Below are 113,656 nucleotides of genomic sequence, written 5' to 3'. Positions count from 1 at the left end.
GCGTTGCAAATTCCTGGCCGTCCTCGCGCCAGGCCTCGGCGATATCGCCCTGCAGCAGCTTGACGTCGGAGACGCGGTTGCGCACGCCGTTGGTGGCGTTTTCGCCGAGCTCCTCGGCAAGATAGGACATGGCCTCGGGCGTCGTCAGACGGCGCAACGTGCCGTAGTCTTCGGCGCCGTAAGCTGTCTGCACGTTCGTCAGCAATTCCTCGAACTGGTCGAGATCGGCCTGCGCGAGCCCGATCTCGTCGCTCGGGCGATTGCCGCTCGACTGTCCGGCGTAACCGGCGCCCGAACCGATCGCCGGAATCTGGAACGACGAATGGTTGGCGGGCGACATGCCGTAGGACTGACCAAAGGAGCGGCTCTGACCGCCGACGCCATAAGAAGGCTGGCGGCGGTTGGCGAAATAACGCATGGCGAGCATGATCGCGCCGCCGATAAGGGCGATCTGCAGCAGCATACCGAGGAAGCCGAAGCCGCCGCCGAAACCGTGGCCGAGCAGCATGCCGAGAAGGCCGCCGGCGATCAGGCCGCCGATCATCGAACGGCCGAAGCCGTTGAAGAGGCCGGGCCGCTGGGCGCCGAGGGGCTGCTGTGCGGTGGCCGGCGCCGTCGTCTGCGGACGCGGCGTCATCGACCGTTCGATCGGCGCGGCAGGCGCGGGTGCGGTCTGGGTGACGGGCGGAGCCTGGAAGGTGCGCGTGCCGCGGCTCCCGAAACCGGAGCCGCCGGCGCGGCGGGCCTCGGCATCACCGAGCGAAGCAAAAACGGTAGCGCTCGTCAGTACGGCAATCGCCGCAATCTTGGCAAAACGCGAAACGGCACCCGGCATTCCTGATCTCCTGTCATGCACAATCGTGGCATATCGGGAGCTAATATAGGTACTCATTCTCAAGTTTGAAGTTCTTCTGCCGCTTTACTGGCAGACGTCGACCCAGCTCGCGCCGGTGAGCTCCGCAAGCCGCCCGGTGGCGATGCGCACGGCCGAATTCGTCGAGCCGGCGGCGGGCACCACCTCGTCGAAGCGTTTCAGCGAGATGTCGCAATAGATGGGCAATGGCGCGGGCAGGCCGAACGGGCAGACGCCGCCGACGGGATGGCTCGTCATCGCAACGACCTCCTCCGCATCGAGCATGCGCCCCTTGCCTCCGAACGTATCCTTGAACTTGCGATTGTCGAGCCGCGCCGTGCCGCCGGCAACGACCAGCATCGCCTGCTCGCCCACGCGCAGGCAAATCGTCTTGGCGATCTGGGCAGGCTCCACGCCATGGGCTTCGGCGGCAAGCGCCACCGTCGAGGAGCTCTCGGCGGTTTCGATGATTTCGATATCGGGTGCGTGGGTGCTCAGAAAAGCGCGGACGGATTCGAGGCTCATGGCCGGGATGCTAGACCAGGAAAGGAGCAATTTGAAGCGTAAAAGATGCCTGCCGAAAACCGCCGCTTGCAAGTCGCTCGGACATGGTCATAATAATTTTGCACACGTGCTCAAATTTGTCATTCGGCCGTTACAACAAACCCATAGAGCGGGACTTGTCACGTTTTCGCGGGCTTTCGAAACGGTCGTCAACACCAGTGATGACCCGTCAAAGAGGCCTCACACTGCTCTTCTGGGGAGATGAAGAAAATGACCATTTTACCGACACTGAAGTCCCTCACCGTCGCGGCCGCCATCCTGGCTTCGACGTCCGCTCTCGCATTCGCCAAGGACATCACCATCAGCGTCTGGGCCGGTGGCACCGGCCCGAACGACGTCTATCGCCTCGACGCCATCGAGATCGCAGCCCAGCAGCTGCAGCGCCAGGCCGCGCTCAAGGGCGAAGACCTGAAGATCACCGTCGAGAAGAAATCCTACTCCGCCTGGGAGGACTTCAAGCAGGCGCTGACGCTCGCTGCGGAAGCCAAGACCGCGCCCAATATCGTCGTCAGCGGCCATGAAGACATCGCGCCCTGGTCGCAGGCCGGCCTCATCGTTCCGATCGAGGATTACGTCGATCTCGACTCCTGGCCGCTCAACGGCATCTACGAGAACCTGCTGCTGATCGCCTCCTACAACGGCACCGTCTACGGCATTCCGCAGGATGCCGAATCCCGCCCGATGTTCTTCTGGAAGCCTTATATGAAGGCGATCGGCTATAGCGACGCCGATCTGGACGCGCTGCCGCAGAGCGTCCAGGACGGCAAGTATACGATGAAGAACCTGCTCGAAGACGCCAAGAAGATGCAGGACAAGGGCCTCGTCCAGGCGGGCTACGGCTTCTATCCGCGCCCCAGCAACGGCCCCGACTACTGGCAGTTCTACACCAGCTTCGGCGGCACGATGGAAGAGGGCGGCAAGCTCGTCTTCGACAAGGCGGCGATGACCCGCACCTACCAGTTCTTCGCCGATGCCGTTAAATCAGGCGTTACGAAGAAGAACCATATCGGCATGCCGGGCGACCAATGGTGGAAGGAAGTCGCCACCGGCAAGGCCGGCATCTGGGACGGCGGCACCTGGCACTATGCCCGTCTCGTCAACCAGGAAGGCCTCAAGGACTTCTTCGGCAACGTGATCTTCGCGCTGATCCCGGCCGGCGAAGGCGGCAAGGCCAACACGCTGACCCATCCGCTCGTCTACCTCTTGACCTCAGGTCACGACAAGGAAGACACCGATATCGCCGCCCAGCTGATCACGATCGCCTCCGAGCCGCGCATTAATGCGCTGCATGCGGTCAAATCGGCCCATCTCGGCATCTCCGAGGCAGAATCCGAAGTCGATTTCTACTCGGCCGACCGCTGGACCCGCGAAGCCACGGAACGCCTGCTGCCGCATGCCAATGCGATGCCGAACAATTCCGATTTCGGCACCTACTGGAACATCATGTGGAAGAACCTCCAGGCATCCTGGACCGGCGACAAGACCGTCGATGCCGCGGTCAGTGATGCCGAGAGCGAGCTGAAGAGCACGCTCGGCGACAAGATCGTCATCCGCTGACGCATTCCTCCGGGCGGCGGCAATCCCGCCGCCCGGCCGGTCCCGCGAGGAGGCTGCCATGAAATCGTCCAGAACACTCGGACTGGTGATGATCGCGCCCGCGGCGATCATGATCGTCCTGTTCTTCCTGCTGCCGGTCGTTCTGACGGCGGTTTTCTCGATGACCAATATGACGACCGCGACCGGTATCTCCGGCGGTGTCTACCAGATCGCGCCCAATTCCCTGATCACGCTGAAATCGGCGATGCCCGACATTGCCGCCGAGATTTCCGAGCCGCGCTACGCAATCGATGAAGCCGGTATCAAGGCCGTGGAGGGCCTCGGGCTCGCGCCGGGGATTGCCGGCGAATTGCGCGCCAAACATACGGGCGAGGTCTTTGCGACCCGCCGCGACGCCGAGCGGATGATCAAGGATCTCTCCGAGAGGCCTTCGACGCGCGACGTCAAACAGATCTCCGAACAGTTCAACCGCTCCGTCGTCAACACACGCTTCGACAGCAAGGAACAGCTGTTTTCGGCTCTTGATACGCTGGGCCTCAAGCTGACGCCGGAACAGAAGGAAACGGTCGCCACGACCACCTATACCGGCTGGACCTGGACGACCGACAATTTCTCGCGCCTGGCCACTTCGCCCGACATGGCGCGCGTGCTCCTGAATACCGCGCTCTACGTCGCCCTGGTACTGACGCTTTTCAATGTCGGCTATGCGCTGCTGCTGGCGATCTGGACGCATTACATGCCGCCGGGGCCAGCCTCGATCTTCCGCGGCATCTGGCTCCTGCCGCGCATCACCCCCGTGGTCATCTATGTCCTGCTGTGGAAATGGCTCGCCTGGGACAGCGGCTTCATCTCCATCCTGATGGGCAAGTTCGGTTATCCCCCGAAGAACTACCTGCTCGACACCGCCTATAACGCCTGGTTCTTCGTCGTGCTGATCAACGGTTTCATCGGCGCCTCGATGGGCATGCTGGTCTTCTCGTCGGCAATGAAGGCCATTCCCAAGAGCCAGTTCTATGCGAGCGAGGTCGACGGCGCTTCACGCTGGCAGCAGATCCGCTACATCATCCTGCCGCAGATGCGCTGGCCGATCCTCTTCGTCACCTGCTACCAGACGCTGTCGCTGCTCGCCTCCTTCAACGAGATCCTGCTCGCCACCAACGGCGGACCGGGCAATTCGACCGAGGTCTGGGCGCTCGCCGCCTATCATACCGCGCTCAGGAATTATGCCGGCAATCTCGAATACGGGCTGGGTGCGGCCATGGCGCTGGTGCTCGTCGTCATCGGCGTGACGCTGTCGCTCCTCTATCTGCGCGTCTTCAACTACCGCACGCTTGTCGCCAAGCCCCTGATCGAGGATTGACCATGGCCGAACGATCGCAGCCCTCGGCAAATTACAGCAGCTGGCCCGTCATATCGGCACTGACGATCGTCAGCCTGCCGCTGCTCCTGATGTATGTCTATCTCTTCCTCGACACCGTGACGGTAAAGCAGCCGGACGCCTTGCTGCCTTCCGGCCTGACGCTCGATCACTGGCGTTTCCTGTGGCAGACGACACCGGGCAAGGCCAACATCTGGCAGGTGACTGTGAATACGCTGCTCTTTGCAGCCTGCACCACCAGCGTCGTGCTCATCGTATCGTCGATGGCGGGCTACGTGCTGTCGCGGCTGAATGTGCCGGCACGCGGCTTCTTCCTTGCCGGCGTCATGGTGCTGCATGCCTTCCCCTCGGTGACGCTGATCATCGCCATCTTCATCGTGCTGCAGATGATCGGCCTCTACAATTCGCTGGTCGGCGTGATCCTGGTGAAGGCGGCGATCGACCTGCCGCTCGGCATCTGGCTGATGAAGGGCTTCTACGACACCGTGCCCTGGGAAATCGAAATGGCCGGCGTCGTCGACGGCGCCTCGCGCTTCCGCGTCTGGCGCAGCCTCGTGCTGCCGCAGGTCAAGCCCGGCATCATGGCGCTCGGCCTGTTCTCCTTCCTCTCCGGCTGGGGCGAATTCATCCTGCCGCAGGTGCTGGCGCCCGGCAACCAGGTACAGGTGCTGTCGGTTTATCTCGCCGGCTTCCTGGTCGACGACAACAACTACGATTTCAACATGTTCAAGGCGGTCGGCATCTTCTACTTCCTTCCGGTTCTGATCGCCTACGCACTCTTCAACAAATATCTCATGAACATCTACGGCGGCGGGAGCAAAGGCTGATGCGCATTCTCCTCGACAATTTTTCGAAGAGCTTCGGCTCCACCAAGGTCATCGAGAACATGCAGCTCGAAGTCGGCGACGGCGAGATGCTGGCGCTGCTCGGCCCTTCCGGCTGCGGCAAATCGACGACGCTTTTTGCGGTCTGCGGCATTCACCGGCCGACCGGCGGACGCATCCTCTTCGGCGACCGCGACGTCACCGACCTGCCGAGCCAGGCCCGCAATGTCGGCGTCGTCTTCCAGTCCTATGCGCTCTACCCGCATATGACGGTTGCCGAAAACATCGGCTTTCCCCTGAAGGTGAAGGGCGCGCCCGCCGCCGACATCCGCAAGGAGGTCGACAAGATCGCGGCCCTCGTCCAGATCGGCAATCTGATGGGCCGCCGGCCGGCCGAGCTTTCCGGCGGCCAGCAGCAACGTGTGGCGCTCGCCCGCGCGCTGATCCGCAAGCCCGACGTGCTGCTGCTCGATGAACCGCTCGCCAATCTCGACGCCAAGCTGCGCCTCGAAATGCGCTCGGAAATCCGCCGCCTGCAGCGCGAGACCGGCATCACCGCCATCCTCGTCACCCATGACCAGGTGGAAGCGATGAGCATGTGCGACCGCATCGCCATCATGAAGGAAGGTGAGATCGTCCAGATCGCCACGCCAGCCGAAATGTACAATGATCCCAAGACCGCCTTCGTCGCCGGCTTCCTGGGCAATCCGCCGATCGCCTTCCTGCGCGGCATCATGGACAAGGGCGCCTTCGCAATCCCGGAAAGCGAAATCCGAGTAGCTTTGCCTGATACCGTCGCTGCCGCCGAAGGCACGAGGCTGATGCTCGGCGTCCGGCCGGAGCATTTTACTCCGGCGGGCGACACCCCCGTCTCCGGCAAGGTCACCTTCGCCGAAACTCAGGGGCGCGAGAACCTTTACGACGTTGCTCTTGCCGGCGGGCCGCTGCTGCGGTCGATCCAGCCGGTGCGCAACGACATTCACGTCGGCGACGATGTCCGTTGGGCGATCGACAGCCGCGGCGTGCTGGTCTTCGATGAAAATGGCGGGAGGCTCTGATGCCCCGCGATTTCTCAACCTTCTTCGGGCGTTACGGCTGGCCGGCGGCCAAGGGCCGGCTTCCCTTCTGCATCGGCCATCGCGGCGCCAGCGGCCATGAACGCGAGAACACGATCGCCGCCTTCCGGCGCGCTGCCGAACTCGGCGCTGAGATGTGGGAGCTCGACACGCAACTGACCAAAGACGGCGTGGTCGTCGTTTCGCATGACGACCATCTGGAACGCGTCTTCGGCATCGATCGCCGTATTTCCGAGATGACGGCCGCCGAACTCTCCGCCCTCGACGGCGTGGATGTTCCGAGTTTTTCGGAAGTGGCCGCTCTCGGCCGCGAGACCGGAACCGGTCTCTATGTCGAGCTCAAGGCGCCTGGAACCGGCCTGCGCTGCTGGCGTCATCTTGCCGAGATGAACCAGCGTTTTGCCTGCCTCGGTTCCTTCGACACCGCACAGGTGCGCGAACTCAGGGATGCAGGCTGCGATTTCCCGCTTTCGGTGCTGATCCGCGTCGGCCACGATCCGCATCTCCTCGGCGACGAGGCGGGCGCCGATATCCTGCATCTCTGCTGGGAGAGGGCGGGAGAACGCCCGCAGGATCTGGTGAGCGAGGCGCTGATGGCCCGCGCCTTCGAAGAGGGCCGCGAGATCGTGCTTTGGCACGAGGAACGGCGGGCCATCCTCGATGACATCATGACGCTTCCGGTACTTGGCATCTGCACGGATCTGCCCGATATGATGCGGCCGCCGGCAGAGAGGGAAAAAGCAGTTGGCAGACAGGGATAAGGGACCGCGCAAGGTAACCTCCTTCGACGTGGCGCGTGTGGCAGGCGTCTCGCGCGCCGCCGTGTCGCGCGCCTTCACGCCGGATGCCAGCGTCTCGCCGAAGACGCGCGAGAAGGTCTATCAGGCCGCCAAGGAACTCGGCTACCGGGTGAACTATCTCGCCCGAAGCCTCACCAACAAACGCTCCGATCTCGTCGGCCTCGTCGCCGCCGGTTTCGACAATCCGTTCCGCACGCTGCAGATCGAGCATCTGTCACGGGTGCTGCTCGCCCGCAATTTTCGACCCATCCTGCTGCCCACCTCACAGGAAGCGGATACGTCGACCGTCATCGGCCAGTTGCTGCATTACGCCGTTTCCGGCGTCATCGTCACATCGGACGCGCCGCCGAGCGAAATCTGCGAACAATGCGCGGCCGAAGGCGTGCCGATCGCGCTGATCAACAAAGGCAACGACATTCCCTTCGTCGACCGCATCATCTCCGACGACCGCATGGCCGGGCATCTGGCGGCCAGCCACCTGATCGACAGCGGCGTGCGAAAACCCGCCGTGATGGCCGCGCCGGCCAGATCCTATACGGCACGGCGCCGCAGCGAGGCCTTCGTCGCACGCTGCAAGCAGCTCGGATTCGAGGCGCAGTTTCTGCAGGTCAGGATCAACGATTACCAGAGCGGTTATGCCGCGGCAGGCGAACTTGCCGCCTCCGGCATCGACGGGCTGTTCTGCGCCAATGATTACATGGCCTGCGGCGTAATCGACCGCGTCATGCAGGGCCGCGGCCGCGATGATGCGCCGCCGATACGCATCATCGGCCATGACGATATTCCCCAGGCGAGCTGGACCGCCTACGAGCTTACAACGATCCGCCAGCCCTGCGATATCCAGGCCGAACAGACCGTCGATCTGCTGATGAGCCGGATCGCAGAGCCTGATCTGACGGCGCGCGTCGAATTCACGCCGGTAACGTTGATAAAAAGAAGGACTGCCTGATGAATTCCGCATTCGATGCCACCGCCATCCGCGCGCGTGCGCAGATCGCGATCGCCGTTGCCCTCGAGGTCGGGCGGGAAACGGCGCGGTTTCGGCGCGACTCCAACTCCGGGACGCTTGCCGTCGAAAACAAGGGATTGCAGGACTTCGTCACCGTCGCCGACAGGAAGGCCGAACAGGCGATCCGCGACAGGCTTCTGTCGCATTTTCCCGATGATACGTTCATGGGAGAGGAGAGCGGCGGGCAATCGGGCGGGACCGGCACCTGGGTCGTCGATCCGATCGACGGCACGACCAATTACATCAGAGGTTTCAGCCACTGGGGCGTCTCGATCGCCTTCGTCATCGATGGCAGAGTCGAGATCGGCGTGGTCTATGACGCAACCGAAGACAAGGTCTTTCACGCGATCCGCGGCGGCGGCGCCTTCAAGGACGGCCGGCCGGTGCATGCGGCTGCGACGGCCGATCCGGCCAACGCGCTCGTCATTCTCGGCCATTCCCGCAAGACCAGCTTCGACGATTATCTCGCCCTTTCCAAGCGGCTCCACGAGCGCGGCATGGATTATCGCCGCATGGGTGCGGCTGCCATCGATCTCGTCCGCGTCGCCGAAGGTGCGGCCGATCTCTATTACGAACGCCATCTCAACGCATGGGATATGCTCGCCGGCGCGCTGATCGCCGAAGAAGCAGGCGCGATGGTGGCGATGCCGCCGGTCGAAAGATTGCTTGCACAAGGCGGACCGGTGATCGCCCATTCGCCGGGGCTTGCCGACGAATTCGCTTTCATCCTCGATATAGAAGGACTGGCGCCCGCTAACCGTTAATGCGCCGACGCCAGGCGCGTTCGGTCGCCGGCGCCTCGTCGGTGGTGATCTGGTCCGGCTTGAGCGTCATCAGCGCCGAGAAATTCTGCCACTCCTCGTCGTTGAAGCCGGCCTCCGGATCCTTCAGAGTGAAGGTCCAGGCGTCGACGCGCTTGCCGTGGTCCCGGCACAGCGCGATCATATCCAGCCCCTCTTTGGCGGCATTGAGGATCAGCGGCCAGTGGAGATAGACCGTGTCCGGATCGGTCGGGCCGTTTAGGTCGGCGCGCAACTCCATCTCGACCGCCTTCCAGCCGCTGGCCTTCCTGATGTCGTAAAGCTTGTCGGTCGGATCGATGCCGCGCAGCAGGTGCGGAAGCTTCTGCCCGACCGCGACGATGAGGTCGAGGCTGCCGCCGCTGACGATCACCGAAGCGGCGATATTCCGGAAATGCTCGGCGAGATGGGCAATACCCCTCGAACCGATCGCTTCATAATCGTCCTTCATGTCGAATTGCAGCAGTGCGTCCGGATGCGTCGATTGCATCATGGCGGCGAGATCTTCGCTGAGGATCAGCGGCCGGCCGCCTTCCTGCATCCTGATATCGCGGAGATCGGTGATGTTCTTCGCGGCGATCGACCCATGGCCCGTCGTTTCACCTTCGAGCTCCTCGTCGTGCAGCACGACGAAGCCGCCGTCAGCACGCACGCGCAGATCAAGCTCCATCGACGCACCGGCTGCAAAACCCTCCGCCATCACCTCGGCTGAGAACAGCGGATCGGCAAACCGCTTGCGCAGCCGATGCCATTTCAAGCGGGTACGATGTCCCGCGTGCAAAATCTCCAGGCCCTGCGCATCCAGCAATTTCGTCATCTCTGCCGAGTCTCCGTGAAGCCATTCTCCTGCCTTGACGAGCCGTGATTATCAAGGGCCGAAGATTGGTTTCATCGACTGTAGGTCGCCGAAACAGCCTCCGAGGCGGCGGCAATGTCGGCCGGATGGCCAGCCTGCCTGAGGGCCACACCATAAGCCACGACATTCGCGAGCACCGCCTGGAACGTGGCGCGCGGGCCGGTATGATTCAGGCGCACGAGATGGTTGGGCGCGTTTCCCAAACCTTCGGTCAACTCGACGCCCAACCGCGCGGCAGCGCTAATCAAGGCGGCAGGCTCCAGTCCCGCCGGCACCGGCACGGCCGTCACCAGGTTGGAAGCCTTTGCCGGCGGCACCCAGGCTCCGGCGCCGAGTGCGGCAAGGCCCGCCCGTGTCGCCGATGCTGCGAGCGCATGGCGGGCGATCAGCGTCTCGATACCATCGGCCTCGACCCGGTCGAGCGCCGTCTCCAGCGCGAAGAATTCCAGCGGCGCCGGCGTTCCCGGCAGAGCCTGCCTGCCACTGTCGATCCATCTCTTCAAATCGGCCAGCGACAGGATCGAATCGCGCGGCGCGTCATCTCTCAAAATCAATTCCCAGGCGCGGCGGCTGACCGAGAGCGCGGAGACGCCAGCCGGACCGCCGAGCGCCTTCTGCGGACCGATGATTGCAATGTCGATGCCGAGAGCCTCGACATCGAGCGGATGGCCGCCGACGGAAGCGACCGCATCGACGACGGTGACAATGCCGCGTGAACGGGCAAGCGCCAGGATCTCCGGCAGGGGGTTCAATATGCCGCTCGCGGATTCCGCGTGAACCACAGCGAGCACGTCGATGCGAGGAGCGGCATCGAGCGCCGTGGCGACCACCTCGATCTCGATCGGCAGGCCCGGTTCGGCAACGATATCCCGGACCGTGGCACCACCCCGACGCAGCCATTGCCCGAACCAGCCGCCATAGGGACTGGTGACGATGTTGAGGACTGAAAGGCCGGGACTCGCAAGGCTGACGGCTGTTGCCTCCAGCGCCACCACCGCCTCGGCCTGCACCAGCAATATATCGTTGCGGCTCTGCAAGATGCCGCCGATCCTGTCGGCCAGGGCTGCATAGCGTTCCGCGGGATAGGAGGGGAGGCCGTGCAGGGGATTCCAACCGGGATCGGACATGGACGTTTCCTTCAGGACGGATCGGTGACGAGACGGGGGACCGCTTCCACGAGCGCGCGGCCGGCAGCCGATTTCGGTTTGGCAACGACTGCCGCCGCCGGGCCGGTCTCGACAATCCGCCCGCCATCCATGACGGCGATGCGGTGGGAGACGGCGCGCACCACGGCAAGATCGTGCGAAATGAAGAGACAGGCAATGCCCTGTTCTTTCTGCAGGCCGACCAGAAGTTCGAGTATCTTGCCGCGCACCGTGACATCGAGCGCCGAGACCGCCTCGTCAAGCACCAGCAGAGAGGGACGCGTGGCAATAGCCCGGGCGATCGCCACACGCTGGCGCTGGCCGCCGGAGAGCGCACGGACCGGCCGGCCGGCAAAATCGGCAGACAGGCCGACACGTTCGAGAAGCATTGCGATCTCGCCGGCGCGCCGTTCTCTTGGGACGACGCCATGAATGCGTAACGGATCGTCGAGAACGGTGCCCACAGTCGCCAGCGGATTGAAGGCCGCGAGCGGGTCCTGGAACACCATCTGCATTCGCGCCCGTTTGCGGCGCAGCGACGCGCCGTACAGCGCAAGCCAATCCTCTCCCTCGAAGCGGATCGAACCGGCATCACTGGAGAGAAGCCGCAGCAAGATGCGCGACAGCGTCGATTTTCCGCTGCCTGAGGCGCCGACAAGACCGAGTGTTTCGCCGGCTGCAATCGTCAGTGAGACATTGTCGAGAGCAGCGATCCTGCGCCCGGAGGAGGAAAAGCCTTTCGAGACGTTTTCGATGGAAAGCAGCATCGGGTTCATGCCAGCACCCCGGCGATCAGCGGCGGTGTCTCGAGGTCGCGATGGCTGGCGATGAGGGTGGCGGTATAGTCGCTTTTCGGCGCCGAAAGCACGGAGCGGACGGGACCCGACTCGACCAGCCGCGCATTGTGAAAGACGGCGATGTGGTCGACGAAGCCGGAGGCAAGCGCGATGTCGTGGGTGATGAAGACAAGCGTCATGCCATCCTGACGCACCAGACCATCGAGAAGACGGATGATCTCGGCCTGGACGACGACGTCGAGCGCGCTCGTCGCCTCGTCGGCGATCAGCAGCGCAGGTCTTGCGGCGATGGCCGCTGCGATTGCCACGCGCTGACGCTGGCCGCCGGAAAGCTGATGCGGAAAGGCCCGTATCACTTTCTCAGGCTGCGGCATCCGCACCCGCTCGAGCAATTCCTCGGCTCTGACATAGGCCTGTTTCCAGCCGAGACCGAGATGGCGCCTTGCGCCTTCGGCGATCTGCTCGCCGATCGTGAGCACGGGGTTGAGGCTGGAACCCGGATCCTGGAAGACGAAGCCGAAATCGCGGCCGGGACGGGGCGGACGACCAAGGCCGGGCCAGCGCATTTCGCCGCTGACCCTCGCTCCTTCAGGCAAAAGACCGGCGAGCGCGCGGGCGAGGGTGCTCTTGCCGGAGCCGCTTTCGCCGATGATCGCGAGCCTTTCGCCGGCGACGATATTGAGATCGACAGCTTCGAGTGCGACCGCGCCGCGCCCATAAGTGACCGAAAGCCCCCGCAGGCTGCAGAAAATGTCGCTCATGCCGCCCTCACGCCGTTCTCGACCAGCGCCTTGCCGAGGCCTTCGCTGAAGAGATGGACACCGAGCACGGTCACGGCGAGGGCGGCGCCCGGGATGACCGAGAGATAGGAGGCCGAACGCAGGACGCTGCGGCCCTCGGCGATCATCGAACCCCAGGTGGCGATATTCGGATTGCCGAGACCCAGAAAGGAAAGTGCTGCCTCGGTGAGGATCGCGCCGGCAACGATGGTGGCGGAAAGCGCCAGCACCGGCGGCAGCGCGTTCGGCAGGATCTCGCGGAAGGCAATCTCGGTCGGATGCATGCCGATCACCCTTGCCGAGGCGACATAATCCTGCTCGCGGATCGCCAGCACCTGCGCTCTCGTCAGCCGCGCCGGATCGGCCCAGGCGCCGAGCGCGATGGCAAGAACGACGACCGGCGTGGAGACGCCTATGGTGCTGACGAAGGCAAGGGCGAGCAAGAAAGCCGGCACGATCTGGAAGGCATCGACCACACGCATCAGCGCCTCGTCAACGATCCCACCGACAAAACCAGCCGCCATGCCGACGCAGACGCCGAGGAGCATGGCCGAAAACGCCGCTGCAAGACCGACAGCGAGCGACGTACGCGCGCCGTAGAGCAGGCCGGCGAGGACATCGCGGCCGAGACGATCCGTGCCGAGCGGAAAAGCCGGATCGGAAAATGGCGCCAGCAACGCGCGACCGGCAATCCTCAACGGATCACCCGGCGAGACGATGGGCGCAAGCAGGCTCGCTAGAAGCAGGATGACCAGGATCACAAACCCGATCACGCCTTCCGGCTGGCGCAGGAACAGCTGGAACCGGCTCATGCGCCGCCCTCCGAAGCGCCGATGCGCGGGTCGAGCGCGGCATAGACGAGATCGACGAGGAAGTTGACCGATATGACGAGGACGGCGCTGGTGACGATAATGCCCATCAGCAGCGGCGCGTCGCGGCCGTTGACCGCCTCCTGAGCCAGCCGCCCGAAACCGGGGACGGCAAAGACACTCTCGATCACCACGCTGCCGCCGAGCATGGCCGCCGATTGCAGCCCAAGCATGGTGACGAGGGGCAGCAGCGCATTGCGCGCGACATGGCGCAGCACGATGCGGCTGCGCGACAGGCCTTTGGCGCGGGCGAAAAGCACGAAATCCAGCTTCCAGGCCTCCGTCATGCCGGCCCGCATCACCCTCAGAAACAGGGCGAGATAGATCAAGGCAAGCGCGCCGACCGGCAGAACCAGATGATCGGCAATATCAAGCGCGCGCGCAAAACCCGTCTTACCGGACGCGATCGTCTCGATGCCGGCGATCGGAAACCAGCGCAGCTTCACCGAAAAGGCGATGCTCAAGACCAGCCCAAGCCAGAAGCTCGGAATGGCATAAACAACAAGCGAACCGATCGACAGCAGCCGGTCCCGCAAACTGCCCGGCCGCGCGCCGGCAAGGATGCCGAGGGCCGAGCCGAGGCCGAAGGAAAGCGCCGTGGCGCTTCCCATCAGGAGCAGCGTGTTGGGCAAGCGTTCGGCGATCAGTTCGCCGACCGGCCGGTTGAAGGCGACTGACCAGCCGAGATCGAACCGGGCCAGCGAGGAGAGATAGAGCCAGAGGCGCGCGAGCATGGAGCGGTCGAGGCCATAGCTCTCGCGCAGCGACTGGATCAGCACCGCGTCACCGCCGCCGATCGAGCCGAGATAGGCGTCGACCGCATCGCCCGAAGCGGATTCAAGCAGGAAAAACGTGAAAATCACCACGATCAGCAGCACCGGAATGCTGCTGATCGCCCTGCGTCTCAGGAGAATGATTGCTCGTTTCACGCCGGAGAGGGCCTCTGGAAGAGAGTTGCCGCCAATCCTATCACGATTGCAGCGCGGTATCGCCCCAGTTCGAAACGGCCCAGCGCGGATTGTTCGAGACGTTGAGCACGGTGTCGCGCGCGACGGTGATGAACCCCCATTCCGCGACGTTGATCAGCGGCAGATCGGCAACGACGAGCTGCTGGAACTTGCGGTAGAGATCGGTGCGCGCCGCCGTATCGACCGTCTCGGAAGCCTGCGCGATGATCTTGTCGAGCTCCGGATTGACGTAGCCGCCCTGGTTGGAGAAGGGCACGCCATCAGGCGTGCCGGATCGGACGAGAATGGTGGTAGAGATCGCCGGATCGCCGCGGAAGACCGGCGGGCCGACGGCGAGATCAAAATCGTGATCGGTATAAACAGCCTTCTGATGCGCGGCCGCATCGGCATTGACGATCTCGGCATCGATGCCGATCACCGCGAGCGCCTGGCGCAGATAATCACCGAACTGCCGGGTCTCGTTGAAATAGGGCGCGGGGCGAAGCTTCAGCTTGAAGCGGTTGCCGTCCGGCCCCTGTTTATATCCTGCCTTGTCGAGAATATCGTTGGCGGCCACGGGGTTGAAATCATAGGTCGCGACATCCGGCGTATAGAACTCCGGCGCATTCTTCGGCACCGGCCCGGTGGAGGCAGCGGCGTAACCGAGGAAAATCGTATCGACCACGAATTTCTTGTCGATCGCCTGCGCGATCGCCTGGCGGACCCTAAGATCGGCCAGTTCCTTGCGGCGGTGATTGATCTCGACGACGAGCTGGTAAGTCAAGGCCTCGTAGCCCTTGGAAATCACCTTGATGCCGTCGACCTTGGAGATGCGGCCAAGATCGGCAAGCGGCACCGCCGAGAAGGCGGCAAGCTGGATTTCGTCGGCTTCGAGCGCCGCACCCGCCGCCTCGCGGTCGGGCAGCACACGGTAGACGATCTCGTCGAGTTTCGGCTGGTCCTTGTCCCAGTAGTTCTCGTTGCGCGCCAGCCGGTAATATTCACCGGGCTTGTATTCGGCGAAGGTGAAGGGCCCGGTGCCGACGAGCTTGTTGTTCGCAGGATTGGTGGCGATATCGCTACCTTCAAAGATATGCTTGGCGACGACGCTTGTTACAACAGACAGCGCATTACGGATGAGCTGGAACGGCGTCGGCTTGGAGAAACGGAAGATCGCGGTGTAATCGTCGGGCGTATCGACGGCTTCGAGATTGGCGAAGACCAGGCGGCCGAGATTCTGCAGCGGCTTCCAGATATTGAGCGCGGAGAAGGCGACATCGACCGAGGTGAACGGCTTGCCGTCGTGCCAGGTCACACCGTCGCGCAGCTTGAAGGTGACGGAGAGGCCGTCGGGCGAGCCCTCCCAGGAGGTGGCGAGGCGAGGCGCAAGCCCGTCCTTGCCGTCGAAGGACGCTTCTGCGAGCGGCTCGATCACCTTGCTGGCGATGAAGAAGACGCCGTTCGAGGCGACGATGGCGGGGTTGAGGTTCTTCGGCTCGGAATCGGCCGCGACGACCAGCCGGCCACCCTTTGGTGCATCCTGCGCAAAGGCTTGCCGGGCGAGCGCCGTCGAGGCGAGGAGGAGGGCGGTGCCCTTCATCAGCGTGCGCCGCGAGATTTCTGGAATGGTCATGCGCCCTCCGGATCGATCAAATTCCGCGCACCCATATTCGGGGCGAAATACCAATTGTGATAGAGATTAAATTCGAATGATCAGGCCGGGCGAGACATTTTTTGTCACCCAGCCATTATTTCATTCAAGCGCTGGCGGCCAAGCGTGCGGGCTCGCTGAAGAGGTTGCGATAAGCCGCACCCGGATGCGGCGCGGCAAGCCTGGGTCCCGCGCCCCCAAGCTTTTCGCGCAACGTTCCCTTGGCATATTCGGTCTTGTAGACGCCGCGCTTCTGTAATTCCGGCACCAGCAGATCGACGGCATCCTCGAAACTCTCGGGCGTCACGGCATAGGCGAGATTGAAGCCATCGACATCGGTATCCTCGATCCATTCCTGCATCAGGTCGGCGACCGTCTGCGGCGAGCCGACGAAGACAGGACCAAAGCCGCCGACACCGACCCAGTCGGCCATTTCGCGCACCGTCCACTCCTTGGTCGGATCGATCGTCGTGAAAGTCTCCACGGCCGATTGCACGGCATTGGTATGACGGTGCCGCAGCACCTCATCAGGTCCGAACTGGCCGAAATCGATGCCGGTCCAGCCGGAGATCAGCGTCAGCGCGCCCTCGAAAGAGGCGTACTTGCGGTATTCGTTGAACTTGCGCTGCGCCTCCGCATCCGTCTCGCCGAGAATGACTGTCTGCAGGTTGAAGGCGAGGATTTCGCGCGGGTTGCGGCCGGCGCGCTCGGCCGCCTCGCGGACATTGGCGACATAGCGTTTCAGCACGGCCTTCGACGGCGAGGCGACGAAGATGCATTCGGCATGGGCGCCCGCGAAATCCTTGCCTCGGCTGGAAGCGCCGGCCTGGTAGAGCACCGGCGTACGCTGCGGCGAGGGCTCGCTCAAATGAATGCCGGGCACGTTGAAATGCTTGCCGGAATGGTTGATCGGATGGACCTTCTCGGGATGGGTGAAGATACCGCTTTCCCGGTCGCGAACGACGGCCCCGTCCTCCCAACTGCCCTCCCAGAGCTTATAGCAGACTTCGAGATATTCCTCGGCGAGATCGTACCGATCGTCATGCTTCGTCTGTGCCGGCTGGCCGATATTGAGCGCGCCGCTGTTGAGATAGGAGGTCACGATGTTCCAGCCGACGCGGCCCTTGGTCAGATGGTCGAGCGTCGAGATGCGCCGGGCGAAGGTGTAGGGATGCTCGAAAGAGAGCGAGGCGGTCAGGCCGAAGCCGAGATGCTCGGTCTCGTAAGCCATGGTCGGGATGAGCTGCAGCGGATCGTTGACCGGCACCTGAGCGGAATGGCGTAGCGCCGCATCGACATTGCCGTTCAGCACGTCATAGACGCCGAGCACATCTGCGATGAACAGCCCATCGAACTTGCCGCGCTCCAGCGTCTTTGCCAGATGCACCCAGTAGTCGAGATCCTTGTAGGTCCAGGATTTGTCGCGCGGATGGCGCCAGAGCCCCGGCGACTGGTGTCCGACGCAATTCATGTCGAAGGCGTTCAGCCTGATTTGACGGGTCATGTCTTTGTTCCTTGGAATTTAAGGATTGGTACGGCCGAGGCCGTAGGTCAGCGCCAGGGCTCCGACGAGCACGGCGCCCTTGACGAAATCCTGGGTGTAGTAGGGAGCGTTCAGCATGGTGAGGCCGTTCAGGAGCACACCGACGAAGACGGCGCCGGCAATGGTGCCGAGCACGTTCGGACGGCGCAGGTTGAGAACGGCAAAACCGATCAAGGCAGCGGCGACCGAATCCATCAGCAGCGAGCCACCCGACGAGATATCGCCGCGCCCCACCCGGGCGGCGATGACGATGCCGCCGAGCGATGCCAGCGTGCCCGATATGACATAGGCGAGCGTCTTCAGCCGGACGGTCGAGGCCCCGGCAAGCCGGGTGGCGACCTCGTTGCCGCCGGTCGCAAACAGCAGCCGGCCGATGCGGGTGCGTTCGGTGAGCACGAAGAGCGCGATGGCGACCGCCGCCATCAGCAGCACGGAAACGGGCAGGGTGCCGAAGATGCTGTAGCGGCCGATCAGCAGGAAGGCCGGGTCATAGGCCCCGGTCGCCTTCGAGCCGTCCGGCAGGGTGAGACCTGCTGAAATCGACCGGCCCGCTGTCGGGATCAATTGCAGGCCGGACAGCAGGAACATCATCGCCAGCGTCGCCAAAAGATCGGGCACCCTCAAGCGCACGATGAGAAAGGCGTTGACGAGACCGACGAGGGCGCCGAAGGCGAGCACCAATGGCACCGCCGCATAGGCGTCGAAGCCCCAGACGATCATCGCGTAGCTTGCCGCCATGACGCTTGAGGCGGCGACCGCGCCGATCGACAGGTCGAAGCCGCCGACAGCAAGCGTGACGGTGACGCCGGCGCCGAGAATGGCGACGACGGACACTGCCTGCAGGATGCTCATCAGATTGGCGATATTGATGAAGGCGGGCTCGGCGATCGTGAAACCGACGACGAGAGCCGCAAGCAGGATGAAGACCGCGCCCGCCCGCAGGAACGCGCCGAGAGCGGCAAGGCGGTTGCGGTCGGCACGCGGCAGGGCGCTTGCCTGCGACAAGGTTTCTTCGTCGATCGTCGTCATGCGGATATTCCATGGATTTCGGGATGAAGGGCGGTCCCGCCGATTGCGGGTCTCAACACATGGCGATCAATGACGAGGATGCGGTCGGCCACTTCATAGGCCTCCTCCGGATCGGAGGTCGCGATCAGCGTCGCCCGGTCGGTGCGGCTGCGGATGGCCCGGATGATGTCGCGGCGGGCGCCGACATCGACGCCCTGGAAGGGTTCGTCGAGCAGCAGAAGCCGGCTCGGCTCGGCTTCCCAGCGGGCGATCACCGCCTTCTGCTGGTTGCCGCCGGAGAGCGACCAGATCGAGGCGAGCGGGCCTGCGGCCTTGATGCCGAGACGGGTGATCGCCTGCTCGGCCTCGCGCCGCTCGCGGCCGCCGAGAAGGAAACCATGCGGATACCATTTGGCGAGATGCGGCAGGCTGATCGTCGCCGAGAGCGAATGGCCGGGCCATGCCGGCGGCATCAGCGAGGAGCGGTGCCGGTCTTCGGCCGCCATCGCGACACCTGATGCAATCGCCTCGGCCGGGTTTTTCGGCCGGTAGGGCCGTCCGTCCAGAAACATCGCACCACGGCTAAGCGCCGTTACGCCGAAGATTGCCTGGAGCAACCGGCTCTTGCCGGCGCCGAGCACGCCCGTCACCGCCACGACCTCGCCCTCATGCAGCGACAGGTCGAAGGGCGTGCTTCCAGGCATCAAACTGATATCGTGCATCTCGAAAATTGCCGGCCCGGTCGCGGGCCGCGCATCCGGCCGCGCCGCATCCAGTTTGCGGCCGATCATCGTCTCGATAGCGCTCGAAAAATCGATCGGTCGCGAGAAAGTGCCGACGACGCGGCCACTGCGCATGACCAGCGCACGATCGGCGATCGCTTCCAGATCGGCGGTGCGATGCGAGATGTAGAGGATCGCCAGGCCCCGTTTGCGAAGCCTCAGCAGAATATCGAAGAGGCGTCGGCTTTCCTCGCCGGAAAGGCTCGCCGTCGGCTCGTCGAGGATAAGAAGATCGGCGCGGTTGGCGAGCGCCCGTGCGATCGCCACAAGTTGGCGGTCGGCACTGGCGAGTTCGCCGAAATCGCGGTCGAGCGGCAGGCTGAAGCCGGCGGCATCGAGCATTGCCTGTGCCGCGCGGCGGATGCCGGCCCGCGACACGAAGAAAGGCGTGCTGCGATCGGCGAAGCGATTGAGAAGCAAGGCGTCGGCAACGGTCAGTCCCGCCGCGCCGACGAGATCCGTCGATTGGTGCACGGTGACGACACCAGCCTTTGCCGCTTCGGCCGGGCTGCGCGGCGCAAATGGACGGCCATCGAAATGGATCGTGCCGCCATCGGCCGGCAGAACGCCGGATAGGATCTTCACCAGCGTCGATTTGCCCGCGCCGTTCGCGCCCATCAGCGCCACGATCTCGCCGCGCTCGATCGAAAGCTGGGCGCCGGCAAGCGCCTGCGTCGACCCGAAGCTGCGGGTCATATCGTCAACGTGGAGAAGCGGCATCGGCAAGGTCCGGGACTGCATTTGTATCGGAAGTGTGCCTCGTTCGGACGGTCGAATTCCAGGCACGCATTTCCCTGGTGAGCTGCGCGAGGGAAACAAAGAATCTCCCGAAGCCCGCAAAATCGGATCATTTAATCTACTAAAAGCATAGATATTATATCTAATAAATCAACGCGTCGCGAGGGCTGAACCTGTCAGACGACGCCTCCGATTGTCAGAAGGAACGCGACGATGAAATCCCTCGCACGGCTTGCACTCTCCGCCGCCGTCATTCCGTTTATTTTCATTCAAGGCGCACATGCAGACGGTCTCTCCGGTGCTCCGACCCCCTTCGACAAGGGCGGCGTCAAGGTGGCGCTGATCAGCTACATCTCGGCCGGCGATTTCTTCCAGGCCTATCAGGCCGGCGCCGAAGCCCAGGCCAAGGCGCTGGATATCGATCTGCGCGTCTTCCCCGGCCGGCAGGACGCCGCCGAGCAGCGCGAACAGATCCTTCAGGCGATCAATCTCGGCGTCTCCGGCATCGTCATCGACCACGGCCTGCCGGAATCGCTCGGCGACGTCGTGCAGCAGGCGCTCGACAAGGGCATCAAGGTCGTGGCCTTCGACGTCAACCTCAACAATCCCAAGATCCCGCAGGTGGAGCAGAGCGACCACGAGCTCGCCTCTCTGGCGCTCGAGCAGGCGGTGAAGGATAACGGCAGGGACTTCAAAGCCGGCTATGTCTATGTCGCAGGCTTTGCGCCGCTCGACCGCCGCAACGAAGTCTGGGACAAGTTCAAGTCGGACAATAAAGGCGTCGTCGAAAAGGCCCGCTTCGGCAATGTCAGCGACACGACGGCGACCTCGACCGCCGACCAGGCAAAGGCCGCGCTCACCGCCAACCCCGATATTTCAGTCGTCTTCGCGCCCTATGACGAATTCGCCCGCGGCGTAAAACTTGCCGCCAACGACCTCGGCATATCGAGCAAGCTCAAGATCTATTCGGCAGATGTCTCGACGGCCGATATCCAGGAAATCACCGAGGAGGGCAGCCCTTGGGTCGCAACCGTCGCGACCAATCCTGCCGTCGTCGGCGCCGTCTCCATCCGCGCGGCGGCGCTCGAAATCGCCGGCCAGACGGTTCCCCGCCAGATCACCGTCAAGCCGACGCTTCTCACGCAGGAGAGCCTGCGCGCGGCCGGCGTCAAGACGATCGAGGATCTGGCGGCAAAGATCCCGGCCTTCAGCACCAGCGATGCGGCGACCGCTAGCTGGATCCCGGACAAGCTGTTCTGAGATTTTTCAGTTCGATCCTTCCGGCGGAAGCGTAAGGCTCCCGCCGGATCATCTTTTAAAGAATTGGAGTTCCGCCATGAGCCAATCCAATGTCGTCTTCGCGACCAGCCGCAACCCGACGCGGGAAGACCTTTTCGCCCGTGCCGAGGAAATCTCGGCCGAACTTTCCCAGCGCGCCGCAGACCTCGACCGCGAAGGCCGCCCGCCGCTCGCCGAGATCGTCAAGCTGAAAAATGCCGGCCTGCTCAACGCGCTGCATCCCGCCGAGATCGGCGGCGGCGGCCTCGACTGGGTCGACGGGCTGAAACTGGTGCGCATTCTCGCCCGCGGCGAGAGCTCGATCGGCCAGTTGCTCGGCTACCACTATGTCAACAGCCAGTATATCTATTGGGCGCTCGACGCCGCTCGCGCCCATGCGCTCGGCACCGAAACCGTCGCCAGGAACCTGTATTGGGGTGCCGCCGTCAATCCGCGCGATCCCGGGCTGGTGCTCACCCGCCGCGGCAACGGCTATGTGCTGAACGGGCGCAAGTCCTTCTCCACGGCTGCGCGGGTTTCCGACTACATCAACGCCAATGCGGCGCTCGACGACAAGATCGTCGGTTTCGCCGTGCCGACCAATCGCCCAGGCTATGTCGCCAATGACGACTGGGACAATATAGGTCAGCGCCTGTCGGACAGCGGCAGCGTCGAATTCCACGACTTCCCCGTCTATGAGGAAGATTTTGTCGGCGCGCCCGCCGCGCCCGATGCGACGGCACCGGTGCTTTCGACCTTCAACACGCCGTTCATCCAGCTGGTCTTCGTCAACTTCTACCTCGGCACCGCCGAAGGCGCACTGCAGGCGGCCGTCGACTACGTCCGCACGACCACCCGGCCGTGGATCACCTCAGGCGTCGAGCGGGCAGCCGACGATCCCTATATCCTCGAACGCGTCGGCGAATTCACTGCGGCGCTGAAAGCTTCCGCAGCCCTTGCCGACAGCGCGGCGGCTGCCGTGCAGGCGGGCATTGCCCGCGGCACGAAGGTGACTGCACGCGAACGCGGCGAAGCGGCAGCGGAAGCCTATGCCGCCAAGGTCCACGCCACCCATGTCTCGCTCGACATCACCTCACGCGTCTTCGAACTGACGGGCGCCCGCTCGACGGCCGACAAATACCGCTTCGACCGCTTCTGGCGCAATGTCCGCACCCACACACTGCACGATCCGGTCTTTTACAAAGCCAAGGAAGTCGGCGAATTCGTGCTGAACGATCGGATACCGGAAGTCAGTCTTTATAGCTGAAGCGCTTGCACCCGGCATCGAAAACAAAACTCCACCGCCCGCAATAGGCCAGTTTGCCGACAACCTCTCCTCCGTCATGCTCGGCCTTGTGCCGAGCATCTAACCACGGCAATTGTCGGGCAGAAAACGTTAGTTTCAGTCACTTAATTGGGCCGGCGCAGATCCTCGGCACTGTATGGACCGGAGACATGCCTGACAGTTGCCTGAGGATTTCTCGGGAGGTTGGCATGGTTTGGCGGGAGGCATCTGTCAGGTATGTCTCCGGTCCATACAGGCACAAGGCCGAGGATGACGTCGGGGGCTTTGCAGTGGTTTGTCAGCAGCCCCACCGTCGGCGGTGGGGTTTCCGTTTGAACAGGCTGAAATTTCAGAGCGCTCCGTTCTTCGGCGGCGTCACGCCGTTCAGATGGTAGTTGCCGACAACGTGGTATTTCCAGCGCACGGGGTCATGCAGCGTATGGGTGCGGGCATTGCGCCAATGACGGTCGAGATTGAGGCCGATCTGCACGGACGAGGTTCCGGCAAGCTCGAAGAGCGTGTTGGACGCCTCCAGCGCCACCTCTGTTGTCAGCACCTTGGCGGCGGCGACGGCAAGTGTCGCTTCGACCACCTTTTCCTCCGTCGTCTCGACTTGCGCGGCATCGACCTTGTGGCCGGCCCGCTCGACGAGAGCCGTCGCGGCTTCCAGCCGGATGGCGATCTGGCCCACCTTGGCAATCGTCAGGGGATCGTCGGAGGCGCGGGCGAGGCCGCTGTCCATCCAGGGGCGCGATTTGGTCCTGACGAACTCAAGCGTTTCGGCGAAGGCCGCCCGCGCGATGCCAAGATCGATACCGGCATGGATGATCTGGCCGACCGAGCCGATCGTCGTCGGCCGTTCGAAGCCCTTGTGATGGAAGACCACGGAATCGGCGCCGACATAGACGTTATCGAGGATCGTCGTGCCGCTGCCGGTGGTGCGCTGGCCGAAGCCGTCCCAGTCGTCGACGATTTCGACGCCTTCGGTGCCCTTCGGCACGAAAGCCATGGTCAGCCGGTCCTCCGCATCGAGTGCAAAGACAGTGATCCAGTCGGCGAAGAGGACGCCTGTGGAATAGAACTTGCGGCCGTTGATCCGGTAGCCCGGCCCATCGCGGGTGATGCGCGTATTGTAGTGACCGACCGTCTTGGTGCCGCGCTCGGAAAGCGCATTGCCGAAACGGTCGCCGGCCAGAACGCGGCCGAAGAAATAACGCTGCTGCTCCTCGCTGCCATCGGTTCTCAAGGCTTCGAGAATGTAGAAATGGTTCTGCGGGATCTGGCCGATCGAGCCGTCCGCCTCCGACAGGATCGCGGTGATTTCGGCCAGGACGGCGTTCGAGACATCGAGCCCGCCATATTGCGAGGGCACGGTGATTGCCAGAAGTCCAGACTGCGCGAGGATGTCGAGTTCGGCGAAAGGCAGGATCCGATCGGCGTCACGCTCGGCGGCGCGCGCGGCAAATTGCGCCGCCAGCCTGCGGGCGGTGGCGATCGCCTCCTCCTCGCTGTCGATACGAGCGGCCACGGGCCGGATCTGGTCTGTTTGCCTCAACACGCTGTTCATCGATGCCTCCAATTCTGAGGATGCTATCGGTGAAAGAAATCGCACGCCGAGATAAGAGTACAAATTCTATAGATGTGATAGAAAATAAAAAGTGTTTGCTTACCGGCCTCCGGCCGGCGCGATTAGGAGAACGCACTGAGGCACCAGACGAGATCAGCGTGCATTCTTTAGGGTAGCGCTCAGTTGCTGGCGTGAACTTTGCTAGCCGGCAAAACGCCAGGGATCGATGCATTCGACGCCAAGCGGGATGAAATGGGCGACATTGCGCGTAACCAGTTTCAGCCCGTGTTCCAGTGCCGTGGCGGCGATCATCGCATCGGCGGAGGGGCGCTTGTCCGCAGTCGGCAGCAAGCCGGCCCGGCTTGCCGTCGCCGTATCGAAAGGCAGGATGCGGCCGTTGAATTCCGGCAGCACGATCTCATCCATCCAGCGGCGGAGCTCCCCAGCGAAACCCGGGTCTCTTGTCCGCTCGCGCGCTATACCGAACTGGATTTCCATGATCGTGACCGCCGAGAGATAGGCCTCTGCAACGGAAAACGCCTTCATGAAATCCTGGAATTCCTGAGCGTGCCGCTCAATCCTGCGCGCGGCGGAGACGACATTCGTGTCAAGCAGGAAAACCATCAGAACTCGACAGTCCGGTTGCCAAAGCCGAGCCGTTCGGGCTCGAACTCCCGTTCATCCGCCTGGGGATCACGTAATGCCGCAAAGAGGGTCTTCGACGCCCTCCAGTTCGCCTGGAATTCGGCATAGCTCACCAGCACATAGGCTGCCTCGCCGTGATCGGTGATCACGAGCGGTCGCTCGCTTGCCTCTTTCTTCGCCTTGCTCGGATTCTGGTTGAAGGCGGCACTGGTCATGAACGACATTTTCATCGAAAAGTTCCATACTACATTAAGCAGAAAATATACTACATCATATCCGTTTTACAATACGCTCAGACCGAGGCCCCGACCTCAAACGCGTCGCTTTCTCCCGGCACCAGCTCCAGTGGCCAGATGATGTTGTGGCCACCATCCGGATAGAACGCGCGATAGGCCGGCATGTTGGCGAGAAGCGTCTGGCCGAGCGCGATACCGAGATCGTAGAGCGACATGCGGAAGCAACTGAGCGAGGGCTGCAGGAAGCGTGCGCGTGGGGCATCGCGGAAGCCGATCACTGCAAGGTCGCGGCCGATCCGGATGCCCGCTTCCATCAGCCGGCGGTAAAGGCCGATCGCCATCAGCTCGTAGATCAGGATGACCGCGGTCGGCCGATCTTCAAGCTGCAGCAATTCATGTGCCGCCTGATAGCCGCCCTGTTCGCTCGACTTGACACGGATGACGAGCGACGGGTCGAAGGGAATACCGTACCGTTCGAGCGTGCGGCGATAGCTCTCGACAAAGACGTAGCCGAGGTTGACTTCGCTCGAAGGCGCAGTGATCGCGATCCGGCGATGGCCGCGCGCGACCAGCCTTTCGACAGCGCGTTCCGCGACACCCTCGAAATCTAGATCGACCCAGGGGTAATTGCCGGCCGAACGGCTGCGGCCGACGGCGGCGAAGGGGATCTTTGCCCGCGAGAGAAGATCGATGCGCCGATCCATACGCTGCGTATTGGAGATGATCATCGCATCGACGAGACGCCGCGCCACCATGCGCTTCAGATATTCGCACGGGTCTTCGCCGGCCGGGCAGGGAAGCATGAGAAGGTCGAGCTTGTGGCGGGCAAAGACATGCTGCAGGCCGCTGGTGACGCCGAGGAAGAAGTTATCGGCATTTTCGACCGCTTCCTGGCTGGATTCGATCATCAGCCCGATGACTTTCGTCTCGCCTTGCCGGAGGCTTCGCCCCGATTGATTGGCGACATAGCCGAGCTCCGCCGCCGCCGCCAGCACGCGCCGGCGGGTTTCCTCGTTGACATCAGGCTTGCCGTTCAGCGCACGGGAGACCGTGCCGATCGAGATATCGAGGTGTTCGGCAAGCAGGCGAATCCCTTTCATGGCTGGCGATTTTCCTCCGGTTGGCACTTTCGCGTTCCGCCTCTATTGACATCCCAAAACGTTTCCGCCTACATTCGTAAACGTTTACGGGGTGCGTGTCACGAGGAGAGTTGGCGCCATTCCCTCGGAGGAAATCGTGAAATTCAGTGCCATTCTGTGCGGGTGCGGAGCTATGTCCAAAGGTTGGTTGCGCGCCATCGCGTCCAACCCTCAACTCGCCGACTCCATCGCCATCGTCGGCCTCGTCGACCTGAACCGGGAAACGGCGGAAAAGCTCGCCGCCGAGTTCGGTCTGGAAGGCGCCGTCATCGGCTCCGACCTGTCCGACGTCATCGCTGCCACGAAGGCCGATCTCGTCTTCGACATCGTCATTCCGTCCGCCCGATACGATGTCGTTTCGACCGCGCTCAAGGCCGGCTGCCACGTGCTCAGCGAAAAGCCGATGGCGGCCTCGCTGGCCGAAGGCGCCGCCCTGATCGATCTCGCCGCAGAGACCGGCCGCATCCATGCCGTCATCCAGAACCGTCGCTTCATTTCGGGGGTCAGGCGCCTGCGCCGTTTCGTCGACAGCGGTGCGATCGGCGAACTCACCGCCATTCATTGCGACTTTTTCCTCGCGCCGCATTTCGGCGGCTTTCGCGAGGAGATGGACAATGTGCTGCTTCTCGATATGGCGATCCACACCTTCGATGCCGCCCGCTACGTCGCGGACAGGAAGCCGCTCGCCGTCTATTGCGTCGAGCGCAACCCGAAGGGTTCCTGGTATCGGCACGGCGCCTCGGCAAACGCGATCTTCGAATTTTCCGACGACATCGTCTTCACCTATCGCGGTTCCTGGTGCGCCGAAGGCGAGCGCACCAGCTGGGAAAGCCAGTGGCGTCTCGTCGGCTCGAAGGGAATGCTCACCTGGGACGGCGAGGAGAGCTTCAAGGCCGCCGTCGCCGGCGAAGAGCCCGGCCTTCTGCGCGGCTTTGCTTCCGTAAACGTTCCCGGTCCGGAGCATCACGAGGAAACCCACGGCCATGCCAGCGTCATCGCGGATTTCATCGCGGCGATCCGCACCGGCAAGCAGCCCGAGACCGTCAATTCCGACAATATCAGAAGCCTCGCCATGGTCTTCGGCGCGATCGAAAGCGCCAGGACCGGCCGACGCATCGAAATTTCAGCATAGGATGAAGTGACGTGAGCAACCCTGCAAAATCCATTCGCATCGGCACCATGGTCAGCGGCAACAAGGGCGATGCCGCCGCGCGTATCGGCCAGATCGCCGACCTGGGCTTCGAAAGCTTCGAACCTTTCTTCTGGCAGACGACCAAGGGGCAGAACCTCGCCGAGCTCGGCAAGCGCTGCCTCGATGCGATCGGCGATCGCGACATCACCATTTCGACGCTCGGTATGTTCGGCAACCCGCTCGAAGAGAGCGCAATCGATCTCGAGACGCTGCAGGGCTGGAAGGATTGCATCGACAATGCTCATCATTTCGGCGCCACCTGCGTTGCCGGCTTCACCGGCCGCGTCCGCGGCAAGCCGCTGACCGACAGCCTGCCGCGCTACAGAGAGATCTGGAGCGAGCTCGCCAAACGCGCTGCCGACAAGGGCATCAAGATCGCCTTCGAGAATTGCGCCATGGATGGCAACTGGGCGAGCGGCGATTGGAACATCGCCCATAATCCCGACGCCTGGGAACTGATCTTCAACGAGACGCCGGATGACCATATCGGGCTCGAATGGGAACCCTGCCATCAGATGGTCTATCTGATCGACCCCATGCCGCAGATCCGCAAATGGGCACACAAAATCTTCCACGTCCACGGCAAGGACGCGACCATCCGCTGGGAGGTCATCAAGGAACACGGCATCTTCGGCAAGGAGAAATTCGTCTTCATGCGCACGCCGGGCTTCGGCGACAGCAACTGGACCGACATCATTTCCGAGCTGCGCCTTGCCGGCTGGTCGGGCTCGATCGACATCGAAGGCTGGCACGACCCGGTCTATCGCGACGAACTCGAAATGACTGGTCAGGTCTACGCACTGAACCATCTCAAGCATGCCCGGGGCGGCGAATTCGTCGTCGATCCGGCCTGATGATATCGTTTCCGGCAAGGAGGATTGCCGGAAACGGGGATAACCACAAAGGAGGAGAACCATGGCTATCCGCAAATACGCAATTCTCGGCGCTCTGGCGCTGGCAGGCGTCTCGCTCTTCGGTCTTTCGGCCAAGGCCGAAGACGTCACGCTGACGCTCTGGTCGCTCGACAAGGACACCCAGCCGGCGCCGAACCTCGTCAAGGAATTCAATGCCCAGAACAACGGCATCAAGATCGAATACCGGCTGATCCAGTTCGACGACGTCGTCACCGAGGCGATGCGCGCCTATGCCACCGGCCAGGCGCCCGACATCATCGCCGTCGACAATCCGGAGCATGCGCTCTTTTCGTCGCGCGGCGCCTTCCTCGATCTCACCGACATGATCGCCAAGTCGACCGTCATCAAGCCGGATAATTATTTCCCCGGTCCGCTGAAATCGGTCGAGTGGGACGGCAAATATTACGGCGTGCCGAAGGCGACCAACACCATCGCGCTCTACTACAACAAGGACATGTTCAAGGCGAAGGGTCTCGATCCGAACAAGCCGCCGCAGACCTGGGACGAGCTGGTCGAGGATGCGCGCAAGCTGACCGACCCTGCCAAGAACGTCTACGGTCTCGCCTTCTCGGCCAAGGCCAACGAGGAGGGCACCTTCCAGTTCCTTCCCTGGGCCCAGATGGGCGGCGGCAGCTACGAGCACATCAATGCCGATGGCGCGGTGAAGGCACTCGAAATCTGGAAGACGATCATCGACGAGAAGCTCGCTTCTCCCGATAGTCTGACGCGCGGCCAGTGGGATTCGACCGGCACCTTCAACTCCGGCAATGCCGCCATGGCGATCTCCGGCCCGTGGGAACTCGACCGCATGGTGCAGGAAGCGAAATTCGACTGGGGCGTTACCCTGCTTCCGGTTCCCAAGGAAGGGGCTGAGCGCTCCTCGGCCATGGGCGATTTCAACTGGGCGATCTTCGCCACCAGCAAACATCCGGCCGAAGCCTTCAAGGCGCTCGAATATTTCGCCTCGCAGGACGACAAGATGTTCAAGAACTTCGGCCAGCTTCCGGCCCGTTCCGACATCTCAATCCCCGAAAGTGGCCAGCCGCTGAAGGACGCCGCCCTCAAGGTCTTCCTCGAACAGCTGAAATACGCCAAGCCGCGCGGCCCCCATCCGCAATGGCCGAAGATCTCCAAGGCGATCCAGGACGCCATCCAGGCGGCGCTGACCGGCCAGATGAGCCCGAAGGACGCGCTTGATCAGGCCGCGGATAAAATCAAGGCTGTACTTGGCTGATTACTGGCTGTGAATGAGCCGCTTGCTCTCCTCTTCTCCCCAGCGGGGGTCCGAAGGACGGGGCGAGACACGCGGCTCGATCCAGGTACGGATGCCCGAAGGGCAGATGGGGAGGCGAGGAGCGAAGCGACGAACGTTCTGAGCGCAAGTGAAGAACAGCCAACACTGAACTCGGCGCCCCTCATCCGACCCTGCGGGCCACCTTCTCCCCGCTGGGGGCAACGACTCACCCACCGATGGCGCACCAGCCATCAAACCATTTCCTCCCGGCAGGGGCCGTCCCGCATCACGCGTCAGGCGGCCCCGTTCGGGATATCGGAGGACCCATGAAGAGGATACTGACGAGCATCAGGGACGGCCGCGGCTTCGATATCGTGCTGGTCGCTTTCCCGCTTGGCTTTCTGTTCCTGATGGCGGGACTGCCGCTCATCTACAATGTCGTGATGAGCTTCCAGGAGGTCGACATGTTCAGCCTCGGCACCTTCTCGCGCCCCTTCGTCGGCTTCAAGAATTACACCGACCTCTTCGCGCAGCCGGAAACGCTGCCGATCCTCTACAACACCCTTATCTTCGTCACCGGCTCGATCGCCGGCCAGTTCCTGATCGGCTTCGGACTGGCGCTGTTCTTCTGGGTCAATTTTCCCGGCGCCTCGTGGATGCGCGGTCTGTTTCTCGTCTCCTGGGTGATGCCCGGCCTCGTGGTCGGCGCCATATGGAACTGGATTCTCTCGGGCGATTTCGGCGTGCTGAATTTCATCCTGAGGGAAAGCGGCATCATTTCAGGCAATATCTTCTGGCGCTCGGACCCGCATTATTCGCTTTATGCCGTGATCATCGCCAATATCTGGCTCGGCACCTCGTTCAACATGATCCTGCTTTCCGTCGGGCTCGCCGGCATCCCCGCCGATCTCTACGAAGCGGCCGAACTCGACGGCGCCAATGTCTGGCAGCGCTTTTGGACGATCACGCTGCCGATGATGCGCTCGACGATCGGCGCCATCATCGCGCTCGGCCTGATCTTCACCCTGCAGCAATTCGATCTCTTCGCCGCGATCACCTCGGGCGGACCGAACAATTCGTCTAATGTCACACAATATTGGGCGTGGGATCTTTCCTTCCGCCAATACGACTTCGCCAAGGGCGCAACCATCTCCGTCATCATGATCGTCTTCGTCATGTTCGCATCCGTCGTCTATGTCCGCTCCACACGCCATGAGGTGCGCGGATGAGATCGATGAACCGCGACCGCCTGATGCTGGCAATATCGATCGTCATGGCGGCGATCTATCTCTTCCCGCTTTACTGGATGTACATCACCGCGCTGAAGAGCGGCTCGGAGATGTTCGCGACACCGCCAAGCTTCTGGCCTTCAGCGCCGCAATGGGGCACTTACGCCTATGTCTGGGAAAGCCGTGACATGGGCCGCTATCTCTGGAACTCGCTGCTCATCGCGCTCGGCGCCATGGCGCTCATCACCGTTCTCGGCGTCGGCTGCGCCTATGTGCTCGCGAGATACCGCAACGTCTGGGTGGATATTGGCCTGTTCCTGATCCTGATGCTACAGGTTCTGCCGGCATCGCTGATGATCACGCCGATCTTCGTAGGCTTCTCGCAGATCGGCCTGCTTTCCTATCCGCGCCTTGCCGTGATCATCGCAATTGCCGCCAAGAGCATGCCCTTCTTCGTCGTCCTGGTGCGGGCCACCTTCATGAGCGTTCCGCAGGAGCTGGAGGAGGCGGCCCTCGTCGACGGCAATTCGCGTGTCGGCGCCTTCTTCAACATCGTGCTGCCGCTTGCCCGCAACGGCATCCTCGTCAGCGCCATCCTGATCTTCATGCAGGCCTTCGGCGAATTCGTCTATTCGAAGTCGATGATCCAGGCGGCCGAGCTTCAGCCGGCAAGCGTCGGTCTCAACTCCTTCATGGGGCCGAACACCAACGAGTGGAACAACATCATGGCCTACGCCACGATGTATGTGACGCCGATCCTTGCCATCTTCGTTCTCTTGCAGCGCCGCATCGTATCCGGCCTCACCTCTGGAGCCCTCAAATGACCACGCAGATCGAACTCAGCGGCGTCAACAAATATTACGGCGCCTTCCATGCCCTGAAGAATATCGACCTTTCGATCGCCAAGGGCACTTTCGTCGCACTCGTCGGCCCCTCGGGCTGCGGCAAGTCCACGTTGCTGCGCTCGCTCGCCGGCCTCGAAAGCATCTCGACCGGCGACCTCAGGATCGCTGGCGAGCTGATGAACGGCGTGCCGCCGCGCAAGCGCGACGTCGCCATGGTCTTCCAGTCCTATGCGCTCTATCCCCATATGACGGTCGAGGAAAACCTGACCTACAGCCTGCGCATTCGTGGCGTCGCCAAGGCGGAAGCCAAGAAGGCGGCCGAGGACGTGGCGGCGACAACAGGTCTTTCGCATCTTCTGAAGCGTTATCCGCGCGAGCTTTCCGGCGGCCAGCGCCAGCGTGTCGCCATGAGCCGCGCCATCATCCGCCACCCGAAGGCCTTCCTGTTCGACGAACCTCTGTCCAACCTCGACGCAGCGCTGCGTGTCCATATGCGCAAGGAAATCCGGGCGCTGCACGACCGCTTGAACGCCACCTTCGTCTACGTCACCCACGACCAGGTCGAAGCGATGACAATGGCCGATCATGTGGTTGTCATGCGTGACGGCATCATCGAACAGCAGGGCGCGCCGCTTGACCTCTACGACCGGCCGGCCAACCGCTTCGTCGCCGGCTTCATCGGCTCGCCGGCGATGAACTTCATTCCCGCCATCGCTGCGGAAGACGGTAAGAGCCTGACATTGGATTTCGGCGCGGTGAAGCAGAAGCTTGCGATCGCACGCGCCGTCGAGCCGGGGCGCAAGCTCGTCGCCGGCATTCGGCCGGAGCACATCGAGGTGGTCGCACCCGGGCAGGGCAGCTTCGACGTGCCGATTGCCTTCGTCGAATCGACGGGGTCCTCGACCTTCATCGTCGCGGCGACCCAGCCGGAACTGACGATCGTCGAGACGCGGCGCGACAAGGTCAGGCCAGGAGAGATGATCGGACTTTCGGTCGACCCGACCCAGGTCCATCTCTTTGACGCATCGACCGAGCGCCTGATATAACACCCGTCATTCGAGGGCGGGGAGCTTCATAAAACCATCACCGGTCTCTGCGAAGGGAGTGGCTCCGCACGATTCACTTCGTCATATCTGCAGCATCCGGATTTTCCACATGACATCCTCCCCGATATCAGCGCGCCTTTCCCCGAACGCGTCATCCCGCCTCATCGTGCTTGCCGAAACGGTGTTGAAGGCGGGCGAGACGGCCCGGGCTTCTCTCCGGCGGCGGACATCCGGGGAAATGCTCGCCAAGGCGCCGCGCGACTACCAGACCGAGATCGACGTCGCGGTCGAACGTATCATCGTCGATGAAATGCTGAAGGCCTTTCCGGATTATGCCATCCAGGGCGAGGAAGCGGTCGGCAACCGCGCCGCCGGGCCGGAGACGCCGATCATCTACATCGACCCGATCGACGGCACCACCAACTACGCCTGGGGCATGCCGCATTTCGGCATGACGATCTCGATTGCCGAAGGCGGCAGGCTGGTGGCCGGCGTCGTTTATGACGCCATGCTGGATGAGCTCTTCAGCGCCGAGATCGGCGGCGGCGCTTATCTCAATGGTGAGCGCATCCGCTGCGCCGATGTCGCCGACATCGAGAACGTGCTGATCGGCGCCGGGCTGCCGATCCCCGGCCAGGTCAAGGCGGTTTCGGAAGAAACCTATTTCGACGCCATCAAACGCCTGATGGCCAATACGGCAGGCGTGCGCCGCCTGGGCTCTGCGGCGCTGTCGATCGCCTATGTCGCCTGCGGTCGGCTGGACGGCTTCTTCGAGGACGGGCTCTCGATCCATGATTTCGGCGCCTCGGCGCTGATGGTCGAAGAGGCGGGCGGCATCGTCACCCGTTTTTCCGGCGCGGCAGTCGACGGGCGCGGCGATATCCTTGCGGCCAGCAAGGCGCTGCATCCCTGGCTCAAGGAAGGCTTCCTCGTCAACGCGTGAACCGGCACAGTTGCCGGACTCCACCATATGGAAATCGGCGGCGGGAGACACTATCTCCTGGCAAACAAGGAGACATCCAATGACCGAAGAACGTGCAGTGCTCGCCGGCGGCTGCTTCTGGGGCATGCAGGACCTCATCCGCCGATATAATGGCGTGATTTCGACCCGCGTCGGCTATACCGGCGGCGATGTGCCAAACGCGACCTACCGTAACCACGGAACTCATGCAGAGGCGATCGAGATCATCTTCGATCCCTCAAGGATCAGCTACCGGGAAGTCCTCGAATTCTTCTTCCAGATCCACGACCCGAGCACGCGCAACCGCCAGGGCAACGACGTCGGCACGAGCTATCGTTCGGCGATCTTCTACACCGGCCCCGAGCAGGAGCGCGTCGCCCGCGATACGATCGCCGATGTCGATGCATCGGGCCTGTGGCCCGGCAAGGTCGTCACCGAAGTCGTGCCGGTGAGCGATTTCTGGGAGGCAGAGCCCGAGCACCAGGATTATCTGGAGCGGATTCCGAACGGCTATACCTGCCACTTCGTCCGGCCCGGCTGGAAACTGCCAGCCCGCCAGAAGATCGCCTGACCGCAATTCGTGCATGCATGCCGGAAACAGCGCCGGCATGCATGGCGCGTACGCTGCTCGGCAGGTGGGTCAGAACCCCGTGCGATCGGCGATGACACGCACCATTTCGTCGATGTCCCGATCGTGAATTTCGTGCCCGCCGCCAACAATCCGGTGCAACTGGGCGGTCGGCGTGACACGGGTGAAGGCTTCTCCGTGCTCGATCGGGAATAGCGGGTCTGATGTGCCGTGGATTACGAGAACCGGCACGTCGATGCGCGACGCATGCAACGTGGCGGCGCTATCCTCGCTCAACAGCATGAAATGATTGGTCGCACTGACAAAGGACGCGGCCCGGCCCATGTCGCGTGCGATGAGGGCATCCGCCGCCTCGGCATCGTGCGGATGCCTGGTGCCGGCCAGCATGGCTGAATCGCGGCGCAGGAAATCGGCAATGGCTTCAAGATCTGACCAGTCGAGACTTTCGGCAGCGGCGGAATGTTCCTTGTAAGCTTTGGTCGAAGAAGGCAGGCCGTCGACTCCAAGCGGCGACGAACTGATCGCGGTGAGTGTTCGCACCCGCCGAGGATGGCGCAATGCGGCCTCTTGCGCCAGGAAGCCGCCCATCGACATGCCCACCAGATGCGCGGCTTCAATTCCATAGCCGTCGAGAACGGCGATGGCATCGTCGGCGAGATCGCTAAACGAATAGCCCGGCTCGCCCGGCGGGTAACACGTGGAAAGGCCGGTGTCGCGCTGGTCGTAGCGGATGACGTAGCGCCCTTGGGCGGCGAGTTCCTCACAGAACCTTTCCGGCCACCACAGCATCGAAGACATCACTCCCATGATCAACAACACGGGCGGGTGGGCCGGATCGCCGAAGGCCTGGGTGTGCAGTTGCGTATATTCGAATGCGACGATCTTTTCTGCGACGAGAGTTGACCCGGTCATTTCCATGCCCCATCTTTCCGATTGCAGTTTGCAACTAGTATTCATCTTGCACAACTGATCCTAATATGCAATCTGTTTTGAGAGACTTGGCATGCGAGACCCCTCCACGCATCAGACTGAGAATTGATCCTCGAACAAAGCAGAGCGAGTGTCATGGCGTTAGATCGTGCCGACTTTTATGACGCGGAATTGGCGAGACACAATCGGCATCTCCAAATTGCTGCCGGCGTTGGCCCCGATGACCGAGTGCTCGATATCGGCTGCGGCGCGGGACAGACGACGCGCGAGGCCGCCCGTGCCGCGACGCAAGGAGAAGCGGTCGGGGTGGATACATCAGCTGAGATGCTCGAAGTCGCAAGGCGACGGAGTGCTGCGGAAGGTTTGCGAAACGTGGTGTTCGAGCAGGCAGACGCGCAATTCAATCCCTTTTCAGCTGCCGGCTTCGATCTCTGCATCAGCCGGTTCGGCGTGATGTTTTTTGCCGATCCGGCGGCCGCCTTTGCCAATATCGGCAGGGCGATGCGTCCGGGCGCGCGCCTTGTGTGGATGGTATGGCAAAGCCGGGAGCATAACGAGTGGTCCGGCGCCATCCGGCAGGCCCTGGCGCCCGGAACTGCGGTTTCGGCAGATGGTCCCAATCCGTTTTCGCTTGGCGATCCATCCACTGCGAAGGACCTTTTGAGCGTCGCAGGTTTTACGTCGATCGACTTTGCCGACGTGCGAGAGCCGGTCTTCTATGGACCAGACGTCGATGCGGCGTCCGAGGCGCTCGCCGGCCTTTATCTTGTGAAGGACGCGCTCGCGCGCACCGATGAACCGCCCGGCAAACCGCTGCAGCGTCTGCGCGATTTGCTGGAGGCGCATATGACGCCGGAGGGCGTGTTGTTCGACTCCAGCGCCTGGATCATCACTGCTCGCCGCGCAGGCGTCGTCGCGTCTCAATAGCGCGGTGCGTAATCCAGGCCACCGTCGATCCGGGAGGGGCGGCCATCCAGGAAAAGCTCGCCGATGCGCGGCGCCGAGCGGGCGACGACCTTGCCGCGGCGGATCACCGCCAGCCGGTTCGGCTTCAGCCGCAGCGCTTCCAACGTATCTCGCGCCTGGAGGATGACCAGGTCGGCGTTGCATCCCTTCTCCAGGCCGTAGCCTGTAAGCCCCATCGTCTTCGCCGAATTGACGGTCAGGGCGTCGAAGATCTTCTTCTTGTCCTCGATGCCCGCCATCTGCGCGACATGGATCGCCATATGGCCAACCTCCAGCATGTCGCCCGATCCCATCGAATACCACGGGTCCATGACGCAATCGTGCCCGAAGGAAACGTTCAGCCCGGCATCCATCAATTCCCTCACGCGGGTCATGCCGCGGCGTTTCGGATAGGTATCGTGCCGGCCCTGCAGCATGATGTTGATCAGCGGATTGGGGATGACGTTGATCTCGGCCTCCGCCATCAGCGGAATGAGCTTGGAGACATAATAATTGTCCATCGAGTGCATCGAGGTCAGATGCGAGCCGGCGACACGTCCCTGCAGGCCGAAGCGGATGGTCTCAGCCGCCAGCGTCTCGATATGGCGCGAGAGCGGATCGTCGGTTTCGTCGCAATGCATGTCGACCGGCAGGCCGCGATCGGCGGCGATGCGGCAGAGCGCCTCGACCGAGGCCGTCCCTTCGCCCATCGTCCGTTCGAAGTGCGGAATGCCGCCGACGATATCGACGCCCATGTCGAGCGCCCGGTTAAGCGCATCGATCGCGCCCGGCGAGCGATAATAACCGTCCTGGGGGAAGGCGACCAGTTGCAGGTCGATATAGGGCGCCACCTTTTCGCGGACCTCGATCATCGCTTCGACCGTCACCAGCCTGGGATCGCTGGTATCGACATGGCTGCGGATGAAGAGCAGGCCTTGCGTCACCGCCAGATCGCAATAGCGCAGCGCACGGTCGACCAGCTCTTCCTTCGTCACGATGGGGCGCAGCTCGCCCCAGAGCGCGATGCCTTCGAGCAGCGTGCCGGAGACGTTCATGCGCGGCAGGCCGAGCGACAGGGTGGCGTCCATGTGAAAATGCGGATCAACGAACGGCGGGCTGACCAGCCTGCCGTTCGCGTCGATTTCTTCGCCCGCCTGCGCCTGGAGATTGGGCTCGACGGCGATGATCCTGTCACCCTCGATGCCGATATCGATGCCGGTGCGGCCATCGGGAAGATTTGCGTTTCTGACGATCAGATCGAACATCGGAGCCTCGTTGGATGTGGATGGTCTCAGCGCTCGCCGCGGCGGTAGGGCTGCATCAGCGCCTGCGGAACGCGGGCGCGGCGGGCCATGACGGCAAGCGCGGCAATGGAGAGAATATAGGGCGTCATCAGGAAGAGCTGATAGGGCACAAGCCCGCTCAGCACAGTTTGCAGCCGAAGCTGGAAAGCATCGAAGAAGGCGAAGAGCAGGGCGCCGAAAAGCGCGCGGCCCGGCCGCCAGGAGGCGAACACGACGAGCGCAATGCAGATCCATCCGCGCCCCTGCACCATGGTCGGAAAGAAGCTGTTGAATGCCGACAAGGTCAAGAAGGCGCCACCCATTCCCATCAGCGCGCTGCCGGCGATGACCGCGCCGTAACGCACCTTCATCGGATTGACGCCCTGGGCTTCCGCCGCATGCGGGTTCTCGCCGGTCATGCGGATCGCAAGCCCCACGGGCGTGCGGAAGATGATGTAGGCCATCAACAGGGCGATCAGGATCGCAAGATAGGTCGGCGCGGTCTGCGTGAAGAAGGCCGGGCCGATGAAAGGCAGCGTAGAGAGGCCGGGAATGGCGATCGGCTGGAACGGCACGATGGTGGGCGGCGTATTGGCAAGCGGCACGATCAGCCGGAACACATAATAGCTGAAACTCGACGCAAAGAGCGTGACGCCGAGACCGGCGACATGCTGCGAGAGGCCGAGCGTCACCGTCAGCCCCGCATGCAGCAGGCCGAAGACGCCGCCGGCCACTGCGGCAATCAGCAGGCCGGTCCAGAGATCGGCGCCGTGATAGACGGATAGCCAGCCGATCATCGCCCCAAAGGTCATGATGCCTTCGATGCCGAGATTGAGCACACCCGCCCGTTCGCACAGAAGAGCGCCGAGCGTGCCGAAAATCAGCGGCGTGGCGATCCGCAGGATTGCCGCCCAGAGCCCGGCGGAGGCGATGATATCGAACAGCTGCATCATCGCCGAATCCTGTACTGAGTGAAGAACAACGCGATCAGCATCGTCAGCAGCGACAGCGCCACCGTGACGTCGGCGATATAAGTCGGGATGCCGAGGCCCCGGCTCATGCCGTCCGCGCCCACGAACATGGTGGCGGTGAAAATAGCGGCGAAGACGACGCCCAGCGGATTGAGGTTGGCGAGCATGGCGACGACGATGCCGGCATAGCCGAAACCGGGCGAGAGATCGGTCGTCACGTAACCCTTGACACCCATCACCTCGATCGCGCCTGCGAGCCCCGCGAGCCCGCCCGAGAGGCAGGCGACCTTCACCAGCGTTCTGCCGAGCGGCACGCCTGCGAAAACAGCGCCGGCAGGATTGAGGCCTGCGGCGCGGGACTGCATGCCGAATACGGTGCGGGACTGGACAAAATGGACGACGGCGGCAAGAGCGATCGCGATCGCAAAGCCGATATGCAGGCGCGAGCGGGCGATCAGCTTCGGCAGCATGGCGTGATCGCTGACGGACTGCGACTGCGGCCAACCGAAGGCGAGCGGATCTTTGAGAACGCCATCGATGAGCATTGACACGAAAAGCACGGCGATGAAGTTCAGGAGCAGGCTGGTGACGACCTCGTCGACGGAAAAGCGCAGCCTGAGCCACAGCGGAACCAGGATCAGCACCATGCCGGCAATGGCGCCGATCAGCAGCAGGAGCGGAATGAGGATGGGGGCGGGAAGATTGCCCAGCAGTTTCGAGCTTGCGGCCGCAACGGCAATCGCGCCGAGATAGAACTGGCCCTCGGCGCCGATATTCCAGAGCCGCGCCCGGAAGGCGACAGCGGCAGCAAGCCCCGTCAGCATCAGCGGCGTTGCCCGCGTCAGCGTTTCGGTTGCCGACAGCCGCGAGCCGAAGGCGCCGGTCAGGATGCGCCAATAGGCATCGAGAACGGGCGCGCCGGCAATCGCGATCAGGATGCCGGCCAACGCCAGCGCCGCAATGACCGCGACGACGGGCGTGAATATCAGCAGGGAAAGCGGGCGGTGCTCGCGGCGCTCAAATCGCATCGTGGGCCTCTGGGGTTTCCTGCCATTCGCCGGCCATCATCAGGCCCAGCCTGCGGGCGTCGGCGCCATCGGCCTCGACCGGCGGCGACAGACGGCCGCCGACGATCGCCTGTATGCGATCGGCAAGCGCGATCACTTCGTCGAGATCCTCCGAGATCAGCAGCACGGCGGTCCCCTGCCGACGCGCTTCGAGCAGGCGAGCGTGCACGGCGGCAACCGCACCTTCATCGAGGCCGCGAGCGGGCTGCGCGGCAATCAGGATGCGCGGCCGCCGGTAGAGGCTGCGGCCAAGAATGAGCTTCTGCATATTGCCGCCGGAAAGCAGCCGGGTGCGGATCGCCGGGCCGCCGCCGCGAACGTCGAACCCGTCGATGATTTCGCTTGCGAAGGCCATGCCGGCCTTGCGGTCGACGAAACCACGGCGCGAGAAAGCCGGCGAGGCGATACGCTCCAGCACGGCGTTTTCCCAGATCGCCATTTCTCCGATCACGCCTTCATGGTTGCGATCTTCCGGAATACGGCCGATGCCGGCTTCGACGACATCGGCGACGCCGAGATGACCGACCGCTTCCCCGAACAGCTTGAGGTCGCCGCCACTGCGCGCCAGCGTGCCGGACAGAAGATGCGCCAACGCCGCCTGGCCATTGCCTGAAACGCCGATGATGCCGAGGATCTCGCCCTGGTGCAGCCGGAAGCTGATCGATTTCAGCCGGTCGACGCCGCCGGTGCGCGCCGTCACGCCGTCCGCTTCGAGGGCAACGGCCCCGGGTGTCGATGGCTCGCGCACAGGCCGCGTCACGCGGCGCCCGACCATCAGTTCGGCGAGTTCCGCCTTGCTGGTGTCCGACGCCCTGCGTTCGGCGACCATCTTGCCGCCGCGCAGGACCACGATGCGGTCGGCCGCGGCCATCACCTCGTCGAGCTTGTGCGAAATGAAAATCAGCGACAGGCCCTGGCGGGCCATTTCCTTCAGTGTCGTGAACAACCGCTCGGCCTCGATATTGGTCAGCACCGCCGTCGGCTCGTCGAGGATCAGGATGCGGGCGTCGTTGTAGAGCGCCTTGAGGATTTCCACCCGCTGCTGCTCGCCGACCGACAGGTCGCCAAGACGGGCGTCGGGATCGACCGCGAGGCCGAAGCGCTCGGAAATGGCCAGGAGCTTCTTGCGCGCCGCTGACGTTGCCGAACGCCAGGACCACAGTCCCTCCGTGCCGGTCATGACATTTTCAAGCACCGTCAGATTGGGCGCCAGCGAGAAATGCTGGTGCACCATGCCGACCCCGGCGCGGATCGCCGCCCGCGGTTTGCCCTGCGGCGCCTCCGCGCCCTCGATCAGAATTCGGCCGGCATCCGGCATGTAGTGGCCGAAAAGGATGCTCATCAGCGTGGTCTTGCCTGCACCGTTCTCGCCGAGCAAGGCCACGATCTCGCCCCCGGCGAGCGTCATGGAAATATCGTCATTGGCAAGATTGTCGCCGAAGCGTTTGCTGACACCGATAATTTCCAGAACGGGCCCGGTCATGACGGCAATCCCGCCACCGGAAAGCGGTGCTGCCATCGCCCCTCGGCCTCCAGGCGTACGGCGAGCGACAGCAGGCGCGGCTCGTGGCTCATCGGCGCCATGAGTTGCACCGGCAGCGGCATGGCCTGTTGATCCTGTCCGAAAGGGAGCGTCAAAGCAGGAAAACCCGAAATATTGGCGAGGCAGGCAAGCGGCGCGAATGCCGCCATGCGTTCGAGATGCAGATCCGTGTCGGCATGATCGGACGGAAAGGAGCCGATCGCAAGCGGCGCGGAAGCAAGCATCGGCATCAGGATGCAATCGACCCTGTCGAACAGCGCCCAGAGACGATGGCTCACCAGGACGGCATCGTTCAGCGTGTCCCAGAGCATAGTCGCCGACAGCGCCCGCCCGCGCGCCGCGAACGCCTGCGTGAGAGGCTCGGCCCGACTCTCCTCAAGAGCCGCCGCCTCGATGAGTGCGGAAAGGTTGACGGAAACGATGTCGGCAAAGGCGCGGCTGCTGGCGGCGACACTCCATTCGAAGTCGGCCCAGGCCAGTGGAACGACGATATGTCCATCGCTTTCAAGCATGCGCGCCGCGTCTTCGACTGCGGCAAGCCGGCTACCCTCAGTCGGGTAAGCCGGCCCGGTATCGGTCAGCAGGCCGATCCTCAAACGGCCGTTGTCGATATCGACAGGGGAGGGGTCCGGAACAGGTCCGCGCGAATTGCCGCTCAGCCGGTCGAAAATCAGCGCCGTATCCCGCACCGAGCGGCAGACCGCCAGTTCGCTCGCGATGCCGGCGAGATGGTTGCCGAAGGATGGTCCGCCTGGCATGGCGCCACGTGTCGGCTTCAGTCCGACAAGGCCGCAGCAGGCGGCGGGCACGCGGATCGAGCCGCCGGCGTCGGTGGCATGGGCAATCGCGACGATCCCGGCCGCAACCGCTGCCGCCGCGCCGCCGGAGGAGCCGCCGGCGGTTCTCTCCGGATCGAGCGGATTGCGGCAGACCGGCCCGATCGCCGGTTCGCTGGCAAGCGAAAGACCGAATTCCGGGCTCGTCGTCAGGCCGAACAGGCAGAAGCCGGCGTCGCGGAACCGGGAGGCGAGATCGGAATCGGCTTCGCCGCCCTTTCTTTCGAAGAGGCGGGAACCGGCCGTCACCGGCAGCCCCGCAAAGGGACCGCCAAGATCCTTCGCCAACGTCGGCACGCCGGCAAAGGGCCGGGCGGCAAATTGATCGGGCGCATTTAGCCGCTCCCCGTCGCAAGCCTTCGCCGAGGCGAGCCCCATGGCGGCATCGATATAGGCGATCGCGCCGAGCGGCTCGTGCCGCGCGGCTGCCTCAAGAGAGATCTGCATCGCTTCCGCAGCGCTCAGGCTGCCATGCCTGATCGCTGCCGCCAGCTCGGTCGCGTCGCCCTGCATGAGCCGAACTACTTCGGCTCGTCCATCATCTTCGGAACTTCGAACGTGCCGGCTTTGATCTCCGCACGCTTGGCCTCCATCGCCGCTTCCGCCTCGGCGGGCGCGACACCCTTGACGAAGACGATGTCGCTGCCGCCTTCCTTCATCAGGCCGTAGGACGTGTAATTCCGTCCGACCGGTTTTCCGGCGGCGACATCGGCGATCGCGGCATTCAGGATCGGGCGGAAGTACCACATGGCGTTGGCGAACACCGTATCCGGATAGCGCGGCGTGTAATCGATCAGCGAGCCGATCGACTTGATGCCGCGCTCCTTGGCGGCGTCGGCCGTGCCGATACGCTCGCCGAACAGAATGTCGGCGCCGGCGTCGATCTGGGCAAGACCGGCTTCGCGGGCCTTCGGCGGATCGAAGAAGGTGCCGATGAACGAGACGAGGTGCTTTGCATCCGGGTTGACCGCCTTGACGCCCGCGGCGAAGGCGTTGATCAGCATGTTGACCTCGGGGATCGGAATGGCGCCGACCGAACCGACGACATTCGACTTGGTCATCTTGCCCGCCAGCATGCCGGCCAGATAGGCGCCGTCATAGTTCCAGGTGCCGAAGACACCGAAATTGTCGCCGGCCTGCTCACCGCTCGAGCCCAGGACGAAAGCCGTATCGGGATAGTCGGCCGCGACCTGCCGGGCTTCTTTCTCCACGGCATAGGCCTCGCCGATGATCAGCTTGTTGCCCTGTTCGGCATATTCGCGCATGGCGCGGGGATAATCGGTGCCGGAGACGCCTTCGGAGAAGACATATTCGATGACGCCGTCCTTGGCCGCGTCCTGAAGGGCCTTGTGGAGACAGGAATTCCAGGCATTTTCGACCGGCGAGGCATGAATACCGGCGACTTTCAACGGGGCGGCGGCCCTTGCGAGCGGGGCGAAGCCGCTGACGCCAAGCGCAATGCCCGATGCGATGACTGCCCGGCGTGAAATCAGGATGTCTTTGGTCATTGATTGCTCCCCTTATTTTTACCATCTGGTTCAAAAATCATAGTAGCGCCCAAAAAAGTGTCAAGCAGCGAACAGGCTTAAAAATCAGGCTGATCGGCCGTTACGACATGGCTGAAAACATGAGATATGGCAGGCCTGCACGCCCGGCGTCGCCGTGCTTCTCGGGCCGGATCTACAGGGCTTGGCGCGGCGACTCCGGCAGGATATGCATAGAACCATCGGGTTGGGGAAATTGAAATGGGTGAAGAAGAAGACGCCTCGCGGCGGCCGATCGCGAGCCGGTCGTCGTCCTGGGCGGTCGGGCTCAGCGCTTGGCTGGCGCGCACCGGTATCACGCGTAGGATGAGCCTCGGCCGTTCCCTGGAGAGATTATGACCGCGCTCATCCGTCGCCTTCTCGTGCTGTTCGTCCGGATCATGGTCGGCGCCCGAAGCGAGTGGCGGGGCTGTGCGCCCGACCCTCGCCGCCGCATCTATTTCGCCAATCACAACAGCCATGTCGATACCGTCGCCGTCATGGCCGCCCTGCCGTGGCCGATCCGGCGACTGACTCACCCGGTCGCGGCGCGCGATTATTGGGGAACAAGCGCCTTGCGCCGTTTCATCGCCGAGAAAGGCCTGCGCGCCGTCCTGATAGACCGCAAGCCTCTGCCCGAAAGCAACCCGCTGGAGCCGGTCGAGCGCCTGCTCGAAGAGGGGCGCTCGGTCCTGATCTTCCCGGAAGGCACGAGAAGCGCCAACGATGAGATCGCCCCTTTCCGCAGCGGCATCTATCGCCTCGCCTGCCGTTTCCCCGATGTCGATCTCGTGCCGATCCATCTCGACAATCTTCAGCGCATCCTGCCGAAGGGAAGCTGGCTCATCGTGCCGATCACCTGCACGGCGCGCTTCGGCAAGCCGCTGCGCGTCGAACCGGGCGAAGGAAAGGACGCGTTCCTGGCCCGCGCCCGTGCGGCAGTCATCGAGCTAGCGGACGGAAAGCACATCGCATGACCAGCCATTTTTCCATCGTGCTTGCCGCAATCCTCGGCCTGCTGGCCGTCGCCTCGGCCATCGGCTTCATCCTTCAGCGGCACGCGAGCGAGCCCGGCTCCGTCGCCACCGTCCACAATCTCAATGCCCGTATCCGCTCCTGGTGGATCATGGTCGCGATATTCGGCGGCGCGATCCTGCTCGGCGATACCGCGGTGGTCGTCCTGTTCGCATTCCTGTCCTTCATGGCGCTTCGCGAATTCTGGACGCTGACGCCATCGCGACGCGGCGACCATCTGGCGCTGTTCCTGTCCTTCTTCGTCGTCCTGCCGGTGCAGTATGTGCTGCTCGGGACACTGTGGTATGGCCTCTTCGCGATATTCATCCCGGTCTATGCCTTCCTGATCCTGCCGGCGGTGGCGACCCTGACGGGCGACGTCAACGAATTCCTGGCGCGCACCGCCCGGGTGCAATGGGGATTGATGCTGACGGTCTATTCGATCAGCCATGCTCCCGCGCTGCTCATGCTGCAGACCGGCACGCCGTCGGCCCTTCTTCTCGTCTATCTCGTCATCGTGGTGCAGCTCAGCGACGTCTTCCAATATGTCTGGGGCAAGCTTCTCGGAAAGCATCGCTTCTCACCGAACATCAGCCCGTCGAAGACGCTCGAAGGCCTGATCGGCGGCGGCGCCTCGGCCATCCTGGTGGGAACGCTGCTCTATCGCCTCACGCCGTTCTCGCCTCTGCAGGCGGCGGCCGTCAGCACGGTCATCGTCGTCGCGGGCTTCTTCGGCGGCTTCGTGCTCTCGGCCATCAAGCGCGATCTCAACGCCAAGGACTGGGGCTATGTCATCGAGGGTCACGGCGGCGTGCTCGACCGCCTGGATTCCATCACCTTCGCCGCGCCGCTGTTCTTCCACATCGTCCGCTACTGGTACACCGTCTGAGGTTTCATCCGCGAAAGACTATCTCGCAGCCTCCATGGACGAGGCATGGGCCTTCGCCATGGCCTCCTGAAGGTCGTCGATAGGCGTCGCATTCACCATCTTCCTGCCTTCGAGCTCCTTCGGCATTTTCCAGCCGGGATCGATGCCTTCCATGTTCGGCAGTTCGTGGGCGATACCCTTGTGACAGTCGATGCAGGTCGCCTGGCCGGAAAGCAGATATCGGGTATGGATCTCGGCGGCGCGTTGCGTCTGCTTCTGCAGATCCATGGCCACCGACGAATGGCAGTTGCGGCATTCCAGGCTGTCATTGGCCTTCATGCGCGCCCATTCATGCTGGGCAAGCTCCAGCCGCTTTTCCAGAAACTTCGGGCGAGTGTTGATCGTGCCGAATATCTTGCCCCAGACCTCCTTGGAGGCCTGCATCTTGCGGGCGATCTTGTCCGTCCATTGATGCGGCACGTGACAGTCCGGACAGGTCGCCCGCACGCCCGATCGGTTGGAGAAATGGATGGTGCGCGAAAGCTCCTGATAGACGTTGTCGTGCATTTCATGACAGGAGGTGCAGAATTTTTCGGTATTGGTCAGTTCCAGCGCGGTATTGAACGCCCCCCAGAACAGGACGCCACCGACGAAGCCGCCGAGCGTCAGGACGCCGAGCCCGATCGTCGCCGCCGGCGTCGTCAGGATCGACCACGCCCAGAGAACCGCTTTCCTGATAAATGCGATCATGACGGTCACTCGCTCCCGGCCGGTTTGAAACCGAGCTCGCTCATATCCTTGAACGCATTGGGGACGAGCGGCGGGGTGTCCGCCTGCGGCACATGGCACGCCGTACAGAAGTAGCGGCGAGGGGAGACGTCGGCGAGCATCTGGCCGTCGCGCGTCATATAGTGGGTGACGCTGATCATCGGCGCGCCGCTATCCTGCGTGAATTCGCGCTTGTGGCAGGAGAGGCAGCGGTTGGCATTGACCGACAGTTCGTAGCCTTCGATCGAATGCGGAATGATCGGCGGCTGGTCCGGATAGGCGCGCATCCTGCGCTTGTCGTCGACGATCCACTTCGGCAGGGGCCTGGCATCCCCTGTTTCCATCGAAGGCGTCGGGCCTTCCAGCTGGGGGACGGTTTGCTGCACCACCTGGCCGAAGGCGGCCGTCGCCAGGAAAACGACGATGCCGGCTGCGATTGCCTGCCATTCCGGTCGCCTTAAACGGCGGGAAGAATCTTGACCGCGCATTTTTTGAAATCCGTCTGCTTGGAGATGGGATCGGTGGCGTCGAGCGTGACCTTGTTGATCAACTGGCTGGCGTCGAACCAGGGGACGAAGATCACGCCTGACGGCATTCGATTCCGGCCCCTGATATCGATGCGCGAGCGGATCTCGCCGCGGCGGGAAACGATCCGCACCTCCGCTCCCTGGTTGATGCCGCGCTTGCGGGCATCCTCGGCATTCATGAAACATCGCGCGCCGGGAAACGCCCGGTAAAGCTCCGGAACCCGCATCGTCATCGATCCCGAATGCCAGTGTTCGAGCACACGGCCCGTAACCAGCCAGAAGTCGAATTCATCGTCGGGAGATTCGGCCGGCGGCTCGTAAGGCACGGCCAGGATGACGGCTCTGCCATCCTTCTGGCCATAAAATTTCACGCCCTCGCCGGGTTTCACATAGGGGTCATAGCCTTCCCGGTATCGCCAGCGCGTCTCCTGGCCGTTGACCACCGGCCAGCGGAGCCTGCGTACTTCATGATAAGTATCATAGGGCGCGAGGTCGTGTCCGTGGCCGCGCCCGAAGGAGGCGTACTCCTCGAACAGGCCCTTCTGGATATAGAATCCGAATGCCTTGGCCTCGGCATTGTCGTATTCGGCACTGATCTCACTGAGCGGAAATTTATCCACCTCGCCATTGCGGAACAGCACGTCGAAGAGCGTTTTTCCCCGATACTCCGGATTGGCATCGAGGATGTCCGTCGACCAGACCTCATCGGTGGTAAATCGCTTGGAGAATTCGACGATCTGCCAGAGGTCGGATCGCGCTTCCCCCTTGGCCTGGACGAGCTGATGCCAGACATGGGTGCGCCGTTCGGCATTTCCATAGGCGCCTTCCTTCTCGACCCACATCGCCGCGGGAAGGATCAGGTCGGCGCTCATCGCCGTTATGGTCGGATAGGCATCCGAAACCACGACGAAATTCTCCGGGTTGCGATAACCCTGCCAGGTCTCGTTGCTGGCGTTCGGTCCGGCCTGGACGTTATTGTTGACCTGCACCCAGTAGAAATTCAGCTTGCCGTCCTTCAGCATGCGGTCCTGCTGGACCGCATGATAGCCAGGCTTCTCCGGAATGATCCCCTGCGGGACCCGCCAGATTTCTTCGGCATGCTTGCGGTGCTCGGGATTCGTCACCGTCATGTCGGCAGGAAGACGATGGGCGAAGGTTCCCACTTCACGGGCCGTCCCGCAGGCTGACGGCTGGCCGGTCAGCGAGAACGGGCTGTTGCCCGGCTCGGAGATCTTGCCCGTCAGCAGATGCAGATTGTAGACCATCTGGTTCGCCCAGACGCCGCGCACATGCTGGTTGAAGCCCATCGTCCAAAGCGACATCACCTTGCGGCCGGGATCGGCATAGAGTTCGGCCAGCTGCTCCAGGAATTCCGGATCGACCCCGGTGAGTTCGGACGTCTTCCTCAGCGTGTATTCGCTGACGAACTCCTTGAAGGCGTCGAAATCCATCGGCTCGGTCTTGCCGGGGTCCGTGGCGTTGGCCGCGGCGACTTCAACCGGATTGTCCGGGCGCAGGCCGTAGCCGATATCGGTGACGCCCCGTGCGAATTTCGTGTGATCGCGGACGAAGGCCTCGTTCACACGCCCCGTCTGAATGATGTGATTGGCGATGAAGTTCAGGATCGCCAGATCGGTTCCCGGCTTGAAGACGATGGGAATGTCGGCAAGATCCATGCTCCTGTGCGTAAAGGTCGAAAGCACGGCAACACGCACATGCGGCTGCCCGAGCCGGCGGTCGGCGACGCGCGTCCAGAGGATCGGATGCATCTCCGCCATATTAGAGCCCCAGAGCACGAAGGCGTCCGCGTTCTCGAAGTCGTCGTAGCAGCCCATCGGCTCGTCCATGCCGAAGGTGCGCATGAACCCGTAGGCGGCAGACGCCATGCAATGCCTGGCGTTGGGATCGAGGTTGTTGGAACGAAAGCCGGCCCGCATCAGCTTTGTGGCGGCATATCCCTCGAAGATCGTCCATTGGCCCGAGCCGAATATGCCGACAGCCGTCGGCCCCTTGTCCTTGAGCACTTTCTTGCATTGCTCGGCCATTACGTCGAAGGCCTCGTCCCAGCTCACCGGTTCGAACTCGCCGTCCTTGGCGTAGCGGCCGTCGCGCTTGCGCAGCAGGGGGGTCTGAAGCCTGTCCTCGCCATACATGATCTTGGAGAGGAAATAGCCTTTGATGCAGTTCAGGCCGCGGTTGACCTCCGCCTGCATGTCTCCATGCGTTGCAACGACCTGGCCTTGCTTGACGCCCACCATGACGCCGCAACCGGTGCCGCAGAAGCGGCACGGGGCCTTGGACCATTTGATCTCCAATGCACCGACGCCACCGGGCACCGGCTGCGCGGCGGCCGGCATCGCTATTCCCGCGGCGGTCGCGGCGATGGCGGCGGCCTGGGCCTTCAGAAGGTCACGCCTGTTCAATTCTCCCGTCATGGCCTTGCATCTCCTCCTCGACATGCTCGAACACCATGTTTGCCGCAATCACCCCATCCAGGAGCGAGATTTGCGACAGACGATCGCCGAGCACGCCCGTGCTCGTTCCCTCGATGACGATGACGATCTTGCCGTTGGCATGACCGTGAACTTCCACATTCCGCATTTCGGCAAGCGCCGTAAGCACAGCCCCGGTGCGGGCCGGCATGGTCGCGACCACGGCGCTCGATATGTGATAGCGCAGAGCCTGCTCAGGCATCGGCCGCCTCCATCCCGTAAGGCTGCAACGTGATGGCGTTGACCGGACAGCTGGCGATGCATCCCCCGCATCCGTTGCAAATCTCGGTACGAAGCTCCGGAAGAAATGGGCCGCCGATGCGGGGCCGGAAACGGATCGCCTGCTGAGGGCAAACTTCTCCACACGACTGGCAGGTGATGCCGCGCTTCGCCAGGCAGGTATCGCCAATTGCGGCAACATGGGCAAAACGATCGATCCGTTCCGCGATGAAGACGGGCTGCGGGCACGATGCCGCGCATTCACCGCAGAACGTGCATTCGCCTCGCATGAAGGCGAGCGACGGCAGTCCGTCCACGAGACGGATTATCTTGGTGGGACATCGCTCCTCGCATCGTCCGCATCCGGTGCATGCCGCGGCAAGGGCCTCCATCGACGTTCCCGGCGGGCAAATCCTGCCATCGGCCGCTGCCGGCCGGCCTGAAAGGAATTGACGTCGCGACATCGGCGCATGGGACATGACTCAATGCCCCGCCGGCGGCCCCGGAGGGCCGAACACGATCTGAAACATCCAGACGAGGAAGCCATATCCGCCGACGACACCCACGGCCACCAGAGGCCATATTCCGAATGCGAGGACAAGAAAAGCCAACACTTCCGTCCGGCGCTTCGCGCGCGGATTGCTCTGCCCCGATGCTTTTTGAAGCAATTCAGACATGACAGACCCCCAGCGCAGACGATAACATGCTTGCTTAAACAAGCCTAGGTGGCTTATGCTCTTCCCGACTGCAACCGCTCTCATCGAAAGAGGCACGAGCCGCGTATCGCCGTAGAAGGGGCGACGAGACCGAGCCACGGAAACGACCGTCTAAACCCGGTCGACGTCCTTGAGAGTCTCGAACAATCGCTGCTGAACGTCCCGTTCCTGCCTGCCGATCGCCGTCAGCAGCTTACCCATGGTTCCCCTGACGCCATGAAGCTGGTCCACCAGATCCATGACGATATCGACGCCGGCTTCGTTGACGCCCATATTGCCCATGAGATCGAGGATGAGCCGGGCACGCGCGACGTCGGCGTCGCGAAACTGCCTTTGTCCCCTTGACGTCTCCGGGATCAACCACCCCTGTTCGATCCAGAAATCGAGCTGGACCACATCGATTTTCAAATAGAGACGGAACTCTTGATCATTCATGATCAGGCCTCCATGTTCTTCCTCGGATCGTATGGATGTGCCGCCGCCCATTCCTTCACCAGGGACGCCAGCCGTTCGTCAGGGCTATCGGGCAGCACGATCTTCAAGGAGACGTAGATGTCGCCGTGTCCGCCGCCGCGTTTTGCGATGCCCTTGCCCTTGAGACGCAGAACCTTCCCGGTGTTGGAATGAGGCGGCAGCGTCAGGCTGACGGGTCCTGACGGTGTGGGTGCGCGCACCTTGCCGCCGAGCACCGCCTCGTTGAGGGAAATCGGCAGTTCCAGGCGGATGTCGTCGCCGTCACGCGTGAAGAAGCGGTGCGGGCGCACGTGGATTTCAATGAGCGCATCGCCCGCCGGCCCGCCGCCGATGCCCGGCTCGCCCTTGCCGCGCAGCCGCAAGGTCTGGCCGTCGCGGGTTCCAGGCGGGATCTTAACCTCGAGCGCGGGACCATTGGGAAACTTGACCTCGGTTCCGGTGCCGTTGACGGCCTCGAGAAAGTCGACCTCCATGGAGAAACGCCGGTCCTGGCCTTGGCTGCGCGCCCGGCCGCCGCCGGTGCGGCGCGAAAAGAAGCTCGCGAAGATATCGTCGGCATCGCCGAAATCGGCAAAGCCCGCGCTCTTGTTATACGGATTATCGGGACCGCCCGCCGAAGCATAGTCACGATAGTAACTGCGCTGCGCCCGCTCGGCGCCCGTCATATCGATTTCGCCGCGGTCGAAACGCCCGCGTTTCTCTTCGTCGCTCAAGATCTCGTAAGCGGTCGAAATTTCCTTGAACCGCTCCTCGGCGCGTTTGTCGCCGGGGTTCAGGTCGGGGTGAAGTTTCTTGGCAAGCTTGCGGAATGCGCTTTGAATATCCTTTTGCGACGCATCCCGTTTCACGCCCAGAAGCTCATAGGGATCCTGGCTCATGCAAATCTCCGGTCGGGCAGCCAATTCTGCCGTTGATTCACTGGTGATATAGGTTGTCAGGCCGCAGCCGGGGAGGGGAGCGCGAAAGGTTAGAACAGCGCCGCGTCTTCCTGTGCCTGACCGGGACGCCGGTCGATGAGAACCGAACATCCGGCGTGACGCACCACCTTGTCGACGATCGACGAGAAGACGTAGTCGGTAATATCGGTCACATGGGATGAAAGCAGGATGAGGTCAGCCGACCTTTCCCTGGCGGCTGACACCAGCAGGGAGGCGGCAACGCCGATGCGAACCTCGACCGTCGCTGGAACTGCGAGCTCCTTGCTGAGCGCTACAAGCTTCCTCTCGGCCTCGATAATCGCTGTCGTCTCGAATTCCTCGGGGATGTCAGCCAGATGGTGGCGCGGGATATTCTCGATGACATGCATGACGACGATGCTGCCGCCTTCGTCCACCAGCGCCGCAGCCCGGCGCAGAAGCCGGATCGCCGTTTCGCGAGAGCCCATGCCGATGGCGCAGATGATCGTCCGATACATTGCAATCAATACCTTCGAATAGGAACAGGCGCGCCGATCATACCGGTGCCGGCCATGCCTGCCTTGACCAATATCAAGCAGAAACCTTTACCACATCGCAACGGCAGTCCGTGGAAAGCCGGCACATTCCTTCGAGGACGGAACCTCAGGCTGAATCGTCGCAGTTGACGGCGTGGCCACCGGCAATAGTTCTCGTTCGAATGCCATCACGGATCGAGGCTCACATGCCGAATTTTGCGATTATCGGGGCGGGCGCCATGGGTAGTGCCGTCGCCAAACGGCTGGTCGACCATGGCGCGACGGTGCTGACCTATCTCGAAGGCCGGAGCGAGAAAACGATAGCGAGGGCTGCCGCCACCGGCATGGTGCCGGTCGGCAGCGAGGACCTGGCGAAGGCCGAGCTGATCCTGTCGATCGTGCCGCCGGCGGAAGCCATCAGCGTCGCCGGACTCGTCGCGGAGATATCATCGAGGGTGCGGTCGCCGCCGCCTTTCATCGATCTCAACGCAATCTCACCGAAGACGATGCAGGCGCTCGCGGCACGGTTCGAAGGCTGCGGCGTAGACGTGCTGGACGGCGCCATCATCGGCGGCCCGCCGGTACCAGGCAGGCCCGGCCCGACCATCTATATCAGCGGCGATACCGCAGGGCGAAGCAGGCTGCTTGTTGATTGCGGCCTCACGGTCCGCAGGCTCGACGGGCCGCTCGGCGCCGCCTCCGCGCTGAAAATGTGTTATGCCGGCATCAACAAGGGATTTACCGGCCTCGGCGCCGCCATGCTGCTTGCGGCCTCGCGCTCGGGAGCCGCCGAAAGCCTGAAAGCCGAATTGACCGACAGCCTTCCGGATTTCGAGCGGAAACTGTCGAAATCCATTCCCGACATGTATCCGAAAGCCTATCGCTGGATCGCCGAAATGCAGGAGATCGCCGATTTCCTCGGAGAGGACGATCCGGCGGCAACCATCTTCCGCGGCATGGCGGGTGTTTTCTCCAAGCTGGCAGAGGACGTGGAGGGCAGCCACGCACTCGTCAGGCAATTGGACGACATCCTCGCGCCTCGCGAAACCGGCGCTTGACCCCAACGCTTTTCGCCACCGGCGCCCCGCAATGGAGGCGCCGGCGGCTGACGTGCGGCCGGTCCAACCGACGCCTATATCTTCGCGAAATCCTCGACCTGCGCCCTGATCGCGACCTCGGTCGGCAAGCGCTCCATCGAGCTTGCGCCGTAAAAGCCGTTGCAGCCCTTGCAGCGGGCGAGCACATAGGCCGCATCAGCCGGCATGGCGATCGGGCCGCCATGGCAGAGCACGATGACATCGTCGCGCACCGATCTCGCGGCATCCGACCATGCATTGATCTTCTCCACGCATCCGTCGAGCGTCAGCGCCGTTTCGGCGCCGATCGCGCCCCCGGTGGTCAGGCCGAGATGGCAGACGACGATATCGGCACCGGCCTTGGTCATGGCAATCGCGTCGTCGCTGCTGAAGACATAGGGTGTCGTCAGCATGTCCTTGGCGTGGGCACGGGCGATGATGTCGATTTCCAGATCGAAGCCCATGCCGGTCTCTTCGAGATTGGCGCGGAAGGTGCCGTCGATCAGCCCGACGGTGGGAAAGTTCTGGATGCCGGCAAAGCCCATGGACTTCAATTCGTCGAGGAAGTGATCGGGCAGCATGAAGGGATCGGTGCCGTTGACGCCGGCGAGCACCGGCGTGTGGCGTACGACCGGCAGCACCTCGCGGCCCATCTCCTTGACGATCTCGTTGGCATTGCCATAGGCGAGCAGGCCGGCCAGCGAGCCGCGCCCGGCCATGCGGTAACGGCCGGAATTATAGATCACGATCAGGTCGATGCCGCCGGCTTCCTCGCTCTTGGCGGAAAGGCCGGTGCCGGCACCGCCGCCGATGATCGGCTGGCCCTCGGCGATCTTGCGGCGAAGCTTCTTCAATATGTCGTTTCTGTCGATACGGGTCAAAACTCTCTCCTCAGGCATGGATCTCGTGGAAGCTCGCGACGAGCGCGGCGGCAAATTCCGGGCTGTTGATATGGGCATCGATCTCGATGAGGCGCCTGTTCGGCACATCGCGCCAACCGGTGCGGATGGCGGAAAACAGCGCCGCGTCGGCTTCGGGATCGTGGAACGGCTGGCCGGCGGCGTCGATTGCCGAAACGCCCTGAAGCGGCAGCAGGAAACGGACCGGCCCCTGCATCCGGTTGAGCCGTTCGACGATGAAGGCGCCGATCCGGGTGTTTTCTTCCGGCGTGGTGCGCATCAGTGTCACCTGCGCATTGTGGACGTGGAGCTTGCGGTCGCGGAAGGCTGCCGGCACCGTTTCCCGCGCTCCGAAATTCACCATGTCGACGGCGCCGACCGAGCCGACATAGGGCAGGCCGGTGCGGATGATGGCGCCGAAGCGATCCTCGGTCGCCGGAAAGACACCGCCGACAAGGAGATCTGGAACCTCCGTGGTCGTCACGTCGATCACCCCCTGCAGCAGGCCGGAATCGGCAAGCTTCTCCATCGACTGACCGCCGACGCCGGTGGCATGAAAGACGTAGATTTCATGCGTCTCGCCGAGCATCTCGCGAACCTGGGTGACGCAGGAGGTGGTGACGCCGAACATGGTCATGCCGATGCCCGGCCGGTCGTCCATCGAGGCGGGAATGGGGTTACGGGCCATGCCGGCCGCCGCATTGGCGGCATTGCCGATCACCTTGCGCGAGATCGCGTTCAGGCCGGCGACGTCGACGACCGAATACATCATGGTGAGGTCGTTCGGTCCGACATAGGGCGCCACATTGCCTGAAGCGACCGTCGAGACCATCAGTTTCGGCAGGCCGATGGGGAGCGCCCGCATCGCCTCCGTCACCAGCGCGGTGTTGCCGGTTCCGCCGAGGCCGAGCACGGCACCGATATCGTCACGCGATTTCAGGAACGCCGTCAGCGCCTTGGCCATGGCAGAGACCGCCGTTCCGCGATCGGTCTGCCCGAGCACGGCCGCGGCACCCCCAGAATGAAATTCGGCGACGTCGCGTGCACGGATATCGGCGCCGAAGCCGTCCCCGAGCGTACCGACATCAACCAGTAAGGCATCGGCTCCAGCCGCAAGAACCACCTCCTTGGCGTAGCTCAGTTCTGCTCCCTTGGTGTCGCACGTGCCGACGATATAGACCTTTCCCATTGGTTTTCCTCCTCTTTTTGAGCCGTTTTCCGCTTATTTTCGATAAAGTTCCTGTTTTTGTATTTTCCATATTGTATATTCTTTCGCATATTGCATACTTAAATCACGAACGCCAGACGGAAATGGAGACCATGAACGCACCGCGCCACCTCACCCTTCGCGAGCGGATCTACGAGGAAATCGTTCGACTGATCGTCTCCGGCGAACTGCCGAGCGGCGTCTCGATCGATGAAAAGGAATTGACGGAGCGCCTGCAGGTCAGCCGCACGCCGTTTCGCGAGGCGATCGGCACGCTTGCCAAGGAAGGGCTGATCGAGATCAAGCCTTATCGCGGCTTCTTCGTGCGCAGCTTCACGCCGAAGGAGATCGACGACCTCTATAATCTGCGCAAGACGCTCGAATGTTTCGCCGTCGAGCTCGCCGTTCCCGAGATGAGCGACCGGCATATCGCGAACTTCGAGCGCATCCTGGACGAGGCGGTGGCGGCACTGCGCCGCGGCGACATGGCGACTTACGGCATCCGCGACAAGGAATTCCACGAGACCATCGCCGAGCTTTCGGGAAGCGCGCCGCTGGTCGAAACGCTGGCGCGGCTCGCGCTGCAGATCCAGATCTGCCGCTCGATCGCCAATGAGAGCCGCGATCTCGCCGAAAGGGCAGCCGAGGAGCGCGATCAGATCCTGCAGGCTTTCCGGTCGCGCGACATTGCCCGCGCCAAGGCGCTGATGCACGCGCATATCAGCGACGTCCAGCAGGCCGTCATGGCGCGCTTCCAGAAGGAAAATCCGGCGCTTTAGCCGGGTGAATGAAGGAGAGGGAGGTCTCCTTTCAACGAGCGAAGAACGTGGCCGAGGAGCGGCCCGGAGGAGGGAACAATGCTGAAATTTCTTGCCCGCAGCACGGCACTGGCGGCGATGATCGCCGCAAGTTCGCTGGCACATGCCGAGACCCTGAAAATGTGGGGTCCGGAGCAGATCACCGAACCGCTGGTCGCGCAGCTCTGGAACGGCATCAAGGCCGATTTCGAGAAGGCCAATCCCGGTGTAACGGTCGAATTCATGCCGCCGACCGGCACGATCAGCAATGGCGCGGTGCAGGCGGCGATCCAGTCGGATGCCGGGCCTGACGTGATCCTCACCAACTCCGGCATCGGCCGCATCAGCGTCGTCAAGAACGCCAAGCAGGTCATGCCGCTCACCGAGCAATATGAAAAGCGCGGCTGGAAGGATGAGATCTATCCCTGGCTCTACACCGAGCTGAAGGGCCAGTTCGGCGGCGAAATCTATGAGGTTCCGGATGGCCTCGATGCGCTCGGCATCTGGTATCACAAGGACATTTTCGCGCAGGCGGGCTGGAAGATCCCGGCAACCTGGGCCGAGTTCGAAACGCTGATGAAGGCGATCGAGGAGACCGGCCTGCAGCCGATTGCCATCGGTCCGCGCACACCGGGCAGCGCCGGCCATCTCTTCGGCAACCTGCTGCAATCGGCAAGCGGCAAGGAAGTGATCGGCAAGGCGCTGCGTCGCGAGATCGCTTTCGACGATCCATCGGTCGCCGCCGGCGCCATCCGGCTGCAGAAGCTGGTCGAAGCGGGCTATATCAAGAAGGAAATGGCGGGCCTCGATCTCGACGGCGCCTCGCGCCTCTGGTTCAACAAGCGTGCGGCCATGTTCGTCGCCGGTCCCTGGTTCACCGCCAATGCCCGCAAGGCCGGCTACGATCTCGCCAACGCCGGTTATGCGCCCATGCCGTCCGACATCAAGGGTGCCGCAATCCCGACCGGCGGCGTCGGCTGGAGCTGGCTCGTGCCGGTCAACTCAAAGCAGCCGGAGCTTGCGATGAAGTGGATCGACTTCATGCTGTCGGATGCGGTGATGAAAAAACGCGCGCAGGATCCGGCAAGCACGATGATCTACCCGCGTGAAATCCCCGGTGTCGAACCGCCGACACCCGTGCTGAAGGACATCTTCGCGGCCGCGGCCGGCGGCGTCGGTTACAATCCGAGCGTCTATCTGCCAGGCCCCGTGCTCGACACCTACTTCCAGGTCATCCAGGGCCTCATCTCCGGCCAGATCGGCGGCGAGGACGGCATGAAGCAGATCCAGGCGAAGATGGCAGAGGCGAAATAGTGGTCATTCCAGAAACGCCCGGAAGCAAGGTCATGGCTCCTCTCAGCACTGCCCCTGCCGTGGCGGGACATACGGGCGGCAACCCCGCCCGTATGTCGAGACCACGAACGGCCGGGTCGATCTCAGCCGATGGCGATGCCCGCACCGCATTCTGGCTGATGGCGCCGGCGCTGACACTTTATGCGGTCTTCACGCTGTTGCCGATCGCCGCCACCTTCTGGCTGAGCTTCAACAGCTCGGCCGGCTTCAACACATCAGCAAGCTTCGTCGGCGTCGATAATTACGCCAAGGCGGCCCAGGACCCGATCGTCTGGAAGAGCCTCGTCCATACCTTCCTCTGGCTGGCCTATCATGTGGTGATGGCGGGCGGGCTCGGCCTTCTGCTGGCGCTTGCCGTCAGCAGGCTGAGAGTGACGCAAGTCTTCTTCCGCACCGCTTTCTTCCTGCCGCATCTGGTCTCGCTCGCCGTGGTCGGCGTCATCTGGGCCAATATCTACGATCCGTTTTTCGGCCTGCTGAACACGGCCCTGACGCAGATCGGGCTCGGCGCCTTCACGCAAGGCTGGCTTTCCGATCCTGCGCTGGTGCTGTTCTCCGTCAATGTCGCAAGCTCGTGGCAGGGTTTCGGCCTTTACATGCTGCTCTTCATCGCCGGCCTGCAGAATATCGATCACTCGCTTTACGATGCTGCCGAAGTGGACGGCGCCAACGCCTTCCAGAAGCTGATCTATGTCACGCTGCCGGGGCTCCGCGAGGTGACGACCTTCGTCGTCTCGCTGGCGATGATCAACGGCCTGAAGGGCTTCGCCACGGTCTTCGTCATGACCAATGGCGGGCCGTTCTATCAGAGCGAGCTGATCACGACCTATATCTACCGGCTTGCCTTCCAGTCCCAGGATCATGGGCTTGCTGCGGTGCTCTGCATCCTGCTCAGCCTGCTCGCGATCGCCATCACCATCGTCTTCAACCGCTGGCGCGCGAGGCTGTCCCAATGAGTGTGCGCAATCGCGAATGGCCGGTGGCGCTGGCGCTGACCCCGGTCTTGATCCTGATCCTCGCCCCCTTCGTCTGGCTCTTGATTTCGAGCTTCAAGACCGAGGCCGAGATCGGCCAGGCCGATCCCTTCACCTGGCCCGCCGACCTGATGTGGCGGAATTATCTCGACGCCTGGCAGATCGGCGGCTTCGGCGATCTCGTCGGCAACAGCCTCATCAACCTCGCGGGCGTCGTCGCCCTGTCGCTCATCACCTGCGCGCCGGCCGGCTATGCGCTTGCCAAGATCCGTTTTCCCGGCCGGGAATGGTTGTTCTACGCCTTCATCCTCGGGCTGACCGTGCCGGTCCAGGCGATCGTCATCCCGCTCTACCAGGTGCTCTTCGGGCTGAATCTCGTCAACACGCTTGCCGGTATCGTGCTGGTGCAGGTCAGCAACGGCATTCCCTTCGGCATCTTCCTGATGCGCAGCTTCTTCATCGGCGTGCCCGACGATCTGATCGAGGCCGCCAAGATCGACGGCGCTTCGCATTTCCAGATCCTCACCAAGGTCTTTCTGCCGATCTCGACCCCCGCCGTGCAGGCACTCGTCATCATCAGCGCGCTCTCCACCTGGAACGATTTCTTCCTGCCGCTGATCGTGCTGATCAGCCCCGAGGTACAGACGCTGCCGCTCGGGTTGGTTCGTTTCGCCAGCACCTATGCTTCCGATTACCGCCTGGTCTTCTCAGGCACCGTCATTTCGTTCCTGCCGATCATTCTTCTCTACATCCTGATGCAGCGCCGTTTCACCGAGGGGCTGACGCAGGGAGCAATCAAGGGCTGACCATGTCGCACCACGTCCAGCGGGAAATCCGCTACAATTTCGAATTCGATCACCGTATCAAGGCCTGCTTCATCGGCGCCGGCGGCCATGCCTACCGCAATGTCTATCCGGCGCTGCGTTATGCGCCGGTGGAACTTGCCGGCATCTGCGATCTCGATCTCGGCCGCGCCGAGAAATTCGCAAAACTCTTCGGCGCCGGCAAAGCCTATACCGATCATCGCGAGATGCTGGAGCGGGAAAAGCCGGAACTGGTCTTTCTCGTCACCGCCTATCATCCCGACGGCCGGGTGCAGGCGACCGATCTGGCCCTCGACGCGCTGGCAGCAGGCGCCCACGTCTGGATGGAAAAGCCGACAGCGGCAAGCATCGGCGATATCGAAAGGCTGCAGGCGGCAAGTGCGGCGGCCGGCCGCATGGTGATGACCGGCCTCAAGAAGACTTTCTTTCCGACGATCGAGAAACTCAAGGACCTGATCGGCTCGCCCGGCTTCGGCAGGCTGACCTCGATCAATGTCCGCTATCCCCAGAGCCTGCCGAGCCCGGAAGACCGCGCCGACCTCGTCAAGATGCAGAGCTTCCTCGATCATATTTACCATCCAGGAGCGATCCTGAATTTTCTCGGCGGCGAGATCGAGCGCGCAGGCTACGAGTGGGAAGCGCTGACCGGCGCAAGCGTCACCAGCCTGCGCTTCCGCTCCGGCGCGATCGGCACGCTGCATCTTGCCGCTGGCCAATCGGGCGGCAGCATCTTCGAGCGGGTCGAGATCATCGGCGAGGGCGCCAACGCCATCGTCGAAAACGGCAGCCGTCTGACCTATTTCCGCAAGGCGGACCTGCCGTCCTATGGCCGCGCCGCAAGCTTCATCCAGCCGGACGAGAATGCCGCGCTGCTCTATGAACCGGAGCATTCGCTAGGCCAGCTCTACAACAACAACCTCTTCTATCTCGGCTATGTGCCCGAGATCCTGCATCTGACGGATGCGATCCTTGCGGGCACGCCGATCACGAGGGGCACGCTCGAAATCGCCCGAGAGATCATGAAACTCTTCGAATTCTACAGACGCACGGATGCCGGCGTCACCACCAATCTCTGACCGGAGGCACAGTCTTGAGCGAGACCGACATCATTTTCAGGAAAGCCGGCGGCGAATTCATGCCGACCAGCTGGGGCGAACTCAACTGGAAGATCACCGGCGACGGCACGCCCGGCGCCGAGATGACCTTCGGCACCTGCCGCATCAATCCCGGCGAGCGCAACCAGCTGCACTCGCATCCCGACTGCGAAGAGATCCTCTACGTCGTTTCCGGCAGTTGCGAACACAAGCTCGGTGACGCCCTTTATCGGCTCGAACCTGGCGACGCCATCCGCATCCCCCGCAATATCCGCCACTGGGCGCGCGCGCTCGGCAACGAACCGCTCTTCGCCCTGATCATGTTCTCCTCCGGCACCCGGACGGCGGTCAATCATGAAGGCGAGGGCGCGGCCTGAACGCCGTCTGAAAGGGAAGACATCATGGCGTCGATCGCGCTTCACAACATCCGCAAATCCTACGGCACCCTGCCTGTCATCCACGGCGTCGACGTCGACATCGAGGATGGCGAATTCATCGTGCTGGTCGGGCCGTCCGGCTGCGGCAAGTCCACCTTGCTGCGCATGATCGCCGGCCTGGAGACGATCTCGGACGGCCGGCTTTCGATCGGCGGCCGCATGGTCAACGACCTGCCGTCGAAGGAGCGGGACATCGCCATGGTGTTCCAGAGCTATGCGCTCTATCCGCATCTGACGGTGGCCGAGAATATGGGCTTTTCCCTGAGGCTGCGCGGCACGGCCAAGGAGGAGATCGGCCGCCGCGTGCAGTCCGCCGCCAAGATTCTCGCGCTGGAACCCTATCTCGACCGCCATCCGCGTCATCTTTCGGGCGGCCAGCGCCAGCGCGTCGCCATGGGCCGCGCGATCGTGCGCGATCCGAAGGTGTTCCTCTTCGACGAACCGCTTTCCAATCTCGACGCCAAGCTGCGCGTGGCGATGCGCGCCGAGATCAAGGAGCTGCACCAGCGGCTGAAGATTACTACCGTCTACGTCACCCATGACCAGACCGAGGCGATGACCATGGCCGACCGCATCGTCGTGATGCGCGACGGCATCGTCGAGCAGATCGGAACGCCGCTGGAGATCTATGATCGCCCCGCAACCACCTTCGTCGCCGGCTTCATCGGCATGCCGGCGATGAACCTGCTCAAGGGCCGAATCCAGGCCGACGCCCCCTCGATCTTTCGCACCAACAGCGGGATCGCCATGCCGCTGTCGCTGCGTCCCGGCACCGCCGATCCCGGTGAAGAGCTGATTTACGGCATCAGGCCGGAACAGTTCGTCATCGCCGACGAGGGAACGCCGGCGACTATCGTCGTCGTCGAGCCGACAGGCGCGGAAACGCAGGTCGTCGCCCGGATCGGCGAAGAAAATGTCAATATGCTGTTTCGCGAGCGCATTGCCGTCAGGCCTGGCGACACCATCCGTTTCACCTTGCGGGCGGCCGGTGAACATCTGTTTTCGGCCGCGACAGGCAGGCGTCTTCCCGAAGTGGACGCCTGAAGCAGCCGTTTTCCTCAAGTTTGCCAAGGCTCTGACGATTGCGTGAGGCCGCTCCAAACCTGTGACAAAACCTCCCCGCCTCTGCTATGTCAGGAAAAATGCGGCGCCCCCAACGGCGCCGCGCTCTGTCTGACCAATCCCAGGAGTTTTGAAAGATGAGCGGTTCTCCCGACTATACACCCCCGAAGGTCTGGACCTGGAACAAGGCGAACGGCGGCCAATTCGCCAGCATCAACCGCCCGATCGCAGGGCCGACCCATGACAAGGAGCTTCCGATCGGCCGCCATCCGCTGCAGCTCTATTCGCTCGGCACGCCGAACGGCCAGAAGGTCACGATCATGCTCGAGGAGCTGCTGGCGCTCGGTCATAGCGGCGCGGAATATGATGCCTGGCTGATCAGGATCGGCGATGGCGACCAGTTCGGCAGCGGCTTCGTCGCCGTCAATCCCAACTCCAAGATCCCGGCACTGATGGACCGCAGCGGTTCGAAGCCGATCCGCGTTTTCGAATCCGGCGCAATCCTGACCTATCTCGCCGAAAAGTTCGGCGCCTTCCTGCCGACCGAGCCGGCCGCGCGCGCCGAATGCCTGTCATGGCTGTTCTGGCAGATGGGAAGCGCCCCATATCTCGGCGGCGGCTTCGGCCATTTCTACGCTTACGCGCCAACCAAGATCGAATATGCGATCGACCGCTTCGCCATGGAGGTGAAGCGTCAGCTCGACGTGCTCGATCGTCGCCTTGCCGAAAGCGAGTATCTGGCAGGCAGCCAGTATACGATCGCCGACATCGCCGTCTGGCCCTGGTATGGCGGTCTGGTGAAGGGCTGGACCTACGGGGCGGCCGAATTCCTGCAGGTCGAGGACTATAAGAACGTGCTGCGCTGGGCCGACGCCATCCACAACAGGCCGGCCGTGCAGCGCGGGCGCATGGTCAACCGCCTCTCCGGCGAGCCGTCGAGCCAGTTGCACGAGCGCCACGACGCCAGCGACTTCGACACGAAAACACAGGACAAGCTGGCCGCCGCCGAGTAAGCAAGCCGCATCAGCCTTTTGCAAAAAGAAATGAGGCTCCGCCGCCTTTGTGGCGGCGGAGCGTTTACAGGCTGCCCGAACTCAGTTCTTGACCGTGTCTTCCAGGAAGAAGCGGCCGAGGGGGTTCTGGTAGAAGTTCTCGATATTCTTGCGCGAGACGTTGATATAGGGGCTGTAATAGAGGTCGACCCAGTTGACGTCGTCCTTGGCCATCTTCTGCAGATCGACATACATCGCTTCGCGCTTTTTCGGGTCGAGTTCGAGACGTGCCTTGGCGACCAGTTCCTTCACCGCCTCGTTCTTGTAATTGGTCAGGTAGTTATTGTTGGAATCGTGGCCGAGGACGAAGGTGGTCTTCTGGTCCGGGTCGAGAATGTCGTTGGTCCAGTAGTTGACCGAGACGTCATAGTCGCCGGCAACCAGCATGTCCCATTGCTGGCTGGGATCGACCTTCTGCAGATTGGCGGTGATGCCGGCCTTTTGCAGCTGCTGCTGGACCAATACGGCCGTCTGCTCGTCGACTTCGTCGCCGGCGCGGACCAGGTAATTCAGCGTCAGGTCGGAGGCCCCGGCAGCCGCCAGCATTTCCTTGGCCTTTGCCGGATCATAGGGCCGCTGCAGATTGTCGGCGTAATAATAGAGCGCGCCCTTCGGAATGTAGGAATTGGCGACCGTGCCCTGGCCGAAGGTGATCGTGTCGACGATCGCCTTCTTGTCGATCGCAAGATCCAGCGCCTGGCGGACTTCCTTCTTGCCGAGCGCGCCATGCGCATGGTTGATCAGCAGATGATCCTCGCGGGTCGAGGCATCGATGTCGACATGGAGGTTCGTATCCTTCTTCAGTTCCTCGACGCGGGAGAAGGGAACGAAAATCGCCGCATCGAGTTCACCGGCCTGGACGTTCAGCATGCGGGTGTTGTCGTCGGGCACCGAGATCCACTCGACGCCGTCGAGCTTGACGCGGTCGGCCTCCCAGAAATTCGGGTTCTTCTTGAGGATGACGCGGTCGCCGCGCCGCCATTCGTCGATCACGAAGGCGCCGGATGCGATCGGCTTCTCGGCATAGGCATCAGGCCCCAGCGATTCCATGCCCTTCTTGGAAATGACCGAGGCATTGGGCAGCGCAAGCGTCGAGAGGAACGGCGCGGACGGATTCTTGAGCTTGATCGTCAGCGTATGCGCGTCGGTCGCGACCGCCGTGTCGATCACCTTGTAGGAATCGCTCCAGAGCGAGGCAGGATCGTCGCGGATGCGCAGCAGGCTGTAGGCCGCGTCTTCCGCCGTCAGCGGCGAACCGTCGGAGAATTTCGTGTCGCGGATCTTGAGCGTATAGGTCAGCCCGTCATCCGAGGCGGTCCAGCTTTCGGCAAGGCCCGGCTCCAGCTTCGTGCCTGTCTTGTCGACACGGATCAGCACGTCGTAGACGTTGGAGAACACCCAGTTGTCGATGTTCTGCGCGGTCTTGATCGGATCGAACGTCGTCGAATCCTCACGGCGGCCGATGGTGAGCACACCGGCGGCCTCCGCATAGCTTGCACTCAGCGTCAGGCCTGCGAGCATGGCGGCGAGCCCGATTGATTTCCACCTGTTTGTCATCAGTTCGTTCCCTTCTTTGTTATGGCATGCGTTTGATGGATATGGATTGCGGCTCGTCCCCGCCGCCGATGCCTTGCAGCAGCGGCTTGTCGGGATCGATGTCGGGAATGGCGGCGATCAGCGCCGCGGTATAGGCATGCTTCGGCCGCGTGAAGACTTCGTCGCAGCGGCCCTCCTCGACGATCTCGCCGCGATACATCACGACCACGCGTTCGCAGAGATTGCGCACGATCGCCAGATCATGGGCGATGAAGATCAGCGTGAGGTTCATCTTCGCGGTGAGCTGGCGGAAAAGCTCGATGATCTGCGCCTGGATGGTGACGTCGAGGGCGGCCACGCATTCATCCGCGATGATCAGCTTCGGCTCCACGGCGAGCGCGCGGGCGATGCCGGCGCGCTGGCACTGGCCGCCGCTCATGCTGCGCGGCTTGCGCTCGGCGAATTCGCGCTCGAGGCCGACGAGATCGAGCAGCTCGCCGATGCGTGCCGGAATATCGGCGGCGGCGACCTTGCCCTGGACCTTCAATACCTCCGCGAGCATCTGTCCGATCGTCAGCCGCGGGTTCAGCGCATTGTACGGATCCTGGAACACCATCGCCGTTTCGCGCCTGAGCTTCGCGAGGCCGGCGCTCCTCTGCTGCGCGAGATCGATGCCGTCGAAAGTGACGTGGCCGGCAGACAGCGGCGTCAGCCCGAGCACGGCGCGCGCAAGCGTACTCTTGCCGCTGCCGGATTCGCCGACGATGCCGACCGTCTCGCCCGGCATGATCTTCAGGCTGACGCCTGCAACGGCGCTGATCGTCTTGGCACTGCCTTTGAACAGGCCGCCGCCGCCCCTGAAGCGCACGTGCAGATCGTCGATCTCGAGTAAAGGCCCGGCCGGCGCGCTTGCCTCGGCGACCTCGCACGACGGCGCTGACGTCTCGCCTGATATCGACGGGTGGCTGTCGATCAGGTTGATCGTGTAGGGATGCTGCGGCCGTGCAAGGATCGTCCGTTTCGGTCCCTCTTCGACGAGCTTGCCGCCGCGCATGACGGCGATGCGGTCGCAGGTCTGGGCGACGGTGCCGAGATCGTGGGTGATGAGAATGATCGACAGACCGCGCCGGTCACGAATGTCGATCAGCAGGCGCAGGATCTGCGCCTGGATGGTGACGTCGAGCGCCGTCGTCGGTTCGTCGGCGATCAGGATCTTCGGGTTGCAGGACAGAGCGACACCGATCATCGCCCGCTGGCGCATGCCGCCGGAAAATTCATGCGGATAGCTGTCATACTGGCGGCCGGGGTCGGGAAAGCCGACCTGCGTCAGAATCTCCACCGCCGCGGCGCGGGCTTCGCGGGCACCCAGGCCCTGGTGGTAGCGGATGCCCTCGGCGATCTGGTCGCCGATCCGCATCACCGGATCGAGATGGCTCGTCGGGTTCTGGAAGATCATGCCGATCTCGCCGCCGCGCACCTGCAGCATCTCGCGATCGTCGATCCGCGTCAGGTCGCGCCCTTCGAGCAGCACGGAGCCGCCCTCGATCTTCAGCAGCGAGGAGGGTAGCAGGCGCACCAGCGAGCGGCAGAACAGGCTCTTGCCCGAGCCGCTCTCGCCGACGAGGCCGAGAATTTCGCCGCGGCCGAGGTCGAGCGAGACCGCGTCGAGCAGCGTGCGCGGGCCGGATTCGAGATGCGCCCTGACTGTGAGATCGCGGACGGAGAGCACAGGGCCGCTCATTCATGCACTCCCAGCAGTTCGCCGAGCGCATCGCCCAGCATGCTGAAGCCGAAGGCGAGGCAGACGATGGATAGGCCGGGAAACAGGGTGATCCACCAGGCCGTGGTGATGAAGCTCTGTCCTTCCGCGACCATGACGCCCCATTCGGCGATCGGCGGCTGGACGCCGAGACCGAGATAGCTGACGGCCGCACCGCTGAGCAGGACCAGCGTCGCATCGGACATGGAAAAGACGATCGAGCCGGCAATCGCGTTCGGCAGCAGGTGCCGGAACATGATGCGCCTGCGGCTGAAGCCGAGGCTGACGGCGGCAACGGCATAGTCGCTGCCCTTCAGCACCAGCATCTGCGCCCGGATCAGCCGCGCGTAAGAAACCCAGCCGACCAGCGCCATGGCGATATAGAAACTGCCGAGACCCGGGCCGAGGATCGCGATGATCGACAGCATCAGCACGAGGAAGGGGAAGGCGAGAATGATATCCACGAGGCGCATGAACAGCGCGTCGACGATCCCGCCGAAAAAGCCGGCGACCGTGCCGACCGTCGTGCCGATCAGGAAGGGGAAGACGACGCCGATCAGCGCCATCTGCAGATCGATGCGCGCACCCCAGATGACACGGGAAAGGATGTCACGGCCGAAATTGTCGGTGCCGAAGGGGTGAAGCAGTGAAGGCGCCTGCAGGCGCACCTCGGCGTTCTGCATGATCGGATCGTAAGGCGCGACAAGAGGCGCGCCAAGCGCAAGCAGGATGAAGAACAGCAGCACGCCGGCGCCGACGGCAAGCATCGGCCGCCGGCCAAAGAGGCGGCGCCGGCCAGGGGATGCGGGTGCGGCCGCCTCGATGCTCATAGCTTCACCCTCGGATCGACGGCGACGGTGACGATATCGGCGATGAAATTGATGAGCACGGTGGCGCAGGCAAAGACCATGGCGACGCCCTGCACCACCATGTAATCGCGCGAGAATATGGCTCTGACCAGCAGCTGGCCCATGCCGGGCAGCGCAAAGACGCTCTCGACCACGACAGTGCCGCCGATCAGCCAGCCGATGTTGACGGCAAGCAGGTTGATCGTCGGCACCAGCGAATTCGGCAGCACATGCCGCCAGAAGACGATGCCCTCGGGCATGCCGCGGGCGCGCGCCGCCGTCGCGACGTCCGATTTCAGCGCTTCGATCATTGCCGCCCGCAGGCTGCGCGTCAGCACGGTCGAGAGCGAGAGCGCCACCGTCAGGCTCGGCAGCACGAGATGCGCAAGCTTTTCGCCGAGTGTCGCGCCATAGCCGGAAACCGGCAGCAGGCCGAGTTCGACGCTGAAGAGGATGATCAGCATCAGCCCCAGCCAGAAGGGCGGAAAGCCGATGCCGAAGGTCGAGACGATACGCACCGCATGGTCCGGCGCGCGGCCCGCATTGCGCGCGGCGATCGCCGCCATCGGCACCGCGATCAGGACCGACAGGATGACGCTCGCGGCGACGAGCGCGAGCGTCGGCTCGATGCGGGTCGCGATCAGCTTCAGCACGTCGATCTTGTAGAGGATCGATTTGCCCATCTCGCCATTGGCGAGGTTCTTGAGGAAATAGACATATTGCAGCCACATCGGCTGATCGAGGCCGTATTGGGCGCGGATGCTAGCAAGGGCAGCCGGGGTTGCGCGCGTGCCGAGGATGTTGCGCGCGGGATCGCCGGGGATCAGCCGAACGAGAATGAAGGTGATGACGCTGATGCCGAAGATGACGGGCAGGAACTGCAGCGGTCGCGTCAGAACGAATTTATAGCGATGCATGACGGCGGCCACCCCTCTGTCTTCGTCCGGTTTGAGCCGCTTTCACTTGCATCAGGCTGCCTTCTGCCGGGCGAGGAAATCGAGAAGCGCCGGATAATAATCCTGCGGGTTCTCATAGAAGGGCATGTGGCTGGCATTGGCAAATACCTTGAGCTCGGCATTCGGCAGCGCGAGCTTCATCCTCAGCGCGCAGGCCGGCGTCAGCTCGTCATGCTCTCCCGTGGTGATCAGCACGGGCAGCGTCAGCCGCGGCAGATCGGGGATGCGGTTCCAATCCTTGAGGTTGCCGATATAGAGAAACTCATTGGGGCCCTGCATCGTCGCGTAAGGCGCCATGTTCCAGTCGTCGAGCGAACGGCGCACCGGCGCCGGCCATTCGGGCAAGCGGCAGACATGGCGATAGTTGAGGATGGTGACGGCGGCGAGATATTCCGGATGATCGTAGGTGCCCTGCGCCTCGTGCTTCTGCATCATCGACACCGTTTCCGGACCGAGCGCTGCCCGCAGCCGCTCCAGTTCCGAGATCAGATGCGGCATGTCGGCGACGGTATCTTCCAGGATCAGCGTCTTGAGATTTTCGGGATAGGTCAGCGCATATTCGATCGCCAGCCACCCGCCCCAGGAATGGCCGAGCATGTGGACCTTTCCGAGCCCCAGCGTCTTGCGCACCGTCTCGGTCTCCTCGACATACCGGCCGATCGTCCAGAGCGAGAGGTCGTCCGGCCGGTCGGAGGCGCCGGTGCCGAGCTGGTCGAAGGCGACGACGCGGTAGCCCTTGTCGATCAGGCAGGAGTGGGCTTCGCGCAGGTAATCGCAAGGCAGGCCGGGACCGCCGTTCAGGCAGAAAACCGTCTCGTCGCCGGCCCCGAAGCTATAGGCAACCACGCGATAGCCATCGACATCGATCTCAAATCGCGCGTCCGGCTGTATTTCACGCCACATTGATTGCTCCAGCAGAAAATATCCCTTGCTCAATATTTGGGCGTGGTTAATTTTTTACCGTAAATCGCGTGCCGTGCCAGCTATAAGAAGTGATAGGTAGGGCGCATGCCGAACCGGGGAACGCCCATGCTTGACGACATCGGAACGATCAGACGGCAGTTTACGGCGCATGAAACGCTGGACGGCTGCATCGACCAGGCCTTCGAGGGGATGAAGCAGCTGGGCTTCGAAGCCCTGATCTATGATTATACGCCGGTGCCCTACGACCTCGACGGCGCGATCATGATCCCGTCGCTGCTGAAACTCCGGAACATCGCCGACGACATGCACGACTACTGGTTCGATCGCGGCTATTTCCGCATCGACCCGGTCCAGCAGGTGGCGCTGCGCAGCAGCGCGCCGTTCTTCTGGAACTACGACACGGATGCCGACACGCTGATCAACCGCTTCATGAACGACGACACCGCGCCGGTGACGCGCTATCTCCGCGAACGCGACATGTCGACCGGAGTCACCGTGCCGGTCCATATGCCGGGCGGCGACTATGCGACGGTCACCGGTATCCGCTTCAGCGGGGACCGCGATTTCGAACGGCATGCGCTGCGCGCCATCGCCGACTTCAACCTGCTCGCCCACGTCTTCCACGAAACGGCCTATTCGCTCTTCGACACGAAGGCACGCAGCGTCGGCACGATCCGCCTGACCGAGCGGGAACGAGAATGCCTGCGCCATTCGGCGGAAGGCTATTCCGCCAAGGAAATCTCGCGCATCATCAGCCGCTCCGTGCCGACCGTTGTCATGCACCTCAATGCCGCCGCCAAGAAACTCGGCGCCCGCAACCGCACGCAGGCCGTGGTGCGCGCGGCCCACTACCGCCTGCTCGAAGAGCGTGGCCGATCATTGCCCACCCTATAACTTGTGATAGCTGCCTTCGCCGCTGCCGCCGCGTTATGGTTTCCACCTAGTCAAGAAATGGAGATGCCGGTGGCCGAAATCGCGACGCGTGAAGACTATTTGCCCTTTCGCGACTATCGCACCTGGTATCGCGTCACCGGTTCGCTGGAAAGCGGCAAGCTGCCTCTCGTCGTCGCCCATGGCGGGCCGGGCTGCACGCATAACTATGTCGATTCCTTCAAGGACATCGCCGCGCTCGACGGCCGCCCCGTCATCCATTACGACCAGCTCGGCAACGGCAATTCCACCCGCCTTCCTGAAAAAGGGCCGGATTTCTGGACTGTCGGCCTCTTTCTCGAAGAGCTGGATGCGCTGCTTGTCCATCTCGGCATTCAGAACCGTTATGCCTTCCTCGGCCAGTCCTGGGGAGGCATGCTCGGCGCCGAACATGCGGTGCGCCGGCCACAGGGCCTGAAGGCCCTCGTCATCGCCAACTCGCCGGCCAACATGCACACCTGGGTTGCGGAAGCCAATCGGCTGCGGCGGGAACTGCCGAAAGAGGTGCAGGACACACTGCTGAAGCACGAACAGGCGGGAAGCCTCACCGATCCGGACTATATCGCCGCCTCGCGCGTCTTCTATGACCGCCATGTCTGCCGCGTGGTGCCGTGGCCGCCCGAGGTGGCGCGCACCTTTGGGATCATGGACGAGGACAACACCGTCTACCGCAACATGAACGGCCCGACCGAATTCCACGTCATCGGGACGATGAAGGATTGGACGATCGAAGACAGGCTCGACCGCATCGAAGCGCCGACGCTGCTGATTTCAGGGAAATACGACGAAGCGACGCCCCTCGTGGTGAGGCCCTATCTCGAACGCGTTCCCGGCTGCGAGTGGGTGCTCTTCGAAAAGTCCAGCCACATGCCGCATGTGGAGGAAAAGCAGCTCTGCCTGGCAACCGTCTCCGGCTTCCTCTCGCGGCACGATTGAATGTTCTTGCCGGCTCCGTATCGCCCGGATCAGACTTCGGGGCAGCCGCGGATATTGGCGAATATGATACGGTCCGGCCTTCCGCTTCGCGTGAAGCCCTGAACCGTTATGGTCCGACGGGTTTCCCGCACGATCTGAGGCCTGCGAAGACCTGCATCGCGGGCGCTGTCCAGCGCATCCCGAACGTCACATCCACGGCGGTGCCGACGGTCGAAGTATGGATCTCGGTAATAATCACGCTCCCGCACATCGACGCCGCCAGGGCCTATTCGCAACTCCACCTGAGCATATGCCGGAAACGGGACTGCGATGCAGCCGAGAACCGCCGACACCAGAGCTGCTTTCAAGAGGTTCTTCATTTGCTTGCTCCCTAGATATTTAGGGAGAACTTGCGTCTTTGCCGTTGGTTCCGTTTGATCGCCGCAACGAAGTGCGGAACCGGCTCCGGTCTCGATGCACAACGGCCATATGAGCTTGTTCGAATTCTTGAAACTTCGCGATGATTTCGGGGGCATGCAGGACAGAACCTTCGGTGCAAGTCGCTAGCGAGCGGTACGAAAATACCGGCTCTCACACTTCACCGAGCTTCAACTTCTCGAAAATTTCCGAGCAAAACTCGTACCGCCAGGCTGTTCCACCGCTCTGGCTGCAATACAGTCATGCGAGCGCAAGCGATGCATCGGCCTGCAGAATTACCCCTCAAACGCGGCCTTCAGTGCCGTCATGACGGCACGAACGGACGGCACGTCCTTGATCTCGGCATGGACGACCAACCAAACCTCTCTTCTCAGCGGATCTTCGTCGTCGATCCGCAAGAGACCATCGGTTTCCGCCACGGCGAAATCGGGCAGCATGACGACACCGCCGCCAAGCTTCGCGGCGGCGGCCTGGAATTCCAGAATGGATGATCGTACTGCAATCGGCCGACCGCCGGCCCGCTCGATGAGGCGCAATTGCTGCGGCGAAGCGTTCATGCTCTCGTCGTAGCCGATGAACGTCCATTCGGACGGCTGAACGGTATCGAGGTAGATCTTTGATGCATAGAAGTGGAAGGAGATCTCCCCGAGCTTGGTGATGGAATAATCGCCTTGCTCCGGTCGCGAAAGCCGCACCGCGATATCAGCCTCGCGCCGATTGAGCGAGGCAAGCCGCTTCTCTCCGACAAGCGTGATCTGCAGGGCCGGATGGGCTTGCCTGATCGAAACCACAGGTTTCGCCAGGAGTACGCTCGAAAGTGCGGGTGGGGCGCTGATCCGCACATGGCCACTGACTTCCGTCGAGCTGCTTCGGCCAAGCTGCTCGATCGCGGCAGTCTGCAGGCCGACAACAGCCGCGTGTTTGGCAACCCGTTCCCCATCGTCCGTGAGAATGACACGCCGCCCGCGGCGATCGACGAGCTTGCACCCCAGCGAAGCTTCGAGGGACGCCACACGCCGGCTTATCGTGGCGTGCTCGACACCAATCTGTTTGGCGGCACCGAGCAACGTTCCCGACTGCGCGAGCGCGAGAAAATGGCGCAGGTCGTCCCAATCAATCTTTGTGAATTTCTTCCCATTCATTGCGCAACAATAGGGAATTTTCACACATCTGCCCAGGGAATAATCTGGGTGTGAAAAAAGGAGATCGAGGATGACCGACCAAATCGTATTTCTGAATGCACCCGGCGACGTCGCTCAGTTCCGGATAGAGGATCAATATCCGGATCCGCCGGGCACGGGCGAGATCAAAATCCGTCATCACGCCATCGGAACGAACTTCCTCGATGTCTATCACCGCAAGGGCATCTATCCGCTGCCATCCTATCCTGCGGTGATTGGCGCCGAGGCCGCGGGCGTGGTGGAAGCCACGGGGCCTGACGTCACCGACTTCAAACCGGGCGACCGGGTAGCCTATGCGGGACCGCCGGTTGGCGCCTATTGCTCGACCAGGAACATCGCAGCGGAAAGGGTAGTGAGGCTGCCCGAAACCGTTTCTGCGAAGCCCGCCGCGAGTTCGTTGCTCAAGGGCATGACCGCCTATCTGCTGCTGAAGAAAATCCACGACGTCGGCGACGGAAGCACCGTGCTGATCCACGCGGCGGCAGGCGGGCTTGGGAGTATTCTCGTTCGCTGGGCAAAGTCGCTCAACGCCACCGTCATCGGCACCGTCAGCACATCGCAGAAGGCGGCTCTCGCCAAATCCTATGGAGCAGATCATCTGATTGTCGGACGAGAGGCCGATATCGAAGGGCACGTGAAGCAATTTACAAGCGGGATCGGCGTCGATGTCGCCTATGACGGAATTGGCGGCGAGATGCTGATCAAAAGCATCCGTTCGGTCCGACCTTTCGGGAAGGCAGTCACGATCGGCCAGGCCGCTGGGCCGATTCCGCCTGTCCCGGTCGAGGAGCTCCGACCAGGCAAGTCGCTCTCCCATCCGAGCATCATGGCCTGGTGCGCCGATATCGGGCGCTATCGCGAGGCCGCACATGCGGCAATCCGCGCCATGGAAACGGGCATAGTATCTGAGATCGGCGGCGAATACAGGCTGGCGGACGTCGCGAATGCGCATGAGGAAATGGAAGCCGGACGGTCAGCCGGCAGCATTCTGCTGATACCATAGTTAGGCAAGGCAAGATCGACTGTCGTGAGGCTGATGGCGGTTCTCGAAGCCGGAGTAAGGGGCCGGCGCCCGATTGCATTCAATGCGATCATAGATCGTTTCATCGTTCAAGCATGAGAGCGAGAGTATCGCCGGCTGAACTCTGGATGGCAGTCCGTGGTCTCCTTAGAGCGGTTCAGCTTTTCACGGAAGCGCGTAACCGTTCTAAGTTTTTGTTTTTACGCAATTCCCGGCAAAAGCGCTTCGCGCTTTGCCTGGAAGTGCTCTAGAATTTAGGAACGGATCTTGAATACTCCAGCGAGCGGTACTTGCAGCGAATAACACCGCAAACGCAGACGCGATTGGCATGCGATCGGCTCATCAGTGCGACCGAGGCATTTTGTTCGCCATTAGCATAACAAGTTCTTCGGAGGCATCTGCGAGCGCCAGCGCCAGTTCCGCTGCCTGCCACCCGCGTTTCTGCAAATTCACGAGCATTTCCACCATCGCGATTTCGACCTCGCTTCTGCAGTTCGAAATCGGGCTCAATTCTATTTGCTTCTCATGGTCTATGGTGGTCATCTCAGCCTCCGTTCTGCCGCATGAAAGGGCAGGTTCGTATGAAATTCGCCGAAGCGTGGAATGGGTAAGGGTTGCGTGCAAGCCTCGGGCTCGTTACGCATCGACACAGATGGCGCCTCAACTTGCCCGCAACCCTTGCTCCGACGTCATTTGTCCATGTCCGACGTCGGGAGCGTCTTGCATAAATGCGATCCGAGGAAACCTGCATCACTGGCGACAAGATTTTTTCTCAGTGAACGAGGGTCGTATGACGAAAAATTCCACCGTAGACCGAATCTTGTGTAGAGAGCGCAGGAATACCCTCAGACAGTCACGACTATCCTTCCGTATTTTCAGGTTTTCTTTTGAAGAAAAGTCGCTTCACGTTTGAGAGCGCTATGCAACTACATGGCGCTGGGACGTGAATATTTTGGAAGTTCCGAACTGGTTCGGAGCCAACCATTGCTTATTTAGATACAGGATCGGGCTGCATTTGTCGTTATCCCCGCATCCTGAAAATTATCGTTCCGTACATTTCTGCACGGAAAAGAATATGATAAATAATTTATACACGTAGCGTTTCAACCGCTTACTTTTCAGGTGGCGGCGCGGAGGTTTCGGCCGCGAGAACGTTTGTTTTGCTCTCAATTTCAACAGCCCGGATCGGCTCATGCGCTGGAGGGATTGGATGGATACGGAGTCCGAATCTGGAGATGACCTCCCCGCGGGACGGGAATGGCCAGCCCACAAGGAGCGACGGCGCTGGCCACGCGAACCTGCCACGCAGAAGGAACATCGCTCGGATATTCCGCCTGCGCTGGCGCCCTTGCGTTTCTCGACGCAGGATCTGCCGCTGAAAGAGCAATTTCAGGCCTGGCGCGCGCATATGGCGCCGCTCGTCGATGTGCATCTGCCGGACGGAAAGTCCCCGGACGACGGCTTTCTTGCCGAACAGATCGGCTGGCGCCTTGGCGACGTACTCATCATCCAGCAGCGCGCGCAGGCATATAGTTTCATTCGCGATCAAACCATGCTGCGATCGAGCCCCATCGACCATTGGAACGTCGGCCTGCTTCGCAGCGGCCGGGCCTGGACCGAGGTCAACCGTCAGGTCACGGAAGCCGGTCCCGGTGCGGTATTTTTCGGATCTCTCGGTTATCCCCATCGCGGGCGGATGATCGATTCAGCCGCCGTGCTGGTTTTCTTGCCCTATGAATTGTTGGCTGCGAATGCGAGCCTTCTCCAGGGTGCCAACAACACGGTTCTTTCCGGCAGCCTGGCCGAACTGCTCACGAGCTATCTTACCGGCCTGGAAGCAAACCTGAGCAATGTGACCGCGGGGGAGGTGCCGCGCCTCGTACAAACGATCTCCGATATGGTCGTCGCATGCGCCGCCTCGTCCACAAGGCCGGATACGAGCCAGATCCAGGCAGGCATGGGAATGATGGAGCGGGCACACCGCTACGTTCACCTCAACCTCCATTCAGACGATTTGACGCCCGACGTCATGTGCCGTGCGTTGGGCATCTCGCGTACGCGGCTCTACCAATTGTTCGAAGCGAGCGGGGGCGTCTTCAATTACATTCGCAAACGCCGATTGCTGCAGGCATATGCGGATCTCAGCAACCCGGCCGACAACAGGCAAATCTCCGAGATTGCGGAGGCGGCCGGTTTCAACGCCGCTGCCAATTTTACGCGCGCGTTCAGCCACGAATTCGGGCTCAGCCCACGTGACATAAGAAAAACCGTGGCAACCGAGCGCCCGGTTGTCCCGGCCACGCTTCCCGCGTGCAGTCAAGGGACAACGATCGGAGATTGGCTGGTGCCGGCACATTAGAGCATGTCGCGCAAAAGTGTGCGGCGGTTTTGCGTTAACGACATGCGTAAAACAAAGACCTAAAGCGCGAAGAGCGAATCTGAAAGATCGCGACGCGCTTTAGTGTCATGGCCGAGGCCGCTGCTCAGCTAAGTCGGAGATCCACGCCCGGATATAGTTTCTTCAAATTCGGAAGGGATTTCGACTGCCACGGATACTCCGAGCTTCCGCGTACCGTGAATTGAACATTCGGCCTGTTGCGAACCTCAATCGTGAACTTCGCGAGCAGGTTGATTCCGGAAGAATTGAGAAATTGCAGGCCTGTGAGGTCGACGGTGACGCGATCAGGTGACGCTTCCAGAATACTCATGACAAGGGAAAAGATAGGCGCATAGGCCTCCGTATTGGGCAGGCGCATAGTGCCGTCGAAGTAAATTTCCGTACCTTCCGACCAGACGTGATATTCTTCTTGCCTGATTTCCATATCCACCCTCTCTCGTCAATTCGAGGCATCTGGAACTGTGATGGACGCATAGGTTTCGAGCGGAACTCGGCCGTCTGGCTTCCCGGCTCCAAAAACCCATGCAAAGTGAACGCCGTAGTCGCTCATAAGGGTTAGAAGTCCGAGACCTGAGCTGGTCGGATCCGCCTCTCTCGCATTCGCCTCTATCCGCTCGATGAGGAGCTCGCCCGGATCGCTTATGGTGATTTGCGAAAGCAAATGCTGGAATTTCCGGGAGGCTTCCTCATCGACAAGATTGGAGACCTTTGCGCGAAAGACATTCTTCTCGACTGAAGCCTCCACGACGATTTCGCCGGCCGCGCGGAATTTTACCGCATTCTCGACAAGCTCGTTCGTGAGGTAGCCGACATTATGCCGGACTTCCCTATAGAGGTTGCGGGATGTGCGGTAGCGCAAGGCGACAAACTCGGCGACGAAATCCGAGGTGATCGCGCAATGTTTCCAGCCGAGATCGAGAGGCCCCTCGAAAAGACGCAGCCTCGTGACATTTTCGCCCGTTCCGATCGCCAGATCTTCCAGTCCATATAGGATCGTCATCCACTCACCTGTGTTTCATAACCACGAGCGTGATGTCATCATGGATCTTCTGCGTGCCGATATGAGCCATCAAATCCTCGATGATCCCGACCTTGACGTCCTCGGCGCTCAAGCCGTATCGCCGGCCGGCGCTTTCGCAAAGCCGCTCGATGCCAAAGAGTTCGCCGTTATGATCCTCGGCCTCGGTCACGCCGTCCGTGTGCAGAATGATGATATCGTCGCGGTCAAAGGATACCTCGCGTGTCGCCACGAACGACGAAATATCCGGTTCCAGTCCAATCGGCAGGCCTAGATCGAGCGTGTCGATCCGCTCCACCTTTCCGGGCTTGCGAACGACGATCAGTTCCTCGTGCTGGCCCGACAGCGTCAGGCGTCTTCCGTCATAATCCAGGAAGGCGAGGGAAAGGTGCTTGTTGGTGCTGGTCCTGACGAGATTTTTATAAATGGCTCGGTTCACCCTGTTCAGGAACTGCGAGGGCTCCATGTCGCCAGCCTCCTGCAATGCCCGCGCAATCGACTGGACCATCAGCATCAACACGCCGCTTTCCAGGCCGTGTCCCGTGACATCGCCGATGCCGATTTTCAGCCGCTTTCCGTCCCTCAAGACATCGTAGTAATCGCCCCCCACCTCGTCGGCCGGCCGCATGTAAGCTGCGATTTCCAGTTCCGGAATTTCTTCCAATTCGCCGGTCTTGGGCAGAACCATCATCTGGATGCGGCGCGCCACCGCAAGCTCCGCACCCAGGCGCAGGTTTTCGCTGCGCAATTGTCTATTCAAGGTGGAGATCTGCTGGTTCGCTTCTTCGATCTCCTTCGTTCTGTCGTCGACGAGCTGCTCGAGATTCTCCGTATGAAAACTGATCTGTTCAGCCATGCCGTTGAAGGCCATCCCGGCTTCTCCAACCTCATCACGGGTCGGTATGTCCACCCGAACGGAATAATCCTTCGCCTGGATGCGTTTGGCGGCTTCGGCGAGTGAGCTGATGCCTCGTGTGATGCGCTTCGATATGGCAAAAATGGCTGTGATGACAAAGCACAGCGACACCAGAAGCGCCAGAATCTGGTAGATCAGAATCCGGTTTGCCGCCTGTGAAATTCCGGCTTGGGCGGCAAACAGCGAGGCGTAAATCTCCCGCTCCGGCACGACGATGCCGAGCAGCATGGCTTCACGCCTCACAGGGCCGGAAATCCAAAGATTCGTCGGCTGCAACTGTTTCAAGACGACGAGGTAGGGAACCTTTTCGCCATTTTCATCAAGGAGAATATGGCGCAACAGCCCATCCTCGCCCAGCGGCAGTTGCGCTACTTCAGACTGCGTACTCCCTTTCAGTGAACGGTTCAGGCCCGTGACACCTTCACCGCCCTGATTATTCGATGACCGCAATCCGATGATTTTCTCGCCGGTCGGATTGATGGCAACCACGTTGCCATCCGACATGGCCAGGAAGCCGAAGCCCTTGTCGGCAACCTTGACGTTCTCGACGATCCCGGCCAGTTGGTCGAGCGTGATATCCGTTCCGGCAGCGCCGGCGACTTTTCTTCGGTCAGGAGACCAGAGCGGCTGAAAAAAGCTGACGATGAGCTTGCCGGTGATTGCATCCGTATAGGGTGCCGTCTGGGTAATCTCGCTGCTGACCAGGCGTTTTCCCCTGTCTCTGCCCCACTCCTCCCACGACTCGTAAAGCCCGGGAAAGAAAAAGGTCCAGAACTCCGCGCTGTTATGGCCCGGATAGAGCTTGTCGAAGGTCTGGGCCTGGTCGGTGTAGGGCGCTGTCCTGAAGATTGGACGTTCTCTCGGGCCGATATAATACATCTGAAGCTTGGAAAGGCCGTCCGACAGCAGGCTTGGCGCCACTAGGTCGAGGACCGCACTGTTTTCGATGTCCCTCTGGACCTCCGGGACGGGGAGGTGATCAGATCCCAGCAGATAACCCCAGACGCTGACGACGGATGGCGAGCCCGGCAGGTTCTGAGCCCATCCTCCTTTCGCATCGTAGACGACCTCCGCGGTTCCCGGAGAACCAAGAGCCATGGCCTGGCCGATCTGGGTTTCTCGATCGGGTCGATCGATCTGTTCCTGAAGAACCCCCGCCAATGTGCTGACATCCGAATGGACCTGGCTCAGGAGCAGGTTGACATGTTCCGCGGTTATATCAGCGTAGGAGCGGATATAACCTTGATTGGCCTCCTCCAGGCCCTGGCCGACTTCGGCCGTGGCATCACGAGAGAGCCTTTGCACGTTCCAAAGCGCCAGGCCTCCCGTCACCAGCAGGTCGAACAGCACGGCGCTGCCGACGACGAGAACGAACTTTGCACGAAACGAGTGCAAGCCGAAACGTGCGATCTGTCCAGCCGGTGCATTCATGACGGCTTGCGTCCTGACGCCGCCCAGATTGGCCAGCCGGCATAGCCCTTGGGATGAAGGGCTGCAAAAATGTGGTCCCTGAAACCCTGTCGAAAACGTTCTATGAAGTCGGAAGAATCCCCGCGCCTGACAGCCATTTCCTCAACATAAACATTCTCCCAAGCTGCGATGACATCGGCAAAATCCTGCGGGTCGCCATCGAGATTGGTGACCATGAAAGACTCGATGAGAATATCGTCGAAGCCGGCATCGGTGAGGTATCGGCGGCTTTTCGGGCCGAGTTCCACGTCCATTTCGAAGTGGCTGAACAGCTTTGCGACTTCATTGTAGGTCCATTGGATGCTTTGTGAGCGGGGTTCTCCCAGGCAATGCGAATTTTTCTCGTTGGTTATGTATACCCGCCCGCCCGGCTTGCAGATCCGGAAGAGCTCCTTCAGAATCATATCCGGCCGATTGAATATCTGAAGCGAATGGCGGCACGTCACCAAGTCGAACTGGTTGCCTTCAAGCAGCATTTCCGAGGCGTCGCCGTAAGTATATTCGATATCGGCGACATCGAAGCTGGCGGCCATCTCGCGGGCATAGGCAAGACTTGCTCTGGAATGGTCGAGTGCGACGATCCGACCCGGCCGGAACTCCTTTTTGACAAGCAGGGCGAAATCGCCGATGCCGCAGCAGATATCGGCCATCACGATCCCTCTCCGCATGCCGTGACGAGGGAGGATGGTGCGCTCGTGGCGCCATGTCATCTTGGTCTGCGTGCGCAATATCGGAATGAAGCTTGGATCCTCGACGAAGCTCTGGCCGGGGTAAAATCCGGAATCATAGACCTCCACCGTTACCCGCGGCTCGATGCTGCTGAGGTGCTTGAACATGTGTTCGGTCCAACCGACGACGCTTGAAGTCACCACCACGAAACGAAGATCGGTTCTTGTTCGGCAGGTATCCAGCACAACGCGGGCAAAAGCCTGAAACGCGGTGTTATTCATCTGAACGAGGCGTTTTATATTGATGTAAAGAACGCCTCGGACATCATCGATAGCCTTCCTGAAGATGCAGATGCTGGAGCCGATCTCATCGACGGAATGAGGACGGATCACGCCCGCCAGGAAAAATTCCTGGCTGTTGGAGTCGAATTCCGCAAGGAAGGGTACTGTGCTCAACGTATGCTCCCTTCAAGCGGCAGGTCGACGACCAACGCTATGGATGCTGGAGCGGGCTCCTCCAGACGCAGGCGAGCATCGAAGTTGATTGCCAGATCGAGAAGAACGACCTCCCTGTTCGGCGTCTGGTCCATTGAAATTGCACCGAGATAACGCGCGAGTGCATCTTTTTGACGGGTTCTCGACACCGCCTCGCGATAGAATTCTCGCTGTTCGGCAGGGCACGTGAAACTGAGCCTCACCCGTTCCATCGCATCGCGTCGATAGACCGTGCAGTCTATCGAACCCTGCGGAGAACCACCGCGGAACGATACTTCCAGCAGTTCATTCAGGGCAAATGAGAAGAAATTGGAATGCCGAATAGGATCGGCGCGATTGTGGCTGATCATCTGCGCCATGAAGGTCGACAGCTGATCGCAATGCTGCCAGTCGGAAAGAAATGTCGCCATGTCCATTTCGAACCGGAGGAGGGGCTTGAAGGCCGCTTCCGTTGACCTGTCGCTGGTTGCCTGCATGCCGTTCCTCCTTCCCGTACTCACTCCGAGGAAGTCAAAAAACTGATGCTCACACTCGCCTGGGATCCAGAGGCCGCATTGCTCTGGGCATCGGGAAGTTTTCGAAGGGGACCGGCGGCATAAGCTTGTTGAGGAACGCGCCGATCTCTTCGGGGGACATCGGCTTGCCAAGGAAGTATCCTTGCAGCCGGTTACATTTTGCTTTTTTGAGCCAGGTGGCTTGTTCTGCCGTTTCCACACCCTCGGCAGTGACGCTCATGCCGAGTCCGTGGGCCAATGCTATGACCGAACGAACGATCGTCTGACTTTTGCTGTCGGTCTCGAGATCCTTGATGAAATACTGGTCGATCTTGATCGTATCGAAGGGGAAGTTCTTCAGGTAGCTGAGCGACGAATAATAGGTCCCGAAATCGTCGAGCGAAATCTGAACTCCCAGCATTTTCAACGTATTGAGGGTGTCGAGATTGTTGATCGTACGCTCCAGCAGCACAGACTCGGTGATCTCGAGTTCAAGCCGCTCGGCGCGGATGCCAACGAGGTCCAAGGTTTGAGCGATGCGGTCGGTAAGGCCTGCATGCAGAAACTCCGCCGGTGAAAGATTGACGGCAACCGAAAAATGAGAGGGCCACGTCATGGCTTCGCGACAAGCCTGTTCGAGGGTCCATTGACCGATTTCGCTCATCAAACCGTCTGTCTCAGCCATGGGAATAAAGACATTGGGCGGGATGATGCCAACGACGGGATGACGCCATCGCAACAGTGCTTCAAAGCCGGCGATCGAAAAGGGTGGCTGTACGAGCGGCTGGTATTCGACGAAGAACTGGCCATCTTTGAGAGCGGTTCGCAAGCTGCGGCGCAGGGTCTCCCGCTGTTCCAGAACCATCAGCATGGCGCGGTTGAACTTCCTGGCTCTGTGCCTGCCTTCCTCCTTGGCCGCATAGAGCGCAATGTCGGCCGCTTTCATGAGCTGTTCGAATTCGTTCCCATCCGATGGGGCAACGGCAATCCCGACACTGGCGCCGACGAAAACATTGATGCCCTCGACCGTGAACGGTGCCCTGAAAGCACCGACGAGCGCTTCCGCCAGGCGCTCCGCCTCCCGAGGCTGGTTGTTTCTTCGCTGAATGACGGCGAATTCGTCGCCGGCTAATCGATAAGCGAATTCCTGCTCACCAAGCACGTTTCTGATGCGTTCGGCAGCCATTTTCAGAACGGTGTCGCCGGCGCCGTGGCCCAATGTGTCATTGACCGGTTTGAAATCGTCGAGGTCGATTTGCATGAGGGCGAACTTCACCCCCTTTGATACCGGCAGAGCGCTCCGCAATTGATCGCTGAATTGCCGTCGGTTTGGCAGTCCGGTCAAAACGTCGTGGGTCGCCTGGTGAAAAAGAAGCGCACGGTCATTTTCAGCCGGGCTATAAGTCCCCCGCAAGCTCGACTTGCCGTCCGCCTCGACGACGCCTAAGCCGCGAGGGCTGCGGAAAACCGTGAGTGTGCGCCGATCTCCCGTTTTTGCGTTTGCCACCTCGACGTTGCGCGGCAGTCCACTCGAAAGCACGAGTTCGACTGCGGATTTCGTCGAAGGGGCCAAAAGTTCGGGATAGACATGCCACAAGGTAGCGTCGACCAAAGAATCGACATCGTAAGTCAGCCGATGCTTGGCTGAGCACTCGATAAGATGAAAGCTCTCGTCATAAAGAGAGACGAGCTCGTCGGTATTGGCAAGGAGATACGTTTCGACAGAAGCAGACTGTGTCGCGTCGCCGCCCGGCATCCTTTCCTCTCCTTCCGTGGAGTCCTTTTGGGACACCTGCTAATCCATCCCAGCCCGCGTGATTTTGATGCGACCCAAGATCGCATCTAATTTAGATAATTCTGAATAATGATCGCAGAACGTGTCGCGGTCAATGCCACTCGACTGAGGAGACGGTGGTTTTCCAGATTGCAGCGGTCTTGCTATCGAAATTTGCAGATGTACTGCCTGAAGTTCGGTTTCGTCCCGCACGAGGTCGCTGAGAGAGAAACGTGCGAAGAAGCGGGTCGTTGGGCATTTCGTTACACAATTCACCCCGGAAACAGTAATTCAACGACCGTTCCCTTGCCCGGCGCCGAGGCAATGCGCGCGTCGCCGCCGCTCTGGCGGACGAAGCCATAAACCACGGCCAGGCCGAGACCCGCGCCGCCTTCCGCGTCGCGGGTTGTGAAATAGGGCTCGAAGGCCTTATCGACCGCTTCGGCCGACATGCCGATACCGTCATCGGTCACGCTGACAATCACCCCGGCCTCGCTACGGGCGCAACGGATGAGGATCGTTCCGCCCAATGGCATGGCCGCGGCGGCGTTGAGGCAGAGATTGAGGATCGATTGCTCGAAGAGCGCCGTGTCGATGAGAACGGTGGGCAGGTCGTCGGCGATCTCGAAGGCAAGCCGGCATTTTTCACCGATGGCGATTTCCAGCACGTCGGCCATGCCGCGCAGCACCGCGCCCATCTCCACCGCGTCCGGACGGATCGGCTGCTGGCTGCCGATGGAAAGCATGCTCCCGGCCAGCGACCTGCCGCGGTCGGCAGCCTTACGGATGCGGGCGAGATGCCGCTTTTGCCGGTCATTGAAGCCGGTTTCGCGCTCCAGCAGGCCGAGGCTGCCGGTGATGATGCCGATCATGTTGCCGACCTCATGGCTCACCTGATGGGTCATGCGCATGATGCCGTCGAGCCGTTGGATCTTTGCTGCCTCCGCCTCCTGCCGGTCCATGTCGGTGATATCACGCGCCAGCAGCACGATGCCGCCGTCGGGTTGGCGCGATAGCGACACCTCAGTCACCCGCCCGGCATCGGAGCGGTGGCGCAGCACGGACCGGTCGGAGAGCAGGCCGGCGTCGTTTTCGGCCGGCAGGAGTGCCGGATCGATCTCCGGCAGCGGTGTCACGAATCTGCGGAGCGGCAATTTCCTGGCCGAACCGGACCAGCCGACCAGCTCGATGACACGGCGGTTCATCGTGATCGGCCGGCCGCGCGGATCGAACAGCGCGATGCCCTCGTTCATACTGCGGAAGGTGGAGCGGATGGTGCGGGCGGCGGCCTCCGCCGTGCGCCGCAGCCGCGTCACACGCTCGACGCTCTCGCGGAACGCACGAAAGGCTTCGAGCAGGCGCACCAGCTCGGTTTCCGTGCCGTCATAGCGCGGCGCATCGACATCCTTGCGCCCTTCTGCCAGTGCGTTCATGCCGTTCGAAAGCGCGACGATGCCGCGTGAGACGCGCATGACGGACCGGATCGAGACCACGGCCATTGCCAGCACCAGCAGCGAGGCAACGGCGACAATGACCAGGATGCGGCTCAAGGCATCGGAGGTCGAGACGAGGTCGTCGCTGAGGCTGCGGGCAACGGCCTCGCTCTGGGTTTCCGTCGCATGCGACAGATCGCGCGAGACCGTATGCAGGCGCGAAACGGCGGCGCGGATGGCAAACATTTCGAGGAGATAGCGTGTCTGTGCCTCGAACACCCGTTCGTAAGGCGCAAGCTCGGCGGCGGCAATCCGGACGTCCGGCGCGGCGGGTTCGAGGCGCGGGGCTGTTTCGGAGACGTAGCGCCGGCGCAATTCGCCGAGCTGGAAGAGGCTGTCCGAATTGGAGGCGGATTGCACGACGGCGTTCAGCCGACCGCGGAAGTCGGCATCCGCAATACCGCTGCCGGTCGCGATCTCGCCGAGCGCTGCCGCAGCCTCCGCCTTGTGCTGCTGGGCGGATTCCGCGTCGCCAGCAAGCGCCGTCGTCTGCGTGCGGATCGTTTCCAGCAGCTCGACGATACGGCTGCTCGCAAAACCCTTCACGGCAGCCCCGTCGTTTTCAGGTTGCATGGCGCGCAGCAACGTATCGACCTGCACGACGACCGAGCGGCTTTCGCTGGACACCCGGTAGGGCGAGGTCGCGTTCATCAGGAAGGGTGCGCTGGAGACGAGATCGGAAACCTGTCGCGACACCAGCGAGGCCTTGGCGAGACTCGAAAACGCCTGCAGGCCATAGGCGGCCATCTCCTGGCGCGCCCGCTGCAGGCCGTAGACGGCGATGGTCGCCAGGCTGAAGACGAGCACGCAGATGAAGGCGATGGCAAAGGGCAGGCGAAAAGCGATGGAGGAGAGGAAGGGACGGCTGATCACGGTGCGATCTCGCCATCGTCGGTGTCGAGAACGTAGCCCTTGCCGCGGCGCGTCTTGATATGACGCGGCAGGTCCGGATTGCGCTCGATCTTGCGACGCAGACGTAGCACGAGCACGTCGACATTGCGGTCGATGTAGCGCTCGCTCTCCGCGCCCAGCCGGTCGAGGATATGCGCGCGGCTGACGGGTGCGTTCGGCGTTTCGGCGAGGATTTCGAGCAGCGCGAATTCGGCGCTCGTGAGCGACTTGGCGGGGTCGGTGCGGCAGATGGCGCGGCGGCTCTTGAGATCCACCGACCAGTCGCCGAGCTTCAGGGATGTAGGCTCGTGCTCCCGTTCGCTTTCCCGCTCCGGCTTCAGCGACGGGATGGTCCGGCGCAGCACGGCCTTGATACGGGCCGTCAATTCGATCGGCTCGAAGGGTTTGACGACATAGTCGTCGGCCGCCGTTTCGAGGCCGAGCACCCGGTCCGCGGCGCTGCCGGCAGCCGTCACCATGACGATGCCGATATTGGTCTGCGCCCGCAGGCGCTGCGCGAAGGTGCGGCCGGAGGTGCCGGGCAGATTATGGTCGACGAGCACGAGATGCACCGTTTCGCGCGAAAGCACGATCGCCGCTTCCTCCGCCGACGGCGCGGTGAGCGGCGTCCAGCCCTCCGCTTCCACCAGGTCGGAGATAAGCTCCGCCATGTCCGGATCGTCCTCGACGATCAGAATGCTGATCCTCTCATTCAACACATACACGTCCTCCCGCGTTCATTATAGGCAGGGCCGTCACGATCTTCAAAGCGGGCTCGTGTTATGCGCTTTGTCACATTTGTAACCTTTGTCATTTTTGAGGGTTCGTCGCGGGCAAAGCTGTAAGAACCGTAACCATTCTTCGATTGCGCAAGGCAGCAGATGTGACATCCTGACTGCGGAGATTGGGACACAAGGTCCAATGGGAGGAAATCGTGAGAGGCATCACCGCTTTCGGCGCGGTCGCGGCTTTGTGGCTGGCGAGCGCCAGCACCGGCATGGCTGCCCCGTCGCTCACCGTTTTGTGCGGTGTGGACGAGATGTGGTGCGCCGCGATGAAGACGGCCTATGAGGCAAAGAGCGGGCATGAAATTTCGGTGACCCGCAAGAGCACCGGCGATATCCTCAATCAGATCCGCGCGGAGAAGGCAGCGCCGACCGTCGACGTCTGGTGGGGCGGCACGGGCGACACCCATCTGCAGGCCGGTTCTGAAAATCTTCTCGAACCCTACCAGCCGGCCCATGAGCGCGACATGCTGCCCTGGGCGCAGAATTTCTTCGCCATGTCCGGCGGCCGCTCGGCCGGCATCTATGCCGGGGCGCTCGGCTTTGCCTACAATGTCGATCTGCTGCGCGAGCTGAAGCTGCCGGCGCCGACTTGCTGGAAGGACCTGACGGACACCGCCTATCACGGCCGCATCCAGAGCGGCAATCCGAATTCTTCCGGCACCGCCTTCACCACGCTTGCGACGCTCGTCCAGCTCTTCGGCGAGGATGAGGCCTTCCGTTATCTCGCCGCGCTCAACCGCAATATCGAGCGTTACACCCCTTCCGGATCTGCGCCTATCAAGGCGGCGGCGCGCGGAGAAACGCTCATCGGCATTTCCTTCATGCATGATGCCGTCACGCAGAAGCAGGCGGGCTATCCGCTTGTGATCGTCGCACCCTGCGAAGGCACCGGCTACGAGATCGGTGCCGTGAGCATCGTCAAAGGTGCCAAAAACATCGAGGAAGCAAAGCGCTTCGTCGATTTCGCGCTGAGCCCGGAAGGGCAGGGTACGGGCGCAGCGTCCGGCCAGAACCAGGTGCCATCAAACGCGAAATCCAGCCTGCCGCTCGCAGCGCCTGACATTTCGATGATCAAGATGGTGGACTATGACTTCGCCACCTTCGGCTCGCCGGAAGAACGAAGTCGACTGCTCCGCAGGTTCGATGCGGAAATCGCCGCAACGAACTGATCGAGCCCTTTAGACAAACAGCAATCCGAAATCGTGAACGCGCCGCCGCGGGCAGGCCGAAGGCCCCGCTGTGTCTCGTTCATGGGAAAAATCCAACCCAGGCAACAGGAGGATGCCCGCATGAAAATCAACACCCTTTCCCTCATGCTCTTCGCCGGCACGGCGCTCGGGGCGCTGCCGGCGCAGGCGGCTGGCGAACTCAACCTCATCTGCTCGGCCGACGTCGTCATCTGCGAGCAGATGAAGGGCGATTTCGAGAAGGCGCATAGCGACATCAAGGTGAACATGGTTCGTCTCTCATCCGGCGAGACCTATGCCAAGGTGCGCGCCGAGGCCCGCAACCCGAAGACCGACATCTGGTGGGCCGGCACGGGCGACCCGCATCTTCAGGCGGCATCGGAAAATCTGACGCTGGAATACAAGTCGCCGAAGCTCGATGAACTCAACGACTGGGCGAAGAAGCAGGCCGAAAGCTCCGGCTACAAGACGGTCGGCGTCTATGCCGGCGCGCTCGGCTGGGGCTACAACACGGAAATCTTCAAAACCAAGGGTTACAAGGAGCCGGTCTGCTGGGCCGACCTTCTGGCGCCGGAATTGAAGGGCGAAATCCAGATCGCCAACCCGAATTCTTCCGGCACGGCCTACACCGCGCTCGCCTCTCTCGTGCAGATCATGGGCGAGGACCAGGCCTTCGACTACCTGAAGAAGCTGAACGGCAACATCTCGCAATATACCAAGTCCGGCTCGGCGCCCGTCAAGGCGGCTGCACGCGGCGAGACGGCACTCGGCATCGTCTTCGTGCATGACGCGGTGGCGCAGACGGCGGAAGGCTTCCCGGTCAAGTCGATCACGCCCTGCGAAGGCACCGGCTATGAGATCGGCTCCATGTCGATCATCAAGGGCGCGCGCAACCTCGACAATGCGAAGATCTGGTACGACTGGGCGCTGACGGCGGAAGTCCAGTCCCGCATGAAGGATGCAAAATCCTTCCAGCTGCCTTCCAACAAGAGCGCGACCATTCCGAAGGAGGCGCCGCGCTTCGAGGACATCAAGCTGATCGACTACGACTTCAAGACTTATGGCGACCCGGCAAAGCGTAAGGCACTGCTGGAACGCTGGGATCGCGAAATCGGCGCCGCCGCCAACTGATGTCCTGACAGGCGGCGCCTGCCTCCACAGGCGCCGCCTTCCTACACTCAAAACAGCGAGGTCAGCCATGAGACATGGCAATCGCAGGCTGGACGTGGTCCTGCTCCTGGGCGTGGTCGCATTGACCCTGTTGCCCTGGTATCGGATCGAGAACGGCTTCTTCGGGTTCGGTTGGCTGGCCGGCTTCCCCCTTTCCACGGAGGCCGCACCCGGTCTCGTGCAGATCTTCGCGCATGGCCGGCTGTGGCTTGCCGCTGCGCTCGTGCTCCTTCTCCTGGCGGTCGCGGCTCGCGGCATGGCGGACCCGATGCGCCGCGGCGCCGTGCTCGCCTGGATCGGCGCGATCGGCGTTCTCTTCCTCTCGCTCCAGGGCCTCGCCATCGGCTTTTCCGGCTGGAACTGGACGGTGAGCGACACGCTCTTCGGCCCGCTCTCGAACGGCCAGCCCGCCATGGGGGCGGGCGCGGTCCTCTCTTCCATCACCTTCGTGCTGCTCTTCGCCTTCGGCCTTGCCGACCGCGGCGTGATGAAGGGCGATGCCTTCGTCGTCAGTGCTATCGCGCTGCTGGTCTTCCTCGTCGCCGTCTTCGTCTTCTATCCGATCGGCAGCATGTTCGTCGGTTCGGTGCAAGATTTCGACGGCTCGTTCAATGCAGCCAATTTCATCCGCAATATCCAGGATCCGAGCATCTGGAGCCTCAACTGTGTGATCGGCGCCGGCCGCTGCGGCGTCGCCTGGCGCACGCTATGGCTCGCCATCATGACCGGCCTCGGCTCGACCCTGCTCGGGCTTGCCTTCGCGCTCGTCGCCACCCGCACGCGCTTTCCCTTCAAGAAGGGCCTGCGGCTGCTGACGATCCTGCCGATCATCACGCCGCCCTTCGTCATCGGTCTGGCGCTCACGCTGCTCTTCGGCCGTGCCGGTGTCGTCACGCAGGAGCTGTCGCAACTGCTCGGCCTAGAGCCCGGCCGCTGGCTCTACGGCCTCACCGGCATCTGGATCGCGCAGGTGCTGTCCTTCACGCCGATCTCCTTCCTCGTGCTGATTGGCGTCGTCGAAGGCGTCAGCCCATCGATGGAGGAGGCCTCCACGACACTGCGCGCCGACCGCTGGCGCACCTTCCGGCGGGTGTCGCTGCCGCTGATGAAACCCGGCCTCGCCAACGCCTTCCTCATCGGCTTCATCGAAAGCATGGCCGATTTCGGCAACCCGCTGGTGCTCGGCGGCAGCCATGGCGTGCTCTCGACGGAAATCTTCTTCGCCGTCGTCGGCTCGCAGAACGACCCCTCGCGCGCCGCCGTGCTCGCCATGGTGCTGCTCGCCTTCACGCTCTCCGCCTTCCTCGCCCAGCGCGTCTGGCTGTCGGGCAAGAACTTTGCCACCGTCACCGGCAAGGGCGACAGCGGATCGCATATCGCCCTGCCGCGCGGGCTGTCGATCGGCGTTCACGCCGTCGTCATCCCGTGGATCCTCTTCACCCTCGTCATCTACGGCATGATCCTGATCGGCGGCTTCGTGAAGACCTGGGGCCTCGACAATTCGCTGACGCTCGACCACTACGCCAAGGCCTTCTCGATCAGCTTCGAAAACGGGATCGCCTGGACGGGTGTCGCCTGGAACTCGTTCTGGACGACGATGGAGATCGCGCTGATCTCCGCCCCGCTGACGGCCGCCGTCGGTCTGCTGACGGCCTATATCATCGTGCGTCAGAAATTCGCCGGCAAGAATGCCTTCGAATTCGCCCTGATGATGAGCTTTGCCATTCCCGGCACGGTCATCGGCGTGAGCTACATCATGGCCTTCAACCTGCCGCCGCTCGAGATGACCGGCTCGGCGCTGATCCTGATCGCCTGCTTCGTCTTCCGCAACATGCCGGTCGGTGTGCGCGGCGGCATCGCTGCGATGAGCCAGCTCGACAAGAGCCTGGACGAAGCCTCGCTGACGCTCCGGGCCAACAGCTTCCGCACGATCCGCAAGGTCATTTTGCCGCTCCTGCGTCCTGCCATCACCGCCGCGCTCGTTTATTCCTTCGTGCGTGCCATCACCTCCATCAGCGCCGTCATCTTCCTCGTCAGCGCCGAGTACAACATGGCGACCTCCTACATCGTCGGTCTCGTCGAGAATGGCGAATACGGCGTAGCGATCGCCTATTCCTCCATGCTGATCGTCGTGATGATCACCGTCATCGCCGGCTTCCAGCTCATCGTGGGCGAGCGGCGCCTGCGCCGTGAAAACCGCGTCGCCGGCCTCGCCACCTCCGCTTCCTCTCGTCAGGAGAAAATCGCATGATCAACCAGAAAGCCGGTTCCGTCGTCTTCCAGAACGTGCGCAAGACGTTCGGCGCCTTCACCGCCATTGCCGACCTTTCGCTCACCATCGAGCCCGGCACGCTCGTCACCCTGCTTGGCCCTTCCGGCTGCGGCAAGACGACGACGCTGCGCATGCTTGCCGGCCTCGAACATCCTTCGGCCGGAAAAATCCTGATCGGCGGCAAGGACGTCACCATGCTGCCGGCCAACGAGCGCGACGTCTCGATGGTCTTCCAGTCCTATGCGCTGTTTCCGCATATGAATGCGCGCGACAATGTCGCCTATGGCCTGGAATCCTCCGGCCTGAACCGCAGGCAAGCGCGCGAGAAGGCGGAGGAGGGGCTGGCGCTCGTCGGTCTTGCCGGCATGGGCCATCGCCTTCCCGCCGAACTCTCCGGCGGCCAGCAGCAGCGCGTCGCCGTCGCCCGCGCGCTGGTGCTGGAGCCGCAGGTGCTGCTGCTCGATGAGCCGCTCTCCAACCTCGATGCGCGCCTGCGCCGCAAGGTGCGCACAGATATCCGCCAACTCCAGCAGCGCCTCGGCTTCACGGCTGTCTACGTCACGCACGATCAGGACGAGGCGCTTGCCGTGTCCGACCGGATCATCATCATGAAGGATGGCGAAATCGCCCAGTCCGGCGCCCCGCGCGACCTCTACGAAGCGCCGGCTTCCGCCTTCATCGCCGATTTCATGGGGGAGGCGAACGTCATTCCCTGCGAGGTGGTCGGCATCGATGGCGCCGATGCTGAAATCCGCATTGGCGGTTTCAAGCATCGCGTGCCCGCCGGTCGGGCGACGCCGGGTGCCGCAAGCCTTGCCGTCCGGCCCGGCGCCATCGCGCTTTCCGAGGGACGCGGGCAGGGGCTTGCCGGCCGTATCCTGCATTCCGCCTATCTTGGAGATCATGTCGAGTACGAGGTTGAAACCGACGTCGGCACGCTCTTCATCGTCGATCACGCCGTCGACCGCATCCTGCCGGTCGCCTCCGACGCCACGCTCGGCTTTCGAGGCCGCGGCATCGCCCTCATCAGCGGATGAGCCTCTAATATCTGAACATTCGGTCGGTGCGGGCGCTTAATTCCCGCAGTGACGACACCTAATGCAAGGAGTACCAGCATCATGTCGCAAGAGACGGAACTTGATACACGCTTCGCCTTCGCCAGAGCGGTGGCACAGGAGGCGGGCGCCATGGCGCTCGATTATTTCAACAGGCGCGAAACGCTCGTCATCGAAACGAAGCGGGATCTGCAGGATGTCGTGTCCATTGCCGACCGCAACGTCGAGACGTTCATCCGCCGGCGCGTGGCGGAAGCTTTTGGGGCAGACGGGTTTCTCGGCGAGGAATACGGGTATCAGGAAGGGCAGTCGGGATTGACATGGGTGGTCGATCCGATCGACGGAACGGCGCCCTTCGTCAACGGCATGCCGACATGGTGTGTATCGATTGCCGTTCTGCACCGCGGTGTGCCGGTGATCGGCGTCATCCATGTTCCATGCGCTGATGAACTCTACGCAGCGGCAGCGGGCATGGGTGCGAGCCTCAACGGCAAGAACCTCAGCCTCGACCCATCACGGACTTTGCAGAATGCAATGACGGGCATCGGCTGCAACACCTATGTCACGCCGGAACGGGTAGGCGCGATTGTCGCTGCCTTGCTCGGCAAAGGCGGCAATTTCATCCGTAATGGCTCCGGTGCCCTGATGCTGGCCTATGTGGCCGCGGGCCGGCTCGTTGGTTATTACGAGCCTCACATGCGCGCCTGGGACTGCATGGCCGGCTACTGCCTCGTCAAGGAGGCCGGTGGGACTCACCTAGCTTTCCCGGCTGAGGGCGAAGCCTTGCTGCAGGGCCATCCGGTGCTGGCGAGCAATCAGACGGTCTATGCCGATCTGCTGGCAATCCACACCGGCTGAACCTTCCAGACACCCAGCGAGTGTCGTGTCACCGGCGAGCAACTCCCACGCCAGACGTATTCTCGGAGGTCCTTGACTTTCATCAGAGCGGAGGGCTCCTAACGAAATCAGAAAATGACGAAATGGCTCAAGGATAGTGGATAAGATCGTGCATTGGATCGCCAGTGCCATTGGAGTGCTTATCGCGTATTTACTCGGTTCAATACCGACGGGATATCTTCTCGGAAAGTTCCTGCGCAACATCGATGTCCCACTGAGCCGGCCATAACGCGCCACGACCACTTCCACGAACGACATACCAGACGGACTGGCTGCTGACGGATGAGAAACGCTCCGCTAAGGACGGTGCCGAGCGGAATCCTGCTCACGCCAATTATGGCGCGCTGGCGCGTGAGGGCTTTCGAGTCGTTGCCCAGCATGTTGCTATGTTGTTCACGTTCTGGACGAAGAAGATCGCATAAATAGATCGACAGGAAGTGGCTGCGTACGGACGAACGGAAAAATCCCCGATTCCGAACACATAGCTATCTCCGGCGAGGGATCTCCAGTTCGAATCTTTTCAACTGCAGTCAAACATCGGATGTTGGTGTCTCAGGTGTCGCTCCCATCAGCTCAACTCATCGAGAGTTAACCTGCTGCCCAATACTAGGCTAACGAGCGGTGCAGACGGTCGCCGCGCAGCGATGATTATGACGTGACCCAGTCCGCAAAGGCTTTCGAGAGCCGACGTTGGCTGCCACTTTTGGGATAAGCCAAGTAATGTCCGATGTAACGATTGTCTCTACTGTTGGTGAAGGGGCGCACAAGGCGGCCGCTTTCTAGTTCCCGATTTGCGAGAGTGTTGGATTCTAAAGCAACCCCCAAACCATTTGCTGCCGCGTCAACCGCGAGAAAACTTCTGTCGAAGCTCATCGCAGGAAAAGGAGGGGGACCGAGATTGTTGAGTTCGAACCAGTCGATCCATTGAATGCGCTTTAAATCGCTTCTGATAAGTGGCAGGTGTTCAAGATCGCGCGGCGTTTTCAGCCGCTCTGCCATTTTCGGACTGCACAGGGGCGATACGACTTCCTCGCCAAGAGGCACGACGATGAGATCCTCCCGGTTGGAAGGCTCGCCGTAAACAATATCAACGTCGAAGAGGCCGTCAACGAACCGTGCGTAATTCGTGCTCGCCGCCACTCTGACTTCTACCCCTTTGTTCTTGCTGAGAAAGTCTGGAAGCCGGGCTGACAGCACCTGCGCTGCATAGCTAGGGGCGCAATGAACCCGCAAAAGATGCGCCTTGTTCGATGAAATCATCTCAACACCACGCCGAAGCTCTTCGAATGCATTCGAGGCATGGGAGAGGAGCGTCTGCCCGGCAAGCGTAAGGCTGACCTTGCGTGTGCTGCGTTCAAACAGAGAGGTGCCTAAGTCCCGTTCCAGCTTTGCAATCGCGTGGCTGACAGCACTTGGCGACAGGTGCAATTCTTCCGCGGCAGCACGGAAGGAAGCAAGTCGGGCCGCGGCTTCAAAGATGCGGACAGCGGAGAGGGAAGCCATCTGTAACATCCGATTAGTGAACCAGATTCACCTACCGTTGTAAACTTCGCGTTTGTCGAACGTCGCCGACTAAGTCAGGTTCGCCCAGCAAGCCAACTGACTTGTCGATGATTTGCCAGATGCTCGGGAAGCATCGGGAGGAGATTACATGCTACTGAATGGGAAGACCGCGGTCATTTCGGGCGCGGCGAGCAGACGCGGCATCGGTCGTGCCACCGCACAGCTTTTCGCCGAGCACGGCGCCCGCGTCGCGATCCTTGATATAGACACGGATGCCGCCGCAGAAGCCGCTGCGGCCTTGCCAACCGTCAACACCGGGGCGCACATCGGCCTCCGCTGCGACGTCGCCGCTAAGGACTCCTGCACGAAGGCCGCCTCCGAGGTCATCGCATCTTTCGGTGCGGTCAACGCGCTGATCAACAACGCTGGTATTACGCAGCCCGTCACAACGTTGGACATCACCGATGCCGATTGGCAACGGATTATCGCCGTCAATATGACGGGCGTGCTGTTTCTCAGTCAGGCTTTCATACCCTATATGCGCGACAACGGCGGCGGATCGATTGCCTGCATGTCTTCAGTCTCGGCGCAGCGTGGCGGTGGGATCTTCGGCGGCCCCCATTATTCCGCCGCGAAGGCAGGCGTTCTGGGCCTCGCCAAGGCAATGGCCCGCGAATTCGGGCCGGCGGGAATCCGCGTCAACTCGGTAACGCCCGGTTTGATCCAGACGGATATCACCGGCGGCAAACTCACCGACCAGATGCGTGCCGACATCATCAAGGGCATTCCGTTGAGCCGGCTCGGGGAGGCGACCGACGTCGCCAACATCTACCTGTTCCTTGCATCGGACCTGTCGGCCTACGTCACCGGTGCGGTGATCGACGTCAACGGCGGCATGCTCATTCACTGAGACCCGCCGCCAACCGACCAGGGGACACCCACATGACTCAGATTGGACACAACATCAGCCTGGCCGAGCGGGCCCGCCGCATCCGACGTCATGCGCTGCGCATGGGTGAAGTTCAGGGGCAGGGCTATATCGCGCAGGCGCTCGGGGTCGCCGACGTGCTCGCGGTCTCATATTTCCATGCCACGAATTACCGGCCGGAGGATCCGGAATGGGAGGGACGCGACAGGTTCCTGTTGTCGATTGGTCACTACGCCATCGCGCTCTATGCAGCGCTGATCGAGGCCAAGATCGTTCCCGAGGACGAACTGGAGACCTATGGCACCGACGACAGCCGTCTCCCGATGTCGGGCATGTCCGCCTACACGCCGGGCATGGAGATCACCGGAGGATCTCTCGGGCATGGTCTTGGCATTGCCGTCGGGATGGCTCTCGCTCTGAAGCGAAAGAAGTCGTCATCCTTCGTCTATAACCTGTTTTCCGACGGTGAACTTGACGAAGGCTCGACATGGGAAGCGGCGATGTCGGCCGGATCGTACAAGCTCGACAACCTGATAGGGATTGTCGACGTCAATCAGATGCAAGCCGACGGTCCGTCGATCGGCGTGCTCAATTTCGAACCGCTGGGCCCCAAATTCGAAGCCTTCGGCTGGTTCGTTCAACGGGTGGACGGGAACGACATCAATGCGCTCGTGAAGGCATTCGACGCCGCTCGCAGCCACACGGATGAGAAGCCTCGCATCATCATCTGCGACACGAAGATGGCGAAGGGGGTGCCCTTCCTTGAGGCGCGCGATCGAAACCACTTCCTGCGGGTGGAACCTCACGAATGGGCGGAAGCCCTCAGGATCATCGATGGGGGAGTGGAAGCATGAGGCGTTCGAAATACATTCGGCCGGCGCATCTCGAAAACGGCAGCGACAAGCCCCGCCTGACGACGTCGGCGATGATCGCATCGATAGCCGGACCCGATCAGCCGACGAGACCGGCACCCTTCGGCAACGCACTTGCCGCTCTGGCGCGGAAGGATGAGCGCGTCGTCGGTATGTCCGCCGACTTGGCAAAATATACCGACCTGCACGTTTTCCGCGCGGTGCATCCCGACCGCTTCTACCAAATGGGCATGGCCGAACAGCTATTGATGATGTCGGCGGCTGGAATGGCGCGCGAAGGCTTTCAGCCGTGGGTGACGACTTACGCCGTCTTCGCCTCCCGACGAGCCTACGACTTCATCTGCTTGGCGATTGCCGAGGAGATGCTGGACGTGAAGATCGTGTGCGCGCTTCCGGGTCTGACGACAGGTTATGGTCCGAGCCACCAGGCGACCGAAGATCTCGCAATGTTCCGAGGGATGCCGAACCTGACGATCCTCGACCCCTGCGACGCAAGCGAAATCGAACAGGCCGTTCCGGCGATCGCCGCCCATAAGGGTCCGGTCTACATGCGCCTTCTGCGCGGCAACGTTCCACTGGTTCTGGAGGAATACGGCTACAAGTTCGAGCTCGGCAAGGCGAAGCTGCTACGCGATGGCCGGGATACGCTCATTATCTCGTCGGGGCTGATGACGATGCGCGCGCTCGAGGCTGCCAAGCAGCTTCAAAACGACGGCGTCGACGCAGCGGTACTGCACGTTCCAACAATCAAACCTCTCGACGAGCCCACGATCATCGCCGAATGCGGGAAGAGCGGGCGCCTTGTGGTCGTAGCGGAAAACCACACTGTCATCGGCGGACTCGGTGAGGCAGTCGCCGGAACGCTGTTGCGTGCCGGCGTCGCACCGCCGGCCTTTCGGCAGATCGGCCTGCCCGACCAGTTCCTGGAGGCGGGCGCCTTGCCGACGCTCCATGACCAATACGGCCTGTCGACCTTCAAGGTGACGGAAGCGGTCAAGGCATGGCTCTCGACCTGACGCCGTCGGCCGGTTGAGGAGATGCCGGCCGTTTAAACAAGCTTGTGATGGAGGATGAAATGAGCTTGCAGATCAATCGAAGATTTTTCCTGGCGACCGCCGCTGCTGCGCTCGCGGCCCCGGCAATCGTGCTTTCAAGCCGATCCGCCAGCGCTGCCGCCACGACCCTCACCCTTGGCCATGGCGCCGCTCCCGGCAATCCCAGAACCGTGGCCGCGGATAAGTTCGCGGAACTCGTCAAGCAGAAGACCGAGGGCCGCATTCAGATCAATGTCGCGGGTGCCGAAACGCTTGGCAGCGACTCCGCGATGTTGACCAGTCTGCGGACAGGTGCGCTGGACTTCACCGCCAACAGCCAGGGCGCAACTTCGGCGATCGTTCCGGAACTGAGCGCGCTCGGCCTGCCGTTCCTGTTCGAGAATACAGACAAAGCCATGGCCGTCCTCAACGGACCGGTGGGTGCGGAACTTGACAAGCGCTTCGAAGCCGTCGGCGTCGTTCCGCTCGACTGGTGGGACAATGGCATCCGCCATCTTACCAACTCGAAGCGGAAGGTGGCGGCTCCGGTAGATCTGGTCGGCATGAAGATCCGAACACCTGCTGATCCGATGACCATCGACATCTTCCAGGCTTTGGGTGCAGGGACCGAACAAATCGCCTTCGGCGAACTCTACATCGCCTTGCAGCAGGGCGTTGTCGACGGGCAGGAGAATCCACTCGCCAATATCGAGAGTTCGAAGCTCCATGAAGTCAACAAGTACATCAGCCTGACCGCTCACAAGTGGGAATCCACCCCGTTCCTGATGTCGAAGATCGCTCTGGCCCGCTTGGGGTCTGATTTAGAGGCGGTTAGGGCCGCGGCAAAGGAGGCGGGTGCTCTGCAGCGGAAGCTCTCGAGCGAGAAGGCCGCGCAGGTGCTGGAGAACTTCAAGAAGAACTCTGCGGTCGAGGTCGTCGAAGTCGATCACGATGCTTTCGTCAAGGCGACCGCTTCCGTCGCAGACAATTGGAAGAAGAAGCCGTTCGGCGATTTCGTCGCGAAGGTGGAAGCTGCCGCGAGGGGCTGAGGCCTTTACGACCTGGAGGTGCCTCATGAGCAGGTTCTATTCGGCCGTCGAGCTGGTCGCCGGCACTATCGTTATCTTAGCGAGATCGGTCATCATCGTCAGCGGTATCGCGCTGACGGCGGTCACCACGGCCAATGTCATCGCTCGATATGTTTCGGCGAGCGGCGGGCTGTCGTTCGCCCAGGAATTGCCGATGCTGATGTTTCCATGGTTCATCATCGCCGGGATCATCATTGCAGCGCATGCAGGCGGGCACATGGCCGTCGAATGGATCTACGAAAAGCTCGACGGCAGTGCTCGGACGATGGCCCTCATCGTGGCGAACGCGATCAGCGTCGCCGCATTTCTGGTGCTGGCATATCAGGCGACCGTGGTGGCCGAGATCGCCGGGGCTGAACATAGCCCCGTTCTGCAGCTTCCGAACAGCATCGGCTATTACTCGCTGTCGATCGGCGCGGTGCTCGTGTCCATCGTTACCATCGCCGCGACCGTCCGCGTTCTCCGCCTCGGCTGGGATCACCGCCTCGAAATCAAGCCCGAGGAGATAGCGCTATGACACTCGTGATGATCGTTTCCTTCTGCGTCCTCATGGTTCTCGCCGTTCCCGTCGGCTATGGGCTGATCATCGCAGCGGGGCTTGGAGTCCTGTTCAACGGTTACGTCCCGCTCTCGGTGGTCGCCCAGCAGGTCTACGACCAGACCCAATCCTTCCCGATGCTGGCGCTCCCGTTCTTCATGCTTGCCGGCACGCTGATGCTTGGCGGTGAACTGGGGCGTCAGCTCCTGGAGCTCGCCTCTCGCGCGATGCAACGGTGGCGGGGCGGACCCTTGTCGACCACGGTCGTATCCTCCGTCGTCTTTGGCGGCGTATCCGGCTCGGCTGTGGCGAATGCGAGCGCGCTCGGCTCCGTTCTCATCCCCTGGCAGAAGAAGCACGGGTTTCCGCCGGCGCTCTGCGCCGCCAACAATGCGACCTCTGCTGTCATCGACGTCCTCATCCCGCCGTCGATCCCGATGATCCTCTACGCTCTGATCAGCGGCGTCAGCGTAGGCGACCTGTTCATCTCCGGCATTGTTCCCGGGCTGATCATGGCGGCGAGCTTCGTGTTCGTCTGCTGGTATGTCTCCGTGAGGCGGGGGTATGCCGTCGAAGCCGTGAAGGTCCGCAAGCGGGAGCTGGCGCGACTGGCACTGCAGAGTTTCCCGGCAATCCTGCTGCCGATCCTGATCATCGTCTTTTTGCGATCCGGCCTGGCGACGCCGACAGAGGTCTCGGTCCTCTCGGTCGTTTACTCGCTGCTGCTCAGCATCCTCTTCTACCGTGATCTGACCTGGAAACGCTTCTGCGATAACATGGTGGAAGCGGGCGTCGCGACGGGCGTGGTCATGCTGGTGATCATGGGAAGCGCTGCGGTCGGCTGGGTTCTGACATTCGATCAGGCTCCGCAGCACATGGCCGAGTGGGTCTCGACGCACATCTCCAGCCCGATCGTCATCATTCTCATGATGAACCTGATCATGCTGGTCGTCGGCATGCCGCTCGACATGCCGCCGGCGATCCTCCTGCTCGGACCAATCTTCGTTCCTCTGGCCGATTCCATCGGTCTCGATCGGGTCCAACTCGGCCTGATGATGGTGATTAATCTGGGGATTGGTCTCTATACGCCGCCAATCGGGACGACGCTGTTCATCTCATCGTCCATCGCAAAAGCGCCTTTGGGAACGACGACCAACGAACTCTGGCCGTTTTTCGGCATGGCCATGCTCCTCCTGCTGGCGGTCAGCTTTGTACCTGCCCTGACAATCTACTGAGGAGCGTTCAATGAGCGAAACGTCAAAGAACGTCATCACCGTCCGAGGACTTACAAAGTCCTACGGTGCGACCTCGGTCCTCAAAGGCGTCAACTTTTCCGTTGCGCGGGGGGAGGTTCATGCGCTGCTCGGCGGCAATGGCGCCGGCAAGTCGACGATGATCAAGATCATCACCGGCGCGGCCTCGCGCAACGATGGAGAGATTCACTTCTTCGACAGCGGGGGCAGCAAACGCAGCGAGGCCGAGGGCAGGGCGAAGGTCGCGGTCGTGCACCAGGAACTTGCGCTGCTGCCGCATCTGACTGTCGCCGAAAATATTGCCCTGCCGCATCACAGGAGAGGCGCGGCCTTGTTTCGGCGTGCGGCCGCGGCGGCACAAGCCTACGACGCGCTGCGGATGATCGACCAGGACTTTGCCGCCAGGTCCTTGCACAGGCTGGTTGGGAGCCTCAGCCTCCACGAAGGTCAGATGGTTGAAATTGCCAGGGCTCTTTCGTCGGGTGCGGAATTGATCCTCCTCGACGAGCCGACTGCCAATCTCACAGCTCTTGAGACGGAGAGGCTATTTGCGGTCCTGCGGCGGCTTACTCGCGATACCGGTCTGTCGGTTGTGTTCGTCTCGCACCGAATGAAGGAGATCAGGCAAATTGCCAATGTCTGCACGATCATCCGCGACGGCCGCACGGTGGTCGATCGTCAGCCGATGGAAGAGCTGACGGACGCCGGCATCATCGAAAAGATGGGGCAGGTGGCATCTTCTCATGCACCGCTAGGGGCGCCGCGGGTCGCATACCGGTCGGACGCCTCCGCTTCGACGGACACCATCACACTCGAGGAGGCAGGTTTCAGTCTGGAACTGCAGCCAGGCACAGTGTTCGGCGTGGCTGGCGCACCGGCTGGACCGGCAGCTCTGATCGAAGGACTGACAGGCGCCGCCCGGAAGAAGCGATGGACGGTTGCGCGTGCGGGATGGCCGGACCGGCTCCAATCGCCGCGCAAAGCCGCCCGCCTGGGAGCGGGATATGTGACCGGCGATCGGGCACACAAGGGAATCCTCCACAGTCTTCCGATCATCGATAACGTCATGGCGTCCCGCCGCGTGACCAGAGGCGCGCTCCTCGCCGGGGGCTCAGAAGCGGCCGAATGCCTCGATCTGCTGAAGGCCTTGAAGGTGAAGGCCGCTTCGGTCTGGGATCTGCCGAGCACGCTGAGCGGTGGCACGCAGCAGAAGCTGCTGCTTGCCCGCTGGCTAGGCGTGCCCTCCCGGCTGCTGGTCCTCGAGGAACCGACCAGAGGCGTCGATATCGGAACCAAGCGTGAGATCTATCAGCTTATCAGACAAATGGCCGCTTCAGGCACGGTGATCGTCTGGTGGTCTACGGAAAATGTCGAACTGCTGGAAGTCTGCGACCGCGTCATCGCCTTCGACACCGAGGGACGGTGTGCCGGTGTGATGGACCGCGATGACTTCAGTGAAGAGAAACTTGTTACCTTGACTGGAATGGCCGCATGACTGGGACCCGGGCACACATCGCGCCGACTGAGGCGCCGGCAACACAAATCAGGCAGCGGGAAAGCCTCTTTAGCGCCTACAGGACCGAAATCGCGATCGCTTTGGCCATCGTGCTGCTGGCCCTTGCGGTCGGCTCGCAGGTTCCTCAGGCGCTCACCTGGGGCAACTTCGCCAATATCACACAGGCCGGTGCGCCTCTTATCATCATGTCGTTGGGCGTCCTGCTTGTCGTCATCACCGGCGGTATCGACCTATCCGTCGGCTCGGTCTTCTCATTGACCGGCATGGTGACGGCGCAGGCGATGGCAAATGGGTTTGGCGGCATCTCGGCAAGCCTGATCGGTCTCGGCGTCGGACTTCTTTTCGGATCCATCAATGGCTTCCTCGTCACGATCGCCGGTCTGGCGCCGTTCGTCGTGACGCTCATCACCTTTGCCGTTGCCGGCTCGCTGGCCTTCATCGTCACCAACGGGCGCTCGATGCCGATCGGCGATCCGGACTTCTGGCTCCTCAACAGCGGCAACCTGATACCGGGCGTTCCGAATTACATTCTCTTCTGCGTGATCCTCCTGATCGCGATCGAGCTCTTCCTGAAGAAGATGGTGGCGGGGCGCTGGTTTTATGCTGTCGGCAGCAGTTCGACGGCCGCCTATCTGCTCGGCATCCCGGTCAAGCGGACGAAATTCATGGCCTATGTCGCATCGTCGCTCCTTGCGTCGTTCTCCGGCCTCCTGACGATCTCCTACATTCTCAACGCCGAATCCACGGCGGGGTCGAGCCTGATGCTCCAGGCCATAGCGGCGGTCGTAATCGGTGGAGCCAGTCTGTTGGGCGGCACGGGCACTGCGGTCGGCGCGGTGCTGGGAGCTCTGATGATCACCGTCATCCAGAACGGCGTCAACCTCATCGGCATCAACAGCTTCTGGCAAGGGTCCGTCACAGGTGTCGCCATTCTCATTGCGGTGCTCATCGACCGCTTCAGCAAGTCGCGGCGAGGGGCCGTTTGACATCAACCCGGCATGTCGCCGGACAAGTAGAGGAGGAACGAAAATGAAAAAACTTAAACAGGGGCTCAGGCTCGCTGCGGGTGTCGCAATCGCAACCTTAGCGATTTCTGCGGCAGCGCAGGCGGAAGACAAGAAAACGGTTGCCTATCTAGCCCCATCGCTCGACATCTCGTACTGGCAGTGGGTCGGCTACGGCGTAAAGGAAAAGGCGAATGAACTCGGCATGGACTATGTCGAATACACGTCTGAAAACTCGCCGGCAAAACAAATGGACAATGCCCGCACCGCCGTGACCAAGGGCGTCGACGCCATCGTGATCGGCCCGGTGAGCTCCACGAGCACGCCACCGCTTCTCGCATATTTGAAATCGCAGAACATCCCGATCGCCTTCGCGGGCATCGGTCCGCAGCCCGGCCAGACCGACTACACGTCATCGGTAACGGCTAACAACTACGAGACCGGCAAGGCACAGGGGGAGTTCGTCTGCAAGCTCGCCAAGGACCGCGGTGGTAATCAGGTCGGGATGTTGTCGCTGCCGCAAGACCGCGAAAATGCGCAAAAATACCTGAAGGGAGCGGAAGAGGCGTTCAAGGCAAGCGGTTGCGAATTGGCGCAGATGCTGGAGACAAGGGGGCTTACCGTCAACGAAGCGGTCACGCAGGCCAATGACATGTTGACGGCCCATCCTGATCTCAAGGCCATTTACGGCATGTATGACGAGGCCGGGACCGGCGCCGCCAAAGTGCTGCAGACCCGCGGTCTCACCGGCAAGGTCGGCATTGCGGTTGCTGATGGCAGCCCGACGACGATCGCGCTTTTAAAGTCGAACGCAATCCAGGGCATCTTCTTCCAGGAAGCTGTCGGGCAGGGAATAGACGGCACGCAGCAGGTGTTCAACGCGCTCTCCGGTGCGCCGGTCAAAAAGGATCTCGCTCTCGTCATGCCGCTCGTAACCGCGGACAAGGTTGATACCCCGGAAGCAAAGGCCGTCATAGCGCGTGTGTTTCCGCCGGCTTACTAACTTGGAATCGGGCGCCGGCGATCATCTCCGGCGTCCCTCCCAAGCGTGATCATATACAAGGGCAGCAATCATGGACGACCTACCAATCATCGATCCCCATTTCCATTTGTGGGATCTCGACAACAACTACTATCCATGGCTGTCGGACGGCGTGAGACCGTCTGCTTTCGGCGACTACACCGCGATCAACAAAACTTACCTCATCGACGATTTTCTGGCGGACGCCAGGAATCAGAACCTGGTGAAGGCAGTGCATCTCGACGTCGGATACGATCCGAAGGACCCTGCCGGCGAGACGCGTTGGCTGCAAAGTATGGCCGACAAGCACGGCTTCCCTCATGGGATTGTCGGATACGCCGACTTGCGCAAGCGCGACGTCGGCGATCTCCTGGACGAGCACATGTCCTATGCGAACTTCCGCGGCATCCGACAGTCGATGAACTTTCATGACGATGTCGCGAAAACCTATCTGACCGAACCGGAAGTCAGTCGGACGCCGGACTGGCGCAAAGGCTTCAAGGAGCTGGCACGGCGGGGCCTCAGCTTCGACCTTCAGCTCTATTACTGGCAGATGGAAGAATTCCTCGAACTCGCCCGCGATTTTCCCGACGTGCAGATCATTCTCAATCACACCGGCATGCAGGTCGATGGCCCTAGCCATTTCGAAGGATGGCGAAAGGGAATGCGCATGCTAGCCCGGGCACCCAATGTCGCATGCAAAATCTCCGGTCTCGGCATGGGAGATTGGACGTGGACGGTGGATAGCATCAGGCCTTACGTGGAGGAGGCAATCGCGGCATTCGGCGTCGACAGATGCATGTTCGCTTCGAATTTCCCAGTAGACAAGCTGTTCGGCAGCTATGACAAGATTATGGACAGTTTCAAGTCCATCACCGCTAGCTATTCACACGACGAACGAATTGCGCTGTTCCACGACAACGCCGCAAGATTCTATCGGATATAGAAGTCTCGGCAGCCGCCGAAATGCGTAGGTTATCGCATCCCAGCGTCACTGCAGGACATCAATACCCTGCACTTCACTACTTACTGCTCTTGATCGGACGAATGGGCGCTTGCACGCCTCGGATATAGTCCCAGCCCTTTCAACGTAACCTCAGCTATCAACCACAACTCTTCTTCCGAGCGTATCACCTTCGACATCACGTTCAATCCGATCATCATGTTTTGAAGTGCAAGCGCCAAGCCCCGGAGGTTGGCCTCCGCGGGAATCTCGTTTTGGGCCTGAGCAGTTGCAAGCAACTCCTGAATCCGATCCACCGAGCCCGTGGCCAGACCTGCCAGCATTTGGCCCGGACCGGACGGCGATGGGCAAAGCTCGGAGATCGAATTGACAATAATGCAGCCGTGACCTTCCTGATCGCTGCTCCGGACCCGGCAGATATTTCGAACGACACCCTCGATCAGAGCAAGAACCTCCTCCTCGGCCCGACCATAAAGCGGCGCATCCGGAGCTGATGGGGCATAGCGACGGATGACTTCGGCGAACAGTTCCTCGCGTGACCCAAACGTATTGTAAAAACTGGATCGGGATATTCCCAAACGCTCCGACAACGCCTTCACGGAAGCTTGCTGGTAGCCTTCCGAGCGGATCGCCTCAGTCGCGATTTCGATTGCCTGATCACAGTCAAACTTCATCGGTCGTGCCATCCGAAAAATCCTCATTTTTTATTTTGGTCACATGTGGACAAAATTATTGTCCTTAGTTATGTTCATATGTGTTTAAAATTCCAATCTGTCTACAGGAGATCCGAATGCCAGCGCTTGTCATCGCTGAGGTCCGCCCCAGAGCGGCCGAGAAATTGGGAGAGTATTCAGCTGCGGCGGCGTCTACGATTGCGGCATTTGGCGGTGAATTCGTTCACCGGGGTAAATTCGTCGAAGCACTTTCCGGTTCGACGACAGGACATGGCCTCGGCATCATCCGTTTTCCGGACCTCCAAGCGGCAAAAGATTGGTTCATGTCACCTGAGTATCAGGCGATTGCGCCGCTACGGGAAGAGGCAGCCGACATGAGCTTTCGCCTGTACGAGGTTGCCGGATGATCCGCATGCTTGGAGTCCTTGATCATTTGGCGATCCGAAAGGCAGTTTGATGGCCGATGCTGGAACGTCATCAGCGCATTCAATACCCGCCGTCGTTCGTTTGGGCGAGATGCCGTTACCGACATTCGGGAAAACCAGGGCCCTAGCGTCTGCTGTCGCGGCAGCGCCTGTCCGTGCTGCCACGCAGCCCAAGGCGGTGCGAAATATCGTCTTAGTCCATGGCGCCTTCTCTGACGGGTCAACTTGGCAAGACATCATTCCGCTCCTCCAGTGCAGGGGCTACAACGTCACCGCTGTGCAAAATTCGCTGACTTCGCTGGCCGATGATGTCGCCGCGACCCGGCGCGTGCTGCTGCGTCAAGAAGGCAGCGTTCTGTTGGTTGGACATTCCTGGGCGGGCGCTGTGGTGACGGAGGCAGGCAATGCTGAGAACGTCAAGGGTCTGGTCTATCTGTCCGCTCTCGTTCCGGATGCTGGGGAATCCGTCTCGGAGATGTTACAGAAACAGAATGTGTCGATGGGAGCACTGGCACCGGATCACGAAGGCTTTGTCTGGCTGGATGATCCGAAGACTTACACGCATGTGATGGCTGATGATGTCCCAGCTTCCCGCATTGCTGTTCTGGCTGCAACCCAGCAACCAATTTCCGCTAAAGTCTTTTCAGAACCTATCACGACTGCCGCGTGGAGCACCAAACCAAGCTGGTACCTGGTGACGGAACGTGACAACGCGCTTCCCACCCATGTTCAGCAATGGCTCGCGCAGCATATTGGCGCCACCACAACAGCGATCAACTCAGGTCACATGTCTATGATATCGCATCCTGAGGCCGTCGCCGATCTCATTGCACGGGCCGCTCAACAGCTTTGAGTTATCCAGCAGAGCGGCGCGAGTCCGGCTAAAGACCAAAGCCGCCGCCAGCGACAAGCTCGATGTGCATTGGTCCACGATTTTGAGGAGTTCCGGTTGGCAGACGCGCTTTTTTCATTCGCAGCAGGCTCTGGGCGAACGTCACATCGCGTCAGGTTTAACGGCATTGCGAAATTGGCGCCGAGGAAGCCCATATGATTTTATCTTGTCTTGTTGGTGCCACAGCAAGCCCATTTTCATAATGAGCGGAAGTGAATACATGAACGTAAATAGATTGCAGATTAAGGGCGAGAACCACGGAACGGCGGTGATCGGCGATAGGAGCTTGACGCTGACTGCGAATGGAAGCACCGATTGGTTTCATCATCCTGCAGATAGCTTTCGCCGAAACGACGTACTTTCCCTGGCTACGGAAGTCGTTGAAGAGACATTTGCAGTCACTGCCCGGGTCTCCGTCGAGTTCGCGGCCCCCTACGACGCCGGCGCGCTTTTTGTGCAGGTCGATGAAGACAACTGGGCAAAGTTGGCGTTCGAATACTCGGCGGCCAAGAAGCCAACAATCGTAAGCGTCGTTACGAGGACGACCTCAGACGATTGTGACGGTCCGAATTACCTTGGAGAAGCTGTTTGGCTTCGTGTCTACTGCGATGGGGATGCGATCGCGTTTCATTTTTCCGAGGACGGCAAATTCTGGCAGTTTCTACGCTGGTTCGCCATTCCCGGTATTCGCAACCGCCCGATCAAAGTAGGCTTTGGCGTTCAATCGCCGACGGGGGAAGGCTCCAAGGCGCATTTCGAACAGATCGACATAAATTTTGAAAAGCTCGCCGACCTGCGGAACGGCACGTAAATTCGGGGGTAGCGCGCTTGTAGAAGTACAAGGTCCGGCTGAGCTTTAGGTATAGGGCCGTGTGCTCCGCGCCCAGAAAGCTCAAGATCACCCCGCCGGCCGATCCACGAATTGGCGCCGCTGTGCGAGGTTCGACAGCGTCAGAGAGGAGCCTGTGTCTCTGAAACTCGGCCGAAAAATGCGAGCGATCCCCGATCGTACTCCGTCACAATCACAGACCAATCCAGGCGGCGACTGTCGTTACGACGCGCGCTTTACGAGACAGGGATAAGCAATGAAACTTCCCACCGCGGACTTTTTGCACAGACTGGCCGACGCCGCCGATCGCGAGACAATCGCCCGATTCCGGCGAAAGCCTGAGACCTCGACCAAACCGAAAGAGGGATACCGTTTCGATCCTGTGACGGAAGCGGATCGAGAGGCCGAGTTGGCAATGCGAGCGTTAATCTCCGCCGAATTCCCTGATCACAGCATTGTAGGTGAGGAATACGGGATCACTGGAACAGGGGCCTGCCAGTGGGTCCTCGATCCGATCGACGGCACACGTCCTTACCTGCTTGGAATTCCGGTGTGGGGGACTTTGATCGGCTTTTGCGAGCAAGGACGAGCGACTGCCGGCATGATGAGTCAGCCGATCACCAGAGAGAGGTTTTGGGCTCATAACGGAGAGAGCTGGCTCAAGACCGACAACGCCACAGCCCGCCTGAGAACAAGTGCGTGCGCGCAGCTATCGGATGCCGTGTTGCATACCAACTCGCCTGAAGGAGTTCGCAGGAACCCTGACGTTCGATTTGATATTCTGGATGACACTGTCAAAATGACTCGGTACGGCGGCGAGTGTTACGCTTTCGCCATGTTGGCAGCGGGCCACATCGACATCTGCGTCGAATACAGCCTGCAGCCCTATGATATCGTTCCGTTGATCCCACTGATAGAGGCGGCGGGAGGCGTGGTAACGACATTTGACGGCTCGCGCCCCGAAAACGGCGGCCGCATCATCGCCTCCGCGAACAAGGATCTCCATGCAACTGCGATCAGTGTTTTGATGCATGGGCGGTGAGTCATAACCGCTTCTGCAGCGCAACGCATCAAGCAACGAGGTTGGTCGAAGCGCCACGGCGATGTCCGGATAGCCTTGATCGAAGCAAATGAGGAGACGGCGAGTGAGTGAGACAATTCAGCGCGATGCGAGGGCTGTGTTCCTACCAGCATTCGATACATTGGATTTCCATGACGTAATGGCTCCTTTCATTGAAGCCGGCGGCTGCTCGGTCCTGATTGGAGAAACCCGCTCCGAATACGTGGCAAGGCGAATGTCCGTAGAGCGCCTCGCCACGGAGAGTAAACAGGCAGTCATTGATGCCATCGATGGTTTGCGTCGCGGTCAAGCGGGGCTGATTGTTGCCGTTGATCAAGAGCTCGGTGGTATCAGGCGTCTTGAGGGGCTCACTCCACCTTTGCCCACGCTACGCGAGGCAATGCAATTGCCGGCAGATGAAATCGAAGGCAGTTGCTTCGAAACAGCGCGAGCGGCCAAGGAGTTGGGAATAACAATGTTTCTCGCGCCTATCGCGGACGTTGTGGTCGGAAAAAATCCGTGGCTTGAAGGTCGAACCCTTGGACCAGATAGGCGAGAGGTTGGACGTATCGTCTCTGCATTTATCAGAGGCATTCAGCGAGCGGGGATCACCGCGGTTACAAAACACTTTCCCGGGTTCATTGATCTGGCGAGCGATCCCGCTCTCGTCGATGTTTCGATGGTACGCAGCCTCGACGAAATCCTGGAAAATGCGTCACCATTCCGCGAAGCTGTGGGCGCCGGGACGATAGCCGTAATGGCTGGACCAGCCCCCGTTGCCGCCATAGACCCGAAGAACGCGGCCTGTACATCAGCCAAGGTCATCGAGCTCTTGCGCGGTGAATTCGGGTTCGGTGGCCTGATCGTCAGCGATGATCTCGACGCGCCTGCCACGATGCGCGCGCAATCGCTCATCGATACTGCCGTTGCAGCGCTCAACGCTGGTGTCGATCTGCTGCTGGTTGCCGGTGGTCCACATCTGCCTGAGCTCTGCGACGGTGTAGTCGACGCCGTCCGCCAGGGGCGACTGCCCGCAGAGCGGTTGACCGAGGCTGCTAACCGCGTACGGCATGCCGCGTCCCACAGCCCGGAATCTGCTCTGGCTGCCTGCCCACACCATACGGCGGATGAATAAGGAACGTAGCGTTCAATGCTGTTCGATGATGCCTGGCGGCGTCGGCCATGTTTCAGCGGCGGACGTGCCGATGGCGAGCAACGGCCATCCGCGTGACGCAGTTGTCAGGCCTAGAGCAGGGTTCGGGCTTCCTTTGCCACTGGATCGTCTCACGCATGCTGGTCGTGGCATGGGTGAACTGCTGGCATTGCAAAGACAGGCTTTGACAAGCCATCCAAGACGGCCACCGCGTCGCCGGACTGCAGGCGCGCAATCGGCGGGATCAGGAGCCGTGATTGTTGACTTCGATCCAATACCCATCGGGATCCTGGATGTAGACCTGTCGATACCCGTCGAACCGTTCGCCTACCCTGTTGATGTTTCCGGGCCAATCGTAATAGGCGATACTCCGGTTTTCCATGTCGGCGAGAAATGCTTCGAAATCCCTCACACGCAGGGCAAAGTGCGTATCCTTTCGAAGAGAAGTGGTGCTTGTGTCGCCTTCGCTCAGGTGAATCGTGTCAGTGCCGCCAATCTTGAGCCAGCGGATCTTCTCGTTGTTGGTTTCCTCAATGATCTCGAAGCCGAAGACGTCGTTATAGAATTTGATGCTGCGCGCAAGGTCTTCGACCAGGAGCGAAAAATGATCAATCCGATATTTCAGATCCATTGTAGAAAGTCCTCCGTCCTCAGAATGGGCGTACAGCCTCTTAAGCGTTGAATCGACTAAGGTAACTCAAGCTTCGTTTGGCAAATTCCAGTGGCTGTCTCGGGTTGTCGTGCTCAACCACAAGCAACCACGCACCACACTCGGTGGCGGCTTTCCAGAGCGACGGCCAAAGAATGGTACCGTCACCAACATCGGACCAACCGTCTTCATCCTCATGGGTCCCGACGGGTGCCTCGTCCTTGATGTGGGCAGATACGAGAATGCCCCGATATCTCTTCAACCAGTCCGCCGCGTTCATTCCAGCGCGGTTCATCCACGCAATGTCTGCCTGCCACTTCAGTGGGCTTCCTCGGGCAGTGTCGACCAAGACTTCGAAGCCAAAGCGCCCATCTACGAGGGGCAAAAAGTCCTGGCGCATATTGTGGTAGCCGAGTGTTATCCCGGCACCGTGCAACCTCTCGGCCAATCGGGCCAACTCCCATCCGATAAAGCGCCAGTCACTGACGCTGCCCTTCGGCGCATGAAATGCAACGCCGGGAACAAAGAGCTGCTTGATTTCGCAAAATTCACATACATCGATAAGTCGCGTGAGGTGATTTCGTAGTGCCGAATGGCTTACATGCGCGGACGGCGCAGCTACCTGATGATCCTCGAGTAAAGCCTTCAGAATGGTAGGCTCGTCCAAATGCTCTTCCAAAAGCTCGACCGCCTTAAAGCCGGCGCTCGCGGCCCCAAGCACCTGGTCTTGAAGAGACCCCAGTGATCTAAGCGAATACAGCTGTAGCGCTATAACGTTCTTCATCGTCTCCTCGACATTTTCCACGGGCGCATCCCACTGCTGCACTTTTCTACGACGCTCGAGCGCGTCAAAGGAGCTTCATTGACCTAGCCATGAACGCCAATCCGACAACAGCCACTGTCGAAAAGACTGCCGGCAGGAAAAATACATAGGGAAGACCGAGCAAGGCGATACCCAACCCGCCCGCTGCTCCGCCAAGTGCGCTGCTAAGCGCCGTAGAGCTCATGAATATGGCTGAGGCAGTTGCGACCGCTGTCGGGAGCAGTCGTTGGGCGGCGATAATTCCCAGGGCCGCGAATACGCCCCATACGCCGCCCATGAGGATCTGACCCGCGAACATGCCCATGACGCCGTTCCAGGTCGCAAAGCAGATGTTTGCAAAAACACCAAGTGCTGCGGCAATAGACATCAGCCAAAGCATACCTGTTCTTCGCGCGAGGAGAACACTAAACGGCATAATTAGCAGCTCGACGAGAGGCTGAATTCCGATTACGGCTCCGCGTGTCGCAGCGTCAAGACCAAGGCTTTCGTCCATGTACAACAGAAGGAAGCCATATTTGATCGACTCTCCCGCATAGACCAGGACGAACAGACCAGTAAAAGCAAGGAGGGGCAGCATCTTCCCCAGACTTGGCTGGCTACGCTGCTTTTCCGCCACTCCTGTCCTTTCGGAGGGCCGAGGTGTGGCCAGCGTGCCTAGAGGTGCTATTTGAACGAGGAAGCAGAGGGAGGTAAACCAAAGCATCTCACGAATTCCAAACTGCGCCGTTATCCACGTCCCCACGACGGGCCCGATGACCCACCCGGCTGTCAGCGCCATTCGGACCGTTGAAACGATGTCGTCACTCGCCAGCGTTGTTCTGCACTGAATGTCATCGTGGATAGCGGCGAAAAGTTGCGAGGCGGCCGCTCCGGAAAATGCCAAGACAAATGTATTGACGATAAAGGGCAGCCAGCTGCTGGTCGACAGCGCAATCCCCGCCCAACCGATGAAGCCCATGAGAGCACATAAGCGAAAAAGGCCAAGGCGGTCGCCAGTGCGATCAGAAAAGCTGCCGATTGCATAACCGGCTAACGGCGCCGCCAGGTTTGTCAGGTAAAACAGGCCGGCAGCCGCCATCGGCGTATCGAGTTCCTTCACAAGGAACAATACGATCTGCGGAGCTGCAGCGGATGTCCCGAGGCCCGATAGGAACATCGCGATTGCTGCGCCCAAATAAAGTGGCGACGACGCGACCTGTCTCAGTGTGGATTGTTTTTCGAGAGCTTCCAATTGCTGTATTTCCGATGAGCCAAGACGCAGTCAAGGCGGGACAAAACGAACTGAGAGAATTCAAATGTCCAAGCGCTGACGCAACAACCGACGCCTAACCACTTGGCAGTTTCAACGACTGCGAGCTCCGTCGAAACGTGACATATTCAATGTGACCTGTGCACAGAGGACGCTTTTGGGATATAGGCGACAGGCTCGCCATACCAGCCGCTGCTACGCTTATGCCAGTACGAGTGGTGGATGCGGCGGGTTTGCTCGCCGACAGCGCCGGAGCCGACCGTGGTTCCGTTCACCGAAGACACTGGAATGATTCCACCTGCCGTCGTCGTAAGGAAGATCTCTGTGGCCTTCAGAAGCCGCTCGAAGGAAATGCGCTCCTCGACGACCCCGACATTCAGCTCGCTGCAGAGCTCCATGACGCTCCTTCTTGTCATTCCGTCCAGCATGCCGGAGGAGGGGGTGCGCAGTGCCCCCTCAATTACCGCAAAGATATTGAATCCGGGTCCTTCGGTAATGTTGCCGTCGAGATCACTCAGAACCACTGTGTCGGCGCCGTTCTCATAAGCCTCAAACAAGCTCATTTCAAAGTCGAGCCAATGGTAATGCTTCACCAATGGATCGACGGACTGCGGCGGAACTCTGACGCGTCGGCTTATATGAAGCGCCATGCCCGTTTCCTGTTTTTCTGGACTGGCGACCCACATATACGGCATGCAGAACGCCTGAAAGCGGTTTAAGCAGAGGCGCAGGTCTCGGCTACCGATGGGGGGACGTCCCCGCGTCATGATGATTTGGACGTAAGCATCACGGAACCCGCATACGGCAACGAGCTCGTGGACCACTCTGAGGATATCGGCCCTTTCGACAGGAGCCGTATCCATCCGGAGACGCTGGATAGACCTTTGAAACCGGTCAAGGTGGTCACTTAATCGGAAGAAACTGCCGTCCCACACCGAAATCGTCTCCTGACATGCGTCAGAGCGCAGGAAGCCCCAATCCAAGAGGGGCACCTTCGCTTCCTCAATCGGTACGATTTTCCCATCGACATAGGCTGAGCCGTTCGCGTAGGCGGGATCTGTGCGGAAATCCGGCAAATTTGTCGTATGCGCAGGCCAAACAAGCTTGTTGCTCACGGTCGTGTTTCTCCCAGAGACTCCGGATCCTGGCTTCGTTGCCGTCTGTCAATTCCCAGGCGCGCCAGTCCAACCATTACTTCCGGGGCTTTCATGAATAAGCGCCATAGCAAACCCGTGCGATAGTTCTCGATCATCGCCACCATCGGTCCCTGGTTGATCGCAAGATGGCAATCCGAAACCCAATTTTCAGCTGGGGCAAAGGCGTCAGCAAAACCGAACGCTCCCCACAAACGTCCGTTTCCGTAAGAAAGAAATGCACGTGCCGCGGCTTCAGCCTGAGCGGGCAGAAATGGAAAGCTCGATAAGGCGGCGGTCGGCGCAAGAACGCCGACGTCATTCATCGGGCAGCTCACGAGGTAACCCCTGGGTCCGTCTGATGCGGTTAGACCCCACCCATAGACTCCGTACCCAATGTGCCCCTTTGGGTTTCGTCTGCAATGCTCATAGTTAATTCCCGAATGAGCGACGGCCTGATCCCAATAGTCGATATGTTCATCGAACAAGCCGCGAGGATCCAAGCCGCAGAACGAGTACTGAGAAAGGAAAAGCGGGCCGCCGTAGGGCGAGCCGGCGGGGAGGGTATGGCCATAATAGCTTTCGCCGTTGCGATAGGCTCCCTCGTTTTTCCATCCGAGATGGAAGACCTCTGGGTCAATAGAATGATCCTGCGAGCCTGCAGCAAGGACATAGGCAATAAGGCCTTCGTTCCATCCTGTGATCGGCACGTTGAGGGACCACTCATACTGCGGGCTCCAATGCCAGAACAGCGATGGTCGGGCTCCCGGACGGACGAAGCCGCTCCATTCAATCGCCGTTAAAATTCGATGTATTTGCTCTCGGATCTCGTCTTCGGCCGGCGATTTCTCGTCGAAATATTCTCGAGCGCATAAAAGCCCCTGGGCGAGTAGCGCTGTTTCAATGAGGTCGGCCCCATCGTCCAGTGGCACCAACGGGACGACCGTGAGATCGCTGGCTTTTACGAAGTGGGGAAACGCTCCGCGATATCTCGGCATCCCGGCCAGGGCGTCGAGTATTGCAAATACGCGTGAA

110 protein-coding genes and 2 pseudogenes (2 of these 112 only partly in view) are annotated in these 113,656 nt (G+C 61.5%); 55 read left to right on the top strand and 57 right to left on the bottom strand.

What is annotated here, in order from left to right; genetic code table 11:
* A protein-coding gene (locus tag ATY78_RS12620; RefSeq protein ID WP_088682652.1) for a Tim44 domain-containing protein crosses the window boundary here: on the bottom strand, positions 1-835 show its 5' portion. The gene continues 173 nt to the left of window position 1, outside the view; the window shows 835 of its 1,008 coding nt (coding positions 1-835); it begins with the start codon at positions 833-835; its stop codon lies off the left edge, out of view.
* 84 nt (positions 836-919) lie between these two features.
* Complete coding sequence (locus ATY78_RS12615) at positions 920-1,378, bottom strand: YbaK/EbsC family protein (protein WP_088682651.1); 459 nt, start codon at positions 1,376-1,378, stop codon at positions 920-922.
* A gap of 249 nt (positions 1,379-1,627) precedes the next feature.
* Here ATY78_RS12615 and ATY78_RS12610 point away from each other — a divergent pair, with 249 nt between their 5' ends.
* Genes ATY78_RS12610 through ATY78_RS12580 form a run of 7 tightly spaced genes read left to right on the top strand, consistent with a single transcriptional unit; the run spans position 1,628 to position 8,825 of the window.
* On the top strand, positions 1,628-2,974 hold the full coding sequence (locus ATY78_RS12610; RefSeq protein WP_088682650.1) for an extracellular solute-binding protein: 1,347 nt from the start codon (positions 1,628-1,630) through the stop codon (positions 2,972-2,974).
* 58 nt (positions 2,975-3,032) lie between these two features.
* Positions 3,033-4,334, top strand: coding sequence for a sugar ABC transporter permease (locus tag ATY78_RS12605; protein ID WP_088682649.1), 1,302 nt, complete (start codon positions 3,033-3,035; stop codon positions 4,332-4,334).
* A 2-nt stretch (positions 4,335-4,336) separates the two neighbouring features.
* Positions 4,337-5,179, top strand: a complete 843-nt coding sequence (locus ATY78_RS12600; RefSeq protein ID WP_088682648.1) for a carbohydrate ABC transporter permease — start codon at positions 4,337-4,339, stop codon at positions 5,177-5,179.
* Entirely contained in the window at positions 5,179-6,234 is a 1,056-nt protein-coding gene (locus ATY78_RS12595) for an ABC transporter ATP-binding protein (protein WP_088682647.1), read from the top strand. The genes ATY78_RS12600 and ATY78_RS12595 overlap by 1 nt, the downstream gene beginning before the upstream one ends.
* Entirely contained in the window at positions 6,234-7,013 is a 780-nt protein-coding gene (locus ATY78_RS12590) for a glycerophosphodiester phosphodiesterase (protein ID WP_088682646.1), read from the top strand. Before ATY78_RS12595 ends, ATY78_RS12590 begins: the two co-directional genes overlap by 1 nt.
* The gene (locus ATY78_RS12585; RefSeq protein ID WP_088682645.1) at positions 6,997-8,001 is read left to right on the top strand and encodes a LacI family DNA-binding transcriptional regulator; all 1,005 of its coding nucleotides are present in this window, start codon (positions 6,997-6,999) and stop codon (positions 7,999-8,001) included. Before ATY78_RS12590 ends, ATY78_RS12585 begins: the two co-directional genes overlap by 17 nt.
* On the top strand, positions 8,001-8,825 hold the full coding sequence (locus ATY78_RS12580) for an inositol monophosphatase family protein (RefSeq protein ID WP_088682644.1): 825 nt from the start codon (positions 8,001-8,003) through the stop codon (positions 8,823-8,825). Before ATY78_RS12585 ends, ATY78_RS12580 begins: the two co-directional genes overlap by 1 nt.
* Here ATY78_RS12580 and ATY78_RS12575 read toward each other — a convergent pair.
* From ATY78_RS12575 to ATY78_RS12530, 10 genes are all read right to left on the bottom strand, one after another.
* Positions 8,815-9,678 (bottom strand): glycerophosphodiester phosphodiesterase family protein, encoded by an 864-nt coding sequence (locus ATY78_RS12575; protein WP_088682643.1) that lies wholly within the window; start codon positions 9,676-9,678, stop codon positions 8,815-8,817. The genes ATY78_RS12580 and ATY78_RS12575 overlap by 11 nt on opposite strands.
* 71 nt (positions 9,679-9,749) lie before the next feature.
* Complete coding sequence (locus tag ATY78_RS12570; protein ID WP_088682642.1) at positions 9,750-10,844, bottom strand: aminotransferase class V-fold PLP-dependent enzyme; 1,095 nt, start codon at positions 10,842-10,844, stop codon at positions 9,750-9,752.
* Between the two features lie 11 nt (positions 10,845-10,855).
* Complete coding sequence (locus ATY78_RS12565) at positions 10,856-11,638, bottom strand: dipeptide/oligopeptide/nickel ABC transporter ATP-binding protein (protein ID WP_088682641.1); 783 nt, start codon at positions 11,636-11,638, stop codon at positions 10,856-10,858.
* Positions 11,635-12,420 (bottom strand): ABC transporter ATP-binding protein, encoded by a 786-nt coding sequence (locus ATY78_RS12560; protein ID WP_088682640.1) that lies wholly within the window; start codon positions 12,418-12,420, stop codon positions 11,635-11,637. The genes ATY78_RS12565 and ATY78_RS12560 overlap by 4 nt, the downstream gene beginning before the upstream one ends.
* Entirely contained in the window at positions 12,417-13,250 is an 834-nt protein-coding gene (locus ATY78_RS12555; protein ID WP_088682639.1) for an ABC transporter permease, read from the bottom strand. The genes ATY78_RS12560 and ATY78_RS12555 overlap by 4 nt, the downstream gene beginning before the upstream one ends.
* On the bottom strand, positions 13,247-14,236 hold the full coding sequence (locus tag ATY78_RS12550; protein ID WP_088682638.1) for an ABC transporter permease: 990 nt from the start codon (positions 14,234-14,236) through the stop codon (positions 13,247-13,249). The genes ATY78_RS12555 and ATY78_RS12550 overlap by 4 nt, the downstream gene beginning before the upstream one ends.
* Before the next feature lie 40 nt (positions 14,237-14,276).
* The gene (locus ATY78_RS12545; protein WP_088682637.1) at positions 14,277-15,887 is read right to left on the bottom strand and encodes an ABC transporter substrate-binding protein; all 1,611 of its coding nucleotides are present in this window, start codon (positions 15,885-15,887) and stop codon (positions 14,277-14,279) included.
* Between the two features lie 124 nt (positions 15,888-16,011).
* On the bottom strand, positions 16,012-17,409 hold the full coding sequence (locus ATY78_RS12540; protein WP_088682636.1) for an LLM class flavin-dependent oxidoreductase: 1,398 nt from the start codon (positions 17,407-17,409) through the stop codon (positions 16,012-16,014).
* An 18-nt stretch (positions 17,410-17,427) separates the two neighbouring features.
* Positions 17,428-18,477, bottom strand: a complete 1,050-nt coding sequence (locus ATY78_RS12535; protein ID WP_088682635.1) for an ABC transporter permease — start codon at positions 18,475-18,477, stop codon at positions 17,428-17,430.
* Entirely contained in the window at positions 18,474-19,958 is a 1,485-nt protein-coding gene (locus tag ATY78_RS12530; protein ID WP_088682726.1) for a sugar ABC transporter ATP-binding protein, read from the bottom strand. Before ATY78_RS12530 ends, ATY78_RS12535 begins: the two co-directional genes overlap by 4 nt.
* 231 nt (positions 19,959-20,189) lie before the next feature.
* On the opposite strand from ATY78_RS12530, the gene ATY78_RS12525 reads away from it, so the two are divergent.
* Together ATY78_RS12525 and ATY78_RS12520 are read left to right on the top strand one after the other, a co-directional pair.
* Positions 20,190-21,236, top strand: coding sequence for a substrate-binding domain-containing protein (locus tag ATY78_RS12525; protein WP_088682634.1), 1,047 nt, complete (start codon positions 20,190-20,192; stop codon positions 21,234-21,236).
* A 76-nt stretch (positions 21,237-21,312) separates the two neighbouring features.
* On the top strand, positions 21,313-22,521 hold the full coding sequence (locus ATY78_RS12520) for an acyl-CoA dehydrogenase family protein (protein ID WP_088682633.1): 1,209 nt from the start codon (positions 21,313-21,315) through the stop codon (positions 22,519-22,521).
* 367 nt (positions 22,522-22,888) lie between these two features.
* Here ATY78_RS12520 and ATY78_RS12515 read toward each other — a convergent pair whose 3' ends face one another.
* The 4 genes from ATY78_RS12515 to ATY78_RS12500 form a co-directional block, all read right to left on the bottom strand.
* The gene (locus tag ATY78_RS12515) at positions 22,889-24,106 is read right to left on the bottom strand and encodes an SfnB family sulfur acquisition oxidoreductase (RefSeq protein WP_088682632.1); all 1,218 of its coding nucleotides are present in this window, start codon (positions 24,104-24,106) and stop codon (positions 22,889-22,891) included.
* A gap of 201 nt (positions 24,107-24,307) precedes the next feature.
* Positions 24,308-24,730, bottom strand: coding sequence for a type II toxin-antitoxin system VapC family toxin (locus ATY78_RS12510; RefSeq protein WP_088682631.1), 423 nt, complete (start codon positions 24,728-24,730; stop codon positions 24,308-24,310).
* Positions 24,730-24,981 (bottom strand): type II toxin-antitoxin system Phd/YefM family antitoxin, encoded by a 252-nt coding sequence (locus tag ATY78_RS12505; protein ID WP_088682630.1) that lies wholly within the window; start codon positions 24,979-24,981, stop codon positions 24,730-24,732. Before ATY78_RS12505 ends, ATY78_RS12510 begins: the two co-directional genes overlap by 1 nt.
* A gap of 62 nt (positions 24,982-25,043) precedes the next feature.
* Positions 25,044-26,087: a substrate-binding domain-containing protein gene (locus tag ATY78_RS12500; RefSeq protein WP_088682629.1), complete on the bottom strand. Its 1,044-nt coding sequence runs from the start codon at positions 26,085-26,087 to the stop codon at positions 25,044-25,046.
* A gap of 136 nt (positions 26,088-26,223) precedes the next feature.
* On the opposite strand from ATY78_RS12500, the gene ATY78_RS12495 reads away from it, so the two are divergent.
* From ATY78_RS12495 to msrA, 8 genes are all read left to right on the top strand, one after another.
* On the top strand, positions 26,224-27,258 hold the full coding sequence (locus ATY78_RS12495) for a Gfo/Idh/MocA family oxidoreductase (RefSeq protein ID WP_088682628.1): 1,035 nt from the start codon (positions 26,224-26,226) through the stop codon (positions 27,256-27,258).
* 11 nt (positions 27,259-27,269) lie between these two features.
* Entirely contained in the window at positions 27,270-28,172 is a 903-nt protein-coding gene (locus ATY78_RS12490) for a sugar phosphate isomerase/epimerase (RefSeq protein WP_088682627.1), read from the top strand.
* Between the two features lie 61 nt (positions 28,173-28,233).
* Complete coding sequence (locus tag ATY78_RS12485) at positions 28,234-29,466, top strand: sugar ABC transporter substrate-binding protein (RefSeq protein ID WP_088682626.1); 1,233 nt, start codon at positions 28,234-28,236, stop codon at positions 29,464-29,466.
* A 326-nt stretch (positions 29,467-29,792) separates the two neighbouring features.
* Complete coding sequence (locus tag ATY78_RS12480; protein WP_088682625.1) at positions 29,793-30,695, top strand: sugar ABC transporter permease; 903 nt, start codon at positions 29,793-29,795, stop codon at positions 30,693-30,695.
* Positions 30,692-31,519 (top strand): carbohydrate ABC transporter permease, encoded by an 828-nt coding sequence (locus ATY78_RS12475; protein WP_088682624.1) that lies wholly within the window; start codon positions 30,692-30,694, stop codon positions 31,517-31,519. Before ATY78_RS12480 ends, ATY78_RS12475 begins: the two co-directional genes overlap by 4 nt.
* Complete coding sequence (locus tag ATY78_RS12470; RefSeq protein ID WP_088682623.1) at positions 31,516-32,586, top strand: ABC transporter ATP-binding protein; 1,071 nt, start codon at positions 31,516-31,518, stop codon at positions 32,584-32,586. Before ATY78_RS12475 ends, ATY78_RS12470 begins: the two co-directional genes overlap by 4 nt.
* Positions 32,587-32,695: 109 nt before the next feature.
* A complete protein-coding gene (locus ATY78_RS12465) occupies positions 32,696-33,529 on the top strand; it encodes an inositol monophosphatase family protein (protein ID WP_088682622.1) in 834 nt (277 codons plus the stop codon).
* Between the two features lie 79 nt (positions 33,530-33,608).
* Positions 33,609-34,118: a peptide-methionine (S)-S-oxide reductase MsrA gene (gene msrA / locus ATY78_RS12460; RefSeq protein WP_088682621.1), complete on the top strand. Its 510-nt coding sequence runs from the start codon at positions 33,609-33,611 to the stop codon at positions 34,116-34,118.
* Positions 34,119-34,187: 69 nt separating this feature from the next.
* Here the strand turns inward: msrA and ATY78_RS12455 are convergent, their stop codons facing one another.
* Positions 34,188-35,054 carry an alpha/beta hydrolase gene (locus tag ATY78_RS12455; RefSeq protein ID WP_088682620.1) on the bottom strand — a complete coding sequence of 289 codons (867 nt, stop codon included), beginning with the start codon at positions 35,052-35,054 and terminating at the stop codon, positions 34,188-34,190.
* 147 nt (positions 35,055-35,201) lie between these two features.
* Here ATY78_RS12455 and ATY78_RS12450 point away from each other — a divergent pair, with 147 nt between their 5' ends.
* A complete protein-coding gene (locus ATY78_RS12450; RefSeq protein ID WP_088682619.1) occupies positions 35,202-35,993 on the top strand; it encodes a methyltransferase domain-containing protein in 792 nt (263 codons plus the stop codon).
* Here ATY78_RS12450 and ATY78_RS12445 read toward each other — a convergent pair.
* The 6 genes from ATY78_RS12445 to ATY78_RS12420 are packed head-to-tail and all read right to left on the bottom strand — an operon-like array spanning position 35,987 to position 43,219.
* Positions 35,987-37,276 (bottom strand): amidohydrolase family protein, encoded by a 1,290-nt coding sequence (locus ATY78_RS12445; protein ID WP_088682618.1) that lies wholly within the window; start codon positions 37,274-37,276, stop codon positions 35,987-35,989. The genes ATY78_RS12450 and ATY78_RS12445 overlap by 7 nt on opposite strands.
* Positions 37,277-37,302: 26 nt before the next feature.
* Positions 37,303-38,247: an ABC transporter permease gene (locus tag ATY78_RS12440; RefSeq protein WP_085739183.1), complete on the bottom strand. Its 945-nt coding sequence runs from the start codon at positions 38,245-38,247 to the stop codon at positions 37,303-37,305.
* Entirely contained in the window at positions 38,244-39,293 is a 1,050-nt protein-coding gene (locus ATY78_RS12435) for an ABC transporter permease (protein ID WP_088682617.1), read from the bottom strand. The genes ATY78_RS12440 and ATY78_RS12435 overlap by 4 nt, the downstream gene beginning before the upstream one ends.
* A complete protein-coding gene (locus tag ATY78_RS12430) occupies positions 39,283-40,815 on the bottom strand; it encodes an ABC transporter ATP-binding protein (RefSeq protein WP_088682725.1) in 1,533 nt (510 codons plus the stop codon). Before ATY78_RS12430 ends, ATY78_RS12435 begins: the two co-directional genes overlap by 11 nt.
* Positions 40,812-42,224, bottom strand: coding sequence for an amidase (locus tag ATY78_RS12425; protein ID WP_088682616.1), 1,413 nt, complete (start codon positions 42,222-42,224; stop codon positions 40,812-40,814). Before ATY78_RS12425 ends, ATY78_RS12430 begins: the two co-directional genes overlap by 4 nt.
* A gap of 8 nt (positions 42,225-42,232) precedes the next feature.
* Positions 42,233-43,219 (bottom strand): BMP family protein, encoded by a 987-nt coding sequence (locus ATY78_RS12420; RefSeq protein ID WP_088682615.1) that lies wholly within the window; start codon positions 43,217-43,219, stop codon positions 42,233-42,235.
* Positions 43,220-43,456: 237 nt separating this feature from the next.
* On the opposite strand from ATY78_RS12420, the pseudogene ATY78_RS28855 reads away from it, so the two are divergent.
* From ATY78_RS28855 to ATY78_RS12410, 3 genes and pseudogenes are all read left to right on the top strand, one after another.
* Positions 43,457-43,555, top strand: a pseudogene (locus tag ATY78_RS28855) (CDP-alcohol phosphatidyltransferase family protein); the annotation flags it as partial.
* Positions 43,556-43,590: 35 nt separating this feature from the next.
* Positions 43,591-44,211, top strand: coding sequence for a lysophospholipid acyltransferase family protein (locus ATY78_RS12415; RefSeq protein WP_088682614.1), 621 nt, complete (start codon positions 43,591-43,593; stop codon positions 44,209-44,211).
* Positions 44,208-45,137, top strand: coding sequence for a phosphatidate cytidylyltransferase (locus ATY78_RS12410; RefSeq protein ID WP_088682613.1), 930 nt, complete (start codon positions 44,208-44,210; stop codon positions 45,135-45,137). The genes ATY78_RS12415 and ATY78_RS12410 overlap by 4 nt, the downstream gene beginning before the upstream one ends.
* Before the next feature lie 18 nt (positions 45,138-45,155).
* Here ATY78_RS12410 and ATY78_RS12405 read toward each other — a convergent pair whose 3' ends face one another.
* The 9 genes from ATY78_RS12405 to ATY78_RS12365 form a co-directional block, all read right to left on the bottom strand.
* A complete protein-coding gene (locus ATY78_RS12405; protein ID WP_088682724.1) occupies positions 45,156-45,863 on the bottom strand; it encodes a NapC/NirT family cytochrome c in 708 nt (235 codons plus the stop codon).
* 8 nt (positions 45,864-45,871) lie between these two features.
* Positions 45,872-46,372 carry a nitrate reductase cytochrome c-type subunit gene (locus ATY78_RS12400; protein WP_088682612.1) on the bottom strand — a complete coding sequence of 167 codons (501 nt, stop codon included), beginning with the start codon at positions 46,370-46,372 and terminating at the stop codon, positions 45,872-45,874.
* Positions 46,342-48,846 (bottom strand): periplasmic nitrate reductase subunit alpha, encoded by a 2,505-nt coding sequence (napA, locus tag ATY78_RS12395; RefSeq protein WP_088682611.1) that lies wholly within the window; start codon positions 48,844-48,846, stop codon positions 46,342-46,344. The genes ATY78_RS12400 and napA overlap by 31 nt, the downstream gene beginning before the upstream one ends.
* On the bottom strand, positions 48,821-49,105 hold the full coding sequence (locus ATY78_RS12390) for a chaperone NapD (RefSeq protein WP_088682610.1): 285 nt from the start codon (positions 49,103-49,105) through the stop codon (positions 48,821-48,823). The genes napA and ATY78_RS12390 overlap by 26 nt, the downstream gene beginning before the upstream one ends.
* Positions 49,098-49,586: a ferredoxin-type protein NapF gene (napF, locus tag ATY78_RS12385; RefSeq protein WP_245313573.1), complete on the bottom strand. Its 489-nt coding sequence runs from the start codon at positions 49,584-49,586 to the stop codon at positions 49,098-49,100. The genes ATY78_RS12390 and napF overlap by 8 nt, the downstream gene beginning before the upstream one ends.
* An 18-nt stretch (positions 49,587-49,604) precedes the next feature.
* Positions 49,605-49,799 carry a periplasmic nitrate reductase, NapE protein gene (gene napE, locus ATY78_RS12380; protein ID WP_088682608.1) on the bottom strand — a complete coding sequence of 65 codons (195 nt, stop codon included), beginning with the start codon at positions 49,797-49,799 and terminating at the stop codon, positions 49,605-49,607.
* 150 nt (positions 49,800-49,949) lie between these two features.
* Positions 49,950-50,273: a chaperone modulator CbpM gene (locus ATY78_RS12375; protein ID WP_088682607.1), complete on the bottom strand. Its 324-nt coding sequence runs from the start codon at positions 50,271-50,273 to the stop codon at positions 49,950-49,952.
* A 2-nt stretch (positions 50,274-50,275) separates the two neighbouring features.
* Entirely contained in the window at positions 50,276-51,190 is a 915-nt protein-coding gene (locus tag ATY78_RS12370; RefSeq protein ID WP_088682606.1) for a J domain-containing protein, read from the bottom strand.
* Between the two features lie 89 nt (positions 51,191-51,279).
* Positions 51,280-51,726 carry a universal stress protein gene (locus ATY78_RS12365; protein ID WP_088682605.1) on the bottom strand — a complete coding sequence of 149 codons (447 nt, stop codon included), beginning with the start codon at positions 51,724-51,726 and terminating at the stop codon, positions 51,280-51,282.
* Between the two features lie 224 nt (positions 51,727-51,950).
* Between ATY78_RS12365 and ATY78_RS12360 the strand changes: the two genes are divergently transcribed.
* Positions 51,951-52,802 (top strand): NAD(P)-dependent oxidoreductase, encoded by an 852-nt coding sequence (locus tag ATY78_RS12360; protein ID WP_088682604.1) that lies wholly within the window; start codon positions 51,951-51,953, stop codon positions 52,800-52,802.
* A gap of 74 nt (positions 52,803-52,876) precedes the next feature.
* On the opposite strand, the gene ATY78_RS12355 is transcribed toward ATY78_RS12360, so the two are convergent.
* Both ATY78_RS12355 and ATY78_RS12350 read right to left on the bottom strand, forming a co-directional pair.
* A complete protein-coding gene (locus ATY78_RS12355) occupies positions 52,877-53,701 on the bottom strand; it encodes a phosphoenolpyruvate hydrolase family protein (protein ID WP_210191801.1) in 825 nt (274 codons plus the stop codon).
* Positions 53,702-53,711: 10 nt separating this feature from the next.
* The gene (locus tag ATY78_RS12350; RefSeq protein ID WP_088682602.1) at positions 53,712-54,908 is read right to left on the bottom strand and encodes a Tm-1-like ATP-binding domain-containing protein; all 1,197 of its coding nucleotides are present in this window, start codon (positions 54,906-54,908) and stop codon (positions 53,712-53,714) included.
* 131 nt (positions 54,909-55,039) lie between these two features.
* On the opposite strand from ATY78_RS12350, the gene ATY78_RS12345 reads away from it, so the two are divergent.
* From ATY78_RS12345 to yghU, 8 genes are all read left to right on the top strand, one after another.
* Complete coding sequence (locus ATY78_RS12345) at positions 55,040-55,705, top strand: GntR family transcriptional regulator (RefSeq protein WP_088682601.1); 666 nt, start codon at positions 55,040-55,042, stop codon at positions 55,703-55,705.
* Between the two features lie 78 nt (positions 55,706-55,783).
* Positions 55,784-57,037 (top strand): extracellular solute-binding protein, encoded by a 1,254-nt coding sequence (locus ATY78_RS12340; RefSeq protein ID WP_088682600.1) that lies wholly within the window; start codon positions 55,784-55,786, stop codon positions 57,035-57,037.
* A gap of 32 nt (positions 57,038-57,069) precedes the next feature.
* On the top strand, positions 57,070-58,032 hold the full coding sequence (locus ATY78_RS12335) for a sugar ABC transporter permease (RefSeq protein ID WP_245313565.1): 963 nt from the start codon (positions 57,070-57,072) through the stop codon (positions 58,030-58,032).
* Positions 58,029-58,856, top strand: a complete 828-nt coding sequence (locus ATY78_RS12330; protein WP_088682598.1) for a carbohydrate ABC transporter permease — start codon at positions 58,029-58,031, stop codon at positions 58,854-58,856. Before ATY78_RS12335 ends, ATY78_RS12330 begins: the two co-directional genes overlap by 4 nt.
* A gap of 2 nt (positions 58,857-58,858) precedes the next feature.
* The gene (locus ATY78_RS12325; protein WP_088682597.1) at positions 58,859-59,950 is read left to right on the top strand and encodes a Gfo/Idh/MocA family oxidoreductase; all 1,092 of its coding nucleotides are present in this window, start codon (positions 58,859-58,861) and stop codon (positions 59,948-59,950) included.
* A 14-nt stretch (positions 59,951-59,964) separates the two neighbouring features.
* Positions 59,965-60,345 carry a cupin domain-containing protein gene (locus ATY78_RS12320; protein ID WP_088682596.1) on the top strand — a complete coding sequence of 127 codons (381 nt, stop codon included), beginning with the start codon at positions 59,965-59,967 and terminating at the stop codon, positions 60,343-60,345.
* A gap of 24 nt (positions 60,346-60,369) precedes the next feature.
* Entirely contained in the window at positions 60,370-61,449 is a 1,080-nt protein-coding gene (gene ugpC / locus ATY78_RS12315) for a sn-glycerol-3-phosphate ABC transporter ATP-binding protein UgpC (protein WP_088682595.1), read from the top strand.
* Positions 61,450-61,604: 155 nt separating this feature from the next.
* The gene (gene yghU, locus ATY78_RS12310) at positions 61,605-62,480 is read left to right on the top strand and encodes a glutathione-dependent disulfide-bond oxidoreductase (protein WP_088682594.1); all 876 of its coding nucleotides are present in this window, start codon (positions 61,605-61,607) and stop codon (positions 62,478-62,480) included.
* 81 nt (positions 62,481-62,561) lie between these two features.
* Here the strand turns inward: yghU and ATY78_RS12305 are convergent, their stop codons facing one another.
* Genes ATY78_RS12305 through ATY78_RS12285 form a run of 5 tightly spaced genes read right to left on the bottom strand, consistent with a single transcriptional unit; the run spans position 62,562 to position 68,521 of the window.
* The gene (locus ATY78_RS12305; protein ID WP_088682593.1) at positions 62,562-64,076 is read right to left on the bottom strand and encodes an ABC transporter substrate-binding protein; all 1,515 of its coding nucleotides are present in this window, start codon (positions 64,074-64,076) and stop codon (positions 62,562-62,564) included.
* Between the two features lie 19 nt (positions 64,077-64,095).
* Positions 64,096-65,796, bottom strand: a complete 1,701-nt coding sequence (locus ATY78_RS12300; RefSeq protein WP_088682592.1) for an ABC transporter ATP-binding protein — start codon at positions 65,794-65,796, stop codon at positions 64,096-64,098.
* On the bottom strand, positions 65,793-66,644 hold the full coding sequence (locus ATY78_RS12295; RefSeq protein WP_088682591.1) for an ABC transporter permease: 852 nt from the start codon (positions 66,642-66,644) through the stop codon (positions 65,793-65,795). Before ATY78_RS12295 ends, ATY78_RS12300 begins: the two co-directional genes overlap by 4 nt.
* On the bottom strand, positions 66,641-67,579 hold the full coding sequence (locus ATY78_RS12290; RefSeq protein WP_088682723.1) for an ABC transporter permease: 939 nt from the start codon (positions 67,577-67,579) through the stop codon (positions 66,641-66,643). Before ATY78_RS12290 ends, ATY78_RS12295 begins: the two co-directional genes overlap by 4 nt.
* A 51-nt stretch (positions 67,580-67,630) precedes the next feature.
* The gene (locus ATY78_RS12285) at positions 67,631-68,521 is read right to left on the bottom strand and encodes a proline iminopeptidase-family hydrolase (protein ID WP_088682590.1); all 891 of its coding nucleotides are present in this window, start codon (positions 68,519-68,521) and stop codon (positions 67,631-67,633) included.
* Between the two features lie 126 nt (positions 68,522-68,647).
* Between ATY78_RS12285 and ATY78_RS12280 the strand changes: the two genes are divergently transcribed.
* A complete protein-coding gene (locus tag ATY78_RS12280; RefSeq protein ID WP_088682589.1) occupies positions 68,648-69,436 on the top strand; it encodes a LuxR family transcriptional regulator in 789 nt (262 codons plus the stop codon).
* Between the two features lie 69 nt (positions 69,437-69,505).
* On the top strand, positions 69,506-70,408 hold the full coding sequence (locus tag ATY78_RS12275) for a proline iminopeptidase-family hydrolase (protein WP_088682722.1): 903 nt from the start codon (positions 69,506-69,508) through the stop codon (positions 70,406-70,408).
* Positions 70,409-70,437: 29 nt separating this feature from the next.
* Here the strand turns inward: ATY78_RS12275 and ATY78_RS12270 are convergent, their stop codons facing one another.
* A complete protein-coding gene (locus tag ATY78_RS12270; RefSeq protein WP_088682588.1) occupies positions 70,438-70,767 on the bottom strand; it encodes a hypothetical protein in 330 nt (109 codons plus the stop codon).
* Positions 70,768-71,100: 333 nt separating this feature from the next.
* A complete protein-coding gene (locus tag ATY78_RS12265) occupies positions 71,101-71,967 on the bottom strand; it encodes a LysR family transcriptional regulator (protein WP_088682587.1) in 867 nt (288 codons plus the stop codon).
* Positions 71,968-72,037: 70 nt separating this feature from the next.
* Between ATY78_RS12265 and ATY78_RS12260 the strand changes: the two genes are divergently transcribed.
* Positions 72,038-73,009, top strand: a complete 972-nt coding sequence (locus ATY78_RS12260; RefSeq protein WP_088682586.1) for a quinone oxidoreductase — start codon at positions 72,038-72,040, stop codon at positions 73,007-73,009.
* Positions 73,010-73,369: 360 nt separating this feature from the next.
* On the opposite strand, the gene ATY78_RS12255 is transcribed toward ATY78_RS12260, so the two are convergent.
* Positions 73,370-73,570, bottom strand: a complete 201-nt coding sequence (locus tag ATY78_RS12255) for a hypothetical protein (RefSeq protein WP_088682585.1) — start codon at positions 73,568-73,570, stop codon at positions 73,370-73,372.
* 667 nt (positions 73,571-74,237) lie between these two features.
* On the opposite strand from ATY78_RS12255, the gene ATY78_RS12250 reads away from it, so the two are divergent.
* Entirely contained in the window at positions 74,238-75,386 is a 1,149-nt protein-coding gene (locus tag ATY78_RS12250) for an AraC family transcriptional regulator (RefSeq protein WP_088682584.1), read from the top strand.
* Positions 75,387-75,510: 124 nt separating this feature from the next.
* On the opposite strand, the gene ATY78_RS12245 is transcribed toward ATY78_RS12250, so the two are convergent.
* The 8 genes from ATY78_RS12245 to ATY78_RS12210 form a co-directional block, all read right to left on the bottom strand.
* Positions 75,511-75,849: a hypothetical protein gene (locus ATY78_RS12245; protein WP_088682583.1), complete on the bottom strand. Its 339-nt coding sequence runs from the start codon at positions 75,847-75,849 to the stop codon at positions 75,511-75,513.
* A gap of 15 nt (positions 75,850-75,864) precedes the next feature.
* A complete protein-coding gene (locus ATY78_RS12240) occupies positions 75,865-76,425 on the bottom strand; it encodes an ATP-binding protein (RefSeq protein WP_088682582.1) in 561 nt (186 codons plus the stop codon).
* A gap of 4 nt (positions 76,426-76,429) precedes the next feature.
* Positions 76,430-78,790 (bottom strand): SpoIIE family protein phosphatase, encoded by a 2,361-nt coding sequence (locus tag ATY78_RS12235; RefSeq protein WP_088682581.1) that lies wholly within the window; start codon positions 78,788-78,790, stop codon positions 76,430-76,432.
* Positions 78,787-79,953 carry a class I SAM-dependent methyltransferase gene (locus ATY78_RS12230; RefSeq protein ID WP_088682580.1) on the bottom strand — a complete coding sequence of 389 codons (1,167 nt, stop codon included), beginning with the start codon at positions 79,951-79,953 and terminating at the stop codon, positions 78,787-78,789. Before ATY78_RS12230 ends, ATY78_RS12235 begins: the two co-directional genes overlap by 4 nt.
* Entirely contained in the window at positions 79,950-80,468 is a 519-nt protein-coding gene (locus ATY78_RS12225) for a ubiquinone biosynthesis methyltransferase UbiE (RefSeq protein ID WP_088682579.1), read from the bottom strand. The genes ATY78_RS12230 and ATY78_RS12225 overlap by 4 nt, the downstream gene beginning before the upstream one ends.
* A gap of 49 nt (positions 80,469-80,517) precedes the next feature.
* Complete coding sequence (locus ATY78_RS12220; RefSeq protein WP_088682578.1) at positions 80,518-82,242, bottom strand: EAL domain-containing protein; 1,725 nt, start codon at positions 82,240-82,242, stop codon at positions 80,518-80,520.
* 290 nt (positions 82,243-82,532) lie between these two features.
* Positions 82,533-84,626, bottom strand: coding sequence for an ATP-binding protein (locus ATY78_RS12215; protein WP_088682577.1), 2,094 nt, complete (start codon positions 84,624-84,626; stop codon positions 82,533-82,535).
* Positions 84,623-85,363 carry a response regulator transcription factor gene (locus tag ATY78_RS12210; protein WP_088682721.1) on the bottom strand — a complete coding sequence of 247 codons (741 nt, stop codon included), beginning with the start codon at positions 85,361-85,363 and terminating at the stop codon, positions 84,623-84,625. Before ATY78_RS12210 ends, ATY78_RS12215 begins: the two co-directional genes overlap by 4 nt.
* A gap of 215 nt (positions 85,364-85,578) precedes the next feature.
* On the opposite strand from ATY78_RS12210, the gene ATY78_RS12205 reads away from it, so the two are divergent.
* From ATY78_RS12205 to ATY78_RS28850, 6 genes and pseudogenes are all read left to right on the top strand, one after another.
* A complete protein-coding gene (locus ATY78_RS12205) occupies positions 85,579-86,601 on the top strand; it encodes an ABC transporter substrate-binding protein (protein ID WP_088682576.1) in 1,023 nt (340 codons plus the stop codon).
* Between the two features lie 120 nt (positions 86,602-86,721).
* Positions 86,722-87,750, top strand: coding sequence for an ABC transporter substrate-binding protein (locus tag ATY78_RS12200; protein WP_088682575.1), 1,029 nt, complete (start codon positions 86,722-86,724; stop codon positions 87,748-87,750).
* 67 nt (positions 87,751-87,817) lie between these two features.
* Positions 87,818-90,040, top strand: a complete 2,223-nt coding sequence (locus ATY78_RS12195) for an iron ABC transporter permease (RefSeq protein WP_088682574.1) — start codon at positions 87,818-87,820, stop codon at positions 90,038-90,040.
* Positions 90,037-91,098 (top strand): ABC transporter ATP-binding protein, encoded by a 1,062-nt coding sequence (locus ATY78_RS12190; protein ID WP_088682573.1) that lies wholly within the window; start codon positions 90,037-90,039, stop codon positions 91,096-91,098. The genes ATY78_RS12195 and ATY78_RS12190 overlap by 4 nt, the downstream gene beginning before the upstream one ends.
* 78 nt (positions 91,099-91,176) lie before the next feature.
* Entirely contained in the window at positions 91,177-91,974 is a 798-nt protein-coding gene (locus tag ATY78_RS12185) for an inositol monophosphatase family protein (protein WP_190237452.1), read from the top strand.
* A gap of 145 nt (positions 91,975-92,119) precedes the next feature.
* A pseudogene (locus ATY78_RS28850) lies at positions 92,120-92,224 on the top strand (acyl-phosphate--glycerol-3-phosphate O-acyltransferase); the annotation flags it as partial.
* Between the two features lie 437 nt (positions 92,225-92,661).
* Here the strand turns inward: ATY78_RS28850 and ATY78_RS12180 are convergent.
* The gene (locus ATY78_RS12180; protein WP_088682571.1) at positions 92,662-93,525 is read right to left on the bottom strand and encodes a LysR substrate-binding domain-containing protein; all 864 of its coding nucleotides are present in this window, start codon (positions 93,523-93,525) and stop codon (positions 92,662-92,664) included.
* 139 nt (positions 93,526-93,664) lie between these two features.
* Here ATY78_RS12180 and ATY78_RS12175 point away from each other — a divergent pair, with 139 nt between their 5' ends.
* From ATY78_RS12175 to ATY78_RS12130, 10 genes are all read left to right on the top strand, one after another.
* Positions 93,665-94,426: an SDR family oxidoreductase gene (locus ATY78_RS12175; RefSeq protein ID WP_088682570.1), complete on the top strand. Its 762-nt coding sequence runs from the start codon at positions 93,665-93,667 to the stop codon at positions 94,424-94,426.
* 32 nt (positions 94,427-94,458) lie between these two features.
* The gene (locus ATY78_RS12170) at positions 94,459-95,298 is read left to right on the top strand and encodes a transketolase (protein WP_088682569.1); all 840 of its coding nucleotides are present in this window, start codon (positions 94,459-94,461) and stop codon (positions 95,296-95,298) included.
* Positions 95,295-96,332 (top strand): transketolase family protein, encoded by a 1,038-nt coding sequence (locus tag ATY78_RS12165; protein ID WP_088682568.1) that lies wholly within the window; start codon positions 95,295-95,297, stop codon positions 96,330-96,332. Before ATY78_RS12170 ends, ATY78_RS12165 begins: the two co-directional genes overlap by 4 nt.
* 59 nt (positions 96,333-96,391) lie before the next feature.
* A complete protein-coding gene (locus tag ATY78_RS12160) occupies positions 96,392-97,399 on the top strand; it encodes a TRAP transporter substrate-binding protein (RefSeq protein ID WP_088682720.1) in 1,008 nt (335 codons plus the stop codon).
* A 25-nt stretch (positions 97,400-97,424) separates the two neighbouring features.
* Positions 97,425-97,955, top strand: coding sequence for a TRAP transporter small permease subunit (locus ATY78_RS12155; RefSeq protein ID WP_088682567.1), 531 nt, complete (start codon positions 97,425-97,427; stop codon positions 97,953-97,955).
* Entirely contained in the window at positions 97,952-99,211 is a 1,260-nt protein-coding gene (locus ATY78_RS12150; protein WP_088682566.1) for a TRAP transporter large permease subunit, read from the top strand. Before ATY78_RS12155 ends, ATY78_RS12150 begins: the two co-directional genes overlap by 4 nt.
* Positions 99,212-99,221: 10 nt before the next feature.
* Entirely contained in the window at positions 99,222-100,724 is a 1,503-nt protein-coding gene (locus ATY78_RS12145) for a sugar ABC transporter ATP-binding protein (RefSeq protein WP_088682565.1), read from the top strand.
* Positions 100,721-101,731, top strand: coding sequence for an ABC transporter permease (locus tag ATY78_RS12140; RefSeq protein ID WP_088682564.1), 1,011 nt, complete (start codon positions 100,721-100,723; stop codon positions 101,729-101,731). Before ATY78_RS12145 ends, ATY78_RS12140 begins: the two co-directional genes overlap by 4 nt.
* A gap of 43 nt (positions 101,732-101,774) precedes the next feature.
* Positions 101,775-102,752, top strand: a complete 978-nt coding sequence (locus ATY78_RS12135) for a substrate-binding domain-containing protein (RefSeq protein WP_088682563.1) — start codon at positions 101,775-101,777, stop codon at positions 102,750-102,752.
* A 70-nt stretch (positions 102,753-102,822) separates the two neighbouring features.
* Positions 102,823-103,716, top strand: coding sequence for an amidohydrolase (locus tag ATY78_RS12130; protein ID WP_088682562.1), 894 nt, complete (start codon positions 102,823-102,825; stop codon positions 103,714-103,716).
* An 80-nt stretch (positions 103,717-103,796) separates the two neighbouring features.
* Here ATY78_RS12130 and ATY78_RS12125 read toward each other — a convergent pair whose 3' ends face one another.
* Positions 103,797-104,420 carry a TetR/AcrR family transcriptional regulator gene (locus tag ATY78_RS12125; RefSeq protein WP_190237447.1) on the bottom strand — a complete coding sequence of 208 codons (624 nt, stop codon included), beginning with the start codon at positions 104,418-104,420 and terminating at the stop codon, positions 103,797-103,799.
* Positions 104,421-104,524: 104 nt separating this feature from the next.
* Between ATY78_RS12125 and ATY78_RS12120 the strand changes: the two genes are divergently transcribed.
* From ATY78_RS12120 to ATY78_RS12100, 5 genes are all read left to right on the top strand, one after another.
* Positions 104,525-104,815 (top strand): DUF1330 domain-containing protein, encoded by a 291-nt coding sequence (locus ATY78_RS12120; protein WP_088682560.1) that lies wholly within the window; start codon positions 104,525-104,527, stop codon positions 104,813-104,815.
* A 49-nt stretch (positions 104,816-104,864) separates the two neighbouring features.
* Positions 104,865-105,686: an alpha/beta hydrolase gene (locus tag ATY78_RS12115; RefSeq protein ID WP_210191800.1), complete on the top strand. Its 822-nt coding sequence runs from the start codon at positions 104,865-104,867 to the stop codon at positions 105,684-105,686.
* Between the two features lie 259 nt (positions 105,687-105,945).
* Positions 105,946-106,536, top strand: a complete 591-nt coding sequence (locus ATY78_RS12110) for a DUF1349 domain-containing protein (RefSeq protein ID WP_088682559.1) — start codon at positions 105,946-105,948, stop codon at positions 106,534-106,536.
* Positions 106,537-106,810: 274 nt separating this feature from the next.
* Entirely contained in the window at positions 106,811-107,596 is a 786-nt protein-coding gene (hisN, locus tag ATY78_RS12105) for a histidinol-phosphatase (protein WP_088682558.1), read from the top strand.
* Positions 107,597-107,699: 103 nt separating this feature from the next.
* Positions 107,700-108,749, top strand: a complete 1,050-nt coding sequence (locus ATY78_RS12100; RefSeq protein WP_190237446.1) for a glycoside hydrolase family 3 N-terminal domain-containing protein — start codon at positions 107,700-107,702, stop codon at positions 108,747-108,749.
* 262 nt (positions 108,750-109,011) lie between these two features.
* Here ATY78_RS12100 and ATY78_RS12095 read toward each other — a convergent pair whose 3' ends face one another.
* The 5 genes from ATY78_RS12095 to ATY78_RS12075 all read right to left on the bottom strand — a co-directional run.
* The gene (locus ATY78_RS12095; protein ID WP_088682556.1) at positions 109,012-109,398 is read right to left on the bottom strand and encodes a VOC family protein; all 387 of its coding nucleotides are present in this window, start codon (positions 109,396-109,398) and stop codon (positions 109,012-109,014) included.
* Between the two features lie 40 nt (positions 109,399-109,438).
* Positions 109,439-110,221 (bottom strand): sugar phosphate isomerase/epimerase, encoded by a 783-nt coding sequence (locus ATY78_RS12090; RefSeq protein WP_245313564.1) that lies wholly within the window; start codon positions 110,219-110,221, stop codon positions 109,439-109,441.
* Positions 110,222-110,264: 43 nt separating this feature from the next.
* Positions 110,265-111,470 (bottom strand): MFS transporter, encoded by a 1,206-nt coding sequence (locus ATY78_RS12085; protein ID WP_141105638.1) that lies wholly within the window; start codon positions 111,468-111,470, stop codon positions 110,265-110,267.
* Positions 111,471-111,616: 146 nt separating this feature from the next.
* Complete coding sequence (locus ATY78_RS12080) at positions 111,617-112,603, bottom strand: aminotransferase class IV (RefSeq protein ID WP_088682553.1); 987 nt, start codon at positions 112,601-112,603, stop codon at positions 111,617-111,619.
* Positions 112,600-113,656, bottom strand: the 3' portion of a protein-coding gene (locus ATY78_RS12075) for a glucoamylase family protein (RefSeq protein ID WP_348626691.1). Its footprint extends 407 nt past the window's final position; only the last 1,057 of its 1,464 coding nucleotides appear in the window; its start codon lies off the right edge, out of view — the gene reads right to left on this strand; the stop codon is at positions 112,600-112,602. The genes ATY78_RS12080 and ATY78_RS12075 overlap by 4 nt, the downstream gene beginning before the upstream one ends.

The organism is Rhizobium sp. R635 (assembly GCF_002211285.1).
Taxonomy (GTDB): domain Bacteria; phylum Pseudomonadota; class Alphaproteobacteria; order Rhizobiales; family Rhizobiaceae; genus Rhizobium.
The sequence above is the reverse complement of the archived record's forward strand: the minus strand, read 5'-3'. Positions and strand labels throughout refer to the sequence as shown.

What these genes read in the sequence shown, in the direction of transcription:
- ATY78_RS12245 (WP_088682583.1), bottom strand. Translation starts at nt 75,849, where the DNA reads ATGGAAATCAGGCAAGAAGAATATCACGTCTGGTCGGAAGGTACGGAA.
- hisN (WP_088682558.1), top strand. Translation starts at nt 106,811, where the DNA reads ATGAAACTTCCCACCGCGGACTTTTTGCACAGACTGGCCGACGCCGCC.
- ATY78_RS12595 (WP_088682647.1), top strand. Translation starts at nt 5,179, where the DNA reads ATGCGCATTCTCCTCGACAATTTTTCGAAGAGCTTCGGCTCCACCAAG.
- napF (WP_245313573.1), bottom strand. Translation starts at nt 49,586, where the DNA reads ATGTCGCGACGTCAATTCCTTTCAGGCCGGCCGGCAGCGGCCGATGGC.
- ATY78_RS12425 (WP_088682616.1), bottom strand. Translation starts at nt 42,224, where the DNA reads ATGCAGGGCGACGCGACCGAGCTGGCGGCAGCGATCAGGCATGGCAGC.
- ATY78_RS12560 (WP_088682640.1), bottom strand. Translation starts at nt 12,420, where the DNA reads ATGAGCGACATTTTCTGCAGCCTGCGGGGGCTTTCGGTCACTTATGGG.
- napA (WP_088682611.1), bottom strand. Translation starts at nt 48,846, where the DNA reads ATGACGGGAGAATTGAACAGGCGTGACCTTCTGAAGGCCCAGGCCGCC.
- ATY78_RS12220 (WP_088682578.1), bottom strand. Translation starts at nt 82,242, where the DNA reads ATGCCGGGCGGCGACGCGACACAGTCTGCTTCTGTCGAAACGTATCTC.
- ATY78_RS12520 (WP_088682633.1), top strand. Translation starts at nt 21,313, where the DNA reads ATGAGCCAATCCAATGTCGTCTTCGCGACCAGCCGCAACCCGACGCGG.
- ATY78_RS12145 (WP_088682565.1), top strand. Translation starts at nt 99,222, where the DNA reads ATGAGCGAAACGTCAAAGAACGTCATCACCGTCCGAGGACTTACAAAG.
- ATY78_RS12125 (WP_190237447.1), bottom strand. Translation starts at nt 104,420, where the DNA reads ATGGCACGACCGATGAAGTTTGACTGTGATCAGGCAATCGAAATCGCG.
- ATY78_RS12295 (WP_088682591.1), bottom strand. Translation starts at nt 66,644, where the DNA reads ATGAGCATCGAGGCGGCCGCACCCGCATCCCCTGGCCGGCGCCGCCTC.
- ATY78_RS12535 (WP_088682635.1), bottom strand. Translation starts at nt 18,477, where the DNA reads ATGACGACGATCGACGAAGAAACCTTGTCGCAGGCAAGCGCCCTGCCG.
- ATY78_RS12235 (WP_088682581.1), bottom strand. Translation starts at nt 78,790, where the DNA reads ATGAATGCACCGGCTGGACAGATCGCACGTTTCGGCTTGCACTCGTTT.
- ATY78_RS12415 (WP_088682614.1), top strand. Translation starts at nt 43,591, where the DNA reads ATGACCGCGCTCATCCGTCGCCTTCTCGTGCTGTTCGTCCGGATCATG.
- ATY78_RS12255 (WP_088682585.1), bottom strand. Translation starts at nt 73,570, where the DNA reads ATGACCACCATAGACCATGAGAAGCAAATAGAATTGAGCCCGATTTCG.
- yghU (WP_088682594.1), top strand. Translation starts at nt 61,605, where the DNA reads ATGAGCGGTTCTCCCGACTATACACCCCCGAAGGTCTGGACCTGGAAC.
- ATY78_RS12350 (WP_088682602.1), bottom strand. Translation starts at nt 54,908, where the DNA reads ATGGGAAAGGTCTATATCGTCGGCACGTGCGACACCAAGGGAGCAGAA.
- napE (WP_088682608.1), bottom strand. Translation starts at nt 49,799, where the DNA reads ATGTCTGAATTGCTTCAAAAAGCATCGGGGCAGAGCAATCCGCGCGCG.
- ATY78_RS12175 (WP_088682570.1), top strand. Translation starts at nt 93,665, where the DNA reads ATGCTACTGAATGGGAAGACCGCGGTCATTTCGGGCGCGGCGAGCAGA.
- ATY78_RS12445 (WP_088682618.1), bottom strand. Translation starts at nt 37,276, where the DNA reads ATGTTCGATCTGATCGTCAGAAACGCAAATCTTCCCGATGGCCGCACC.
- ATY78_RS12120 (WP_088682560.1), top strand. Translation starts at nt 104,525, where the DNA reads ATGCCAGCGCTTGTCATCGCTGAGGTCCGCCCCAGAGCGGCCGAGAAA.
- ATY78_RS12575 (WP_088682643.1), bottom strand. Translation starts at nt 9,678, where the DNA reads ATGACGAAATTGCTGGATGCGCAGGGCCTGGAGATTTTGCACGCGGGA.
- ATY78_RS12160 (WP_088682720.1), top strand. Translation starts at nt 96,392, where the DNA reads ATGAGCTTGCAGATCAATCGAAGATTTTTCCTGGCGACCGCCGCTGCT.
- ATY78_RS12375 (WP_088682607.1), bottom strand. Translation starts at nt 50,273, where the DNA reads ATGAATGATCAAGAGTTCCGTCTCTATTTGAAAATCGATGTGGTCCAG.
- ATY78_RS12410 (WP_088682613.1), top strand. Translation starts at nt 44,208, where the DNA reads ATGACCAGCCATTTTTCCATCGTGCTTGCCGCAATCCTCGGCCTGCTG.
- ATY78_RS12605 (WP_088682649.1), top strand. Translation starts at nt 3,033, where the DNA reads ATGAAATCGTCCAGAACACTCGGACTGGTGATGATCGCGCCCGCGGCG.
- ATY78_RS12435 (WP_088682617.1), bottom strand. Translation starts at nt 39,293, where the DNA reads ATGCGATTTGAGCGCCGCGAGCACCGCCCGCTTTCCCTGCTGATATTC.
- ATY78_RS12330 (WP_088682598.1), top strand. Translation starts at nt 58,029, where the DNA reads ATGAGTGTGCGCAATCGCGAATGGCCGGTGGCGCTGGCGCTGACCCCG.
- ATY78_RS12135 (WP_088682563.1), top strand. Translation starts at nt 101,775, where the DNA reads ATGAAAAAACTTAAACAGGGGCTCAGGCTCGCTGCGGGTGTCGCAATC.
- ATY78_RS12475 (WP_088682624.1), top strand. Translation starts at nt 30,692, where the DNA reads ATGAGATCGATGAACCGCGACCGCCTGATGCTGGCAATATCGATCGTC.
- ATY78_RS12305 (WP_088682593.1), bottom strand. Translation starts at nt 64,076, where the DNA reads ATGACAAACAGGTGGAAATCAATCGGGCTCGCCGCCATGCTCGCAGGC.
- ATY78_RS12250 (WP_088682584.1), top strand. Translation starts at nt 74,238, where the DNA reads ATGGATACGGAGTCCGAATCTGGAGATGACCTCCCCGCGGGACGGGAA.
- ATY78_RS12545 (WP_088682637.1), bottom strand. Translation starts at nt 15,887, where the DNA reads ATGACCATTCCAGAAATCTCGCGGCGCACGCTGATGAAGGGCACCGCC.
- ATY78_RS12270 (WP_088682588.1), bottom strand. Translation starts at nt 70,767, where the DNA reads ATGAAGAACCTCTTGAAAGCAGCTCTGGTGTCGGCGGTTCTCGGCTGC.
- ATY78_RS12195 (WP_088682574.1), top strand. Translation starts at nt 87,818, where the DNA reads ATGAGACATGGCAATCGCAGGCTGGACGTGGTCCTGCTCCTGGGCGTG.
- ATY78_RS12365 (WP_088682605.1), bottom strand. Translation starts at nt 51,726, where the DNA reads ATGTATCGGACGATCATCTGCGCCATCGGCATGGGCTCTCGCGAAACG.
- ATY78_RS12450 (WP_088682619.1), top strand. Translation starts at nt 35,202, where the DNA reads ATGGCGTTAGATCGTGCCGACTTTTATGACGCGGAATTGGCGAGACAC.
- ATY78_RS12390 (WP_088682610.1), bottom strand. Translation starts at nt 49,105, where the DNA reads ATGCCTGAGCAGGCTCTGCGCTATCACATATCGAGCGCCGTGGTCGCG.
- ATY78_RS12340 (WP_088682600.1), top strand. Translation starts at nt 55,784, where the DNA reads ATGCTGAAATTTCTTGCCCGCAGCACGGCACTGGCGGCGATGATCGCC.
- ATY78_RS12265 (WP_088682587.1), bottom strand. Translation starts at nt 71,967, where the DNA reads ATGAATGGGAAGAAATTCACAAAGATTGATTGGGACGACCTGCGCCAT.
- ATY78_RS12155 (WP_088682567.1), top strand. Translation starts at nt 97,425, where the DNA reads ATGAGCAGGTTCTATTCGGCCGTCGAGCTGGTCGCCGGCACTATCGTT.
- ATY78_RS12455 (WP_088682620.1), bottom strand. Translation starts at nt 35,054, where the DNA reads ATGGAAATGACCGGGTCAACTCTCGTCGCAGAAAAGATCGTCGCATTC.
- ATY78_RS12580 (WP_088682644.1), top strand. Translation starts at nt 8,001, where the DNA reads ATGAATTCCGCATTCGATGCCACCGCCATCCGCGCGCGTGCGCAGATC.
- ATY78_RS12130 (WP_088682562.1), top strand. Translation starts at nt 102,823, where the DNA reads ATGGACGACCTACCAATCATCGATCCCCATTTCCATTTGTGGGATCTC.
- ATY78_RS12600 (WP_088682648.1), top strand. Translation starts at nt 4,337, where the DNA reads ATGGCCGAACGATCGCAGCCCTCGGCAAATTACAGCAGCTGGCCCGTC.
- ATY78_RS12285 (WP_088682590.1), bottom strand. Translation starts at nt 68,521, where the DNA reads ATGTGGCGTGAAATACAGCCGGACGCGCGATTTGAGATCGATGTCGAT.
- ATY78_RS12485 (WP_088682626.1), top strand. Translation starts at nt 28,234, where the DNA reads ATGGCTATCCGCAAATACGCAATTCTCGGCGCTCTGGCGCTGGCAGGC.
- ATY78_RS12240 (WP_088682582.1), bottom strand. Translation starts at nt 76,425, where the DNA reads ATGACGATCCTATATGGACTGGAAGATCTGGCGATCGGAACGGGCGAA.
- ATY78_RS12150 (WP_088682566.1), top strand. Translation starts at nt 97,952, where the DNA reads ATGACACTCGTGATGATCGTTTCCTTCTGCGTCCTCATGGTTCTCGCC.
- ATY78_RS12555 (WP_088682639.1), bottom strand. Translation starts at nt 13,250, where the DNA reads ATGAGCCGGTTCCAGCTGTTCCTGCGCCAGCCGGAAGGCGTGATCGGG.
- ATY78_RS12590 (WP_088682646.1), top strand. Translation starts at nt 6,234, where the DNA reads ATGCCCCGCGATTTCTCAACCTTCTTCGGGCGTTACGGCTGGCCGGCG.
- ATY78_RS12200 (WP_088682575.1), top strand. Translation starts at nt 86,722, where the DNA reads ATGAAAATCAACACCCTTTCCCTCATGCTCTTCGCCGGCACGGCGCTC.
- ATY78_RS12525 (WP_088682634.1), top strand. Translation starts at nt 20,190, where the DNA reads ATGAAATCCCTCGCACGGCTTGCACTCTCCGCCGCCGTCATTCCGTTT.
- ATY78_RS12180 (WP_088682571.1), bottom strand. Translation starts at nt 93,525, where the DNA reads ATGTTACAGATGGCTTCCCTCTCCGCTGTCCGCATCTTTGAAGCCGCG.
- ATY78_RS12335 (WP_245313565.1), top strand. Translation starts at nt 57,070, where the DNA reads ATGGCTCCTCTCAGCACTGCCCCTGCCGTGGCGGGACATACGGGCGGC.
- ATY78_RS12165 (WP_088682568.1), top strand. Translation starts at nt 95,295, where the DNA reads ATGAGGCGTTCGAAATACATTCGGCCGGCGCATCTCGAAAACGGCAGC.
- ATY78_RS12260 (WP_088682586.1), top strand. Translation starts at nt 72,038, where the DNA reads ATGACCGACCAAATCGTATTTCTGAATGCACCCGGCGACGTCGCTCAG.
- ATY78_RS12140 (WP_088682564.1), top strand. Translation starts at nt 100,721, where the DNA reads ATGACTGGGACCCGGGCACACATCGCGCCGACTGAGGCGCCGGCAACA.
- ATY78_RS12505 (WP_088682630.1), bottom strand. Translation starts at nt 24,981, where the DNA reads ATGAAAATGTCGTTCATGACCAGTGCCGCCTTCAACCAGAATCCGAGC.
- ATY78_RS12345 (WP_088682601.1), top strand. Translation starts at nt 55,040, where the DNA reads ATGAACGCACCGCGCCACCTCACCCTTCGCGAGCGGATCTACGAGGAA.
- ATY78_RS12115 (WP_210191800.1), top strand. Translation starts at nt 104,865, where the DNA reads ATGGCCGATGCTGGAACGTCATCAGCGCATTCAATACCCGCCGTCGTT.
- msrA (WP_088682621.1), top strand. Translation starts at nt 33,609, where the DNA reads ATGACCGAAGAACGTGCAGTGCTCGCCGGCGGCTGCTTCTGGGGCATG.
- ATY78_RS12370 (WP_088682606.1), bottom strand. Translation starts at nt 51,190, where the DNA reads ATGAGCCAGGATCCCTATGAGCTTCTGGGCGTGAAACGGGATGCGTCG.
- ATY78_RS12170 (WP_088682569.1), top strand. Translation starts at nt 94,459, where the DNA reads ATGACTCAGATTGGACACAACATCAGCCTGGCCGAGCGGGCCCGCCGC.
- ATY78_RS12500 (WP_088682629.1), bottom strand. Translation starts at nt 26,087, where the DNA reads ATGAAAGGGATTCGCCTGCTTGCCGAACACCTCGATATCTCGATCGGC.
- ATY78_RS12420 (WP_088682615.1), bottom strand. Translation starts at nt 43,219, where the DNA reads ATGACCAAAGACATCCTGATTTCACGCCGGGCAGTCATCGCATCGGGC.
- ATY78_RS12565 (WP_088682641.1), bottom strand. Translation starts at nt 11,638, where the DNA reads ATGAACCCGATGCTGCTTTCCATCGAAAACGTCTCGAAAGGCTTTTCC.
- ATY78_RS12280 (WP_088682589.1), top strand. Translation starts at nt 68,648, where the DNA reads ATGCTTGACGACATCGGAACGATCAGACGGCAGTTTACGGCGCATGAA.
- ATY78_RS12400 (WP_088682612.1), bottom strand. Translation starts at nt 46,372, where the DNA reads ATGCGCGGTCAAGATTCTTCCCGCCGTTTAAGGCGACCGGAATGGCAG.
- ATY78_RS12300 (WP_088682592.1), bottom strand. Translation starts at nt 65,796, where the DNA reads ATGAGCGGCCCTGTGCTCTCCGTCCGCGATCTCACAGTCAGGGCGCAT.
- ATY78_RS12615 (WP_088682651.1), bottom strand. Translation starts at nt 1,378, where the DNA reads ATGAGCCTCGAATCCGTCCGCGCTTTTCTGAGCACCCACGCACCCGAT.
- ATY78_RS12465 (WP_088682622.1), top strand. Translation starts at nt 32,696, where the DNA reads ATGACATCCTCCCCGATATCAGCGCGCCTTTCCCCGAACGCGTCATCC.
- ATY78_RS12190 (WP_088682573.1), top strand. Translation starts at nt 90,037, where the DNA reads ATGATCAACCAGAAAGCCGGTTCCGTCGTCTTCCAGAACGTGCGCAAG.
- ATY78_RS12095 (WP_088682556.1), bottom strand. Translation starts at nt 109,398, where the DNA reads ATGGATCTGAAATATCGGATTGATCATTTTTCGCTCCTGGTCGAAGAC.
- ATY78_RS12360 (WP_088682604.1), top strand. Translation starts at nt 51,951, where the DNA reads ATGCCGAATTTTGCGATTATCGGGGCGGGCGCCATGGGTAGTGCCGTC.
- ATY78_RS12610 (WP_088682650.1), top strand. Translation starts at nt 1,628, where the DNA reads ATGACCATTTTACCGACACTGAAGTCCCTCACCGTCGCGGCCGCCATC.
- ATY78_RS12290 (WP_088682723.1), bottom strand. Translation starts at nt 67,579, where the DNA reads ATGCATCGCTATAAATTCGTTCTGACGCGACCGCTGCAGTTCCTGCCC.
- ugpC (WP_088682595.1), top strand. Translation starts at nt 60,370, where the DNA reads ATGGCGTCGATCGCGCTTCACAACATCCGCAAATCCTACGGCACCCTG.
- ATY78_RS12225 (WP_088682579.1), bottom strand. Translation starts at nt 80,468, where the DNA reads ATGCAGGCAACCAGCGACAGGTCAACGGAAGCGGCCTTCAAGCCCCTC.
- ATY78_RS12570 (WP_088682642.1), bottom strand. Translation starts at nt 10,844, where the DNA reads ATGTCCGATCCCGGTTGGAATCCCCTGCACGGCCTCCCCTCCTATCCC.
- ATY78_RS12440 (WP_085739183.1), bottom strand. Translation starts at nt 38,247, where the DNA reads ATGATGCAGCTGTTCGATATCATCGCCTCCGCCGGGCTCTGGGCGGCA.
- ATY78_RS12515 (WP_088682632.1), bottom strand. Translation starts at nt 24,106, where the DNA reads ATGAACAGCGTGTTGAGGCAAACAGACCAGATCCGGCCCGTGGCCGCT.
- ATY78_RS12510 (WP_088682631.1), bottom strand. Translation starts at nt 24,730, where the DNA reads ATGGTTTTCCTGCTTGACACGAATGTCGTCTCCGCCGCGCGCAGGATT.
- ATY78_RS12470 (WP_088682623.1), top strand. Translation starts at nt 31,516, where the DNA reads ATGACCACGCAGATCGAACTCAGCGGCGTCAACAAATATTACGGCGCC.
- ATY78_RS12430 (WP_088682725.1), bottom strand. Translation starts at nt 40,815, where the DNA reads ATGACCGGGCCCGTTCTGGAAATTATCGGTGTCAGCAAACGCTTCGGC.
- ATY78_RS12530 (WP_088682726.1), bottom strand. Translation starts at nt 19,958, where the DNA reads ATGCCGCTTCTCCACGTTGACGATATGACCCGCAGCTTCGGGTCGACG.
- ATY78_RS12110 (WP_088682559.1), top strand. Translation starts at nt 105,946, where the DNA reads ATGAACGTAAATAGATTGCAGATTAAGGGCGAGAACCACGGAACGGCG.
- ATY78_RS12480 (WP_088682625.1), top strand. Translation starts at nt 29,793, where the DNA reads ATGAAGAGGATACTGACGAGCATCAGGGACGGCCGCGGCTTCGATATC.
- ATY78_RS12325 (WP_088682597.1), top strand. Translation starts at nt 58,859, where the DNA reads ATGTCGCACCACGTCCAGCGGGAAATCCGCTACAATTTCGAATTCGAT.
- ATY78_RS12540 (WP_088682636.1), bottom strand. Translation starts at nt 17,409, where the DNA reads ATGACCCGTCAAATCAGGCTGAACGCCTTCGACATGAATTGCGTCGGA.